84 protein-coding genes are annotated in these 86,566 nt (G+C 67.9%); 26 read left to right on the top strand and 58 right to left on the bottom strand.

What is annotated here, in order from left to right:
* Window positions 1-42: 42 nt before the first annotated feature.
* The 6 genes from mqnE to CV1CTNOD_RS21220 all read right to left on the bottom strand — a co-directional run bounded on the left by mqnE (window position 43) and on the right by CV1CTNOD_RS21220 (window position 5,481).
* Window positions 43-1,191, bottom strand: a complete 1,149-nt coding sequence (gene mqnE / locus CV1CTNOD_RS21195; RefSeq protein WP_131787788.1) for an aminofutalosine synthase MqnE — start codon at window positions 1,189-1,191, stop codon at window positions 43-45.
* 164 nt (window positions 1,192-1,355) lie between these two features.
* Window positions 1,356-1,565 (bottom strand): BldC family transcriptional regulator, encoded by a 210-nt coding sequence (locus tag CV1CTNOD_RS21200; RefSeq protein WP_131768578.1) that lies wholly within the window; start codon window positions 1,563-1,565, stop codon window positions 1,356-1,358.
* A gap of 263 nt (window positions 1,566-1,828) precedes the next feature.
* Complete coding sequence (locus tag CV1CTNOD_RS27035; protein ID WP_242606893.1) at window positions 1,829-2,221, bottom strand: hypothetical protein; 393 nt, start codon at window positions 2,219-2,221, stop codon at window positions 1,829-1,831.
* 106 nt (window positions 2,222-2,327) lie between these two features.
* Window positions 2,328-3,011, bottom strand: coding sequence for a UbiX family flavin prenyltransferase (locus tag CV1CTNOD_RS21210; RefSeq protein WP_131787718.1), 684 nt, complete (start codon window positions 3,009-3,011; stop codon window positions 2,328-2,330).
* A 37-nt stretch (window positions 3,012-3,048) separates the two neighbouring features.
* Window positions 3,049-3,972: a menaquinone biosynthesis prenyltransferase MqnP gene (gene mqnP / locus CV1CTNOD_RS21215; RefSeq protein ID WP_131787719.1), complete on the bottom strand. Its 924-nt coding sequence runs from the start codon at window positions 3,970-3,972 to the stop codon at window positions 3,049-3,051.
* A 57-nt stretch (window positions 3,973-4,029) separates the two neighbouring features.
* Window positions 4,030-5,481 carry a menaquinone biosynthesis decarboxylase gene (locus CV1CTNOD_RS21220; RefSeq protein ID WP_131787720.1) on the bottom strand — a complete coding sequence of 484 codons (1,452 nt, stop codon included), beginning with the start codon at window positions 5,479-5,481 and terminating at the stop codon, window positions 4,030-4,032.
* Window positions 5,482-5,860: 379 nt separating this feature from the next.
* On the opposite strand from CV1CTNOD_RS21220, the gene CV1CTNOD_RS21225 reads away from it, so the two are divergent.
* A complete protein-coding gene (locus CV1CTNOD_RS21225) occupies window positions 5,861-6,286 on the top strand; it encodes a PLD nuclease N-terminal domain-containing protein (protein WP_207386583.1) in 426 nt (141 codons plus the stop codon).
* Between the two features lie 94 nt (window positions 6,287-6,380).
* Here the strand turns inward: CV1CTNOD_RS21225 and ccsB are convergent, their stop codons facing one another.
* From ccsB to CV1CTNOD_RS21250, 5 genes are all read right to left on the bottom strand, one after another.
* Window positions 6,381-7,583 (bottom strand): c-type cytochrome biogenesis protein CcsB, encoded by a 1,203-nt coding sequence (gene ccsB / locus CV1CTNOD_RS21230; RefSeq protein WP_131787722.1) that lies wholly within the window; start codon window positions 7,581-7,583, stop codon window positions 6,381-6,383.
* On the bottom strand, window positions 7,583-9,547 hold the full coding sequence (gene resB / locus CV1CTNOD_RS21235; protein ID WP_131787723.1) for a cytochrome c biogenesis protein ResB: 1,965 nt from the start codon (window positions 9,545-9,547) through the stop codon (window positions 7,583-7,585). Before resB ends, ccsB begins: the two co-directional genes overlap by 1 nt.
* Before the next feature lie 90 nt (window positions 9,548-9,637).
* On the bottom strand, window positions 9,638-10,540 hold the full coding sequence (locus tag CV1CTNOD_RS21240) for a cytochrome c biogenesis CcdA family protein (protein WP_131787724.1): 903 nt from the start codon (window positions 10,538-10,540) through the stop codon (window positions 9,638-9,640).
* Window positions 10,541-10,684: 144 nt separating this feature from the next.
* A complete protein-coding gene (locus CV1CTNOD_RS21245; RefSeq protein ID WP_131787725.1) occupies window positions 10,685-11,350 on the bottom strand; it encodes a TlpA family protein disulfide reductase in 666 nt (221 codons plus the stop codon).
* Window positions 11,351-11,590: 240 nt separating this feature from the next.
* The gene (locus CV1CTNOD_RS21250; RefSeq protein WP_131787726.1) at window positions 11,591-12,643 is read right to left on the bottom strand and encodes an HNH endonuclease signature motif containing protein; all 1,053 of its coding nucleotides are present in this window, start codon (window positions 12,641-12,643) and stop codon (window positions 11,591-11,593) included.
* A 54-nt stretch (window positions 12,644-12,697) separates the two neighbouring features.
* Between CV1CTNOD_RS21250 and CV1CTNOD_RS21255 the strand changes: the two genes are divergently transcribed.
* Window positions 12,698-13,204, top strand: coding sequence for a toll/interleukin-1 receptor domain-containing protein (locus tag CV1CTNOD_RS21255; protein WP_131787727.1), 507 nt, complete (start codon window positions 12,698-12,700; stop codon window positions 13,202-13,204).
* Here the strand turns inward: CV1CTNOD_RS21255 and CV1CTNOD_RS21260 are convergent.
* Complete coding sequence (locus CV1CTNOD_RS21260) at window positions 13,150-13,860, bottom strand: histidine phosphatase family protein (protein ID WP_131787728.1); 711 nt, start codon at window positions 13,858-13,860, stop codon at window positions 13,150-13,152. The two genes, CV1CTNOD_RS21255 and CV1CTNOD_RS21260, sit on opposite strands and share 55 nt — an antisense overlap.
* Window positions 13,857-15,215: a glutamate-1-semialdehyde 2,1-aminomutase gene (hemL, locus tag CV1CTNOD_RS21265; protein ID WP_131787729.1), complete on the bottom strand. Its 1,359-nt coding sequence runs from the start codon at window positions 15,213-15,215 to the stop codon at window positions 13,857-13,859. Before hemL ends, CV1CTNOD_RS21260 begins: the two co-directional genes overlap by 4 nt.
* 702 nt (window positions 15,216-15,917) lie before the next feature.
* Here hemL and CV1CTNOD_RS21270 point away from each other — a divergent pair.
* From CV1CTNOD_RS21270 to CV1CTNOD_RS27465, 3 genes are all read left to right on the top strand, one after another.
* On the top strand, window positions 15,918-16,772 hold the full coding sequence (locus CV1CTNOD_RS21270) for a PadR family transcriptional regulator (RefSeq protein ID WP_242606909.1): 855 nt from the start codon (window positions 15,918-15,920) through the stop codon (window positions 16,770-16,772).
* 262 nt (window positions 16,773-17,034) lie between these two features.
* The gene (locus CV1CTNOD_RS21275) at window positions 17,035-18,282 is read left to right on the top strand and encodes an ABC transporter ATP-binding protein (protein ID WP_131787730.1); all 1,248 of its coding nucleotides are present in this window, start codon (window positions 17,035-17,037) and stop codon (window positions 18,280-18,282) included.
* On the top strand, window positions 18,282-19,571 hold the full coding sequence (locus tag CV1CTNOD_RS27465; protein ID WP_278043963.1) for an ABC transporter permease: 1,290 nt from the start codon (window positions 18,282-18,284) through the stop codon (window positions 19,569-19,571). The genes CV1CTNOD_RS21275 and CV1CTNOD_RS27465 overlap by 1 nt, the downstream gene beginning before the upstream one ends.
* 445 nt (window positions 19,572-20,016) lie before the next feature.
* Here CV1CTNOD_RS27465 and CV1CTNOD_RS21285 read toward each other — a convergent pair whose 3' ends face one another.
* The 8 genes from CV1CTNOD_RS21285 to CV1CTNOD_RS21320 form a co-directional block, all read right to left on the bottom strand.
* Window positions 20,017-20,295, bottom strand: coding sequence for a hypothetical protein (locus CV1CTNOD_RS21285; protein WP_131787731.1), 279 nt, complete (start codon window positions 20,293-20,295; stop codon window positions 20,017-20,019).
* 532 nt (window positions 20,296-20,827) lie between these two features.
* Window positions 20,828-21,208 carry a twitching motility protein PilT gene (locus CV1CTNOD_RS21290; protein ID WP_131787732.1) on the bottom strand — a complete coding sequence of 127 codons (381 nt, stop codon included), beginning with the start codon at window positions 21,206-21,208 and terminating at the stop codon, window positions 20,828-20,830.
* Complete coding sequence (locus CV1CTNOD_RS21295; protein WP_131787733.1) at window positions 21,205-21,444, bottom strand: hypothetical protein; 240 nt, start codon at window positions 21,442-21,444, stop codon at window positions 21,205-21,207. Before CV1CTNOD_RS21295 ends, CV1CTNOD_RS21290 begins: the two co-directional genes overlap by 4 nt.
* A 359-nt stretch (window positions 21,445-21,803) precedes the next feature.
* Window positions 21,804-22,820, bottom strand: a complete 1,017-nt coding sequence (gene hemB / locus CV1CTNOD_RS21300) for a porphobilinogen synthase (protein WP_242606894.1) — start codon at window positions 22,818-22,820, stop codon at window positions 21,804-21,806.
* Window positions 22,817-24,655, bottom strand: coding sequence for a uroporphyrinogen-III synthase (locus tag CV1CTNOD_RS21305; RefSeq protein ID WP_131787734.1), 1,839 nt, complete (start codon window positions 24,653-24,655; stop codon window positions 22,817-22,819). Before CV1CTNOD_RS21305 ends, hemB begins: the two co-directional genes overlap by 4 nt.
* 871 nt (window positions 24,656-25,526) lie before the next feature.
* Entirely contained in the window at window positions 25,527-26,885 is a 1,359-nt protein-coding gene (locus tag CV1CTNOD_RS21310) for a glutamyl-tRNA reductase (RefSeq protein WP_131787735.1), read from the bottom strand.
* A complete protein-coding gene (locus CV1CTNOD_RS21315) occupies window positions 26,882-27,712 on the bottom strand; it encodes a redox-sensing transcriptional repressor Rex (RefSeq protein WP_131787736.1) in 831 nt (276 codons plus the stop codon). The genes CV1CTNOD_RS21310 and CV1CTNOD_RS21315 overlap by 4 nt, the downstream gene beginning before the upstream one ends.
* A gap of 181 nt (window positions 27,713-27,893) precedes the next feature.
* Window positions 27,894-28,241 (bottom strand): glutaredoxin family protein, encoded by a 348-nt coding sequence (locus tag CV1CTNOD_RS21320; protein ID WP_131787737.1) that lies wholly within the window; start codon window positions 28,239-28,241, stop codon window positions 27,894-27,896.
* Window positions 28,242-28,871: 630 nt separating this feature from the next.
* Here CV1CTNOD_RS21320 and CV1CTNOD_RS21325 point away from each other — a divergent pair.
* Window positions 28,872-29,720 carry a sigma-70 family RNA polymerase sigma factor gene (locus CV1CTNOD_RS21325; RefSeq protein ID WP_242606895.1) on the top strand — a complete coding sequence of 283 codons (849 nt, stop codon included), beginning with the start codon at window positions 28,872-28,874 and terminating at the stop codon, window positions 29,718-29,720.
* Window positions 29,721-29,884: 164 nt separating this feature from the next.
* Window positions 29,885-30,787, top strand: a complete 903-nt coding sequence (locus CV1CTNOD_RS21330) for an HAD family hydrolase (protein WP_131787738.1) — start codon at window positions 29,885-29,887, stop codon at window positions 30,785-30,787.
* A 97-nt stretch (window positions 30,788-30,884) separates the two neighbouring features.
* On the opposite strand, the gene CV1CTNOD_RS21335 is transcribed toward CV1CTNOD_RS21330, so the two are convergent.
* The 12 genes from CV1CTNOD_RS21335 to CV1CTNOD_RS21390 form a co-directional block, all read right to left on the bottom strand.
* The gene (locus CV1CTNOD_RS21335; RefSeq protein ID WP_131787739.1) at window positions 30,885-31,109 is read right to left on the bottom strand and encodes a hypothetical protein; all 225 of its coding nucleotides are present in this window, start codon (window positions 31,107-31,109) and stop codon (window positions 30,885-30,887) included.
* A 63-nt stretch (window positions 31,110-31,172) separates the two neighbouring features.
* Window positions 31,173-32,312, bottom strand: coding sequence for a lysophospholipid acyltransferase family protein (locus CV1CTNOD_RS27050; RefSeq protein ID WP_431607167.1), 1,140 nt, complete (start codon window positions 32,310-32,312; stop codon window positions 31,173-31,175).
* A gap of 730 nt (window positions 32,313-33,042) precedes the next feature.
* Complete coding sequence (locus tag CV1CTNOD_RS21345) at window positions 33,043-34,083, bottom strand: NAD-dependent epimerase/dehydratase family protein (RefSeq protein WP_131787740.1); 1,041 nt, start codon at window positions 34,081-34,083, stop codon at window positions 33,043-33,045.
* A gap of 432 nt (window positions 34,084-34,515) precedes the next feature.
* A complete protein-coding gene (locus CV1CTNOD_RS25925; protein ID WP_131787741.1) occupies window positions 34,516-34,785 on the bottom strand; it encodes a hypothetical protein in 270 nt (89 codons plus the stop codon).
* Between the two features lie 240 nt (window positions 34,786-35,025).
* Entirely contained in the window at window positions 35,026-35,124 is a 99-nt protein-coding gene (locus CV1CTNOD_RS21355) for a 30S ribosomal protein bS22 (RefSeq protein WP_003948845.1), read from the bottom strand.
* A gap of 156 nt (window positions 35,125-35,280) precedes the next feature.
* Entirely contained in the window at window positions 35,281-36,081 is an 801-nt protein-coding gene (gene proC, locus CV1CTNOD_RS21360) for a pyrroline-5-carboxylate reductase (protein WP_131787742.1), read from the bottom strand.
* A gap of 148 nt (window positions 36,082-36,229) precedes the next feature.
* Window positions 36,230-37,195 carry a proline dehydrogenase family protein gene (locus CV1CTNOD_RS21365; RefSeq protein WP_131787743.1) on the bottom strand — a complete coding sequence of 322 codons (966 nt, stop codon included), beginning with the start codon at window positions 37,193-37,195 and terminating at the stop codon, window positions 36,230-36,232.
* 295 nt (window positions 37,196-37,490) lie between these two features.
* Entirely contained in the window at window positions 37,491-38,318 is an 828-nt protein-coding gene (locus CV1CTNOD_RS21370) for a class I SAM-dependent methyltransferase (RefSeq protein ID WP_242606898.1), read from the bottom strand.
* A 110-nt stretch (window positions 38,319-38,428) separates the two neighbouring features.
* A complete protein-coding gene (locus CV1CTNOD_RS21375; protein WP_242606899.1) occupies window positions 38,429-39,406 on the bottom strand; it encodes a sugar phosphate isomerase/epimerase family protein in 978 nt (325 codons plus the stop codon).
* A 56-nt stretch (window positions 39,407-39,462) separates the two neighbouring features.
* Complete coding sequence (locus CV1CTNOD_RS21380; RefSeq protein WP_131787744.1) at window positions 39,463-40,578, bottom strand: Ppx/GppA phosphatase family protein; 1,116 nt, start codon at window positions 40,576-40,578, stop codon at window positions 39,463-39,465.
* 362 nt (window positions 40,579-40,940) lie between these two features.
* Complete coding sequence (locus CV1CTNOD_RS21385) at window positions 40,941-41,621, bottom strand: response regulator transcription factor (RefSeq protein ID WP_131768604.1); 681 nt, start codon at window positions 41,619-41,621, stop codon at window positions 40,941-40,943.
* 3 nt (window positions 41,622-41,624) lie between these two features.
* On the bottom strand, window positions 41,625-42,755 hold the full coding sequence (locus tag CV1CTNOD_RS21390; protein WP_242606911.1) for a sensor histidine kinase: 1,131 nt from the start codon (window positions 42,753-42,755) through the stop codon (window positions 41,625-41,627).
* Window positions 42,756-43,421: 666 nt separating this feature from the next.
* Between CV1CTNOD_RS21390 and phoU the strand changes: the two genes are divergently transcribed.
* Window positions 43,422-44,063: a phosphate signaling complex protein PhoU gene (gene phoU / locus CV1CTNOD_RS21400; RefSeq protein ID WP_131787746.1), complete on the top strand. Its 642-nt coding sequence runs from the start codon at window positions 43,422-43,424 to the stop codon at window positions 44,061-44,063.
* A gap of 333 nt (window positions 44,064-44,396) precedes the next feature.
* On the opposite strand, the gene CV1CTNOD_RS21405 is transcribed toward phoU, so the two are convergent.
* Window positions 44,397-45,131 (bottom strand): phosphoglyceromutase, encoded by a 735-nt coding sequence (locus CV1CTNOD_RS21405; RefSeq protein WP_131787747.1) that lies wholly within the window; start codon window positions 45,129-45,131, stop codon window positions 44,397-44,399.
* A 591-nt stretch (window positions 45,132-45,722) separates the two neighbouring features.
* Between CV1CTNOD_RS21405 and CV1CTNOD_RS21410 the strand changes: the two genes are divergently transcribed.
* Together CV1CTNOD_RS21410 and CV1CTNOD_RS21415 are read left to right on the top strand one after the other, a co-directional pair.
* Window positions 45,723-46,238, top strand: a complete 516-nt coding sequence (locus CV1CTNOD_RS21410; protein ID WP_131787748.1) for a Fur family transcriptional regulator — start codon at window positions 45,723-45,725, stop codon at window positions 46,236-46,238.
* A 7-nt stretch (window positions 46,239-46,245) separates the two neighbouring features.
* The gene (locus CV1CTNOD_RS21415; protein ID WP_131787749.1) at window positions 46,246-47,514 is read left to right on the top strand and encodes a YgfZ/GcvT domain-containing protein; all 1,269 of its coding nucleotides are present in this window, start codon (window positions 46,246-46,248) and stop codon (window positions 47,512-47,514) included.
* Window positions 47,515-47,598: 84 nt separating this feature from the next.
* Here the strand turns inward: CV1CTNOD_RS21415 and CV1CTNOD_RS21420 are convergent, their stop codons facing one another.
* Together CV1CTNOD_RS21420 and CV1CTNOD_RS21425 are read right to left on the bottom strand one after the other, a co-directional pair.
* Entirely contained in the window at window positions 47,599-48,948 is a 1,350-nt protein-coding gene (locus CV1CTNOD_RS21420; protein WP_131787796.1) for a transcriptional regulator, read from the bottom strand.
* Window positions 48,949-49,349: 401 nt separating this feature from the next.
* Window positions 49,350-50,702, bottom strand: a complete 1,353-nt coding sequence (locus tag CV1CTNOD_RS21425; RefSeq protein WP_131787750.1) for an extracellular solute-binding protein — start codon at window positions 50,700-50,702, stop codon at window positions 49,350-49,352.
* Window positions 50,703-51,793: 1,091 nt separating this feature from the next.
* On the opposite strand from CV1CTNOD_RS21425, the gene CV1CTNOD_RS21430 reads away from it, so the two are divergent.
* From CV1CTNOD_RS21430 to CV1CTNOD_RS21445, 4 genes are all read left to right on the top strand, one after another.
* Window positions 51,794-53,017, top strand: a complete 1,224-nt coding sequence (locus CV1CTNOD_RS21430; RefSeq protein WP_242606900.1) for a DUF349 domain-containing protein — start codon at window positions 51,794-51,796, stop codon at window positions 53,015-53,017.
* 309 nt (window positions 53,018-53,326) lie between these two features.
* Window positions 53,327-54,169 (top strand): helix-turn-helix domain-containing protein, encoded by an 843-nt coding sequence (locus CV1CTNOD_RS27470; protein ID WP_278043964.1) that lies wholly within the window; start codon window positions 53,327-53,329, stop codon window positions 54,167-54,169.
* Window positions 54,170-54,221: 52 nt separating this feature from the next.
* The gene (locus CV1CTNOD_RS21440; RefSeq protein ID WP_242606901.1) at window positions 54,222-54,740 is read left to right on the top strand and encodes a hypothetical protein; all 519 of its coding nucleotides are present in this window, start codon (window positions 54,222-54,224) and stop codon (window positions 54,738-54,740) included.
* 177 nt (window positions 54,741-54,917) lie between these two features.
* Window positions 54,918-55,871: an aldo/keto reductase gene (locus CV1CTNOD_RS21445; RefSeq protein WP_131787752.1), complete on the top strand. Its 954-nt coding sequence runs from the start codon at window positions 54,918-54,920 to the stop codon at window positions 55,869-55,871.
* A gap of 20 nt (window positions 55,872-55,891) precedes the next feature.
* Here CV1CTNOD_RS21445 and CV1CTNOD_RS21450 read toward each other — a convergent pair whose 3' ends face one another.
* Entirely contained in the window at window positions 55,892-56,836 is a 945-nt protein-coding gene (locus CV1CTNOD_RS21450; RefSeq protein ID WP_165485657.1) for a class I SAM-dependent methyltransferase, read from the bottom strand.
* A gap of 468 nt (window positions 56,837-57,304) precedes the next feature.
* Here CV1CTNOD_RS21450 and mshA point away from each other — a divergent pair, with 468 nt between their 5' ends.
* A complete protein-coding gene (mshA, locus tag CV1CTNOD_RS21455) occupies window positions 57,305-58,543 on the top strand; it encodes a D-inositol-3-phosphate glycosyltransferase (RefSeq protein WP_242606912.1) in 1,239 nt (412 codons plus the stop codon).
* 103 nt (window positions 58,544-58,646) lie between these two features.
* Entirely contained in the window at window positions 58,647-59,138 is a 492-nt protein-coding gene (locus tag CV1CTNOD_RS21460; protein WP_131787755.1) for a YbjN domain-containing protein, read from the top strand.
* A 117-nt stretch (window positions 59,139-59,255) separates the two neighbouring features.
* Here CV1CTNOD_RS21460 and CV1CTNOD_RS21465 read toward each other — a convergent pair whose 3' ends face one another.
* Window positions 59,256-59,795, bottom strand: a complete 540-nt coding sequence (locus tag CV1CTNOD_RS21465; protein WP_131787756.1) for an FABP family protein — start codon at window positions 59,793-59,795, stop codon at window positions 59,256-59,258.
* A 294-nt stretch (window positions 59,796-60,089) separates the two neighbouring features.
* Between CV1CTNOD_RS21465 and CV1CTNOD_RS21470 the strand changes: the two genes are divergently transcribed.
* The gene (locus CV1CTNOD_RS21470) at window positions 60,090-60,452 is read left to right on the top strand and encodes a DsrE family protein (RefSeq protein ID WP_131787757.1); all 363 of its coding nucleotides are present in this window, start codon (window positions 60,090-60,092) and stop codon (window positions 60,450-60,452) included.
* 257 nt (window positions 60,453-60,709) lie between these two features.
* A complete protein-coding gene (locus CV1CTNOD_RS21475) occupies window positions 60,710-60,934 on the top strand; it encodes a hypothetical protein (protein WP_131787758.1) in 225 nt (74 codons plus the stop codon).
* 123 nt (window positions 60,935-61,057) lie between these two features.
* Here CV1CTNOD_RS21475 and CV1CTNOD_RS21480 read toward each other — a convergent pair whose 3' ends face one another.
* From CV1CTNOD_RS21480 to CV1CTNOD_RS21505, 6 genes are all read right to left on the bottom strand, one after another.
* Window positions 61,058-61,357, bottom strand: a complete 300-nt coding sequence (locus CV1CTNOD_RS21480; protein WP_131787759.1) for a DUF1416 domain-containing protein — start codon at window positions 61,355-61,357, stop codon at window positions 61,058-61,060.
* Window positions 61,358-61,360: 3 nt separating this feature from the next.
* Window positions 61,361-62,194: a sulfurtransferase gene (locus CV1CTNOD_RS21485; RefSeq protein ID WP_131768615.1), complete on the bottom strand. Its 834-nt coding sequence runs from the start codon at window positions 62,192-62,194 to the stop codon at window positions 61,361-61,363.
* Window positions 62,191-62,604 carry a DUF4395 domain-containing protein gene (locus CV1CTNOD_RS21490; protein WP_131787760.1) on the bottom strand — a complete coding sequence of 138 codons (414 nt, stop codon included), beginning with the start codon at window positions 62,602-62,604 and terminating at the stop codon, window positions 62,191-62,193. Before CV1CTNOD_RS21490 ends, CV1CTNOD_RS21485 begins: the two co-directional genes overlap by 4 nt.
* Window positions 62,605-62,773: 169 nt before the next feature.
* Window positions 62,774-63,418, bottom strand: a complete 645-nt coding sequence (locus CV1CTNOD_RS21495; protein WP_242606903.1) for a thioredoxin family protein — start codon at window positions 63,416-63,418, stop codon at window positions 62,774-62,776.
* 90 nt (window positions 63,419-63,508) lie between these two features.
* Window positions 63,509-64,693: a hypothetical protein gene (locus CV1CTNOD_RS21500; protein ID WP_131787761.1), complete on the bottom strand. Its 1,185-nt coding sequence runs from the start codon at window positions 64,691-64,693 to the stop codon at window positions 63,509-63,511.
* 70 nt (window positions 64,694-64,763) lie between these two features.
* Entirely contained in the window at window positions 64,764-65,018 is a 255-nt protein-coding gene (locus tag CV1CTNOD_RS21505; protein WP_131768619.1) for a MoaD/ThiS family protein, read from the bottom strand.
* Between the two features lie 438 nt (window positions 65,019-65,456).
* Here CV1CTNOD_RS21505 and CV1CTNOD_RS21510 point away from each other — a divergent pair, with 438 nt between their 5' ends.
* On the top strand, window positions 65,457-66,203 hold the full coding sequence (locus tag CV1CTNOD_RS21510) for a winged helix-turn-helix domain-containing protein (protein ID WP_131787762.1): 747 nt from the start codon (window positions 65,457-65,459) through the stop codon (window positions 66,201-66,203).
* A gap of 316 nt (window positions 66,204-66,519) precedes the next feature.
* The gene (gene mshD, locus CV1CTNOD_RS21515) at window positions 66,520-67,626 is read left to right on the top strand and encodes a mycothiol synthase (protein WP_131787763.1); all 1,107 of its coding nucleotides are present in this window, start codon (window positions 66,520-66,522) and stop codon (window positions 67,624-67,626) included.
* A 91-nt stretch (window positions 67,627-67,717) separates the two neighbouring features.
* Here the strand turns inward: mshD and CV1CTNOD_RS21520 are convergent, their stop codons facing one another.
* The 6 genes from CV1CTNOD_RS21520 to CV1CTNOD_RS21545 form a co-directional block, all read right to left on the bottom strand.
* Entirely contained in the window at window positions 67,718-68,551 is an 834-nt protein-coding gene (locus CV1CTNOD_RS21520) for a winged helix family transcriptional regulator (protein ID WP_131787764.1), read from the bottom strand.
* A 51-nt stretch (window positions 68,552-68,602) separates the two neighbouring features.
* Entirely contained in the window at window positions 68,603-69,379 is a 777-nt protein-coding gene (pstB, locus tag CV1CTNOD_RS21525) for a phosphate ABC transporter ATP-binding protein PstB (protein ID WP_131787765.1), read from the bottom strand.
* A gap of 161 nt (window positions 69,380-69,540) precedes the next feature.
* Window positions 69,541-70,599 (bottom strand): phosphate ABC transporter permease PstA, encoded by a 1,059-nt coding sequence (gene pstA / locus CV1CTNOD_RS21530; RefSeq protein ID WP_131787766.1) that lies wholly within the window; start codon window positions 70,597-70,599, stop codon window positions 69,541-69,543.
* Window positions 70,596-71,615 (bottom strand): phosphate ABC transporter permease subunit PstC, encoded by a 1,020-nt coding sequence (pstC, locus tag CV1CTNOD_RS21535; RefSeq protein WP_131787798.1) that lies wholly within the window; start codon window positions 71,613-71,615, stop codon window positions 70,596-70,598. The genes pstA and pstC overlap by 4 nt, the downstream gene beginning before the upstream one ends.
* Before the next feature lie 112 nt (window positions 71,616-71,727).
* Window positions 71,728-72,834, bottom strand: coding sequence for a phosphate ABC transporter substrate-binding protein PstS (gene pstS, locus CV1CTNOD_RS21540; RefSeq protein ID WP_131787767.1), 1,107 nt, complete (start codon window positions 72,832-72,834; stop codon window positions 71,728-71,730).
* A gap of 424 nt (window positions 72,835-73,258) precedes the next feature.
* Window positions 73,259-73,645 carry an STAS domain-containing protein gene (locus CV1CTNOD_RS21545; RefSeq protein ID WP_131787799.1) on the bottom strand — a complete coding sequence of 129 codons (387 nt, stop codon included), beginning with the start codon at window positions 73,643-73,645 and terminating at the stop codon, window positions 73,259-73,261.
* 398 nt (window positions 73,646-74,043) lie between these two features.
* Between CV1CTNOD_RS21545 and CV1CTNOD_RS21550 the strand changes: the two genes are divergently transcribed.
* On the top strand, window positions 74,044-74,394 hold the full coding sequence (locus CV1CTNOD_RS21550) for a hypothetical protein (protein ID WP_165485659.1): 351 nt from the start codon (window positions 74,044-74,046) through the stop codon (window positions 74,392-74,394).
* Between the two features lie 50 nt (window positions 74,395-74,444).
* Here CV1CTNOD_RS21550 and CV1CTNOD_RS21555 read toward each other — a convergent pair whose 3' ends face one another.
* The 6 genes from CV1CTNOD_RS21555 to CV1CTNOD_RS21575 all read right to left on the bottom strand — a co-directional run bounded on the left by CV1CTNOD_RS21555 (window position 74,445) and on the right by CV1CTNOD_RS21575 (window position 78,076).
* The gene (locus tag CV1CTNOD_RS21555; RefSeq protein ID WP_131787769.1) at window positions 74,445-74,816 is read right to left on the bottom strand and encodes a hypothetical protein; all 372 of its coding nucleotides are present in this window, start codon (window positions 74,814-74,816) and stop codon (window positions 74,445-74,447) included.
* 444 nt (window positions 74,817-75,260) lie between these two features.
* Window positions 75,261-76,049 carry an SAF domain-containing protein gene (locus CV1CTNOD_RS21560; protein ID WP_131787770.1) on the bottom strand — a complete coding sequence of 263 codons (789 nt, stop codon included), beginning with the start codon at window positions 76,047-76,049 and terminating at the stop codon, window positions 75,261-75,263.
* A 166-nt stretch (window positions 76,050-76,215) separates the two neighbouring features.
* A complete protein-coding gene (locus tag CV1CTNOD_RS21565) occupies window positions 76,216-76,620 on the bottom strand; it encodes an FmdB family zinc ribbon protein (RefSeq protein WP_131787771.1) in 405 nt (134 codons plus the stop codon).
* A 226-nt stretch (window positions 76,621-76,846) separates the two neighbouring features.
* Window positions 76,847-77,470, bottom strand: a complete 624-nt coding sequence (locus CV1CTNOD_RS21570) for a 5-formyltetrahydrofolate cyclo-ligase (protein ID WP_131787772.1) — start codon at window positions 77,468-77,470, stop codon at window positions 76,847-76,849.
* Between the two features lies 1 nt (window position 77,471).
* Window positions 77,472-77,615, bottom strand: a complete 144-nt coding sequence (locus tag CV1CTNOD_RS25075) for a hypothetical protein (RefSeq protein WP_165485660.1) — start codon at window positions 77,613-77,615, stop codon at window positions 77,472-77,474.
* 149 nt (window positions 77,616-77,764) lie between these two features.
* Window positions 77,765-78,076: a hypothetical protein gene (locus tag CV1CTNOD_RS21575; protein WP_207386585.1), complete on the bottom strand. Its 312-nt coding sequence runs from the start codon at window positions 78,074-78,076 to the stop codon at window positions 77,765-77,767.
* Window positions 78,077-78,161: 85 nt separating this feature from the next.
* Between CV1CTNOD_RS21575 and CV1CTNOD_RS21580 the strand changes: the two genes are divergently transcribed.
* The 4 genes from CV1CTNOD_RS21580 to CV1CTNOD_RS21595 all read left to right on the top strand — a co-directional run bounded on the left by CV1CTNOD_RS21580 (window position 78,162) and on the right by CV1CTNOD_RS21595 (window position 81,985).
* Window positions 78,162-78,380, top strand: coding sequence for a hypothetical protein (locus tag CV1CTNOD_RS21580; RefSeq protein WP_131787773.1), 219 nt, complete (start codon window positions 78,162-78,164; stop codon window positions 78,378-78,380).
* A gap of 958 nt (window positions 78,381-79,338) precedes the next feature.
* Window positions 79,339-81,102, top strand: a complete 1,764-nt coding sequence (locus CV1CTNOD_RS21585) for an MFS transporter (RefSeq protein ID WP_207386586.1) — start codon at window positions 79,339-79,341, stop codon at window positions 81,100-81,102.
* A 23-nt stretch (window positions 81,103-81,125) separates the two neighbouring features.
* Entirely contained in the window at window positions 81,126-81,572 is a 447-nt protein-coding gene (locus tag CV1CTNOD_RS21590) for a Dps family protein (protein WP_131787774.1), read from the top strand.
* The gene (locus CV1CTNOD_RS21595; protein WP_131787775.1) at window positions 81,545-81,985 is read left to right on the top strand and encodes a Fur family transcriptional regulator; all 441 of its coding nucleotides are present in this window, start codon (window positions 81,545-81,547) and stop codon (window positions 81,983-81,985) included. The genes CV1CTNOD_RS21590 and CV1CTNOD_RS21595 overlap by 28 nt, the downstream gene beginning before the upstream one ends.
* Window positions 81,986-82,082: 97 nt before the next feature.
* On the opposite strand, the gene CV1CTNOD_RS21600 is transcribed toward CV1CTNOD_RS21595, so the two are convergent.
* Entirely contained in the window at window positions 82,083-82,565 is a 483-nt protein-coding gene (locus CV1CTNOD_RS21600; protein ID WP_165485661.1) for a BlaI/MecI/CopY family transcriptional regulator, read from the bottom strand.
* 1,641 nt (window positions 82,566-84,206) lie between these two features.
* Window positions 84,207-84,752, bottom strand: a complete 546-nt coding sequence (locus CV1CTNOD_RS21605; RefSeq protein WP_131787777.1) for a class IV adenylate cyclase — start codon at window positions 84,750-84,752, stop codon at window positions 84,207-84,209.
* Window positions 84,753-85,959: 1,207 nt separating this feature from the next.
* Here CV1CTNOD_RS21605 and CV1CTNOD_RS21610 point away from each other — a divergent pair.
* The coding region (locus CV1CTNOD_RS21610; protein ID WP_242606904.1) for an Ig-like domain-containing protein at window positions 85,960-86,566 on the top strand (607 nt) is incomplete at its 3' end.

Genomic DNA, 86,566 nt, shown 5'->3' on the forward strand with positions numbered 1-86,566 from the left:
ACGCCTCCGGCGGCGCGAAAAACATGATCGCGCCGCCTTTGGCTAGGCACTGATCTCTTGGGGGAGGTCCCGGCGGGCGGGATCGGGACCGTCGAACTCTCGGATCACGCGGTATCGGGTGTCCCGCTCCACCGGGCGGAACCCGGCATCCCTGATCACCCCGAGCAGGTCGTCACGGGTCATCGTGTCCGGCGTTCCGAAACCGTCGGCGTCATGGGTGATCTTGTATTCGACGACGGACCCGTCCAGGTCGTCCGCGCCGAAGTTCAGGGCGAGCTGGGCGGTGGTCAGACCGTGCATCACCCAGAAGCACTTGATGTGATCGACGTTGTCGAAGAGCAGCCGGGATATCGCGAATGTCTTCAGCGCCTCGGCTCCGGTCGCCATCGGTTGGTTCATGAGCCGGTTGCGTGGGTCACCGGCAGCATCGTGCTGGAAGCGCAACGGGATGAACACCACGAACCCGCCGGTCTCGTCCTGCAGCTCGCGCAGTCGCAGCACATGGTCGACCCGGTGCCGCGGCTGTTCGATGTGGCCGTAGAGCATGGTGGCCGGTGTCCGCAGACCCTTGGAATGGGCGAGGCGGTGGATGCGCGACCAGTCCTCCCAGTGCGTCTCGTGCCCCACGATGTGCTGGCGGACCTCCCAGTCGAAGATCTCCGCTCCGCCCCCGGTCAGCGATTCCAGACCGGCGTCGATCAGCTCGTCGAGGATCTCCTCGGCGGGCAGGCCGCTGATCTTCTCGAACCAGTGGATCTCGGTGGCCGTGAACGCCTTGAGCGCCACACCCGGCAGCGCCTTGGACAGCTCACGCAGCGATCGCGGATAGTAACGCCACGGCAGTGTGGGGTGCAGGCCGTTGACGATGTGCAGCTCGGTGATGCCAGCAGGCTCCATCGCCCTGGCCAGCCGCACCGCCTCTTCTATGCGCATCGTGTACGCGTCGGTCTCGCCAGGTTTGCGCTGGAACGAGCAGTAGGCGCAGGATGCCGCGCACACGTTCGTGAGGTTCAGATGCCGGTTGACGTTGAAGTACGTCGCGTCCCCGTTCTTGCGGACGCGGACGGAGTGCGCCAGCTCCCCCAGCCAGGCCAGCTCGTCGCTGGTGTAGAGGGCCTCGCCGTCCGCTCGGCTGAGCCGCTCGCCGGCGTGAACCTTCGCCTCGATCTCACGCTTGAGCCCGACGTCCATGAGAACGAGGGTAGCCCCGCTCGGTGCGACGTCTCGTCGACACGTGACCCGCGGCACCACAAACCCCCGACACGCCGACCAACGGCCCGAGAGCTGGGACTCCCGGAACTCCCAGGTCGGCTTCGCCAACCTGGGAGGAACCCCGGGCGCGGAAGAAACACGATCTAGGCCAGAGCGTCCCCGGGCGAGATGCCGGTGAGGAGCGCGCGGACCTCCGCTTCCTGGTAACGCCGGTGGCCGCCGAGAGTGCGGATCGAAGTCAGCTTCCCGGTCTTGGCCCAGCGGGTCACCGTCTTCGGGTCCACCCGGAACATGCTCGCCACCTCGGCAGGCGTCAGCAGAGGAGCGGATTGCGGTGTTGGTGTCGTTGTCACAGAGCCTCCTGTCACAGAGCGTTGATAGCCAATATACAGAAGGTTCTTGCTTCGGTGGCAATTCGGGCGTGACACATCAGGGTCATGTGGTGACTAGTCCGCTCACGTCCGCATGAGTAGCAACACGGTCAGTGACCAGATGCCTTCGAGGATGATAGGGAAGAGATCGCGGCGCCGTACGACCGGCTGGCCGCGGGCGACCGGCTGGCGGCGTACGCCGCGCCGCGGCCTGCCCGCCGGCCGTCAGCTCAAACTCGTCCGAGTCACCGGCGGGCCGGACCGGCACTGGAGCGCGGGCCGGCATCAGCACGCCCGGCAGCCCGCTGCGCGGCTTTGCGCTGCAACCGGCCCAGCGGGTAGGTCAGCACACCCACGATCACAAGACCGGCCAGTAACGCGAGGATGGGATTCACACTCAGGATGAGCAGGATGGCCAGCACCACGAGCAGTGCGGCGATCCGCGCGGCGAAATACGGCAACTGCACTCGTAGGTCGGGCGGGGCCAGGTCGGGCCCGGGACGCCTGGCGGACTGGCCCGGACGTGTACCCGGACCACCGCTTGGGATGGGCGTCCGGCGCTGCGGCACCCGGTTCGGGTTCGCCGCCGCGTCTTTCTTCCCGCTGCCGTCTTTCTTCCTGCTGTCGTCGCGTGCCATGCTCGCCTCTGTCCCGGCCTGGTATTCATCTCCCCAACTGGCATCCCGAACCGGCATGAGTACGGATGCCGCCGATTCACGGTACGACCCGCCGGATCCGCGGTGGTCATGAGGGCAGGCGCCGGGCGGCGCCGAGCTCACCGGTCCATCGGCGCAGGAGGCTGTTGGGCACGCCGGCCGCGTCCAGGACCTTGCCGGCGACGAAGTCCACGAGCGAGCGCGCATCGGTCGCTCCGGCGTAGAAGCCGGGGCTGGCAGCCGCCACCACCGCGCCCGCGTCGTGCAGCGACAGCATGTGCAGCAGGGTCGAGCGGGTGAACGGCATCTCCCGGGGCACGACCACCAACCGGCGGCCTTCCTTCAGTGTCACGTCGGCGGCACGTTGCAGCAGGTCCTTGGACAGCCCGAGCGCGATCCCGGCCACGGCGGCCGTGCTTGCCGGAACGACGATCATCCCTCTGGTCAGGTACGAACCGCTGCTCGGCCCGGCTGCGAGGTCACCGCAGGACCAGTGGCGGACCAGATCCGCCGCGACCGCCGACCCGACGGTGGACGGGTCGACGCCGAGCCAGCCGGCCAGCGCCTGCGGCCAGCTGCCGTCCCGCCAGGTGACCCCGGTCTCGTCCAGCAGCGTGAGCCGGGCCGCCCTGGAGACGACCAGATCCACCGGCAGCCCGGCGTCCAACAGGCCGCGAAGCACCGACGCCGCATAGGGCGTTCCGCTCGCACCGCTGACGCCCACCACCCACGGCCACCGCGGTTCGCCTCCGCCCACCTGCGGGATCACCATGTCCCGGTGGTCCCGGTCATTCTGGTCGTTCCGGTGGTCACCAGGTCAGGCCGCGGGAGAGGAGATCGATGACGGCGAAGCCGAACAGGGCGATGCCGACGAATCCGTTGGCGGTCAGAAAGGCCCGGTTCACCCGTGACAGGTCGTCCGCGGAGACGATCGCGTGCTCGTAGCAGAACGCGGCGGCGGTCACCGTAAGACCCGCCCACCACCACAGGCCGAAGTTCTCCATCAGCCCGAACACGACGAACAGGACGAACGTCACGACATGGGTGACGATCGAGGCGGTCAACGCAGCATGGACCCCGAAGCGGGCCGGCACCGAACCCACGCCGATCCCGCGATCGACCTCGGCGTCCTGGCAGGAGTAGATCAGGTCGAAACCGGCTATCCAGGTACCGACCGCGACCCCGAGCACGACCGCGGCCCACGACCAGCGGTCGGTGATCGCGATCCAGGCGCCGACCGGCGCGACCGCCTGGGCCAGCGCGAGGACGGCGTGCGGGAAGTTGGTGAACCGCTTGGCGTAGGAGTAGACGACCATGGGGGCGACCGCGAACGGCGCGAGGGCCAGGCAGAGCCAGGACAGCGCCGCGGCGGACCCGCAGAAGACCGCCAGGGCGATCGCCGCGCCGACCGCGGCCGTGCGCACCGACACGACGCCGGTGACCAGCTCCCGTCCGGCCGTCCGCGGATTACGTCCGTCGATCTTCCGGTCGATGATCCTGTTGGTCGCCATCGCAAAGGTGCGGGCGGCGACCATCGCGACGGTCACCAGCGCGATGTCCAGCCAGTGCACGGATCGGGACGCGTTGAACGACGCGGCAAGCGCGGCCACGTAGGCGAACGGCAGCGCGAACACCGAGTGCTCGATCACCACCACCCGCAGGAAGGCGCGGACGGGACCGTCGGGCGCCGATGCCGGCCCCGGCATTCCCGGGGCGAACGTCGCGTCACTCACCAATGATCAACTCCCGTGACAGCCCGGCAGCCGGCACGTCCCCACCGTGGACGGTGGTCATAGCCCGTACTCCTTCCAGCGCCGGGCGACCCGGTCCCTGACCGCCTGGTCCATCACAGCCTCCGCGGGCCAGCCGCCCTCGCGACGGTATCCCTCGGTCGGGAGTTTGCGCGTCGCGTCCACGCCGATCTTCCCGCCGAAGAACTGCTCGTACGAGGCATGGTCGAGGTGGTCGACCGGACCGATCGTGGTCAGCAGGTCGTGGGCGTAATCGACGTTGCCGAACGCCCGCCATGCCACCTCGGAGTAGTCGTGGACGTCGCAGTCGGCGTCGACGACCACGACGAGTTTGGACAGCGACAGCAACCCGGCACCCCAGATGGCGTGCATGACCTTCTGCGCGTGCTTGGGATAGCGCTTCTCGATCGAGACGATCGCGCAGTTGTGGAAGACACCTTCGACCGGGAGGTCGTAGTCGACGATCTCCGGAATCATCATCCGTACCAGCGGCAGGAAGATCCGCTCGGTTGCCTTGCCGAGCGGTCCGTCCTCCTGCGGCGGTCGACCCACGACGATCGTCTGGAAGACCGGGTCACGCTGCATGGTCATCACGTCGACGTGCAGGGCGGGGAACGGTTCGACCGGCGTATAGAAGCCCGTGTGATCGCCGAACGGGCCCTCCGGACGCCGTTCCCCCGGCTCCAGCCAGCCTTCGAGCACGACCTGGGCGTTCGCCGGCACCTGCAGCGGAACAGTCAGGCAGTCGACCATCTCCACCCGCTCGCCGCGCAGGAACCCGGCGAACAGGTACTCGTCGATCTCCGCCGGCAGCGGGGCGGAGGCCGCGTAGGTCACCGCCGGGTCGCAGCCGAACGCGATCGCCACCGGCAACCTCTCCCCCCGACGCTCGGCGACGGCGTGATGGGCGTTGGAATCCTTGTGGATCTGCCAGTGCATGCCGACCGTCCGGGCGTCATGGCGCTGCAGCCGATACATGCCGAGATTGCGCTGGCCGGTCTCGGGGTGCTTCGTATGGGTGAGCCCCAGGTTCAGGAACACGCCGCCGTCATCCGGCCAGGCATGCACGCCGGGCAGACGGAGCAGGTCGACGTCCGAGCCCTTGAGCACGACGTCCTGACACGGCGCGGTCCGGACCTTGCGGGGTGGCACCGACCGGAGCGCGGCGACTTTACCGAAGGCCTCCCGCAGCCCTCCGAGCCCGACGGGGAGCTCGGGCCTGAGCAGGGCGGCGATCCGGTCACCGATCTCGTCGAGGCTGCCGGCCCCCAGCGCGGCGGCCATCCGCTGTTCGGTCCCGAAGACGTTGATGGCCAGTGGCATGTCGGCGCCGAGCGGCTGGTCGAACAGCAGTGCCGGCCCGCGCTCGCGCACCACCCGTGTAACGATCTCGGTGACTTCCAGGACCGGGTCGACCGGGACGCGGACATGCCGCAGGTCGCCGTGACGCTCGAGATGAACGAGGAACGCACGCAGATCCGCCCAGGCCATGACGTCCATCCTTGCAGTAACCGCCGCGCCGGCCGGCCCGCCCTACGACTGCTCCAGGCCGGCGGCCGCCACCGGGCATCGGGCAGGCGGCCGTGCCGAGGCCCGCACCCGGGTTGCCCGCACCCGGTGGTTACCGCCCATGCGGCACGTCCGGCGATCGAAAGGAGCACACTAGGAGTGTTGTCATTGTGCCCCAGCCGCCCCGGCGCTACTGATCCGACCGAACGGGCGGACGGCTCCAATGGGCATTCGCTGTTCCAATAGGCATTGGCTGTACCGTCGGATGACGGGTATGGATCGGCACGCGATCAGGACTCCAGGTCATGACGGACGGTCATGACGGACGGAGCGAAGACTGGAGAGGAGCAACGGTGCGGTGGTGGGGTTCGTACTGACGCTGGTGGTCTTTGGCTTCTGGATTTTCGCGCTCATTGACGCGATCATGACCCCATCCGTTGCCGTGCGCATGCTCCCCAAGATCGCCTGGATTGTGATCATTGTTCTCTTCTACGCTGTCGGCGGCGTGGTCTGGTTCATTGTCGGCCGCCCTCGCCAGAACGACCGGGCCGGCGAGGATATCGGTCCTGCCGATCATCCGATGTGGGAGGGCCGGGGTCGCTGGGCCGGCGGTGACGGCTTCGGCCGGGACGGCGACCAGGACGGGCCACCGGCCGCCCGGCGGCCGTCATGGCCGCGCCGGAGTCCCGCGCCACGGCTGGTCGCGCCCGACGACAACCCGGAGTTCCTGCGGGAACTGTCCGAGCGCATCCGCCGTGGAGACGGCGATGGCACGTCCCGGAGCTGACCGCGAGCGGTCCTCACGGCAACGTCAACGGGCCGGCGCCGGTGGGGGCCGGCGTTTCCAACCACCCGACCATTAGCATGATCCGTCGGCGGTGTCAGCCGTCGATACCTGCATAGGAGTGCAGGCCCGAGATCACCAGGTTCACCAAGTAGTAGTCGACGAACAGCGCGCTGAAACCCAGCAGCGATATCGCCGCGGCCCTACGACCCTTCCAGCCGGCGGTGGCACGGGCATGCAGGTAGGCCGCGTAGATCACCCAGGTGATGAACGACCACGTCTCCTTGGGATCCCAACCCCAGTAACGGCCCCAGGCGGCCTCCGCCCAGATGGCGCCGGCGACGACCGCGAACGTCCAGACCGGGAACGCGAAGCCGATCACACGGTAGGTGATGCGGTCCAACGACGCGGCCGCGGGCAGGCGCATCATGATCCCACCGCGCCTGCGCATCGCCGCGGAGGCCTCGGCCCGGCCGGTGGCGACCGCTGCGAGCCGGTTCTCCCAGCGGTCCTTGAGCAGGTACAGGACGGTGGTGACCGCCGAGACCATGAACACGCCGCTGGCCACGATCGCCGCCACAACGTGAATCTTGAGCCAGTAGGAGTTGAGCGCCGGGACAAGGGGGCCCGCCGCCACGTAGAGCACCGTGCCGGCGAGACCGAGGTAGAGGACCACCGGCAGCATCACGAAGACGCCCAGCCAACGGATCCGCGCCCGGGTCCGGGCCAGCATGCCCAGATAGGTCAGCACGGCAACCAGGGTGATCATGGATGAGAACTCGTACATGTTCCCCCACGGCACCCGGTTCGCGGCCAGGCCCCGGGCCGTCACCGAACCCACGTGCGCCGCACACCCGAGGACGGTCAGCACCACCGCGGTCCGGCCGATCCAGCGCGCCCGGGGTGAGGTCGACGGGTCCGCGCCCTCCCCGGCCATCACCGCGGTCACGGCTGCCCGATCGGAAGCCCGCTGGGCCGCTCGGGCGTCCGCCGCGGCAAGCGCCGCGGCAGCAGGGTCCACAACAAGATCATGATTGTCCGCCGCGCGAGGGACGGACACCCCCGCCGCATCCGCGCCGACCATGGCGGCAACCCGTCCGGGCGCCGTGACCGCCGTGGCCGGCACCGATGACGCCAATACCTCCGTCCGGCGCTCCATCATGGCCGCGGCACCGGAGGTGCGTCCGAAGCGGCTGAAGGCGAACTCGGCCGCATAACCGAGCATCGCCAGCGCGTAGACCGCCATGGTCACGCCGAGAAGATGATCGGACAACGCGGCAAGGCCGGAGTTGACGGACATCACAGCTCCTGTTCGGTGGGGTCCCCGGATCCGGTGGGGGTCCCGGAGGCCCGGATGGCTGTTGCCGCCCGGTCCGACGGCGTCCGCTCCGACGGCGTCCGCTCCGGTGCCGCCCGAGCCGACGAGTCCGACCGAGCCGAGCCGTCCGCCCGGTCCGGAGGCACGCCTTCGGCGGGTGCGGTGGCCGTCCGCACATCCTGGATGATCGCCTGCAGTTCGGCCGCGAAGCCGTCGGTGTCGGAGCGGGACAGCCCACCGGCCTCGACCGTGGTCACCGCGCGGGCATCGGCATCGGCATCGACGCCGACGCGCGTGGGCGTGGCGGGACGCGCCCGTACCCAGACCCTGCGCCGGCGCACCCGCATGCTGACCAGCAGGCCACCGATGATCGCCACGGCCGCGACCAGCACCCAGCCCTTGAACGGATCCGACTTGGTCTGGAACGTGGCGAACTCACGGACCCCGTCGACATCCAGGGACATTCCGCCGGGCAGACCGCTGATCGTCCGCTGGCCGGGGTTGTTCAACGCGAGCACCTGCGCCACCCGACCCGTGCCGATCGGGCCGTCCAGCCGCAGCTGGCGCATGTCCCGGGTGTCCAGCGAGTAGACGTTCTGCGGCACGCCCTCGTTGATGTGGAGGTTGCCGACATAGCCGGTGAGGGTGAGACCGGGGGCGTCCGCGGCCGGATGGGTCGAGATGTAACCGTGCGCCGGATCGAGCTGCGTGGTCGGGGTGAACACGCCGGTGAACGCCAGCTGCTGCGGTTCACGGGTCGGCCCGGTCGGCGCAAGCCCGGTGTCGCCGATCTTCAACGTGCAGGTGGACGCGAACATGGCGTCCCGCGGCGTACAGGGCTGGTAACCCTCCCAGACAATGCTGCCGTCACTGTTCTTCAGCACGAAGTGCGGCGCGTAGCCGTGCCCGATCAGGTAGACCTTGGCGCTGCCGATCGCCAGCGGATGGTTGACCCGGATGTCGGCCGTGCGGGTGGGTCCGCCGAGATCGGCGGTGTACGCGACTTCGGCGCGAAAGTCCGCCGGCTGGCCGCTAGGCTGGTACGACGCGGTGAACTCGTCCAGCGTCAGGGAGAACGGCGCCAGGTCACCGGCAGGGTCGACCAGCTTGCCCCGGCTGAACTGGTCGTAGGAGACCAGCGTGTTCGTGAAGCCGTCGCCTTTGATGACCAGGACGGTGCCCTGGTAGCCGAACCACGAGCCCAGCCCGACTCCGAGGAGCATCAGCACCAGCGCAATGTGGAAGACGAGGTTTCCGGTCTCGCGTAGGTAGCCCTTTTCCGCCGCCACGGAGAAGTCACGGCTGCCGTCGGGCCGGGTCGCGTCCTCGGGCGCGACCACGACCCGGAACCGCCGCCGCCGCAGGACCACGCCCGCGGCCTCGATCACCTCCGGTGGACGCAGCGAGCTGTCCCACGACCGGCCGCCGGCCAGCCGGCTCGGCCGGGCCGGCGCCCGCGGAGGCCGTCCCACCAGCGCCCTGGCATGCCATCGGACCCTGGAAGCCAGACAACCGATCAGGGAGACGAACAGCAGCAGGTAAATCGCGGCGAACCAGGGAGCACCGAAAACGTCGAAGGCAGACAGCCTGTCGAGGAACGGCGCGAGCGAGGGATGATCGCGGAAGTACTGCTCGACCTTCAACGGGTTCAGCGACCGCTGCGGCAGCAGGGAGCCGGGAACAGCCGCAAGCGCGAAGAGGAACAGCAGCAACAACGCCGTACGCATGCTGGTCAGCTGGTGCCAAGCACGCCGGAGCGGGCCGATGACCAACCGCGGGGAACGGGACGCGCCGCTGGCGCCGCCACCTCCGCCACGCGGTCCGGACGGCGCCGCGGGCGCACGCTCACGCACCTCGTCGGGCACGGTCGTCAGGATCCCGACCCCGTCGGAGGTACCGGTCGGGTCAGTGGCCCCGATCGGATCATCCACGTCTGATACAGCCATGGTTGCCGTCGCTCCTGATCCGTCGGTCACCTGGCCTGGAGCACCACCGCGCGCCGGGTCGGGGCGGGCGCGTCCGGTCGGTCCGCCCGCTCACAAGGGGGTCTCCGCAAATCCCGGCACGTAGGGCCGGAGAGAAGCGATCAGGTCGGTCCAGGCACCGGTGACCTGGAGAAGTCCGACGGCGACGAGAAGCAGGCCCCCGGCAAAGGTGAGCGCCCGAGCGCGCCTGCGAGCCGCAGCCAGGGCACCGGCCACCTGCCGGAAGGCCAAGCCCACGACGAGGAACGGCACCCCCAGGCCGAAACAGTAGACGGCGGAGAGGAACGCGCCCCGGCCGGCAGTCGCGCTCTGCACCGCAAGCCCCAGCACCGCCGCCAGGGTCGGCCCGAGGCACGGCGTCCAACCGATCCCGAACAGGACGCCGAGGGCGGGGGCACCGATCAGACCGGGTGCGGGCAGCCGGTGGATGCGCCACTCCCGGTTGGCCAGCGGCAGCCGGACGAACAGCCCGGCGAACGCCAGCCCCATGACGATGGTCACTGAGCCCAGAATCCGGCTGACGCCGACCTGGTGCAGGGTCAGCCAGCGGCCCAACCCGCCGAAGGCCGCACCATAGCTGACGAAGACGGCGGTGAAGCCGACGACGAACAGTGCGGTACCGAGTGTGACCCGGCCCAACAGCCGATGTCGGGCCCGGCTGCTGATGCTGATACCTGTGCTGCTGGCGGGCCGGGAGCCGGCCAGCCGACCGCCGGCTGGCAGCGGCGAAGCGCCGGCTGGCAACAGCGAAGCACCGGCCACCAGCGGCGAGGCCCCGGCGCCGACCACGGGTCGGGCGGCCAGTTCCTCGCCCGACAGCCCCGTGACGAAGGACAGGTATCCGGGCACGAGAGGCAGCACGCACGGGGACAGGAACGACAACAGCCCCGCCGCCGCCGCGACCGGTGCGGCAAGCAGCAGCGGTCCGTCCGCGACGAACGACGTGACGCTCACCGCAGGGCTCCCGCCGGCCGGGCAACGCGGCTGATCCCGTCGCCGCTCATACCTGCACGGCTCATACCGTCTCCCGCCGCTCATGCCTGCACCGCTCACTCATGCGGTCACGGCCGGTCTCCGCGCCGCTCATCCCGTCGCCGCTCATGTCTCCGCCCGGAGCCGGGCGAGCACGGGCACCAGCTCGTCCGGGAGCACACCGCCGGTGAAGCGTGCCGCAAGCCGGCCTTCGGCGTCGAGTACGAAGGTCGACGGCAGACCGGGCGGAACCGGCCAGCGTGCCGCGAGCGTGCCAATCCGGTCGACGACGCTCGGATAGGTCACGCCGTTGTCGCGAATGAACGCCTTCGCCGCGGAGAGGTTGTCCTTCTCGTTCACCCCGACAAAGGCCACCTCCGGGTTGTCCGCGGCCATCCTGATCAGACCAGGTGTCTCCGCCCGGCACGGCGCGCACCACGACGCCCAGAAGTTCACAACGGCGATCTTTCCGCGGAAGTGCACGAGGCTCAGATCGGGACCGGCCACGGTGGGACCGGTGAGGTCGGGAGCCGGCTTGCGACTGCCGACCGGGACGAATTCGGAGTTAGGTGCCTGTTGGACAAAACCGAAGCCACCGCCGGCGGCCTGGTCCACGCTGTCGGTCCCGCTCGAGCATGCAGCCGTCGCCAGCACCGAGGCACTCGCCACCAGCATCCAGGCGCACACCGCGCACACCGCGCACACAAACCCCAGGGGACGGCTGTGCAGCGCCCGGCTACCCCGCGCGCGCAACACACCGGATGTCACTCGCGCGTTCTGCCGCCCGTCCACACACACTCCTCCCGGTGAGGAACCACGTGCGCGAAAAAACATGATCGCGCCACCTCTGGCCCTCCAGCCGGCCGGCTACCACCCGGACCGGACCGAGCCAGTATGTGCCTCGGCCCATCAGCCTACGACCAACTGTAGAACTCAACCCCGAGGATCCGCCCCGGTTGCGGGTGCGTCCCGGACAGCCGGTGACTCAGACAGCCCAGCAGGCCAACTGTTCGTCACCGATCCTCAGACACGTCACCGTCTCAGAAGGGTGGTGGGTCGAGGTTCAGGACGGTATCCGGCCCGGTCCCGCCCGCGGTGGGATCGTGTGCGCCGGCCCCGGACACCGGCGCCGAGACGAACGCTGTGGTGGCCGCGGCGGTGGCCACTGTGGCTGCTGGCGGGGCTGCGGGGCGATCGGGTTCCTCTCAAGGGCTCGGACACAGGGCGATCGGGTTCCTCCCAGGGCTCGGGCACGGTGCGGTACACCCGCCCGGTCGGGGCGGTCCAGGCCACCACTGCGCCCGTGGCCTGTTCCATCCTCCACCCTCCGTCGTGTTTGGCCCGATGATGCCGACGACACGCGACGATCAGGTTCCCCTCCGAGGTCGGCCCGCCCTTGGCGTAGGGGCAGACATGATCCAGGTCGCAGGACCGGGCGGGTTTCCGGCAGCCGGGGAACCGGCAGGTGCGATCCCGGGCCCGGACCAGCCCCGGCGACGGAAACCGCCGGCCGACGTCCACCACCCGGCCGTCTACCGGGTCGGTCAGGATCCGCCGCCAGGTCGCGTTCTCGGCCAGCTGGCGGGCGGTGGCGGCGGGGATCGGCCCGTAGCCGGCGAGCTCCCCGGGGCTGTCGGCCACCCCGGCCAGGGTGGTCACCGGGACGAGCACCCCGATCTCCACGGGCACGTCGGTGCCGTGGTCGCGGCCGAGGAGGACGTCGACGAGGGCGTCGGCACGGCGAGCGTCCATGCCCCGGGGATCGTCCGGGGTGGCGGCGCGGCGGGCGAGGGTGTCGAGGCGCTGGTAGACGGCCTGCGCGTCGGCGGCGGGTAGCAGGGCCCACAGCTCGGCCATCCCGTCCTCGACCGGGCTGATGTGGACCTGCCGCTCCCGGCGGCGCTGTGCCTGCCGGCGGTGAGCCCCGTCGGCGTCGCACGCCTGGAGTGGGGACGGGGCGGTGCACGTACAGCAGGCCGTACCGGCCGCGCCGCCGGCAGGGGGGTCAGCCCCTGTGGCCGCGCCAGCCCCCGCGGTGGGGCTGGGTGGGGTGGCGTCGGCGCCGACCAGCTCTGATTCGAACATATGTACGAGTCTAGCTTTTTATCCGGACATTTCCACCATCCAGGAGCCGGGCATATGCCCGGCAGCCCCACGCCTGTGCCCTGCTCGGCGGCGTCCGCTCGAGATTCCGGTGGCCCGCACTACCGCGCCGGCGTTCCCACGGACCGCTACCGGCCGGTGCCGGCCAGTACCGGCCGGTGCCGGCCGGTACTGGTGGTGTCCCCGGCCTACCTGGAGTCAGTGGGTGGGACGGCGCAGTGGCAGGCGGTGTGGGTGACTCATATCGCCGGCGGGGCACGTCGCCTGCTCCCGGTCCTGATCAGCGAGCGCGAACCCGGCCCCGGACTGGTGGCGGTGACCGCGGTGGCGGGGATGGGCGGGGTCGGCAAGACCGCGCTCGCAATCGAGTACATCCACCGCCACGCCGACGCGTTCGACCGGGTCGACCGGGTCGGCTGGGTGCCGGCGGAGCAGCCCGAACTGATCGGCAGCTACCTGACCGAACTTGTCGTGCGCGTCACCGGTCGTCAGGCACCGACGGAGCCGGCCTGGTTCGTGCTCGGGCCGTTGGGCTCGGCGTAGTCGACCCGCACCAGCCGGTCTGCCGAGTAGACCGCCGAGGTGACGCTCGCGAGCGCGCACTGGCGACGGTCCGGCCGGTGCCAGAGTTTCTGGCCCTCCAGCGCGCGCCGGGTCGTCCACACCGGCAACTGGTGACTGACGAGCACCACCTCGCGACCGGGGAAGGCGTCCCGCCACTCGGCCACGGCGGCGAGCATGCGCCCGGCGATCTCGGTGTAGGGCTCGCCCCAGGACGGCCTGAACGGATTGATCAGCACCCTCCACATCCGCGGATAGCGGAGCAGGGCCGGCCCGGCCTCGAACGGCTTGCCCTCGAAGACGTTGCGGCTCTCGATGAGGCGAGGATCGACGTCCACGCCGATGCCCAGGGCCTGCGCGATGGGCGCGGCGGTCTGCTGCGCCCGTTCGAGCGGGCTCGCCACGACCGCGGCGACGTCACGTCCGGCCAGGAACTCCGCCGTGATCTTCGCCTGCCGGACCCCCGCTTCGGACAGGCGGAACCCGGGCAGCCTGCCGTACAGGATCTTCTCCGGGTTGAACACCTCACCGTGGCGTACCAGGTGGACGGTGGTCAGCCCGTCCGGCGACGCCGCTTCAGGCACTGGGGACCGATGCTGGCGGATGGGGCCGGTTGCCCCGGGCCGTGCAGGTGTCATGGACGCTTCCCTCCAGCGCTCGCGGCCGGGATCGGTTCGGGCACGCCGGCCGCGGCACGGGCCGCCGCCGGCGCGGCGCCCGCGATCCGCTCGACGACCTCGTCATCGTGTGCCGCCGACACGAACCACGCCTCGTAGCCGGAAGGCGGCAGGTACACCCCGGCATCCAGCATGGCGTGAAAGAACGCGGCATACCGGGCGCTGGACTGCGTCCGCGCTCCCGCATAGTCGACCACCGACGGTGCGTCGGTGAAGAAGAAACTGAACAGTGAGCCGGCGCTACTCGGCAGGTGCGGCACTCCCTGCTCGGTCAGCGCCGTCGAGACGATGCCGGCGACGTCGCCGGCGCGCGCGTCCACCGTGGCGTACACCTCGGGCGTGCAGGCGCGCAGGGTGGCAAGGCCGGCGGCGACGGCGAGCGGGTTACCCGACAACGTCCCGGCCTGGTAGACGGGGCCGGCCGGGGCAAGGTGGGCCATCACCTCGGCACGCCCGCCGAAAGCCGCCGCCGGCAGCCCGCCGCCCATCACCTTGCCGAAGGTGAACAGATCCGGAGCCCATCCCTCGACGGCACCCTCTGCTCCCCACCAGCCGGCCGGGCCGATCCGGAAACCGGTCATGACCTCGTCCAGGATGAGCAGGGCGCCATGGGCGTCGCACAGCCGCCGCAGCCCGGCGTTGAAACCCGGCAGCGGTGGGACGACCCCCATGTTCGCCGCGGCGGCCTCGGTGATGACAGCGGCAATCTGCTCGGGGTACTCGGCGAAGGCGGCCTCCACACAGGTCAGATCGTTGTAGGGTAGGACGATCGTGTCCGAAGCGGTCGCCGTGGTCACCCCCGGCGTGTCCGGCAGACCGAGAGTTGCCACCCCCGAACCCGCGGCGGCAAGCAGCGCGTCGACATGACCATGATAACAACCGGCAAACTTTATGATCTTCGATCGGCCGGTGAAGCCACGGGCGAGCCGCAATGCGCTCATGGTGGCCTCGGTCCCGGAGTTGACCAGCCGGATCTGCTCGATGGGCCGCACCCGGGACACGATCTCCTCGGCCAGTTCGACCTCGCCCGGACTCGGCGTGCCGTAGCTCGTGCCCCGCGACGCGGCCACCTGCAGGGCCTCGACAACCGCCGGGTGGGCATGCCCCAGGATCATCGGACCCCAGGAACAGACCAGGTCGACGTATCTGCGGCCGTCCACGTCAGTGAGGTACGCACCGTTCCCGGACACCATGAAGCGCGGCGTGCCGCCGACCGCCCTGAACGCTCGAACAGGCGAATTGACCCCGCCGGGAATGATCCGCTGAGCTCGACGGAACAATTCCTCGGAGGCTGCGGCCCCGGACACGACTGACATGCCACCGATCCTCGCAGGTCGGCGCCGCACCCCGCTGGCCCTGGTCGTACCAGCGGCGTCGTACCGGTCGTACCAGCGGCTTGGTGCCGGCCGATAGCCCAGGCTCCGCCTGCCGAAGATCCGGCTGACCCCCGGGGGCCGCCGGTGGGTGGGGGATGGCCCAGCCGCCCACCGGCGGCGGTCCGTGGCACGGCATACCTACCGTGCACCGGCGGATGCCGGTGCGAGTGCGCCGTCCGTGCACCTGGCCGGAGGCCGGCGCGGGTGCGCCGCCGAGCCCACCCGCGCCGGAGGTGTCACGACGCATCTCCGAGCATGACGCAGCGGGTCGCGCGGCGCTCGTTGTAGCGGTTGACCATGCGGGATCCGCGGTGACGGACCACCGACGTGTCCATCCGCCGGATCCATCTGCCTGGTCCGGCCGCCCGATCCGTCCGCCGCCGGATCCGATCCGGCCAACCGGCCCGAACCTCCTGCGCACTTCCTGTACACCTCAACAGCCGAGCACCCGGCTGGCGATCTGGATGGCGTCGAGGCCCTTGCCGCCTGCGCACTTCTTGCGCAACGCTGGGCGGGAATTCTGACATATCCCCTGAATCAGAATGCCGTTACCCGCTCCACCGGTCACCCGGCCGGATTGACAGCCCAGCTTTTGTAACCGGACACTCGCAGTCGAGTAATCGGAAGCGGAGAACGGTGCGGATGGAGAACGGTGAGGACATGGCCCGTCGACGGATGGCAAACATGTTGGCTCTCGCCGTACTCGGACTACTCAACGAACGGCCTATGCACCCATACGAGATGTCTACGACGATGCGTGAACGACACAAGGAAGACAGCATCAAGCTGACGTACGGCTCGCTCTACACGGTGGTGGACGCGCTGGCCCATAACGGTTACATCACCGCTCGCGAGACCCTCCGCGAAGGCCGGCGGCCGGAACGGACCATCTACGAGATCACTCCGGCCGGCCGGATCGAACTCTACGACTGGATGTCCGAGCTGGTCAGTACACCCGCCAAGGAATACATTCGTTTCGAGGCGGCGCTTTCCATGCTGGCGGTACTCACACCCGAGGACACCGTCCGGCTGCTCACCGAACGCCGCAACCGGCTCATACTCCAGATCGAGCACAGCCACGCGGACGAGGCGCTCGCCGTCCGTAAGGGGCTCCCTCGGCTGTTCACCCTGGAAACCGAGTATTTCAGCGCGCTGACAGAGGCCGAGTTGCGCTACGTGGACGAGCTCATCTCAGAGATCACGAACAGGACGCTGGACGGCATCCACATCTGGGACGCGATCCACACCCGCGGCGAGACCGATCCCGACCGGATACGAGAGGTTGTGATCAAGGCTCTGGAAGCCGGCAGCCACAAGGACTTCGCGCCCAGGTCCGTCGTGAACACGACCGGACGGGCTATCACCGCCCGGGTCGGGCCGGAGGGCACCGACCGCGAATCCCCCACCGCCCAACCCTGCCATCCCCTGCCGTCCGTCGAACCCGCGGACGGCGATACAGAATCCGACACGGACCTCCTACACGGGAAGAATCCATAGTTATCCGTATTGCGACATCCGACCCGTTCACGGTCGTCCCACAATTCCTGCTCGTCTTTGAAGGATCACACATCCAGCCGACCTGGGCCCAGGTGACCCGGAGACCTGAGCCTCCGGCAGAACGAAAGGAAAATAATCGTGCCGCCTTCAGCCCACCAGGTCTCCGGGAGATCCAACGTAAATCTCCGGCCGGCGCAGCCATGACCTGTCCTGATCACGCCGCCAGAGGCCACAAAGAGTAATTCAGAAAAAGGGGGACCTGATGACCTCACACCCGGCTCCGGCACACGCCGGGCAGCCACCCGGCATCTCCACGACACAGCTGGCCGAAGCACCCGAAACAGTCGAGCCCGCGGCGGCAACGGCCACGCTGACGCAACCGGCCAGCGCCACGCGGACAGCCACGGACACGGACACAGCGACCTTCGGGACCGCCGTGATCACCAACCCTGGCGAGCGTTTCGCGATCCAGGCCGAAGACCTGGTGAAGACCTACCGCGGGGGCGTCCAGGCGCTGTCCGGCCTGAGCTTCGCTGTCGCCCCCGGGACGGTGTTCGGCCTGTTGGGGCCCAACGGCGCCGGAAAATCCACGACGGTGAAGATCCTCACCACGCTGTCGCGCCCGGACTCGGGAACAGCCAGCGTGGCCGGGATCGACGTCCTCGCCCACCCCGGCCAGGTCCGGCACCGCATCGGTGTCGTCGCCCAACGGTCCGGCATCGATCTGGAGGCGACCGGTCGCGAGAACATCGCACTTGCCGCCCGTCTGCACGGACTGCCCCGCCCCATGGTGATCGACCGGGTCGCCGCACTGCTCGACCAGTTCGAGCTGGCAGCGGCCGCGGACCGGCCGGCGCGCACCTATTCCGGCGGCATGCTGCGCAAGCTCGACGTGGCGGTCGGCCTGGTTCACCGGCCCAGTGTGCTCTTCCTCGACGAGCCCACCACCGGTCTGGACCCACAGGCACGCGCCCAGATGTGGGACGAGATCGGTTCTCTCGCGGCGGACGGCCTGACGATCCTGCTCACCACGCATTACCTCGAGGAGGCAGACCGGCTCGCGTCCCTCGTCGCCATCATCGACGGCGGGCGCATCCTCGTCCAAGGCAGCCCCGACGAGCTCAAGAGCGAACTGAAAGGTGACGCCGTCCACCTTGAGCTCGCGACCGTCCCGGCTGCCGCGGTCGTGGACACGGTGACCGCGGCCCTCGGCCAGGTCCCGGGCGTCACCGGAACCACGGTGGACGGCCGAGAGGTTCACGCTCGGGTGACGCACGGCGCCTCATCGCTACCCGCCGTGTTCGCAGCCCTCGACCGCGTGGACGTTGCGGTGGTCGCGGCGACGATCGCCCGGCCGTCCCTCGACGACGTCTACCTGCGCCACGTCGGCCGCCGGTTCACCGCCGACGCGAGTTCCGGTTCCGGGCCGGATGCCGGCGCTGCCCAGGACAAAGCCGCCCAGGACAGGACTGCCCAGCCCAAAGCTGTTCCGGACAAGGGGGTGGCCTGATGGCAGGCCTCACTAACACCGACACGACAGACACGATCGCCGACACCGAGACGACCAGCAGCACGAACGCCGGGACGAGAAGTACCACCGACACCAGAACCAGCAGCAAAACCAACGCCCCGGATAGCACCAGTACCAAAACCGACGCCCCGCCCGGCACCAACACCAAAACCGACGCCACAACCGACGCCAGGACGGACACGGCCGGCAGCACCGATGCTGCCGGCCCCGATCCCAAAGCCAGCGCCCCGGCCGACTCTGACACCACGATCAGCACCCCGGCCAGCAGCAACACCAAAGCCGGCATCCCGGCCGGCCCTGACAGCAAGACCGACACCACCAAAACCGGCACCCTGGCCGACCCCGACAGCAAGACCGGCACCCTGGCCGGCGCCATCAGCAAGACCGACATCCTGACCAACTCCAACAGCACGATCAGCATCCCGGCCGGCCCTGACAGCGCCACGGACATCCCGGCACCACGGCCGGTGCCTGCCGAACGGACCGAGTTCACGGCCTCGGCCGGCAGCCAGCTACGATGGTTGACCGTCCGTCACCTGCATGCGATGCTACGTCAGCCCGCCTATCTGGCGATCACGATCGTGCAGGCGGTGGTATGGCTGCCCTTGTTCGGGTCACTGTTCCGCCGGGTCGTAGACGTTCCCGGCTTCGGCGGCAGCTCCTATTTCGATTTCCTCACGCCTGGCGTCGTGGTGATGAGCGCGCTGTTCTCGGCAGGCTGGTCCGGGATGAACGCCATCATCGAGATCGACCGCGGTGTGACGGATCGGATGCTGACGTCCCCGGTCCGGCGCGGCGCGCTGATCGGCAGCAGACTCGTCTTCCAGGTGCTGGTGACCATCATCCAGTCGGTCGTCATCATGCTGCTCGGCTGGGCGATCGGAGCCCGGTACCACAACGGGCTGCTGGGCCCGGTCGTACTGCTCGCCGGTGCCGCACTGATCGCGGTCATCGTGGCGTCCCTCTCCTACGCGCTCGCCCTGATCGTACGCAAGGAGGAGGTCCTGATCGCGGCGGTGAACTTCTGCATCCTGCCGCTGACGTTCCTGTCATCCGCGATCATGGCAAAGGATCTCATGCCGGGCTGGATGCAGGTTGTCGCCCGGGTCAACCCGGTGGACTGGGCGGTGACCGCCGTCCGCGAGGCCGGATCGGTCGACCCGGACTGGCTCTCCGTCGGCCTCCATCTGTCCTACCTTGCCGCGCTGGCGCTGGTGGCGGGAAGACTCGCGACCCGCGCCTTCGACGTCTACCACCGCTCCCTGTAGGGTCAAATATCATTTGACCATGAAAATGAGGGGCCAACCGGTCGTGATAGCAGCCGTTTTCGTACTTAATTTCTTGATCGGAACAGGACGTGTAACTACCTGACCGACGTTCTACCACCGCTTCCTGGTAGGTAGGGACGATCCTCTTCCAGCGAACAGGTTCCGGTGGAACGTTGCTCGATGTAACCCATTAATCGCCTCCGCGCGTACCGCCCGCTGTCGGTGCCGGTGCCCGCGGAGGCTGCTTGCGCGGGACGTCGCGGGCGGCCGGGAACCTGATTCAGGTCACGCGGGAACGGCCCGTACTGATGGGCCTCGGAGCCGTCCTCGTGGATGTCGCGTTCCTCTGCGGAGCGTGGCGTTCGAGCAGCCTGACGCGCTCGCGCGGCCGGCGGCGGACACGCCCGCCGAGTTTCCGGGACCGTACGGTCGGGCGCCCACCTGCTCAGGCTTCCTGGAGAGCGGCTCCCAGGCTGCGCAACCCCTGCCGGTGGCTGCGGTACACAAGCGTGTGCCCGACGGCCACGACGGCCGCGATCGACCATTCGATGATTCCGAGGAATCCGAGCGCCACAAGACCGGCGAGGTAACCAAGCTGCTCAGGAGGAAGCAGCTCGTAGCGCCGACCGGCGAGGTCGACAGTGACGACACCGTGCCGGACGGCACGCTCGGCCGCTTCGTGGACATTTTTCAGCTTTTCGGTGGATACCGGTGTCAGAACCACGTCCGCCTCCCTGCCCTGGAGCTCCGTCCCAACCAGTCCTTTCTTTCCCCTGGGATTCCGTCCCAACAGGCCGATGTCCGGCAGATAGCCGGCAGATAGCCGGCAGAGGCCCGGCCCACCTGGCTGCACCCGGAATCCCCCCCCCCGCGGGAACGGCGGCGTCGGGTCGATATACTGTCGGATCGATACTTGCGTTCTCGAATAGGGATCATTCGCCAGATGACGGTGGATGTCCGTCGAACTCACGTGCCTCTGGCACCGCAAGCAGCGCCGACCGCGCCTGGGCAGCGTTTTGAAATCGCCGCTCCGGGTCCCGCGCCGTCGCTTTGGCTACAACCTGGGCCAATGCCGACGAGCAATCGAGGACGGAGACGTCGAGATCCTGGGCGGGTACCGGTAACGGCAGGTGCAACGGTTCAGGGCTTCCCGAATCCCGGTCATGAGCCTCGCGTTCCCCGTGACGCCACGGGTCTCCTCCAACAACACAAGATTGTCGATGCTCGGAACCACCGCGGACGGACGGGAGGGATGCTTACACGGAGTAAATGTTGACCTTTGTTCCGTGCGCTTCAGCCAGTGCGCGTAGGTCTGACGCGTCGCTGGTCAGGACCGAACGGTCCGTCGCTGCCGCGTTCACCACGACCGTGGCGTCGACGATGTCGCTGGTTCCCGCACGGGCCAGCAGCGCGCCGACCGCTCGTGCGGTTTCCTCGGGCAGCGGCTCGATGTCACAGCCCTTCAGCAGGCGGGACAGGTTTGGTTGCGGCCCGCCCCTCCAGACCTGCGCCAACGCGGGCGCCGGAACGATCGGTCGGACATCATGCTCCAGCGCCTCGGCGTGCATGGCCCACACCTTGTGGTCCGCCTGCTCGGCAGCAATGAGCGCCCCCGCGTCGTAGAGCAGGCCCTTCATTCGATCACCCCGAGGTCACGCAGGACACGGCGGGCATTCTCCCGATCTTCCTCGGGGATGGGACCGTGCTCGGCCTCGTACTCGCGGACGGCGGCGAGACCCTCCTGGATGCCGATGTGGTGGTCGATCAGCCGGGAGATCCAGGCCGACAGGCTGATGCCCTCGGCCGCCGCTGCGGCTCGCGCGGCAGTGAGCACACGTTCGTTCAGGGAGACGGACACCTTCGCGACGGCCATGCCGTCACCATAGTCGTCTGTTCGTACCATCGGTACGAACAGACGGCCGAGAGCTCTCGGACCGGTCGCTCCAGAAACAGGGTCACCGCGCGCCTTCCTCCAAGTTCTGATAGATCTTGCTGTAAAGCACAATTACCAGCTGAAGTAGGTAGATCGGTACGCACCGTACACATCGAGACCACAAAATCGTCGGGACGCCGGTCAGCCGGCCGTCCACGAACAGATGACCAATGCCGATCGGCTGCCGGCCAGGAGCCACCCGCGGCCAGCGGAGGAAAGCCAGGTAGCAACGGAGGTCGCCTCTTCGGCACGCCGGGCCGTACGTACCGGCCTGAGGTACCGACCGGCGACAGCGCGGGTCAGCGCAGGCGGTGGGCTACTTCCGTTGCCCAGTACGTCAGGATGATGTCCGCGCCCGCCCGGCGGACGGCGGTGAGCGTCTCGGTGATGGCACGCTCGCGGTCGATCCAGCCGTTGGCTGCCGCGGCCTCCACCATCGCGTACTCACCGGACACCTGATATGCGGCGACCGGCACGTCGACGGCGTCGGCAACCGCCCGCAGGACGTCGAGGTAGGCCAACGCCGGCTTCACCATCACGGCGTCGGCGCCCTCGGCGAGGTCGAGCGCGACCTCGCGCAGGGCCTCACGCGCGGAGCGGGCGGGGTCCTGCTGGTAACCGGCGCGGTCACCGAAACGCGGTGCACATTCGGCCGCGTCCCGGAACGGGCCGTAGAACGCCGAGGCGTATTTCGCCGAGTAGGCCAGGATCGGGACGTCGGGGAAGCCGCCGCTGTCGAGGGCGGCCCGGACCGCGCCCACCTGCCCGTCCATCATCCCGCTCGGGGCCACCACGTGGGCGCCGGCGCGGGCCTGCGCCAGGGCGATCGAACCGTAGCGGGCCAGGGTGGCGTCGTTGTCGACCTCGCCGTCCTCGGTCAGCAGACCGCAGTGGCCGTGGTCGGTGTACTCGTCCAGGCAGAGGTCCGTCATGATCACCATGTCGTCGCCGATCTCGGTGACAAGATCAGCGAGGGCGAGCTGCACGATCCCGGACGGGTCGTCCGCGGCCGAACCGCGGCCGTCCTTGTGCGCCGGGACACCGAAAAGAATCAGACCGCCGACGCCGGCCCGGGCCGCCTCCACCGCAGCCTTGCGCAACGACTCCCGCGTGTGCTGGACCACCCCGGGCATCGAGGCGATCGGAGCGGGGGTGCCGATGCCCTCCTTGACGAACACCGGCAACACAAGATCAGCAGGATGCACCCGGACGTCGGCAACCAGCCGACGCAGCGGCGCGCCACGACGGAGCCGACGGGGCCGGGCCAGGGGGAATCCCGCACCCCCACCGGCGGTGGCACCCGACGGCACGCTCACCGCCGGGAACCGCGCCGGGGCTTGGGCAGGCGGGCCGAGAGCGGACCGACCTTGCCCAGCTCCTCCCTGTGCTCGGCGGCGAAGTCGGCCAGCGCCTGCACCAGCGACGGGATCGTCGCCTCGGCCGCCTGGACGTCGACGCGCAGGCCCAGCTCCACCGCGGTGGCCGCGGTCTGCGGGCCGATCACCGCGATCACCGTGGTCTCGTGCGGCTTGCCAGCGATCCCGACCAGGTTGCGCACGGTCGAGGACGAGGTGAACACGACCGCGTCCACCCGGCCGCCCTTGAGCGCCTCCCGGATCGGGGCCGGCGGCGGCGCGGCCCGCACCGTGCGGTACGCCGTGACGTCGTCGACGTTCCAGCCGCGGTCCTTCAGGCCGGCCACCAGGGTCTCGGTGGCGATGTCGGCCCGGGGCAGCAGCACCCGGTCGAGCGGATCGAACACGTCGTCGTACTCGGGCCAGTCGGCGAGCAGGCCCTCACTGGACTGCTGGCCGGAGGGAACGAGGTCCGGGCGGATACCGAAGGCGCGCAGGGCGTCCGCGGTCGCCTCGCCGATCGCGGCCACCTTGACGCCGGCGAACGCCCGCGCGTCCAGGCTGCGCTCCTCGACCTTCTCCTGGACGGCCTTGACCGCGTTGACCGAGGTGAAGGCCACCCACTGGTAGCGTCCCGACACCAGACCGGTGATCGCGCGTTCCATGGGTGCGGCCGTCCGCGGCGGCTCCACCGCGATCGTGGGCACCTCCAGTGGACTCGCACCGTGCGAGCGCAGCAGATCCGACAGGATCGCCGCCTGCTCCTTCGTCCGGGGCACCAGCACCGTCCAGCCGAACAGCGCGCGCGACTCCCACCAGGACAGCTTGTTACGGGCTGCGACCGCGGCACCGATCGACATCACCACACAGGGGGCGTTCGCGATGACGGGTGCCGCGTCGGACTCGATCCGGTCCAGGGTGGAGGAGACCGTGCGCTGGTCGGTCGTGGTGCCGTCCACCGTCACCGACACGGGGGTGTCACCGGCCCGGCCGTGTTCGACCAGCGCCGCCGCCACCTTGCCGACCTCGTTCGAGACCGCGGTCACCACGAGGGTGCCGGGTGCCTGGGCGAGCGCCACCCAGTCGACGTCCGGGCCGCCGGACCCGCCAGGGGCGTCCAGGCTTCCGCTGAGCCCACCAAGGCCGAGCGACGCACCCAGTGGCGAGGCCCCGAGACCGGAACCGAGAGCGGGCCCGCCCAGGCCCGTACCGCCCAGGCTGGAACCGCCGAGACCGGACAGGCCGCGTCCGCCGATGCGACCGGCCCCGAAGGGAGCGGAACCCAGCCCCGCGGCGGGCGTGTCCGTCACCGGGGTCACGTTGGGCTGCACACCGCTGGCGGAGAAGACTCCCAGCGTGCTCGCGAAGGTGACCGGAAGGCCGGCAGCGATCCCGGAGTAGGTGGCGACCGCCGCGCCGGTCGAAATCCCCGGCACGACCCGGAAAGGAATCTTCGCCTTGGCCAGTGCCTGCGCGTCGGCGGTACCGATTCCGGTCAGCCATGGGTCCGAGGCATACAGCCGCACGACCCGCTCACCGGCACGAGCCCGGGTGACGACTGCGGCGGTCGCCGCGTCCGCGTCCAGGATTGGTCTTGCCGCCTCGGTATCGCCGATCCGCAGCACCTCACCGGGTAGCTTGGCGACAATCTCGGGGGCGACGTCCGGATCAACGATTATCGAATCGGCCCCGGCCAGCGTCTCGGTGGCGAGAACTGTCAACAAACCGGGGTCGCGAGGGCCTGCTCCAACGAGGGCGACCGGGGTTAGAGGCTTCTTCGTGCGGCGGGTGGCCATGATCAGCGATTTCCCATCAGCGTCTGTGCTCCGGCGGACAACATCTTGTCCGCGAGGCGCTCTCCCAGCGCCTCCGGGTAGTCGACGGACCCGGTGATCTCGCACCGGAGAACACGGTTTCTCTCCGGCAACGGCGACCACGGCCCGTGGTCGGATCGCACCGGCGCCCGGTGCTCCAACGGACGCCATCGCGACGTCGGCAAGGGCACCGACCAACGCGCCACAACCGACCTCAATGGCCGCCGGATAGGCACGCTCGGCAACAACAGCAGTCCGCGATGGTGGATCGTCCAGCACAAACCGTAGCAGCTGGCCGAGAGTTGCTTGTCGTCGGTACATGCCGCGCGATCGAAGACGAACCCCGACGCATCCTGGTCACCTACGTATTCGACTGCCAGCGCCTCCCTCCTGTCACCTCGCCAGGCATCCACCCGGACGCTGCTGCCTGATCGAACGCCCTGTCCTCACAACATCCTGTCCCCAGGGCGCTGCGACTGTGGGGCCGGCGTCAACAGGCACTGCCGGGTCCACGGCCCCACAGGCCTCGTACATCGCTTCGCGATGGGTCACCGAAGCCTGCTCGCTGATCCAACGCGCCTATCGGCGCGGCCCTTATTCGGGTATTGACGTTACCTCGTATCGGCACAACATTCAGTCCCAGGCCGGGTATGCGCTCAGTCCCAGGCCGGGTATGCGCTCAGTCCCAGGCCGGGTATGCGCTGCTGGCCACTCGCCAGGTGGTCATCGCCCCATTGCGATGCCCAGGTAGCGCACTCGCTTCGGCCGCCATGCGAGCACACACCCCGCGCCGCATGGCGGGATCGAAGGGCACGGCGGGATCGAAGATTTCCCCTCATGGAGGTCATGGAGGTCATGGAGCCTCTGGCAGATCGGGTACCGAGACCACCGCGGGGGCTTCCCGAGGCAGATCAAACAGCTCCCGCAGCGCCTCGGCATAGGAATCACCACCAGGGGACGCCGCGAGTTGCTGGACCCGCACGGTCGGCGCGTGCAGGAGCTTGTCCGCCACCCGGCGCACCGCGCCTTCGACCACGGCCCAGTCCCGCGAGTCAAGATTGGGCAGCCGGGTCTGCAGCCGGGCGAGTTCCTCCCGGACGACAGCGGCGGCCTGCGCCCGCAGTGCCACGACCGTCGGGGCGACCCGGTGCGCACGGCGGCGGTCGAGATAAGCACTGACCTCGGACGCCACGAGGGTCCGCACCGACTCGACATCGCCGACCGCCTGCTGGCCGTCAAGGGCCGTCCGCAGCGTGTCGAGGTCGATGAGGGTGGCGCCCGGCAGATCACGGACGGCCACGTCGACGTCCCGCGGGAGCGCGAGATCCAGCAGCACCAGCGGCCGGGAGCCGCGCCGGGCCAGCGAGTCGGCCACCAGCTGCCGGGTCAGGATCAGCCCGGACGCACCGGTTGAGGAGATCACCAGGTCGGCCCGGTCCAGCTCGTCCGCCAGCTGCGCGAGCGGGATCACCTCGGCGCCGTAGGTGTCGGCGATCCGGCGGGCCCGTGCCGCGGTGCGGTTCGCGACGACGAGATCGGCCGCGCCGGCCCGCCGCACGACCGCCGCGGCCAGCGCCCCCACCACTCCCGCGCCCACGAGCAGGACGCGTCGACCGGCCAGCGCGCCGTCGGCGGGCACGTTCCCGGGTGACGGGTCGGGCGCACCGGAGGGCACAGGTTCCCACCCGTCTGCGGCCATCCGTACCCCGACGGACACGATCGACGCTCCGGCCGTGCCGATCGCGGTTTCGCTGTGCGCCCGCTTACCGACCCGCAGAGCCGTCTGGAACAGGCCCTCGAGAGCGGCACCGACGCTGGCCTCGGCCTGGGCCGCGCGCAGTGCCGAGCGGACCTGCCCGAGGATCTGCGTCTCCCCCACCAGCATCGAGTCAAGCCCGCAGACGACCGAGAACAGGTGGCCGACGGCCCGTGCCTCGTGGTGGACGTACAGGTGTGGGGCGAGATCCGACAGCTGCGTCCCGGTGATCCGGGTGAGCTGGTCGGACACGTCGGCAACGCCTCCGTGGAAGGTCTCCACCTCGGCGTAGATCTCGGTGCGGTTACATGTCGAGAGCACCACGCTCTCCGCGACGGACCCGGCCTGCGACAGATCGTGGAGGACCTTCGGGACGTCGTCGTCGGGCACCGCGGCCATCTCCAGGATGGACGTGGGTGCCGTCCGGTGGTTGAGCCCGACAACCAGCAGACTCATGACACATCACCCCCGGTCGTGCCCACCAGCGGGCCGCTGCCCCGCGTCCCCGACACCGACGGCCCGGCCGGCGTGCGGGTCACGACGCCACGGTGGGGGTCGGCGGGCTCACCCTGCCGACCCGTCCGGCGCATGGGTGAAGCCACACCGCCCGCGGACGGCGCCGAACGCTTGCGAGCCTCGTGGAACGACAGGATCTGCAGCTCTACAGCAAGATCTACCTTGCGCACGTCCACTCCCACCGGCACCGACAACGCGATCGGCGCGAAATTGAGGATGCTTGTGATTCCCGCGGAGACAAGGCGGTCGCACACTGCCTGCGCAGCTGCCGCCGGCGTGCAGATGACACCTATCGTCACCTGGTTGCGCTCGACAAGGACCTCCATCTCGTCAAGCGGGCTGACCACGACGCCACCGATGGATTCGCCGATCCGGCCGGGGTCGACATCGAGCAGGGCGACCACACGGAATCCCCGGGACTGGAAACCGCCGTATCCCGCGAGCGCGTGGCCGAGGTTGCCGACCCCGGCCAACAGAACCGCACGGTCCTCGGTCAGCCCAAGCTCGGCGGCTATACGGCCGAGCAGGAAGTCCACGTCGTAGCCGACGCCACGCGTGCCGTACGAGCCGAGGTAGGACAGATCCTTGCGGACCTTCGCCGAGGTCATGCCCGCAGCCTTCGCCAGTGTCTCGGACGACACCGTACGGACTGCCCGATCTGCCAGCGAGGTGAGGACCCGCAGGTACAGCGGGAGGCGGGCAACTGTCGCCTCAGGCACGGACGAGCGTTCACGGACAGTGGTGGCTGCCCGCCGAAGCTCAGTCATGTACGGCTCCCGCACCATTCGAGACGCCCGACTGCCGGCGGCGCCGGCCGTGCGGCCCCACAGTGCTGCGCGGTCGAACGACACCAGTAGACGACTGTCGGGGCGAGTTTACGACTTCGTGAAGGTGTTCACGAAGTCGGCGTGATCTTAAGTTCAGGTACGCCATGGACCCGACCTACGATCATTTCCTCGACCACCCCCAGCGGCCACCGGTCAGTGCGCGCCGCAGACGGGCTTCCTCGACCCGCCAGTAGCCGTGTTCCCGCCCGTCGACGAGAACCACCGGGACGCGATCACCATAGGCATCCGTGAGATCGGCCGACGTGTCGACATCGACCTCGGTCCAGCCGACGCCGGTGTCGGCCGCCACCCGGGCCACCACGACCCGGGCGTCAGCGCAAAGATGACAACCGGCCCGGACCAGCAGGGTGACCCGAACATCCGATCGCGCGCTGCCGCCGCCGCTGACATCCGCCTGCGCACTGCCGACGCCGCTGCCGGCACCTCGACCCGCGGAAACCCTCACCATCGCTCCGATCATCAAAAGGTGTCACGCGTAAAAAGATCGCCTGCACCATGCAACAAAGCCAGAAAAGCACTTCCTCCCGGCACATGAGACGACCGCGCATCTTCGCCCCACTCCACATGCCCGGTGTCGGGTCGTTGGCTAGACTCAGCTCCCTAGGGTTTTGGAGGGCCAAAGGCAGCGCGATCATGTTCTTCCTGCGCTCGGGGTTCCTCCCGGATCGGTTACGCCGATGCGGGAGGTCTGGGAGGCCCGGTACCCGGGCCATTCCGAGGACTCCGACCGCGTGAGAAGCATGCCCGTCAGATCGCTGCACGGTCCGCCGGGTCCTCAGTTCCCGGGTCACTGAATGGGTCCTCCCTGGCCATTGGCATACCTTGACGCGAGAGGAGCAAAGATCGATCGCGTCGCCGTCGGCCCGGTCCTACCTGTCCGACGCACACCGGAGGATCCCGGTCTCCGAGCGGATCGTGCCCTGCTTCACCGAGCCTCCTCGATCTTTGGAGCCAGTATGCCCTCCGCCCTTTCCCGAGCGCTGCGGGGACGTGGAAGCGAGGACCCCCACCTGGCAGACGACCCGAGACTCGACCTGAAGTCCGTCGCCACCCGCGGCGCCGTGAACCGATCGCCGACGTGAACCCGCCGTGGCCGCAACGAGCTCCCGATCCCGGTAGCTGCGCGGCGCTACGCGCCGGCGCCGCCTACTTTGCGGTGCCACGTGCCGATTCCACCTGCTTTGCCGCACTACGCGCCGAGCTGGCTCGCATCATGCTCATATCTTCCGCGGCCATGCTGGCCAGACCCCTTGTGGCCAACTCGACCGCGGGAACATCGCCTGGCCGGCAGACGGTCCGGGCCGCATCCCCCGACGGCCGGACCGATCACCAGGCGTCCTTTCCCGACGAGCCCCCACCGAACACGCACCGGCCCGACGCCGACCTCGCGGCCCTGGTGCGCAGCGCGCAACAGGGCGACAGCGAGGCATTCGGAGAGCTCTACGATCTCTACATGGGGATGGTCTTCCGGTACGTGTACTACCGGATAGGCAGCTGGACGGCAGCCGAGGACATCGTCAGCGAGACCTTCCTGCGCGCGTTGCGCAACATCGGGACCTTCACCTGGCAGGGGCGTGACATCGGCGCCTGGTTCATCACCATCGCCCGGAACCTGATAATCGACTCCAGGAAGTCCAGGCGGGCCCAGCTGGAGTTTCCGACCGACGACATCCTGTCGGCAGGACAGGATGTCGTCGTATCCGGGCCGGAAGAGTCGGTCCTGGCCGTCATCACCGGCAGAGCCCTCATGGACACCGTACGCACGCTCAGCCCAGAACAGCAGGAATGCGTGGTACTACGCTTCGTGGAAGGACTCTCCGTCCGGGAGACCGCGTTGGCGATGGGCAAGAACGAGGGTGCGATCAAGGCTCTTCAGTACCGGGCCGTGCGATCCCTGGCACGGCGTATCCAGGAGGGATCGGTCTGAGCCCCACACCGCCGCAGGTGCAGGTATCCCGACCGCCCCGGCCGCCCGCGGACCGTGCGTGTGCCGGTACGCGTCCCCGGCCCCGGACCATTCTCACCGTACGCTTCCCACGTCACAGTGACAGCGCGGTCCTTCCCCGCGCCGCGCACGCCCAGGAGATCACGATGCGGTTTCGACCACGCCCGCAACGGTCAGCGGACGACAAGGCCCGCAGAGCCGATGCCGAAGCCGCCGCTACCGCGGCGCTGAAGGTGGCCGCCGACCAGGCGGCCAAAGCACCACCGGACCCGACCGCGGCGGCCTTCTTCGACGTGGACAACACCATGATGATGGGGGCGTCGATCTTCTACTTCGCGCGCGGGCTGGCCGCGCGCGACTTCTTCCAGTCCCGGGACCTGCTGCGATTCGGCTGGCAGCACGTCACCTACCGGGTCTGGGGGCTGGAGAACACCGACGGGATGCGGGACGTCAAGGAGGCGGCGCTTGCGTTCGTCGCCGGCCGTGAGGTCGCCGAGATCGTCCGCTTCGGTGAGGAAATCTACGACGAACGGATGGCGGAACGGATCTACTCGGGCACCCGGGCCCTGGCCGAGCAGCACCTGGACGCCGGGCAGCGGGTATGGCTCGTCACAGCCACGCCGGTGGAACTGGCCTCGGTCATCGCTCGGCGACTCGGGCTCACCGGTGCGCTCGGAACGGTCAGCGAGGTCGTGGACGGACGCTACACGGGCCATCTCGTCGGGGAACCACTGCACGGCCCGGCCAAGGCGGCCGCGGTGCGCGCTCTTGCCGAACGCGAACAACTGGATCTTTCCCGGTGCTGGGCCTTCTCCGACTCGATCAACGACCTGCCCATGCTGTCGCTGGTCGGCCATCCCGTCGCGATCAATCCCGACCCCGATCTCAAGGCCGTCGCCCGGGAACGGGACTGGCCGATCAAGGATTTCCGCATGGCCAGGAAGGCCGCCCGCATCGGCGTGCCGACAGCCGCCGGAATGGGCGCGCTGGCCGGAGGGGTGGCGGCGGGCATGGCGCTGCGCCGTCGGTACATCGGCGCGACCGGCTGATCACCAGGCGGCATCTCGCCGGAACCTGACAGCCTGGGCAACCAGGCAATCTCGCACAGCCTGGGCAACCAGGCAACCAGGGCCTACGCGGGCGCGCCTACCGGCGGCCGCTGGGCATGCCGGGATCGTTCGGCGTGCCCAGCCGGGTGGTACGCGCCGGGCCCGGCGGCTCGTCCCGGCGCACCACAAAGAAGATCGTGACGACTGAGGCCACCTCGATGACGGCCAGCCACACCGACAGGAAAAGATCGCCTATAACCGCCAGCGCAGCGACCGCTGCGGTCACTGACAGCAGATAGCCGGCGGCGAGACCGCGACCCACCCATGTTCGTCCCGACCTCGTGCGCCACCAGGTCCCACGGTGCCCATCCACGGTCGCCATGAGTCAGAAGAATACCGATCGGCGTTGCATCAGCAGCCCGTAGAGGGAATGTTGGATCGTTTCCCGGATTCGATCTGTGAGTTCGAACACCAGCATCGGGTCCTCAGCCGGGGTCGGGGTCGGCGATTCTGTGTCCACCGGCTCGCCGAACTCGATGAACCATTTCGACGGCAGCGGTATCAGACCGAGGATCCCCAGCCACGGAAATGTCGGCGTGATCGGGAGGTAGGGCAGTCCGAGCAGTCGGGCGAGCGTCCGGAGATTTCCGATCATCGGATAGGTCTCCTCGGCCCCGACAATCGTGCAGGGAATGATGGGGACGCCCGTACGCAGGGCCGCCGAAACAAAACCTCCGCGGCCGAAGCGCTGCAGCTTGTACCGTTCGCTGAACGGCTTGCCGATCCCCTTGAAACCTTCCGGCCAGACACCCACCAGGTGGCCACCGGCGAGCAGCCGTTCGGCGTCGGCCTGGCAGGCGAGGGTGTTGCCGGTCTTGCGTGCCATCGGCGCGAGGAACGGCACGGAGAACACCAGGTCCGCGGCGAGTATCCGCAGATGCCGGCGGGCCGGATGATGGTCCATTATCGCCAGCGAAGTCATGATCGCATCCAGTGGCAACGTACCGGAGTGGTTAGCCACGATCAACGCGCCGCCGGTGTCCGGAATGTTTTCCAGGCCTCGGGTCTCGATCCGGAAGTAGTTCTGGTAGATCGGACGCAGCAGCGGAGCGATGACGTTCTCGGTCAGATCCTGGTCGAAGCCGTGCTCGTCGACCACATAATCACCGGTGATCCGTCGCCGCAGGAAGGCGAGGAAACCCGCGAGAGCCCGCTCGAGACTGCCCGCGTCGGCCAGCGGCTCGGATGGCAGCGCGGACACCTGCCCGGCGCCGGAATCATCGGAGGGGGCATGCCTGCCGGAAACACCCGCCCGTCCCTTCGGCATCTGCGCACCGCCGTTTCCGCGGGCATTTACCGTCCGGTCGACGTCGGCCGTCCCATCGACGTCGGCCGTTCGCCCGGTGCCTGCCGCACGGTTCGCGGCGGCGAGCCGACCGCCACGTACGCTGCCGGTCTCCTCACCGGCGGATTCCCCGAATTCCGGGGATTCCCGGGGATCCCCGGAATCTGCCGAACCCCGCACACCGGCATCGCCGGTACCTTCCGGGTCGGCGGTACCGAGACGGGAGGACGCCCGCCGCGCCGCGCCGCGGGCCCGAGAGGAACCACCGTCGCGCCGCCGTTGGCCACCGGATCTCTCCGGACCCGTCTCCACCGTCGCCGAGGCGGTCGGATCGTCCCGGTGCGGCTCCAGGTCGCCGTCGCCAGCCAGCCGATATTCGACAACACGCCCGCTGTCGACCGATTCACCGGCATTGGCACCGTTCACGGCAATCGGATCGTCGTGATTGCCGTCTGACGGGCCCTGCGGCCGGGAACGGCGCTCCGCCCCGCCACCGCCCGCCCTGATTCGGGCATCCTTGCTGCCTAGCGGGATGATGCGCGCCTCACTCACACTCGTGACCACCTTTTCACCGGACTTGCCCTGATACTCCGTGTGAGTTTCCAGGGTTTCCTGGGTTCCTTTGGGACCTCCGAGCGCGCGACACGCGCGACAACGGCCATGCCCGTGCGCTCTTCGGCCGGCTGGGAGACCGGTGGACGACACCTGTCCGGCCGTGTCCCCCGGACAGCCCGTTCGCTGATCGAATGCCGTTATTCAGCGGCCTCCCAACCTTCGATCCACGCCTGCCGAACCGGGCCGCACGGCGGACGCCACGCGGTGGACACGGTCATGACCGGACTCAACCTCTTCTCTGCCTGCCTACCTTCTCCCCGCCCGCCGCGGAAGCCACCCAAAGATGGTGACGACGTCATGACGTCCCGACCAGCCTGCGCCGCGCAAGCACGTCCAACAAAGTCCGCTCCAGCCGGATCACGGCGTCGCGGTCGATCGCGAAACGCATCGGACGGTCTCGTACGAAGTCGTCAAAAGTCTGCAACGTCGTGAATCGCGGGACGTAGTTGAACACGTGTTTCAGGCGGGTCGTGTCGACCGCACGCCCGTGCGCGAGGAAGCCGAGCTGCTCGGCGGAGAAGTCCAACAGCCGGGATCTGCGGACCAGATTTCCCAACGTGACCACGGCCGGGGACGGTACCGGCAGGGGGGCACGCCCGGCCCGCCGCACGGCCTGGGAGAGCAGGAGAACGCCGTCCCCGGCGACGTTGAACGTGCCCGGATGGTCCTCGACAGCCGCCTTCACGAGCACACCGAGCGCGTCCTCGCTGTGCAGGAGCTGCAGACGCGGATCAAAGCCGAGCACCGTCGGGACGACCGGCAGCTCGAGGTAACGGGTCAGCGGGCTGTCGATGCCGGGGCCAACGATGTTGGTAAACCGCAGCACGCTGACGGTGACATCGGGCCGCCTGCGACTGAAACCCCGTACGTACCCCTCGACCTCCAGGGCGTCCTTGCTGTAACCCCCGCGAGGAAGACTGCGCGGCTCCATGTCCTCGGTGAACAGCGCCGGGTCACGGGGAGATGATCCGTAAATCGTCGTGGTGGACTTTACGATGACCTTTGTGACGCTCGGAGCCTTCTGACATGCGGCGAGGAGCTGCATGGTGCCGATGACGTTGATTTCCTTCATCGTCGCCCGTCCGCCGGCTCCGAGCGGAGTGGCGATCACATTCAGATGAAGGACGGTGTCGACGGCGGCGGCACCGATTACCTTTGCGATCAGCGGATTGCGGATGTCCGCGCGGACGAACTGCGTGCGGCCAAGGTCGTCGTGTGGAGGCGCGGTATCGACCCCGATCACATTCTCGATCTCCGGATCAGCCGCGAAGACACTCGCCACCTGCGCGCCGAGCGGCCGAGAAACACCAGTCACCAGCACGCAGCGTGGTCGCATTTCTCGTCGCCCCCTACCCCCGACATCCGAACCTATGCTACGCCCTGGTGTTGTCGCGGCAGAAACATCGTGGGGTACATGGCGTGGCGTCCTATTGGTCAACGTTAACCGACGTCGACATTGACGGGGCAACATAACCCGAGGCGACACCGCCGGCTCATCCGGTAACGATTCCGGAGTCTCGTCCGACAACGATTCGCGGGCCTCATCCGGCGACATCGCCCGATCCGGCGGCATCACCCGGCAGCATCGCCGGATCAGTCGCGTCGAGCACACAACCGAACGCGGCCCGCAACGGCCGAAAGGCGACCGAAAGCCGGCCGGACGCCGGCGAGACCTACCGGGATACCGGAAAGATCATCCGGGATGCAGGCGATGCCGACCGGCCGTCGGAATCAGGCGGGAATCGAGAGCAACACGGCAGACACGACTTCACGGACGGAGCTCGCGGAAGGGCTCACGGGAAGCATGTGCTGTCACGACCGCGCCACGACCACACAGCACACCCGCGGAGCACGTCCACCGCATGGCAACGGGCGGGTAGCCGTCCCGGTGGCGAAACACCGCGGCCGGCGCCGGTAGGAACAGATCCTGGTCGGAGACCTGCCGGACGTCGACGCCGTCACCCGACACGTGCCCGGCGGGGGATGCCAGTCCATGGTCAGTCCGTGGTCCGGGGAGAGAACCGGTCCACGAACCCATGACGCAACCCCCGGCGCCAACGCCGGTCCGGTTGCCGTCAGTCACATCAGGTGCCGTCCGTCATACGGAACTTCCGGCAGTGACTGGCGGCCGGCAGCGAAGGGTACACCACGCGGTATTATCCGGTTACGCGGCGTTCACTCCAGGCCGTCCAGCCCCTACGTCCGGCGTCCGGCACAAGGACGCGCAGCACCGCGCCACGCAGCGTGGCAACGGAAGGAACTTGAAGTAATCGTTTAGCTACTTCTTGTTGCGCCGTTGAACGCGGGTCCGCTTGAGGAGCTTGCGGTGCTTCTTCTTGGCCATTCGCTTGCGACGCTTCTTGATAACCGAACCCACGAACCCGACCGATCTGTTGGAAGGAAAGCCGAACGAACTATCGGCCGAGCCTACCCGGTCCGCCGGTCAACGCGGCGCGATCACGGGTTCCCTCACGCCGCCGGACGCCTCCACCCGTCGATCATGATTTTTTGCGCGCGCGGAGGCCGAAGGAGCCTAGCCGGGGCTGGCGAGCTCGCGAGAACGGTCCCGGGCCGCCTCGATCGCGGCCAACAGCGCCGCCCGGACGCCGTGCTTCTCCAGCTCCCGGATAGCGGTGATCGTCGTACCGCCCGGGGACGTCACCGCCTCCCGCAACATCACCGGATGCTCACCGGAGTCGCGCAACATCACAGCGGCCCCCACCGCGGTCTGCACCAGCAGCTGCGCCGCGACCCCCCGCGGAATCCCCAGCAGGATGCCTGCGTCGATCATCGATTCGACCAGGTAGAAGAAGTAGGCCGGGCCGCTGCCGGAGAGGGCTGTCACGGCGTCCTGCTGCGCCTCGGGTACCCGTACGACCTTGCCGACCGGCGTCAGCAGATCCTCGGTGCGGCTCAGGTGCTCCTCACCGGCATGGGCACCGGCCGAGATCGCCGACATCGCCTCGTCCACGAGAACAGGGGTGTTCGTCATCACCCGCACCACTGGTGTGCCCACGGCAAGCCGGTGCTCCAGGAACGCGGTGGTGACGCCGGCCGCCACCGAGATCACCAGATGATCCGGCGTGACGACGTTCGTGATCTCGCCGATCAGAGCGGTCATGTCCTGCGGTTTGACCGTGAGTATCAGCACGTCCGCCCGGACGGCCGCGGCCGGGTTGGAAACCGCTTCGACCCCGTGGCGGGCGGACAGTTCCTCGGCACGGCCCGACCGCCGTGCCGTCACGAACAGATCGCCCGGGTCATGCCCGGAGCGCAGCATTCCCGCCAGCAACGCCTCGCCGAGTTTGCCTGCGCCGAGGATCGCGATCGTCATGGACGTCCCTTCACCCGGCGGACCATCCCTGTCATCCGGTGGACCGCCTTTCTCACTTGGCTCTCACGTGGCTCTCACGTGACCCTCACGTGGCTCTCACCGGTTCTCACGTTGTTCTCACTGGTTCTTGCTGCTCATCGCGCTGTTCTCACGCGGTGGACCGCAACGCACGCACGAAGAACAGCAGGTTGGCCGGACGTTCGGCGAGCCGCCGCATCAGATAGCCGTACCACTCGCGCCCACACGGAACATAGACCCGTACCACCTCACCGGCCCTGGCAAGGCGCCGCTGCTCCCCCGGCCGGACTCCGTACAGCATCTGGTACTCAAACGGTCGCCGGTCAGACCCCTGCAGCGGTCCGACCGCTCGCCCGGCGAGCTGCCCTCCCACGGTCAGCTCGCCGGCAAGGCTCGCGGCCAGCTCGACCAGGGCCGGATCATGGGTCGCCACCATCGGATAACCCCGGCCCGCCATCAGAACCGCCAGGCACCGCGCGTAGGAGGCGTTCACCTCGGCCCGACGGATGTACGCGACCGAGGCCGGCTCGGCATAGGCGCCCTTGCACAGCCGCACCCGACCGCCCGCAACAGCGAGATCGCGACAGTCCGCCTCGGTACGCCGCAGGTACGCCTGGACGACGGCACCGGTTTCGTCGAACTCCCGGCGCAGCTCGGCGACAACGGTCAAGGTGGCGTCGGTGGTGGTGTGGTCCTCCATGTCGACGGTGACGCACGTGCCGGCGTCGCGGGCCGCCTGGCACACCCGGAAGGCGAGGTCGCGGGCAAGCGAGGCATCCAGCCCCGCACCCAGTGCGGAAAGCTTGACCGACACCTCCGTCTCGGGTGTGAGCCCCGCGTCAGCCAGGGCGCGCAGCAGTTCGCTGTAGTCGGCGGCCGACTCCTCGGCCAGGTGACAGTCGGTCACATCCTCTCCGAGGAGATCCAGGGACACCCGCAGACCGGCGTCACGCAGACCGGCGGCGACCGTGACCGCCGCCGTGACGTCCTCGCCCGCGACGAATCGCGCGACCACACCCCGGGTCAACGGCGCGGTGGACACCAGCCGCCGGACCCGCGGATCACCTGAAGCCATCAGCAACGCTGTTCGCAGCACCTCTCAAGGATCCCGCAGAGCGCCCTCCAGGAACACGAGGACCACGGGGTTACCGACCCCACCATCGGTAACCCCGCACGGCGACCAACCCATCCACCAGAGGTCCGGCGAATCGTCACGAAGCCGCCTCCCGGCCAGACCTCATCCCAGCCGACCCATCTCCCCGGCCAGGCCCAAAGGATGTGGATCCGGTGCTGTTGTGACAGCAGCGGATCCATATCTTTTCCCGTGACTGGTCACCTTCAGCATCATGGCGAAGCCCCCAACTCGCTCCGGTCCTTTTCCTTACCGATCATCACTGGATGATCGGTAAGCCAACCCCAGCGGCCAGCCCATCCGCCAGGGGTCCCCGAATCGTCGCGGAGCGACTATTCGGGGGAAGGCGGGCCACGACCAACACCGTGTGAAACGGCTCAGTGACCATACCGTCGGGGAAAACCTTCAGTAGCGAGCGCCGCTCGGCGTCCAGGAAGTCCTCCAGCCGATCTCCGATCGCCTGGACGTACGACTTCGAGCGCAGCCACAGCTCATACCTGTCCAGCGGGAGCGTCCGGCTCCAGCGGCCGGACACCGTCACGACCTCGGTGAACAGGCCCGTCCAGCGCAGCTCGTCCGACCAGGGGCGGGTCCGGTAGGCGCGCCGGTAACCGGGACTCATCGCCTCCAGCCGCTGCTGTTGACGCTCCCACCAGCGTAGATCCTCGCCGTCGACGTCGTTCCACCAGAGCGCGAGCGCACCGCCGGGACGCAGCACCCGCGCCGCCTCGGCCGCGGCCACCGGCACCCGCACCCAGTGCCACGCCTGGGCGTAGCAGACAAGGCCCGCCACGGCGTCGGAGAACGGCAGGGCCTCACCGTCGGCGCGTACCGCGGCGATCCCGGGGGTGCGTTCCCGCAGCCGGCCGAGCATCCCCGAACTGTGGTCCACCGGGATCACCCGGGCACCCCGCACGAGCAGGGCGCGGGTGGCTATGCCGGTCCCCGCGCCGACCTCGAGGATGTCCGCGCCGGCCAGCTCACGTCCGGCCAGCCATTCCAGATCCTTGAACAGCCGATCAGGATAGGACGGCCGCGCGGCGTCATAAGCATCCACCAGCGGATCGAAAAGTGACCTGGTGCTCACTGCTGCATGGTGACACCATCACGCAGGAGGCATACAGCTATTCGCCTCTATTCACCTGCGGTAGTTCGCCGGTGTTGTCAACCGACCCGGCCGTGGCCCCCGGCCGTGGCTCAGGGTGCGCGACCGCCCGCAGCCGCCGGGGCCGCCGCGAGATTGAGCCGGGTGAAAGCCAGGGCCTCGGCGAGATCGGCCTCCCGCTGCGCCCGGGACTCCGCCCGCCGGGTGTTGATCTCCACAACCACCGTCCCGTCGAAACCCCGGGCCGCGAGCCGTTCCAGCAGGTCGGCGCACGGCTGGTTGCCGCGTCCCGGCACGAGGTGCTCGTCCTTGGCCAGCCCGACCCCGTCAGCCATGTGCACGTGGACCAGTCGCTCGCCCAGCTCGTCGGCCATGGCGAGCGCGTCGGAGCGCGACACGCTCGTGTGCGACAGGTCCAGGGTGACATGCCGGTAGTCGTCACCCACGGGTGACCAGGCCGGCGCGTACGCGGAAACCTCCCGCCCGCGGGCACGCAACGGGAACATGTTCTCGACCGCGAAGCGGACGGCCGTCTCGCCCGCCATCCTTTCGATGCCCTCGACGAAATCGCGGGCATAGTCACGCTGCCAACGAAACGGTGGGTGAACGACCACGGTCGGTGCATGCAGCGTCTCCGCAACGGTGCGGGCCCGTTGCAACTTCGCCCACGGTTCGACCCCCCACACACGCTGGGTGAGCAGCAGGCACGGGGAATGGATGGCCAAAATCGGAATGCCGTGATAATCGACAAGCCGCCGCAGAGCCTCGGGATCCTGACTCACCGGGTCCGTCCACACCATGATTTCGACACCGTCATAGCCGAGCCGGGCAGCCATCTCAAAGGCCGCCGCCGTCGACTCCGGATACGTCGACGCGGTCGACAATGCAATCTTGGCTGAAGGAACCTGCGCGATGATCCGCCCGCTTCCACGAGGTGTGAGCAAGGTCGGGTATGCGGTGCCACGGGGCGAAACAGCAAAATCCGCTGTCGGCTGCCGCAAACCTGGGCCACGGCTGTCCGCGACCTCGGCATCCCCGAGCCGCGGCGCTGGGGTCGGCGCCTCGGACATCCTTCCAGAGTAGTGCCTGAGCGCGCAGGCCGGCGCCCCGCGCGAACCGGCCGGGGTCACGCGGAGGTCAACCAGTCCAGCCTGCGCAAAATGATGCCTTCCCGAAGCGCCCACGGGCAGATCTCGACCTCGTCCAGGTTCAGCAGGTCGAGGGCTTCGGAGGCGACCACGGACCCGGCGGCCAGCTGGCCCGCGCGATCAGCCGACACCCCCGGCAGATCACATCGTTCGGCGGCGGACATCTTGCACAGTCGCGTGGATATCTCGCGCAGCGCGTCCCGGCGCAGGACCCGGCGGACATATGGGCCGCGGCTGTAGGGTTCGGCGCCGGCGATGCGGGCCAGGGAGCGGAAGGTCTTCGACGTCGCCACCGCCCGGGTGGGCTCGCCGACCACGTACAGCTTGGAGACGACCGGGGCGATCTGCGCCCGGACGTACCGCCGCAGGGCCGTGACCTCGGACCGCTTCGGCGGGTCGTTGGCGAACCAGTCACGGTTGAGCCGGCTCGCCCCCAGTGGCAGGGAGGACACGACGTCCGGGTCCTCGTGCATCCCGGCCGCGATCTCCAGGGATCCGCCTCCGATGTCGAGCGCAAGCAGGTGCCCGGCGCTCCAGCCGAACCAGCGCCGCACCGCCAGGAAAGTCAGCCGGGCTTCGTCCTGCCCCGGCAGGACGTCGAGGGCGACGCCGCTGGCGGTCCGCAGCCGGGCCAGGACGGCCTCGCTGTTGGCGGCGTCCCGCAACGCCGAGGTGGCGAACGCTACAAGATCGTCCACGCCGAGTTCGTCGGCACGTACGCTCATCTGGATGATGCATTCGGTCAGGATCCGCTCACCTTCGGCGGAGAGTGCTCCGTCGCCGTCGAGAAGCTCGACAAGCCTGAGTGGAACCTTCACGCTGGCAGCCGGCAGCGGCTGGCCGCCGACATGGGCGTCCACCACCAGCAGGTGCACGGTGTTCGACCCGATGTCGATCACACCGAGGCGCATCCGGCCGGTCGCGGGCGCAACGGCGACATGACCGACGACCTGATGGGTCAGGGGCTCCCGACGGCCGTCGGAACGGGTCAGGTCCGCCTGCGTCGCAGGCGGTTCACCGATCCCGGGCCGGCCGCCGACGGGGGCCCCGACAGCAGAAGTCCCGACGGCGGGCTTCAGTGACATCGGACGCACGAACTGTCCACGCGCGCGACTACAAGCGAACCGTAAAAATCAGTCAAATAAGTCAAATTAGTATAATTAGTATAATTAGTATAATTAGACAAAAAACGGGAAACGAGCGTCGCCGTCATCCCATGGCCAAGCTTCACGCATCCACTCCCGGTCGGTCGTGCATCAAGCCGGCTGCGACAGGTCGACACCGGCGTCCGGCGAACAACTATGACAGCGATCAGGCACTCACCGCGACCCGGCCGGACAGATCCTTCACCCGACCAAGCTATACAGTGATCGCCGGCGTCAGGCCGGAACATCGATCGAAAGATCATAATCATGGCGAAAAAATCACAGTTGTGGTGCTGAGCAGACCACGAGCATCAGGGCTCGAACTTGTATCCCAGACCTCGGACGGTCACCAGGTGGCGCGGGCTGCCGGGCTCGTCCTCGATCTTGGTACGCAGGCGCTTGACGTGGACGTCGAGCGTCTTGGTGTCCCCGACGTAGTCCGCCCCCCAGACGCGGTCGATCAGCTGGCCGCGGGTGAGGACCCGGCCGGCGTTGCGCAGGAACATCTCCAGCAGCTCGAACTCCTTCAGGGGAAGCGGCACGGAGGTTCCGTCGACGGTGACGACATGGCGTTCGACGTCCATGCGCACCGGACCGGCCTCCAGCGTCGCCGTGACGCGTTCCTCGATCTCACCGCGGCGACGCAGCACCGCGCGGATACGGGCGACCAGCTCACGGGCGGAGAACGGCTTGGTCACGTAGTCGTCCGCACCGAGTTCCAGACCGACGACCTTGTCTATCTCGCTGTCGCGAGCCGTTAACATGATCACTGGAACGGTCGACCGCTGACGCAGAGCCCGGCAGACCTCCGTCCCGGACAGGCCCGGCAGCATCAGGTCCAGCAGCACGAGATCAGCACCGTGCCGCTCGAACTCGGCCAACGCGGTCGGCCCGTCAGCGGCCACCGCGACGTCGAACCCCTCCCGTTCCAGCATGAACGACAACGCGTCCGAGAACGACTCCTCGTCCTCCACGACCAGCAGGCGGGTCACGCGTCACACTCCTTCGTCATCGTTGTCATATCCGCGCTCGACGTCGGCGTCGGCCAGCAGCAGAGGCAACCTGATCGTGAAAGTCGATCCGGCGCCCTCGGAACTCCACACGCCCACGCTTCCCCCGTGGTTCGTCGCGACGTGCTTCACAATCGCCAGGCCCAGCCCGGTACCGCCGGTACCGCCGGTCGCACGGGACCGCGCCGGGTCGGCCCGGTAGAAGCGCTCGAACACCCGCTCCAGGTCCTTCTCGGCGATCCCGATGCCCTCGTCGGCAACCGAGAGCTCCACGGTGTCGCCGGAGCGCCGGACACCGACGACAACCCGGGTCCCCGGCGGGGAGTAGTTGACCGCGTTGTCCACAAGATTCGCCAGCGCGGTGACGAGCTGCCCCTCGTCCCCGCTGACCACGAAGTCGCTGTCACCGATCACCGCGACGGTGATCTCGCGGGCCGAGGCGGTCAGCCGGGTGCGGTCCAACGCCTCGGTCAGCACCACCGACACCTGTACCGGCCGGGGATCCGGCCTCGGGTCCGCGCCCTGCAGCCGGGACAGATCAATGATCTCCTGGACGAGGCGCACCAGCCGGGAGGACTCGTGCGTCATCCGGGAGGCGAACCGCCGGACGGCCACCGGATCGTTGCTGGCCGCGGCAACAGCTTCGGCAAGTAGGTGCAGCGCACCGACCGGGGTCTTGAGCTCGTGGCTGACGTTCGCCACGAAGTCACGGCGGACCGCCTCCACCCGGCGAGCCTCGGTGAGATCGTCGATGATCACGGCGACGTGGCCGTCCGGGCCCAGCCGCGAGGTGCGGGCCCGCACGGCGAACGCCTGCTGATCGGGGCGGGGGCGGGTCAGCGGCGGCTCGGGGCGAGGCGGCAGGTCGAGCTGCTGGTCATGGTCGACGCCGTCCCCGCGCGTCCGACCGGCCAGGTCGCTGAGCTCGGCCAGGCCCAGGCGGCCGTCGACGATCACCCCCATGGCGCGGGCTGCCGGGTTGGCCAGCACCACCACGCCGTCGGCGTCCAGGACGACCAGCCCGGACGGGAGTCCGTCGACGAGGCGCCGGATAAGGCGCGAGGGCAGCGCCGCGTGGGCGGCAGTCGGCGGGTTCGCGGCCGCGACATCGCGGATCCGCTGCCGCGGGGACACAACCGTACTGTCGCCCGTCCGGGTTGCGGACGCACCCCGACCCGGCAGGACCGGACCCGGCAGGACCGGACCCGGCGGGACCGGACCCGGCGGGACCGGACCCGAGGATGCCGGACCGGAACGGGTCGCGGAGCGCTCCCCGTCGGCGTGCAACCCCGGCCCGGAGGAATCCGGGCGGACTCCGAAGCCGGATTCCCGCTCGCCCACATCCTCACCCGCAGCCTCGCCCACGGCCGAATGGTAGGTGGCTGGCAGCAGTCTGAGGGTGTATCAACCTGACCAATGCCGATAGTCGTCAGGAGTTCATCCGGCCAACAGAGACTGTTCACCGGAGGGCGAGCACCGCCGACCATCGTTGATCGCGGCAGGGTATGCGCGGCGTTCGGGGTCGTATGTACAGGAGCAATCGCTGTTCGCCCTCACCTCATAACCACCTCATGACGCGTCGAAAGCCCGAGCGGCAGCTTCCTTCCGGGCAGCCGACGCCGGCTCGCAGTGCCGGGAGCCGGCACATGCGTGGTCGCGCTCCAAGCGACCTGGACCTGCGGCAGCGCGAAAAAACACGATCGCGCCGCCTTCGGCCATCCCCAACCTGCCCTGTTGTGATCCGATGGGCTGACAACCGCTACACACACGAAGGAGCCGTCCGTGCGGGATGCCTTCCACGACGAGCTCGAGAGCATTAACTCCTCACTCGTCGAGATGACCAACCTGGTCGCCTCAGCAATGGCGCGAGCGACAACTGCGCTTCTCGACGCCGATCTGCAACTCGCCGAGGGCGTGATCACGGCCGATGAGACCGTGGATCTGCTGCGCAACGAAATCGAGGAAAGATCCTTCGATATCATGGCGCGCCAGCAGCCGGTCGCCACCGACCTGCGGACGATGGTCACGACGCTTCGCATCGTGGCCGACCTCGAACGCATGGGTGATCTCGCTCTGCACGTCGCCAAGGTGGCCCGCCGGCGCTATCCCGGACGCGCCGTCCCGCCGGAGCTGCACTCGACCCTGCTGGAGATGGGCCAGGTCGCGCAGCGCATCGTCGCCAAGGCAGGGTCGGTCATCGCGGGCCACGACGCCGCTTTGGCCAAGGAGCTGGAAAGCGACGACGACACCATGGACGCCCTGCACCGCAAGCTCTTCCACGTGCTGTTGGAAACGGAATGGACCCACGGCATGGAGGCTGCGATCGACATCACCCTGTGCGGTCGCTACTACGAGCGTTACGCCGACCACGCCGTGTCGGTCGCCCACCGGGTGATCTACCTTGTCACCGGGAAAAGATTCTGACCAGGTAGCCACATCGGGCTCCGCGGACGCCGTGACCTACGTGACGCCGCGGCCTACGTGACCTACGTGACGCCGCGACGCACGGCGCCGGACGAGCAGGCAGCAGGCGTCCTCGTCGCCGAACCCAAGGCAGTCACCGAACCCAAGGCACCCGGGAGGCTCACCGAACAGAGGAAGCGAGCCCACGGCGGCGGGCCCGGGGAGCCCGGCAGGCCCGAGAAGCCAACCGGACATGCCGACCGGCACCCGGCGGCATGTCCACGCTCACAGCGTCCGCTACCTTCTTCTTACGTCCACTGCCTTCTTACCTGGCGTCTTCTTACCTGGCGTCCGCTACTTCTTACCTTGTGCGGCCACGGCGGCTGCGGCCCTTGCCGCCTCCTCCGGATCCAGATATGCCGAACTCACCACACGCAGATCGTCGTCCAGCTCGTAACGCAGCGGGATGCCGGTGGGGATGTTCAGGCCGGCGATGTCGCTGTCGCTGATCCCGTCCAGATGTTTGACCAGCGCGCGCAGCGAGTTGCCGTGGGCTGCGACGAGCACGACCTTCCCGCGCCGCAGATCCGGCACGATCGCGTCATACCAGTACGGCAGCATCCGGACCACCACGTCCTTGAGGCACTCGGTCGTCGGGATGACATCCGGCGGCAGGTCGGCGTAGCGCTCGTCCACACCACTGACCTGACCGGACCCGATGGGCGGCGGTGGCGTGTCATAGGAACGGCGCCACAGCATGAACTTCTCCTCGCCGTACTCGGCGAGTGTCTCGGCCTTGTTGAGCCCCTGCAGGCCGCCGTAGTGCCGTTCGTTCAGGCGCCAGGAGCGGTGCACAGGGATCCATGTCCGTCCGGCCGCGTCGAGCGCGATCCAGGCGGTGCGGATCGCCCGCAGCAACAGCGACGTGTGCACCACGTCCGGCAGCACACCCGCGTCGCGAAGCAGCTCACCGCCGCGGGTCGCCTCCTTGAGGCCTTTTTCGGAAAGATCGACATCCACCCAGCCGGTGAACAGGTTTTCTCGGTTCCACGTGCTCTCGCCGTGGCGGAGCAGAACGAGCGTCGGCATGACTTCGATCCTGCCGTAACCCACCCGCCCGATGCGGCTGGATCGGGCGTGGCGGACTCACCCGGGACGCCTTCGGAGCCGATTCGACCTGAACGTGCAGTCCTTCACCGCTGCATGCCGGTACACCCGGCCCCGATCAACTGGTCCGGATGAACCAGACCGGATCGACCATGTCAAAAAGAGACCTCCGGGCGCTTCCATCGTCCACGGAAGGGACGACGGGCCGTCGGGACCAGCGACGACGCCCGGAGGTCCGGTGCCTGTCTGGTTCTCGCCGGTGCCGGTGCCCGCAGGTCACCCGGCAGGGTGAGGACCACGAGACCGGCTAGCGGACAGTCACCTCACGAGTCCGTTTATCACACAAAACTAGACCACCTCCCTTCCCGTGTACGGACAACGCTACGATGGGCCAGGCGGACTCGGCAACCGCTTTTCCCCACCAGGCACCAGGGCGTTCCAAGCGGGTCCCGTACGGCGCGAAATGACGGATGCGCAACGATCGATCCTGGGGTTCGGGCAGTCACGGCAGCAGCGCAGAGGGGCACCGTCGGCGCGATCGAAGATCTACCGAACAGACCCTAGACTGTTCCCATGGCGGTGGACGTCACGGGTGGCCGGGAGGGCCAAAGGCGGTGTGATCATGCCTCTGGCGCACTGCCAGAGGCCCAGGTCTCCGGGTCGGTAGAGGGTAACTGGCAGACGCAGCTGCGTTCCCGGGGCTACCGTCTCACACCGCAACGCCAACTGGTCCTCGAAGCAGTCGCCCGGCTCGGCCATGCCACCCCCGAGGAGATCGTCACAGAGGTCCGCCGCACCGCGGGCGGGGTCAACATCTCAACGGTGTACCGCACCCTGGACCTTCTCGAGGAACTCGAGCTTGTCTCGCACGCCCACCTCGGTCACGGTGCGCCGACCTATCACGCTGCCAGCCTCGCCGAACACGTCCATCTGGTCTGTGGAAGCTGCGGCAAGGTACAGGAGATCCCTTCAGACGTACTGGCCGACCTGGTCACCCGGCTGCGGGACGACCTCGGCTTTTCCGTTGACGTCAGCCACGTCGCACTTGCCGGCCGGTGCGGGAACTGTACGGACCCGGGTTCTGGTTGAACAGTCCATGACCGCCGATTCCACCGCCACGCCCGCAACCGGTGCCCAGCCGCTCGTGCCCGGCGACCCGGGCGACGGCCCCCGTTACCGCTCACCGCTACTGGCCGTCGCCGGCGCCGTGCCCGCCACCGAACCCGACCTGGGGGTTGCCGACCACTACGGGGACCCGCTACGCGAACAACGCGCCTGCGAGCGCGGCGCAGCGGTCGTCGACCGCTCGCACCGCGGGATGCTGCGTATCACCGGTCCGGACCGGCTGTCCTGGCTGCACAGCATCACCTCCCAGCATCTCGCCGCGATGCCGGCCATGCGAGGCAGCGAGGCGCTGGTGCTCTCCCCGCACGGCCATGTCGAACATCATCTGATGATCGCCGACGATGGAACGGCCACCTGGCTCGACGTCGAGCCGGGTACCAGCGCCGCGTTGCTCGCCTACCTGGAGTCAATGCGTTTCCTGCTGCGGGTCGAGCCGGTCGACGTCGGTGCCGACTACGCAGTGCTGTCGGTGATCGGCCCGGACGCCGTGGACGTCGTGAACAGCGCGCTCGCACTGCTCGACCCCCCGCTCCACCGACCCGCCGGACAGAGTGTGACCGTGAGCTACGACGGCGACCTGCTGGCGCAGGGACAGTATCCACTCGCCCGGACGGTCGTCCGGCCGGACGCCGCACCGCCGGCCGTGGCCAGCCACCCTGTGACCAACCACGAGAGTCCGGACAGGTACGGGATACTCGTCCGGGCGATGCCCAGTGGTGTCGACCTGCTCACACCACGGTGGACGCTGGGCGGGACGGTCGAACGGCTCATCTCCGCGGGTGCCTCCCTCGCCGGTATCGGCGCGTTCGAGGCGATGCGAGTCGCCGACCGCCGGCCCCGCCTGGGCTCGGAGACGGACCATCGGACGATTCCGCACGAGGTCGGCTGGCTGACCACCACCGTCCACCTCGACAAGGGCTGTTACCGCGGTCAGGAGACCGTCGCCCGCGTCCACAACCTGGGACGCCCGCCACGACGCATGGTCCTGCTGCATCTGGACGGCACGACGGTCACCCGAGGCGCACCGGTGAGCAGCAGTGGCCGGACGGTCGGGTTCGTGGGCACATCGGTCGTACACACGGAACTCGGTCCGATCGCGCTCGCGGTCGTGAAACGTACCGTGACCGACGAAACCGCCCTGGTCATCGTCGATCCGGAAGCGGGCGAGGTCGCGGCGTCCGTGGAGCCGGCGAGCGGGCCTGAGCAACCGGCCCGCCCGGCCGGCCGTCTCGTCGGCTGACCTGACCAGTTCGTCGTCCCCGTCCATCGCCGCCGCGGCCGGTTCAGCTGGGGGGCGACCGTCATGCGGGTAGGACGGGCAAATTCAGGCGGGACGGGCGAGAAGCTGATCCACTTCGCGGACCTCCGGATCCGACGCGTGTCGGCGCAGGGAGCGCCGAACCTCTTCCGCCCGACGCGCGTTTCGCTGCGAACGGGTGGCTTCCAGGAACGGCACCGCCTCGCGGGCGAGCGCGCACCCGTGGTCGAGGTTGCCCAGATCGATCTGAACAGCCGCGCGGCGGAGCAGGTATGTGGCGTGGTCACGGGCGCGGGCGACCGGGTGCACCTCGAGGGAGCGACCCAGCCACCGGTCCGCCTGCGGCAGACGACCGAGATCGATGTAGCAGATCCCAAGCTGGGCTGTGTAGAATCCTTCATCGAAAATGTTCGCCCAGGCCGGATCCTGCGGGGTGGACCGGTCGAAGGCCGCTTCGGCCCGGGCAAGCGCCCGGAAGCATCCAGCCGAATTCCCCAGAGCCGCATACGCCCGTGCCAGCCTCATCTGGAACATCGCGCCAGCTCGTCCGCTGATGCCACCGCTGCTCGCTACGGCCGCTTCCGCCAGTTCGACGGCCTCCCCCGGACGGGCGAAGTCGACGCACTGCAGCGACATGTTCTTCATGATGTTCGCACCGACCAGCCGGTCTCCGGCAGCGTGAGCGGCGTGCAGGGCCGCGATCCAGTAACGCTGCGCGCTCGTATGATAACCAGCATCGAACGACGCCCAACCGGCGACTCGGGCGAGCTCGGCGGCGAGTAGCTGGAGGCTCGCACCGATCTTTTCCGTGTACGAACCCCTGGCGAGCAGCTCGGCCACCACCCGGAGCTCAGCGTCCACAAGCCGCCGGACACCCTCCCCGCCAAGCCGGTCGTCCATCAGCCGTAATCCCGGGATGTTGTGCTCGATGCGGTGGACTATCTGTTCGTCCACCCGCCCGCCGTCCAGCGCGGCGACGAGGCGGGTGGGCTCCAGGCTGAGCCACTCGTTGGCCAGGCTCGCCACGCCTGCTCCGGTGATGGTGAGAAACCCTCGACGGTCGGTGAGGGCACCCTCGACAACATCGATCATGGAAGTCACGCTGCCCGCGCCGTTCCACGGGTAGTCGGTACGTACGACGTCACCGGTCGGAAGCCACGCGGGCCAGGGATTGGACTCGACCTTCTCGGCCGAAACCCCCAACTCGGCGGCGAGGGCGAGTTGGGAGACACGATCAGGCACGACGCCCCGGTGTTCCCACCGCCAGACCTTCTGACGTTCCGCCGCCATGTTGGCCACGCCCAGGTCGCGCGCACGGCGCGCCACCACTCGGGCCAACCGCTGGTAGGACCAGCCACGCTGCGCCCGGACGAACGCGAGCGGGTGAGCGCAGGCGCCGGCACCATCGGTCGACATCATCTGCCTCCTTCGAGTCGCATCTGGTAAGCAGCTAACGACGCTATGTGGTGACATCTTCGCGACACAGTGACAAACAGGAAGCGATGCGTGCGCAAAGACCACAGAAGGACAACAGCGCGCGCCCTTTGGCACCGATTGCACGGGTGTTCACAACATGACCACGAATGCACCACGAGAAATCACGCACAAGCCATTGACTGCTCATCTGCTTGCTGTCAAGCAAGATCGTGCCTTGATACTACCGCCAGTTGCGAGCCATGCGAGAGGCGGACCACAACGAGATCACACGGAGCGTCCCAGGGCGCCCACTCCTCGCTTACGCCCTCCGTTTAGCAACGGAATGGATACGAAAAGAAACGAAAAGAGAGGAGTGCGCCCTGGCGAACAGTAACCGTCGGTTACATGACAAGCGTCTCCGCCTGGCTCTGCAGCTCGGTCAGCGTGGACACCGGGTCCGCACCCAGCATGATCCTCGCGACCGCCTCGGACGCGAGGATCGGCACTTCACCACCTCGCGGCCCGGACCAGTACGGCGCGCGGGCGAGCGAATCGACCAGAGCGTTGAAGGATACGACCTGTGGATACTGTCTGTACAACGCCACGAGCTGGTTCGCGGCCTCGGTGTCGACCGGCAGGTAGCTCAGCGCCTTCACGCCCGCGGCGACCACGTCCGGAGCAAGCAACGACATCATCAGTTCGGTGGCCATCTCGTTCTGGCAGCGGTCGGTGGCCAGCACCACGAGACCGTTTCCGCCGACCACCGGATGCTGCGTACCGCCCGGCAGAACGGGGATCGGCGCCACACCGAGCGGGAACATGCCCTTGCTCCGGCGCTCAATGGCCTGCAGCCCCGGCACAACCGAGCTGATGCTCGCGCCCACGATCGCGGACTGCCTGCTGAAACCGAAGCGGACCATGGCGTCAGCCGGTGTGTTCGACTGTGGCCCGTAACTACCGACCCTGGCCAGGAAGCTCGCGGCCTCGCGCGCCGCGGCGCTGGTGAAGTCCGGCCGTCCCCCGGCATTCTGAATGTTCGCGCCCTTCGACCCGGCGATGGTGTTGAAGAACCACTGTCCGAACTGGTCCCCGGTTGGCAGGTCGATCGGCTGGACGCCGGGAAGAACCTTCTTGATCTTCTCGGCGGCTGCGAGCACACCGGTGGTGCTCTTCAGCGACGCCGGGTCCACCCCGGCCTGGGCAAGCATCTCGGCGTTGTAGAGCAGGACGGGTACGGACACCTGCTGCGGGACGACGAACAGCTGGCTGCCCACCTTGCCCAGCGCGGCGAACCGCTGGTCGTAGGACGCGCGCAGCGACCGCGGCGACAGCTCCTGGGCGTCGAGCTGCTGGACGAAGGTGGCCAGCAGATCGAGCCCGGCCACCGCGAGGTCCGTACTGTGCCCGATGGACGCATCGGCGCCGATCTGCTGGACGATCTGGGAATAGGTGGTCGCGGTGGACGTGATTTCGACGGTCAGGCCGGGATGGGCCTTTTCCATGCGAACCTTGCCGGCCCTGGCGGTGTCGGCGAGCGGACCACTCACGATCATCCGCAGCGCCTTGACCTTCGTCGCGCACTGGATCGATGCCGTGGCCCCGTTCGCATCGTCCACGGCAACGGTGGCCGGCCGGGCCGGCGGGCGGAGGCTGGATTTCGACGACGGGCTGTTCGAACCACCCACCCCACACGCGGTAATCGTGAACACGGCGGCGGCAACGGCGAACCGCGTCGCCGGCGGAATTCGGATCAAGTTTCTTCCTTTCAGGCTCTTATGCCCCGACGCCGCCGCCGGTTTTGGTGCCGGTCTTGGTGTCGGCGCCGCCGGTGATTCCGGCGAGCGGCCGACACCGGAGCGGAACGAACACAGTCGATTTCGCGGTACTTGGCGCGCCCGGCATCATGGAGGCGAGAGCCGACAATGGAAATGTAATTCGCAGGCTCGCGAGTCGCAGGGCCGCCGAGGTTGCCGGTCGGACCCGGCCACGGACACCGTCGACGCCAGGCGCCCCATGCGTCGACGCCGCCGTGAGCTGCGAGACACACCACGAGGGACGAAGCTTGCCGGTCGCCGACCGCCCACGAGCGCAACCACGGGCAGGCCCCTGTGCCGGCGTCCCCGGGCGGGTCTCATCTGTTCGGTACACGGCTGAAATCCTGGCGGTTTGGCGAACACTTGTATACGACCGGGGCATGTCGCCACGACCACACACACGACTGTCCGTTCATGGGAGGGCAGCAGGAACAAGATTGACGACCGGAACCCTGCTGTCGTATTTCTGACAATGTTGGGGAACGCACATCGGGAAATCCGCCGGCAGCGATTCCGGTCGGGTCGACGACAAGCCTCGAAGAAGCGCCTGGCCACCGCCGGAAACAGCACCGAAAACAGCGCGGAGAGCACCCGGACGCCGTGGCCGGGCGCCGTGGCCGGGCGCCGGGACCCGGCAGGGAAGTTCAGTCGTCCGGGCGGCGTCCACGACCGGACGCTGGGAAAGCGGGGCGCCGGTAACCCGGCGGCCGGTCCCGGCCAGGCCCTGGACCGCCCTGCCGACCGGGCGGAACAGGAGCCGAACACGGCAGAACAGAGGAACGCAGAACAGAGGAACAAGGCGGAACAGAGCGGAACAGGAGCCGACAGAGCGCCGACGGCACCGAAGCGGCCAGCGGGCCGCAGGATATGCGATCATGCTCCCGGCGCGGAGTGGGCATGCCGGGTCACGGACTCGCGGGCCCGATGTCCGACGTCCGACGTCCCATGTCCGACAGCAGCGCCTCGACCTACGGACGGCCAGCAGAATGTGCCTCATCCGCGCGATCCCTGCAAGAATGACAATTGACCTGATGCCTATCTTCGGGACCATGATGAGCGAACGCAACAGCTCCGAATGGGGGCGCGTCGGCGACGACGGCACCGTGTATGTACGCACGCCCGCGGGTGAACGCCCCGTCGGCTCCTGGCGGGCAGGTTCTCCCGCAGAGGGCCTTGCGCACTTTGCCCGGCGTTATGACGACCTGACCGCCGAAGTCGCGCTGCTGGAACAACGGCTGACCGTCCCCAGTGCCGACCCTACGGATCTTGCCTCAAGCGCACACCGGTTGCTGGTGTCCCTCGACACCGCGGCGGTGGTGGGCGATCTGGATCCGGTCACCAGACGGTTGCAGTCCGTGCTGGAGGCGGTCGGCGAACGCGCCGCGCAGCGCGAGGCCGAGCGCGCCCGGCGGGCCGCCGACGCGGTGGAGGCGAAGAAGGCACTCGTCGCCGAGGGCGAACACCTCGCCCACAGCTCCGACTGGAAGGCCGTCGGGGAGCGGTTCCGTTCGATCACGGTCGAGTTCCGGACGATCACGGGAGTGGATCGCCGCACCGACACCGACCTGTGGAAGAGGATCGCTGCCGCACGCGAGGAGTTCAACCGGCGCCGCAGCGCCCACTTCGCCGCGCTCGACCAGCAACGGACCGAGTCCAGGCAGCGCAAGGAAGCGATCGTGGCCGAGGCCGAGGCTCTTGTCGAGTCCAGCGAGTGGCCGGCCACCAGCGCTCAGTACCGGGCACTGATGAACCAGTGGAAGTCGGCCGGACGCGCACCCAAGGACGTCGAGGATGCGCTGTGGGTTCGCTTCCGATCCGCGCAGGACACGTTCTTCGCCCGGCGCAACGCCGCCAACGCCGAACGGGACGCGCATCTGCGGGTGAATCAGGCAGCCAAGGAGCGGCTGCTTGCCGAGGCCGCCGCGCTCGATCCCGCCCGATCCGACCAGGCGCTGCGCAGGCTGCGACAGATCGAAGAACAGTGGGATCTCATCGGGAAGGTGCCGCGGGACGCCGTCAGCGACCTCGAACGGCGGCTGTCCGCTGCCGGTGACCGCATCCGGTCTGCGGCGGATTCCCGGTGGCGCCGGCAGGAGACGGCCGAATCCCCGTTCGTGACGACGCTACGGGAGTCGGTCGCCAAGCTGGAGGCAAGACTGGAACGTGCCCGTGCCCACGGACGTGCGGACGAGGTGACCGAGACCGAGTCGGCGCTTGCGACGCAGCGCGAGTGGCTCGCGCACGCGACACGCTGATCGACGGCTCGTGGCCACCGGGCTGCAGGCCACCGCGATGCGGCCCGGCCGGAATGCCCGGAATACGACCTCGGCTTCCTGCGCTGGCATACCTGTGCGCGTTCGGGCAGCCTGAACCGAGCGTGTCCGTCGGGGCGGGGACAAAGGGGCCCCGACCACTCCAGGCTGCTTGCCGAGCGCTTGCCGTAGCTAGCATCCGGACGTACGCTGCGAACGACCGGTTCGGCGATGTCGCGAGCCTCGCGACCGTGAACATGGTTCACCGGGCGCACAGGACGCGCCTTGGACGAGAGGAGGCCGACACTGAACGTGCCGCCCCTGAATGTACGCGATCTCGGAGACTTCATCAGGGATCAGCGCAAGGCCGCACAGATCTCAGTTCGTCAGCTCGCCCGGCAGGCCGGGGTCAGCAATCCCTATCTGAGCCAGATCGAGCGCGGTCTACGAAAGCCGTCCGCGGAGATTCTACAGCAGATTGCCAAGGCACTCCGGATATCGGCGGAAGTGCTTTACGTGCAGGCCGGCATTCTCGACGAACGGTCGGCGGACAGCGACGTGACCGCCGCGATTCTCGCGGACACGGCTCTCACCGAACGGCAGAAGCAGGTCATCGTCGAGATCTACGACGCGTTCCGGAAGGAGAACGCCGTATACGGGCTGAGCGCCGGAACCTCCCCGCCGGACGACCCGGGGCGCAACGGATCCGCGTCAGGACCCGCGTCAGGTTCCGACGCGGACGCCGTCAGGGATCCCGGCTCCGACCGGCCGAGGGCCGCTGCGGGCGAGGACCCACCCGGAGGCGCCCCGCAGACAACGGGCCCGACCGTGACCAGTTCAACCACGGCGACCAGTTCAACCACGGCCACCGAGACGGAGCCGGCCGCAACCACCCGCAGGACCAGCGCAGCCGCCCGAGCGGCGACCGCGCCTGGCCCACGGACTCCTGGCGCGTCCGGCGCCGCGTCGAGGCGGACACCGGCGGCCCGGCGTCCGCGGGCGACAACGACCACCGGTGAGACCGGCAAGGCCGGCGGAGATGTTGTCACGAAGGCCGGTCGCGCGTCGTCCGGTCGCTCCACACGCACAGCCGCGGTTACCGACGAAGCCGCTGTCCATGACCGGACAGATGACGCCTCAAAATCAACAAAGTGACAACGAAGCGACATCTGACGATCGGGTCATAGCCACGAAACTGGAGGTAGCGATGGCCACCATTCGAACCAACGCCGACAAGTCGGACGACACCGTCAAGGTTACGGCCGACGTCAAGGTCCCGCTGTCCGAGGTCCGCAAGCCCCTGTACGCCTATGTGGGCGCCGCGGACGCCGCGGTGGAGAAGATCCTGAGTATTCCCACCGTCTACGCCGACGAGATCAAAAAGATTTCCAGCCGAGTCAACGACATTTCCGTCCACGCCCAGAGGTTTCCGGCCAACGTACAGACCGCCGTGGCATCCCTGCCCTCGTCGGTGAGTTCCCAGCTTTCCGACCTGCAAGGACGCGCAAGCTCGCTCTACAACAGCTTCGCCGACCGCGGCGAGAAGCGCGTCGCCAGCATTCGCCACAGCCCGACGACCGAGGAGGCCGTGACCCGGACCCGCAACGCGGTCAACCGGACCAGGGCCGCACGTCCGTCGACCGATCACGCACCGAAGGACGCCGGTGGCGCCGACGAGAGCAGGGCCGAGGACAACGGCACCACCGACGCCACGCAGTCCGACTGACCCGCTGACCGCATATGCCGGTCGGCATACCCGGCCGATACCGCCTCACGGTGGGAACTTCGCCACCACTCGGGAAGAACAACCGGATGCCACCGATCCGATCCGGCAACCATGGACCCCGATGAACCCCGGACCCTAACGTCCGGGGTTCATGGTATGTCGTGTTGTACTGATGATATGAGATATCGTCCACTGGGATCTTCCGGCCTACTGGTATCCGTCGTCGGTCTCGGCTGCAACAACTTCGGCTCAAGGGTCGACCTCGAGGGCACCCGGGCCGTCGTCACGGCAGCACTCGACAACGGCATCACCCTATTCGACACGGCGGACACATATGGCAACAAGGGTGGTTCGGAGACCCTGCTCGGCCATATCCTGCGGTCCCGGCGCGACGAGGTGGTCCTCGCCACCAAGTTCGGTAACGACATGGGTGGGGTGTACGGACCCGACTTCAATGCCCGTGCTTCGCGCCGGTACATCCGCAAAGCCGTGGAAGGTTCGCTTCGCCGGCTGCAGACCGACTACATAGATCTTTTCCAGCTCCACAGCCCGGACGCGTTCACCCCGGTCGAGGAGACGCTGGCCGCTCTCGACGAGATAGTACGCGAGGGCAAGGTCCGCTACGTGGGTTCGTCGAACCTCGCGGCCTGGCAGGTCGCCGACGCCGAGTGGACCGCGCGCGCGTCCGGTACAACACGCTTCATTTCGGCTCAGAACCATTACAACCTGCTGGAACGCGGTGTCGAGGCCGAACTCGTCCCGGCCGCACAGAAGTACGGCATCGGCATTCTGCCGTACTTTCCCCTCGCGAACGGCATCCTCACCGGCAAGTACTTCCGGGACGAACAACCACCGCACGGGACGCGGTTGGCCGGACGCCAGGACGAGCTGACCGACGAGGTGTTCGACCAGGTCGAAATCTTGGAGACCTTCGCCCGTGAACGCGGTCGCTCGCTGCTGGACGTGGCGCTCGGCGGCCTGGCCGCGCAACCGGCGGTCGCGTCCGTGATTGCCGGAGCAACGACAGCGGAACAGGTCCGGGCGAACGTCGCGGCCGGCGAGTGGCAGCCTCGTGGCGACGACCTCGCCGTCCTCGACAAGATCGCCCCGTCGCAGCGGCCGGGCGTCTGAGCGCGGGCTGCCACCGGGCCTCATCCGCCGGTGGCGGTGGCGTCCGCGTCCACCCGTACCGGCGGCCAGGCGAAGGTGACCTCACCCAGCCGCCATCGCGGACGGGTGCCCTGTACGGGCCACCCGTCCGCTCGCAGGGACTCGACAGCCGCGACCCAGCGTTGCCGCGGTCCGAACACGGCCTGCGGCGCCGTCCGGCTCCAGGCGTCGTCGAACGCGCTCAGCAGCGTGTGCACGTCCTCACCGGGAACGTTGCGGGAGATCAGCGACTTGGGCAGCCGTTCGGCCAGTTCGGACGGACGCGCAAGACTCGGCAGATGCGCGGCCAGGGTGAGCGTGCAGCTTCGGGGCTCCGGTTGCGTCGTCTCCGGGCGTCCGGACGTCCCGAGCCGTCCGGTCCCCTCAAGCCGTCCGGACATCCCGAGCCGTTCGGACGTCCCGGGCGGGCGATCGACGGCAAACCAGCAGGCGCGCCGGCCGATCTCGTCGCAGGTGCCCTCGATCAGCAGGCCGCCGGCGACGATCCGGTCGAGCATCGCCGCCCAGGCCGGGCCGACCGCCGCCTCCTCATACTGGCGCAGCACGTTCATCGCACGGACGAACACCGGGCGCAGCCCGGCGAGCTCGAAGCCACCGCGGGCAAAAGCCAGCCCCGGAGGACGCGCGGCCGCCGCAGCCACCCGCTCCCGGTCGATCTCCAGCCCGACGACCCGAACGTCAGGCCGGACGCGGCTGAGCCGCTCGTACAGCTCCACCGTGGTGACCGGTGACGAACCGTAACCGAGATCGACGACAAGCGGGCTGGGGGCGGCGCGCAGCCGGGCTGCCTGCGTCCCGACGATCCAACGATCGACCCGGCGCAGGCGGTTGGGACCGGTCGTCCCGCGGGTCGCAAGCCCCAGCGCTCTGGCGCGGCCCGCGGCCAGCCGCGGCTCGCGGCGGCGGGCGGGGGAAGTACCTGACACACATTCACGATCGCAGAGCCGGTCGGGCACCAGGTCCCCAGGGCCTGCGGCCAGGTGCGGAAAACCATGATGCCCGCTCCGACTGTCCGGCCATCCGCGCACCGGCGGCCCCTGGCCGACCTCCGGGGTCGAAAAAAATCCGGTGAATCTCACCTATCGTGCAACTGCCTCACCGCCGCGCCCGCTGGCAGGATGAATCCGGGTGCCCGCTGGGAGAGGGACCACGACGGACCGACGGTGATGTCAGCACAACATGGTCTGCAAACCCAGATGGAGACATCCGGTGACGGACCGCGGTCGGCCGCCCCGCGCTGATGGGGGCGAGGCGGGTGCAGCCGGATGGGTCCGGGCATGCAGCCCCCGGATCGGTTGTTCGCAGAACCGGGCCGTCCAGTGGTCTGTGAGTCCAGGTCGGTGTGGAGGTGGTCGGTGCGTCGGGTCCGGTTGGGCTCCCCCCGTCGGGTCGCCATGCTGTCGATGCACACGTCGCCGCTGGAACAGCCGGGCACCGGCGATGCCGGCGGCATGAACGTGTATGTGGTGGAGCTGTCTCGGCAGCTGGCCCTGCTCGGCACCGAAGTGGAGATCTTCACCCGGGCCACCAGCAGCAAGGTGCATCCGGCAGTCACGCTCGCGCCGGGAGTCACGGTGCGCCATGTCGCAGCCGGGCCGTTCGAAGACGTCGGCCGGGAGGATCTTCCTGCCTGGCTGTGTGCCTTCACCGCGGCCGTGCTTCGGGTCGAGGCCGCACACGAACCCGGCTGGTTCGACGTCATCCACTCGCACTACTGGCTTTCCGGCCAGGTTGGGCTCGCGGTCGCGAGCAGGTGGGCCGTCCCACTGGTACACACCGCCCACACCCTGGCGAAGGTGAAGAACAGCGCGCTCGCCGACGGCGACCGCCCTGATCCACCGCATCGCATCACGGGCGAGCAGGGAGTCGTCAACGGCTCGAACCGGCTGATCGCATCCACCGAGGACGAACGGCGCCATCTGGTCGATCTCTACGACGCCGACCCCGACCTGGTCGACGTGGTGGCGCCCGGTGTCGACCTGGAGGTGTTCCGTCCCGGCGACACCTCGGCGGCGCGCAGCCGCGTCGGTATTCCGCCGGACGCGCTGCTGTTGCTCTTCGTGGGGCGTATCCAGCCGCTGAAGGCGCCCGACATGCTGCTGCACGCCACTGCGCACCTGCTGGCGCGTGAACCGGCGTTGCGTGACCGCCTGATCGTCGCGGTGGTCGGCGGGCCCAGCGGATCCGGCCTGGACCGCCCTGACGCGCTGGTGAAGCTCGCGGCCGAGCTCGGTATCTCCGACATCGTCCGGTTGCAGCCGCCGGTGCCACAGCCGGAACTCGCCGACTGGTACCGGGCCGCAAGCGCAGTCGTCGTTCCCAGCCACAGCGAGAGCTTCGGCCTGGTCGCGCTGGAGGCCCAGGCGTGCGGGACGCCGGTCATCGCGGCTGCGATCGGCGGATTACGGACAGCGGTCCGCCACGACGTCTCCGGCATCCTGGTGGCAGAACGCGACCCGGCCGCCTACGCGGACGCCCTGGCCCAGGTTGTCGGTCAACCGTGCCGCCGGCGGCGGCTGGCTGCCGGCGCGGTCGCACGGGCAATGGAGTTCGGCTGGTCCACGACAGCACGTGGTGTTCTCGCCGGTTACCGTAACGCTTCGACACCGGTTATTGTCCCGGCGACGGCCTGACACCCGTACGTTCGACGTTGTTGGCCTGACCTCGAAGTCTCCGGTGGCCACGGTAATGATCCAGCCGTTCGATCCGCGAGGATCATGGTGGAGGTGGGAGCCGGTGTCACTACCTGTCGACAGCGCCGAACGGGCACGCATCGACCGCCTGATCGACGATGCCCTCGACGACATGGACCTGCCCTACGAGCGGGTGGACGAGGGATCGTTCCTTGTCACCCTGGAGGGCGAGCACAGACTCCGGACGATGACCTGGCTGGTGGTGGGAGATCACACGCTGCTCATCGAGGCATTCTTCATGCGCAGACCCGCCGAGAATCCGGCGGGCACGTACGCGTTCCTGCTGGGACGCAACGCGAAGACCTACGGTGTGCACTTCTCGGTGGACCTGGCCGGTGACGTCTACCTCACCGGCCAGCTCCCGCTGACGGCAGTCACCGCCGACGAGATCGACCGTGTGCTCGGCTGCACCCGCACCTATTCGGACGAGAACTTCGATCCGGCGGTCGCCCTCGGGTTCACCGGCGCCATTGAGCGGGAGAAGGCCTGGCGCGCCCGGATCGCCGCCGAAGCCGGCTCCCGGATGCGCGGCTGAAACCGCTGGCGACCCCGGACGGAGCCGGCCCCTGCGCAAGCCCGGTCACGCCGGGCCGGCGGCCGGTGGGCTGTTCCGTACCCGGTCGGTGGGTTGCTTCCTACCCGTCAAGACGAGTCAAGACGAGTCGGTGGGCTGCACCCGCTGCAGACGGGCGGACAGGTGCGACTGGAGCGGTTTACCCTCGGCTTCCATGTCGATGGCGTAGGCAAGGTCACCGTCGGCAACGAGACCGTACAATCGCTGGGAACGGTCCACCCGGCGTGCGGTGGCAGTCCGGATCACGACGTTGGACCGCAGGTCCACCCGCGTCCCGACGACGTCCCCGACGTAGATCTCGCTGATGCCGAAGGGGTGGGCGAGCATGACCTCCACCGTGGGCGGTCCGTCACCGTCCCCGGGCTGCACCCGCCAGAAACCGACCTCGGTCGCCAGCGGACTGCCCTCGCTGCGCCCGTCCCGGGGCTCGCCGATCCACCAGGTCCGGGACATGTAGGAAAGGGCGGGACGCCCGGTGCTGGAAAACACGATCTCCTGGCCGTAGCGGAAACCGTCCATCCCCTCGTAGCCGCCGACGCCCTCGCCTCGCCAGGTACCCAGGAGAAAAGCGATCGGCAGCAGGCTCGAATGCAGGTCGACCACCGGCCCGGGCCGCACGATCACGTCCGTACGGCGAAAGCGGACTCGGACGCGGCAAGAAGGCTCAACGCTGACCCGAGTACAGCTTGTACACCGCGTACACGGAGAACCACCCGATGAGCACCGCCACAAAGATCAACAGAGCGGTGAAAAATATTTCCAGCACCGGACCAGCCTAGCCTGGCGGCACCCCCTCCCGCCCTGCTGGCTCCGGCTCTGTGACGTCAACCAAGTCGGACAGCGGTCCGGGGACCGTGGCCACCCGGACGCGACCGGACGGCCACGGTTCGCCGCCGGTGCAGACTGGCAGCTATGACGGGTTCACTGGTCATCAAGGCCACCGCGGGCACGGACGCGCCGGAGCGATGCTCGCAGGCGTTCACGGTTGCCGCGGTCGGGGTCGCAAGCGGCGCGGACGTCTCCCTGTGGCTCACTGGCGAGTCAGCGTGGTTCGCCCTGCCCGGACGCGCCGCCGAGTTCGTGTTGCCCGAGTCGACCCCCCTGCCCGAGCTGCTGGACGCCGTCCTGACCGGAGGACGCGTAACGCTGTGCACGCAGTGTGCGGCACGGCGGGCCATCGGGCCCGACGACGTGCTCCCCGGGATACGCATCGCCGGTGCGGCGGTCTTCGTCTCCGAGGTGCTCGCCGACGAGGCACGGGCTCTCGTCTACTGACAACAGTGGGCGTCTGTGACGGCAGGCGTCCGCTGACGGCAGCAGGACGAACCCCGCCCGTGATCGACGCCGTCATGACGGACAACTGCCCGATCCGCACTTTCTGGACAATTTGCCGAACTCTGAGTAGTCAGTCGACCGAACTTTGAGTAGTGTCGTGCGCAAGCTCCGCAAACGCTCCTGCAACGGCAGACCACGCGCGGCACACGACAGGGCTCCTTCACGACGCCGGGAGGATGCGGTTTGGTGGTCGTGTGATGCACGAACCCGAGATCCTGTACGCAGTTGTCCAGTTCGACGGAACCGCGCAGCGGGCGGTCCGGCGTGTCGTCGCACCATTTCCGGATCGAAGCTCCGCGGCGCTGTTCGCGACCGACAACGGTCTGCACAACTACACCGTCGGCCCGATGTCATTTGCCGTCCCCACTCGGGCGGCACCCGCGCACCACGGCATTCCCGCGCCCCGGGCCGGCAGCTCCTGACCGCCGCAAACCCGCGCTGTAAACGCAAAAGGTGGGCCTTTTTCGAGATATCCGGGAATTTTCCGGAACATCGGAAAAGGCCCACCTGGGACGAACCGGACCCGCCGCCCCGCTCTAGGGATTCTAGGCGGCGACGTCGATTTCGGCGTTGACGGGCTCACCCTGACGGGCGACGACCTTCCGCTCGCCGGACGCGCCCGGAACGAGCGCCCGGACGGTCCATGAGCCCGGTCGGGCGAAGAAACGGAACTGCCCGGTCGCCGACAACGGCACTTCGGCCGTGAAATCGCCGCCCTCGTCGAGCAGGCGGGCGTAACCCGACGAAACGGGCGAGCCGTCCTTCAGCACGACGCCCTGGATGACACTTTCCTTTGCCACGTCAATTCCTTCCGCCGAAGGTCCGCCGCTGGTCGCGCCGCACACGTCTCAGGCGTCCTTCTCGATCGGGACGCCGACCAGCGAACCGTACTCGGTCCAGGATCCGTCGTAGTTCTTGACGTTCGGCAGGTCCAGCAGCTCGTGGAGGGCGAACCAGGTGTGGGCCGAGCGCTCGCCGATGCGGCAGTAGGCGATGGTGTCCTTGCTCAGGTCCACCCCGGCCTCCGAGTACAGGGCTGTCAGCTCGTCGTTCGACTTGAAGGTGCCGTCCTCGTTCGCGGTCTTCGCCCAGGGGATGTTCTTCGCGGTGGGGACGTGACCGGCCCGCTGCGACTGCTCCTGGGGCAGGTGAGCCGGCGCGAGCAGCCGCCCGGCGAACTCGTCGGGCGACCGCACGTCGACGAGGTTCTTCGCGCCGATCGCGGCGATGACCTCGTCCCGGAAAGCTCGGATGTCGGTACGGACGTCTTTGGCGACATACTGGGTCGCCGGCCGGTCCGGAACCTCCTCGGTCAGCTCACGGCTGTCCAGCTCCCACTTCTTCCGGCCGCCGTCGAGCAACCGGACCTCGGCGTGCCCGTAGAGGGTGAAGTACCAGTAGGCGTAGGCGGCGAACCAGTTGTTGTTACCGCCGTAGAGAACGACGGTGTCGTCGTTCGAGATTCCTTTGGCGGACAGGAGCTTCTCGAACTGCTCCTTGTTCACGAAGTCACGGATGACCGGGTCCTGCAGCTCCGACTTCCAGTCGAGCCGGACCGCACCCCGGATGTGGCCCTTGTCGTATGCGGAGACGTCCTCGTCGACCTCGACCAGGACGACCTTGGGGTCGGTCAGATGTGCTTCGGCCCAGGCCGGATCGACAAGCGCGCTGGTGCGACTCATGCTTGCACTCCTTTCACGGAACGTATGGCGAGATATATTTGGCAACCGAGACAAAAGCCGATGGCGGCGTTCAGGAACGCCGCGACAAATGCAAACGCCGTGGCGATGTACCCCAGTGCGGGGACGCCGGCGAGAAAGCCGACCGTTCCCAGCACGCCGAATACCGTCCCGACCGCCTGCGCAAAACGCGGCGGCTGGTCGTCCTCCAGCTCGGCCGGCGGCCCCAGCCGGGGCTGGACCAACGTCCGGTACAGCAACCCATACGGAGCACGACGAACTCCGAACGCCGCGCCGATCAGAAATACCACAGTCTGCGCGAAGAGCAACCAGCCATTTGCGGTCAGTAGCACCACCGCGAGGACGACGCTGGTAACGGCTGCGCCGAATCGGGGACCTCTCGGGTCGACCACGAGCTCATCTCCTGACGGGCGGGCCCACCGACGGCGGACGGCATCAACGCACGGCTCAGGAAAATGGACACAACGAGCTACGGACACGGCACAGGTCGACCGTGCGGCGCCTGACGAGCTCGATGGAGAACATAACCTCCTGACCGTAGCAGCGAACATGGAGGATGTGTTACCGATCTGACGGCCAATCGAGTCGGTCGGACGCATCGATCATGGCGCCATCCCGCGCCGCCGCCGCGCCTTGCCCGTGCGGCTCGCCGACTGCCAGCTCCAGCGCCGCGAGAACGGCTCTCCGGCCCGGCGGAGCACCACTGGCCCGGCAAACCTCTCGAGCCCGCGAGTCAAGGACGAGCACGGTCGGGGTGCGCCGGATCCGCAGCCGCCTGACCAGCTCCAGATGGGATTCGGCGTCGACCTCCACGTGCCGCACGCCCGGGATGCTCCCAGCGACGTCAGCGAGGATTCGCCGGGTCGCCCTACAGGGCGCGCAGAACGCGGTGGAGAACTGCAACAGCGTGGCACGCGCCTCGGGACTCACACCGAGCGCCACGAGTTCGGCGTCCACTGCGGGCACCGCGCCTCCCCCCTCAGGATGGGCCGTCATGTGCGCGGACGCCTGGGCCGCGGCGTTCGCCACTTCGCCGTTCACCACTTCGCCGTTCACGACCGGTGCATCGGGTACGGCCGACACCGTTGGCGCCGATGCCGGCGAATCCGGGCGAACCATGTGGAACCGCCCGTCCCGGAGCCGGATGAACAGTGCTGCTCCGACAGCACACCCGACAGCCACCATCAGCACCCACAACCCGGTCACGACAGTGACCAGCGTGTCCGTGCGTCCACGTCTTCTCCAGCCCTGCCTCCGGCGTCCCGCTCCCGGTGTGGAAGTGACTTCACATACCGATCATCCCACCAACAGGCGACCCAACGTGTACACGAACGCGGCGGCTCCCGCCAGGGGGAAGGTCGCGACCAGAGGCCACCCGACAAGATGATCGTCACGGCAGGACACCTGCCCCCGGGGCGCGCTCGGCACCGGCCTGCCGCTGGACACCGGTCCGCCGCCGGGCACCGGCCTCCCGCCGAACCCACCTGCCGGCTCGGCACGGATCTCGGCGATTCCGCGGGCGACAGCAAGATAGACGATGACCGCTGCCGCGGCAGCCGCACCCGCGATCAACGTCGCCTCCCAGACGTCCAGATCATCCGCGAACCCGCCGAGGATGGCACCGGCGCCGGCACCTGCGGCAAACCCGACGACCGGCGCGACGACCGGACAGCCGGCCCGCAGGCTGGAGCGGACGCGGGCCCAGCCGGGGATGCTCGTCGATCCCACGGGCTCGACGAGCATCTCCGCGCACAGCCGCGCGACACACAGTCGCGCGACGAGGACGGCCGTAGCCGCACCCACAAGACCGACGGTCACCACCATGGGGCCGACCACACGGCCGTCCGGCGTCTGGATGGCAGCCACGTTCAGGTAACCGGCCAGCAGGGTGACCAGGACCACCCCGCTGAGGCCCGCGGCCATGTCCACCGTGACCGTCACCGACTGTCCCGGAGAGAAACCGCGATCCCGCTTCACCACTCCAGAAACCTGGGTCTCCGGCACAGCACCGGCCGCCTCCGCCCACCCGCGCCGTCTCGCCAGCTGGACGAGGATGACCGCCACCACAGCGAGGCCGACAACTCCAGCAAGGTTCCCGATCTCGTTGGAATCGGCCATGACAGCGGTGACGTCCGCGGCCGGCGCCGCCACCAGCACGATCGCGAGAGTCCCGGTCGACGCCCCCAGCGCCCGCACCCACGCCCAGCCGAGAAGGAGCTGTTCGACGGCGATGACGGCGGCAAGCAGAAGCGGCCCCACAGCCGCGGCGAACACCGGGACGACAGCGGCAACGACGATGGAGACGCTGACGAGGAACATCGAGGATCCGTCCGATTGGCACAGCTGGCTGCGCGCCGGCGTGCTGGCCGGCTTCGTCCTGAAGGCCGTCTTGGCTCCGCGGGCGCACACGCCACCATGCTCCCACGGTTCCCACGACCAGCCGAGGACGACAGCGACGAACCAGGCGAAACGCCCACGCACCGGCTGCCGCCCACACATCCCGGCGCCGCCCGATCATCCTGAGAGCAGGGGAGATCTCGGACATGGTGGCTCACCCACCGGCGAACGGCGGGAGCACCTCCACGACGCAGCCGTCCGTGAGCGTCACGTCGGCATGTTCGCGGCGACCGACCGGAAGGTCGTCCACCAGGAACGCGCATCGGGGCAGCAAGGCCGCGAGTGCGCCCGGGTGGCGTTCTGCCACGGTTTCCAGCAGGTGAGCGAGTGTCTCGGCGTTGTGCTGCTCCTCGGGCACGCCTGCCGCATGCCGGGCAGCGGCCCAGTACCGGACTGTCATGCGAGCCATGGGAGCTCCCTACGCTCGGCGTCCACCCCGGTGTCCTCGCAGTCACCGGAGTCACTGAAAGTACACATGGCCGAGGGCCGACCAGGGCTGCGCGGACCGGATGCAAGCACGTCGGCATAGTGCCCAATGCCGTAGGACACGGCGCTGACCGGGGGCTTGTCACGAAATCCGGAAAAGCCGTGAGCGGCGTCGACTTCAAGATCAAAATCATGGTTAGTTACGGGACGAACACAGCAGCGATGGGCCGTGGCGAGAATCTCAGCGTCCGCAGTGGGGAGAACTCCTAAGGCGGTAGGAGTGGAGTACGACACTCCGCTATCCTCCCCACAGGCCGGTGTTCGTTTCGCGCCCATGACGGTCGTGGAACGCGAACCGACCGCAAGGTATCCGTGGGTCGACGCTGCCCCAACATCGCAACCGAACCCTGGAGGAGTCGACTTGAGCGTCGTCCTGTTGCTCACCAACGCCCCCGGACCGTCCGCGGAGTCCTTTCCCTCGCTCGGGCTCCTGACTCATACCGTTCGCGTCGCTCCACTCGAGGCCAGCGCGCTCCTTGACGCTCCCCCGGTGGATGTCGTGGTGGTGGACGGGCGCCGGGAACTGGTTGTCGCCCGCGGCCTGTGTCGCCTGCTCCGCACAACCGGGCTCACCACCGCGTTGCTCGCCCTCGTCACCGAAGGTGGGCTGGCCGCGGTCTCGGCCGACTGGGGTGTCGATGACGTGGTGCTCGACAGCGCCGGACCCGCCGAGGTCGAGGCACGGCTGAGGCTCGCGATCGGTCGGGTGGCGGCTGCCGGCGGCACCGCCGAAGCCGGCGTCATCCGCTCCGGTGACCTGTCGGTGGACGAGACCACCTACTCGGCCAAGCTGCGTGGCCGCCCGCTTGAGCTCACCTTCAAGGAGTTCGAGCTGCTGAAGTACCTCGCGCAGCACCCGGGCCGGGTCTTCACCCGTGCCCAGCTCCTGCAGGAGGTCTGGGGTTACGACTACTATGGAGGCACCCGGACCGTCGACGTCCACGTGCGCCGCCTGCGGGCAAAGCTCGGCCCGGAGCACGAATCGATGATCGGTACTGTACGGCACGTCGGTTACAAGTTCGTCGCTCCTCCGATCGCCCCGCTGCCCGAGGAAACAGTGGACAGCCGCGACGGTCGGGAAGTAATGCGCACTCCCGAACGCGTGTAGTTCCAGCCAGGGTCCGTGTAGTTCCGGGGGCCGCCGGACCCATCGGGCCGCTTCGCCCGGACCCATCGGGTCGCTTCGCGACATGGCAGAAACCCCGGCGCGAGAAAGCGTGCGGTGCCACAGCCCGACGAGCGCGGTCCGCTCGTCGGGCACCGTGGCCAGCACGTGCTCGTCCGTCGGGGCCTGCCCGCGCCGGGGTCCGCTACCCCGGATTTTCCCTTATGCCCGGCCAAACCCATGGTCAAACAAGAAAATCTCCGGGTGCATCAGACCCACCCGGATGAAAATCGGTGTGGAACATCATAATGTCGCAGGAATGAAACTGCGCTGGGCTCAACGCCTCACCCCCCACGATGTGGGTAGTCTGCGGCACCTGGTTGCCACGGCCGCGGAGACCGACGGGGTTGGCCCGCTGTCCGACGACGCCGCGTTACGGCTGACGATCGAGCCGCTGACCGCCGGACAGCACCTGACCGTCACCACATCGGACTCTGTGGTGACGGACCACGGCCCGGCCGACGGGACCATCTGGGACGACAGCGCAGGCACGGTCGCCGGGTACGCCTATCTGGCCACCCCTGATGACCATAACTGGCAGGCGGAGCTGGTCGTCCATCCCTCCCAGCGCCGTCGGGGTATCGGCGGGCGCCTGCTGGCCGCCCTGACCGCGGCCGCCGACCAGGCCGGAGCGGACCTGCGCGTCTGGGCGCATGGCGACCCACCCGCGGCAGCGGTCCTGGCGGACGGGTACGGCTTCGGCCGGGAGCGGGTGCTGTGGCAGATGCGCCGTCCGCTTTCCTCCACGGCACCCTTCGGCGGGCGGGAGACGCACTCTGTTCACGATGTTCCACTTCTTCCGGACATAACGGTGCCACCAGGAGTAACCGTCCGGACCTTCACTCCGGGACAGGACGAGGACGCGTGGGTGGCGATCAACAGCAGCGCCTTCGCGGACCACCCGGAACAGGGGCGCTGGACGGTGGAGGATCTCCGGCTGCGCGAGGCCGAGTCATGGTTCGACCCCGCGGGCTTCTTCCTCGCCGAGTCCGCGGGCCGGCTCGTCGGCTTCCACTGGACGAAGGTGGCCGAGGCGACCCGTACATCCGCTGGCGGTGAAAGCCCGAGCACGGCCTACAACAGCAGCACCGACGACGCGGAGAGCGCCGCGGGGGACCTCGGCGAGGTGTATGTCGTCGGGGTGGAGCCCACGTTCGCCGGACGCGGACTCGGCCGGACACTGACCCTGATCGGGCTCCACCACCTGCGCGATCGCGGTCTGGCCACGGCGATGCTCTATGTCGACGACACCAACCGCCCGGCGGTACGCCTGTACGAGGGCCTCGGCTTCAGCCGGTACAGCTGCGACATCTCCTACCTGCGCAAACCGGGTGTTCAGATCGGATCCCGGCCTGACCGGTCCTAGCCCGGCCGAAGGGTGCGCGATCATGCTTTTCGCGCACCCGGAGACCCGGTTCGCCGGGCGCAAAGCCGTCGGCGGGAACCCGGGTCAAGGGTCAGGCAGTGGGGGCGTCCGCGAGACGGAAGCGGTAACCCACTCCACGGATGCTTTCGATCAGCCGAGGTTTCCCCGGCTCCCCCGCGTCCCCCAGGCGGCCGCGCAGACGGCGGATGTGCACGGCGAGCGTATTCGTCTCGTGGCTGGTCGTACCCCAGACGCACTCGAGCAGCGTCTGGTGGGTGACCACGGATCCAGCCCGCTCCAGCAGGATCCGCAGGAGCCTGAACTCCTGTGGTGGCAACCGCACCGGGATGCCGTCCACCCGTACTTCGTAGACGGCAAGGTTCAGGGTGATCGCTCCGGCCCGTAGTACCGCGGGCTCCGCGCGCTCCGTATCGGTTCCTCGTACGGACCGTACCAGGGCCAGGACCTCGTTGACCCGGTACGGCTTGGCAACACAGGCACTCGCTCCGGCTGCCAACCCCGCCGCGGCCTGACGCCGGTCCTGCGGGCCGACCCCGAGCAGTATCGGCATGTCATCACGGGTGCGGACGGTCCGTACAACCGTCACGCCGTCCACGATCGGCAGCCGGGCGGAGATCAGCAGCACCGCCGGCGCGAGACGACCGATTTCCAGCAGTGCCCGGGCGCCGTCGACCACGACGCTGACCCCCACGCCCTGGGCGGCAAGGGCGGAGAGCAGCTCGGTGTCCGCGACGGCGTCGGCAACCAGCAGCGTCGGGCTCGGCGGCGGTGATAGCAGGCCCGGTGATAGCAGGCCCGGTGATAGCACCGGTGGACGCAGGGGGCCCGGCGCCGCGAGATCGTCGGTGGAGCGACGCTGCTCCACGGCGACGGACTCGTCATCAAATGGCTGCACAAGACGCATCCGGGTGATCGTGACGGGTCCAGATTGGCTTGGAGTCAAGACAGCAGCGGCTCAGCCGAAACGTCCGGTTATATATTCTTCCGTACGCTTTTCCATTGGATTGGAGAAGATTTTCTCGGTCCTGTCCATCTCCACCATCCGGCCGGGATCACCGGTCTTGTCCAGGGTGAAGAACGCCGTGGTGTCGCTGACCCGGGCAGCCTGCTGCATGTTGTGGGTCACTATGACGATCGTGTAGCTCGACTTGAGCTTGGCGATCAGGTCTTCGATCGCCAGGGTGGAGATCGGGTCAAGGGCGGAGCACGGCTCGTCCATGAGCAGCACCTGCGGTTCGACGGCGATGGCCCGCGCAATGCACAGTCTCTGCTGCTGGCCGCCGGACAGGCCCGCCCCGGGCCGGCCGAGCCGCTCCTTGACCTCCTCCCACAGGTTCGCGCCGCGCAGCGACTGCTCGGCCCGTTCGTCGAGCAGCGACTTCTTGCGGGCACCGTTGAGCTTCAGGCCGGCGACGACGTTCTCGTAGATGGACATCGTCGGGAAGGGGTTCGGACGCTGGAAGACCATCCCGACGGCCCGGCGCACGTTCACCGGATCGACCCCCGGTCCGTAAAGGTCCTCGCCGTCGAGGAGAACCCGGCCCTCGACCCGGGCTCCGGGCAGCACCTCGTGCATGCGGTTGAGCGTCCGCAGCACCGTGGACTTGCCGCAGCCGGACGGCCCGATGAACGCGGTGACGCTCTTCGGCTCGATGCTGAAATGGATGTCGGAGACGGCTTTGAACTTCCCGTAGTAGGCGGTCAGCCCGGAGACGTCGATACGGGTGGCCATGGGTTACCTCGGCTTCTCGCGCTTCGGTTGTTCGGCGAACGGCGTGGGCGGTGCGGACGGCGTGAATGGGACGAAGAGGCTGGCAGAGACGAAGGGGCTGGAAAGCATGGGAACGTGTCCGAGGACGGCGGTTGCCGGCCACGCTCCGGGGGGCACCGGCATCACCGGACCCGGGCCAGCCGGGCGACCAGCCGCGCAACCGCGTTCAGCAGCATCACAACGACGATGAGTGTCAGCGCGGCGGCCCAGGCCCGGTCGACGGCGATCTGTTGCGGCTGACCGGCCTGCGAGTAGATGTACAGCGGTAGAGCCGATTGCGGCCCGGAGAACGGGTTGAAGTTGATGGAGTCGTTCCCGAAGATGGTGAGCAGCAGGGGCGCGGTCTCACCGGCGACTCTGGCCACCGCGAGCATCACACCGGTGATGATTCCCGGTAGTGCGGTCGGTATCACGACCTTGATGATCGTCCGCCACCGGCTGACACCGAGTGCGTAGCTGGCCTCACGAAGATCATCTGGGACGAGTTTGAGCATTTCCTCGGCGGAGCGCACGACAATGGGAATCATCAGGATCGTCAGGGCGAGCGCGCCGGCGAAACCGGTCGGTTTCTGCCCGAGCGCAAGAATGTAGAACGCCAGGATGAACAGACCGGCGATGACCGAGGGCAGGCCGGTCAGCACGTCGACGAAGAAACTGATGGTCCGGCTGGTCCGGCCGCGACCGTACTCGACCAGGTAGATCGCGACCAGCAGGCTGAACGGGACCGCGAAGAGGCTGGCCAGGGCGATCTGCTCCAGGGTCCCGATCAGAGCATGGTAGATGCCGCCACCGGCGTCCCGCGCTCCGATGTTCCGCATGGAATGGGTCAGAAAGTTGACGTCGACGCGTTCCGCGCCCTTGGCGATCACGCTTGCCAGCACCGCGACCAGCGGGATGACCGCGAGAAGAAAAGCCAGATAAACCAGGGTGGTGACAAATCGGTCGGCGGCCCGCCGGGAACCCTCAACCATGATCGACGCTAACGTCTGGCCGATCAGGTAAAGGGTCCCGGCGATCAGCACGAACTGAATCCTGCTCGTTATCGGAGCCACCACGTACAGCAGGACGGTGGCGGCGACGGCACCGGCACCGATCGCAGGGAGCGCAGTCTTCGGCAGCCGCCGGCCGACCAGGCCCAGAGCGCCGGGCGTGGCGGCCGCTGTAACAGTCGATGTACTCATGCGGCGGCACCCGAGAATTCGCGCCGGCGGGCGATGATGGCCCGGGCGATCATGTTGACAATCATGGTGACGATGAACAGGACGAGACCGGAGGCGATGAGAGCCCCGCGACCGACGCTGTTGGCCTCGGCGAAGCCGTTCGCCACGTTCGCGGCGATCGTGTTGCCGGCCGGCGACACGATCTTCCAGGAAATTCCGAAAGAGGCGGGCAGTACCAGGGCGACCGCGATCGTCTCGCCCATCGCGCGACCGAGTCCGAGCATCGACGCGCTGACGACCCCCGGCCGGCCGTATGGGAGCACCGCTGTGCGGATCATTTCCCAACGGGTCGCGCCGAGAGCGAGTGCCGCCTCCTTGTGCGCGGTCGGCACCTGGAGGAAGACCTCACGGGAAAGAGCGGCGACAATCGGCAGGATCATGATGGCCAGGACGACCGAGGCGACGAAGATCGAGCGGCCGACGACACCGTTCTGGGTGGCGAACAGCGGGATCCAACCGAAGTAGTCGGTGAGGAACTCCTGGATGCCCTTCATCTGCGGGACAAGAACGATCAGGCCCCAGAGTCCGAAGATGACGCTGGGGACGGCGGCGAGCAGGTCCACGATGAACGCCAGTGGAGTCGCAAGCCGGCGGGGTGCATACACCGTGATGAACAGCGCGATCCCGACCGCCACCGGCACGGCGATGGCCATTGCTATGACGGCCGTGAGCAGCGTGCCGAACAGCAGAGCCGCGACCCCGAAGAATGGCGGCGAACTGTTCGGGAACCACTCCGTGGTCGTCAGGAAGTTGCCGGTGTTGACGCTGAGGGCGTTCGTCGCCTCCAGCACCAGGAAGGCCGCGATCGTGGCGATGAGCACGAGGAGGCCGAGACCGGCCGACCGGGTCAGATTCTTGAACAGGACGTCCACGGGTTTGACCCGCGCGCCGTCGCTGCTGCTGGCGGGCTCCGCCGTAGCCACGGGAGCGTCGTTTCTCGACGAGCCTTTCCGTAGGCCGTCCGGCTCACTGCTCATCATGCCTCTCAACAGGTTGTGTCAGGCAGTGTGCCCGCCCGCGGTGAGGCGGGCGGGCACAGCGGTGGATCGTCCGGTCAGAACCCGTGGCTACCGGGGCACCATGCCAGGATCATGAAATTGTCGCCACGGCTGAACTCACCCTGCTCTGCAGCTCGCTCGGCAGCGGGGAGTAGCCGAGGCCGGCGATGGCGGCCTGACCGTCCTTGGAGGAGGTGTAGGTCAGGAACGACTTCACCAGCGCGGCCTGGTCCGCGGGCAGGCCCTTGGTGCAGGTGATCTCATAGGCGACCAGGTAGATCGGGTATGCGCCGGAGGTCGTCGCGGCGTAGTCGAAGGTCAGCTTCAAGTCGTTACCCTCGGCAATCTTGGCCGTGCTCAGACCCTTGGACGCGGCGTCCGTGCTGACCGTCACGTACTCACCGGCGCCATTTTTGATCTTTGCTGTCGACAGCGCGGCATTCTCCGCGTAGGACAGCTCCACGTAACCGATGGCACCGGCGGTCGACTTGACGGTCTGGGTCACCCCGTCGCTGCCCTTGGAACCCTGGCCGCCCGGGGCCTTCCAATCAGAGCCGGACCCGTACGTCCAGTCGCTCTTGGCGGCACCCGCAAGGTACTTGGTGAAGTTGTCCGTGGTACCCGAACCGTCGGATCGGTGCACCGAGGAGATCGCCGTATCCGGCAGGGACGCCCCGGGGTTGTCAGCCGCAATCGTGGGGTCGTTCCACTTGGTGATTGCACCAGCGTAGATCTTCGCCAGCGTCGGGGCGCTGAGCTGCAGGTCCTTCACCCCGGCGAGGTTATAGATCACCGCAACCGGCCCGGCGACCATGGGCAGGTCGACGAGCTGGCCGCCGGTGCAACGCCTGGCCGCGTTGGTCGCCTGGTCGTCCTTGATCGCTGAGTCCGAGCCGGCGAACGCCGTCTGGCCGTCGATGAACGCCTGCCTGCCCGCGGAGGAGCCGACCGACTGGTAGTTGATCGACGAGCCGGCACATGCCTGCTGGTACTTCTTGACCCACTCGTCTATCGCGTTCTTCTGCGCCGAGGAGCCCGACGCGGTGATCGACCCTGTCGCGCACGAGATCGCGGATGTGGTGCCGCCCGGCGCTCCCGGCGTCGTCACCTCGTCGTTGTCGGAACCGCAGGCGGCCACCCCCAGCACCGCCGACATCGCAAGGCCCACGACTGCAACCTGACGCTTCCCTATGTTCACAAAGCAACCCTTCGTCTTCAGCGCAATGGCGCCGGTCTGTCCGCCCCCGGACTGGGGTGCCGGCGAGAATCGAAGCGATCCCGTATGAACGAAAGATGAATGGAAGCAGACGCGAAATGAACGATGATCAGAACACATCCGGGGTCGAGGACAGTTCACGCGGACGTCGTCGTACCGGGTACGACCAGCCGCTTCGGGTACGCCGGTGTCACCGCGACCCGATCGCCCGGCGATACGAGCCTCCCCTCGGCTCGCCGAGGCCCGCATGGGTGACTTCCGGCGTTGCCGGGCAGGGCCAGGAGCCGACAGAAGCGGTAGTCACCCCGCCCACGGGGAATCCTGACACAAAAATTCGCGCAAAGGTCTGCGCAAAGATCTGATCGCCGAAGCGATCTCCGGTGTGCCCGGGTGCGTGCCCGGGATCCTATCCGCGCGCTGGGGAGCTCCGGGAAACCTGTTCCCCGCCGCGCGGGAAGGTGGGGCCGCTCTGACCGCTCGCGCTCTCGACGTCGATGATGTGGGCGACATTCGTAACACGTAGTAGCCGATTAATATCCTCGCTCGGGTTGCGCAGAATGAGGCAACCCCCGAGGGAACGCTGGCGCTGGTGCGCAAAAAGGATCACAGCGAGACCCTGCGAGTCCAGAAAGCCGACCTCACCAAGATCCACAATGATGTCCCTGGCCCCGGCAATCCGCGCATCCAGCAGCGCTTCGCGCAGAGGTTCCAGTGAAGAGTAGTCGACATCGCCGACGGGACGGACGACCACGGCCTGCCGGCCGGTCACCTCGACGCGAACGCTGGGGTACATGGCTCCAGGACCGACCGGACGTCCCCAGCGGCGCGGGAGCTGGCCGGTGTACCCCCACGTCACTGCCCGCCCTCGTCGGACGTGACAACCCCGGCCCTACCCCGAACAGCGAACGCCCACACTGCCTCATTGCGAACAACCGTGGCCGGCCCAGCCGCGTGGAGGGCCAAAGGAAGCGCGGCTATGCTTTTTTCGCGCCGGGCCAGATATGGGCAAACCTGTAAAAATCCCCGTCTAACGGGATGGAACGGACGGATTCCGGCAACGACGCTTACTGTATGAACAACACAACAGCACAAATTCGATCAAGAAATGGCCGGACGTCGACCCTTGTCAGCCGGGTCGACGGCGCTCAGGTCAGCATCGGCGTCCAACCGGGTACAGGCACGGAGCCAGCCATGATCCTGCTCCGTATCCGACCGTCGCTGCCGGACGGTGTCTGCGCCGCCAGCCTGGCTCCGGAGGAGGCCCATCACCTTGCCGAGGCCCTCACCAACGCCGCGCTCACAGCTTGCGAGCCCTGCGACCAGGTGCGTGTGCCGAACACCAACCTGTCACACACGCGTTCGAACAACACCCCGTCGCACGAGCATGCTGTCACAATCTGCGAAGGAACCACCGTGTCCGATCTTTCTTGGCTGCTCGGTGAGCTGCCAGCCCACGCCCGCCTCGTCGACTTCGCCAGCGACACCGACGTCGTACTGGTCTTCAGTACAGATGGCGCGCACACGGCTGTCGACCACGGCTGAGGACGGCTGAGGACGGCTGCCCGAGTGGATGCCAGTCGAGCGGCTGCCAATCAGGTATGCGCACGTTGCATTTCAAGATCTGCGCGGCTGTTGCACCAGTAGGGGCCTTCGTCCTCCACCACGTCCGTCATGATCACATGATGCCGGCCGACATGTCCCGCCGAAAGTAGGCAGGTCAGGCCCTCGGTCCGGCATCCGGGTGCGGTGACCGTCACGGGTGTGCTCCAGACCAGCCACGCTTCCTGATTGCCCCAGCCCTGGAGAACGGCCATGTGCTTGTCAGGATGACCGCTCTCCAGCGCGCATGTGACCTCGTCCGGTACCTCGTACGCCGCACCCGGGAGGCCGTCGAACCGGCCGATGACCTCGTCGGGCACGCGCTGCCACACGCCACAGGCACCATCGTCGATGGAGACGCCCATCGTCGTTTCCTCCCCGTGTATGTCTGGGCTGCCTCGTCGCGGCCCAGTTGCCACCGGCACGGATCAGTCGCCATAAACGATCCTGTGCCGGGGTCGGCCAAAATCTGCTCGGGCCGACAAGCCCGATACAAGCACGCACGGCCCAGACCTCGCACACCGGGTTGAAACTTTCCGTTTTGTCTCGACTTCTTACCGTGACCAACCGTCGACGTCAGCGACTGATCACGACGGTGGGAACCTGCAACACGAAAGACGCCTGCAAACAGTGCGCGGGTCGCGAACCTGTCGAGAAGGGCCACGTAGCTGCTGCCGTGACCACCCGGAAAGTGTCGATCAGACATGGGCAGCATGACGGTAGCGATCCAGTGCAACACAGAACGTGATTAGATGATCGAGCAGACGGACATCGACGTCCGTACAGGTCCGGCGTCCGCGCAGATCTGATCACGACGTATCGAATGTGGACGTTCCTCCCAGAACGGTCACCGACAGCCTCGCATGCACTGCCGCACCGGCGAGTACTGTGGCTACCCCAGCGGTCGCGGCAACAATGACCAGCGCACCTTCTTCCGTGCCGACAGCGCGTTCCGCGGTTTCCCCGGCTCGCGCAACCGCGAGAACGACGACGTCAGGGGCAACGACCCTCGCTCGAGGAACACCCGCCATCGACATCCCCGACGTGTCACCGGAGGACTCGGCGCGATCCGTGGACGTTGCCCCCTCCCCCGGCTGTGGTGCTGACATGCCGTTGATGTCGGTGGAAGCCGCAAGCACGTTCACGTGGTCACCAACGCGCAGGAACAGGACCGATCCGGCGTCCGTGATACGGACCGGCGTAGCCACCAGGCCTGCCGCCGCCTGTCTCTGCGTGATCAGCCCTGGGCCGAGGATGCGGGCATCGGTGATCGGCTCGCCTTGCCGAACCGCGGCCGTCAGAGTACGCCCGACCGCATCCTGCGGGCTCCGTGCGGCGCCGGCCGGCACAACGTTCACCGGCAATGACACCATCCGGACGTCGCCCGGTGCCATTGTGACCCCACCGGCCAGATCAACCGCCGCGACCACCACCGATGCCGGGGATGGCGGCCGCGCAGGACGTACCGCCACAACGGCGAAGACCACGGCCGCAGCGGCGAGGACGGCCGCCAGCACCCGACGTCGTGCGCCGACCGCAATCCGCCAGGCACGTGCGTACCCGAAGCGGGCCGCCCTGTGTCCGACGAGCGACATCATGACCTCCGTGATCCTCGTCAAACAGAACGAAGATCACGTTAACTGCCCGGCGAACCGGCGTCATCGCTCGACCGCATGTTGTGGACAACCGGCGGCACAGCAACGTCCACCGTCACGGCCTGTGGATATCAGGCCGTGACCGAAGACGCGCGATACAACAGCCGGATCAGGCCACAGCCGTGCCCGAACCGCCCGACGACGTGGACGATCCGGTGGAGGATGCCGATGACGCCGGGCTTGTGGAGGTCGACGGACCAGCCGGGCTCGACGACCCGTCCGCCGAGCTGCCGGCGGCAGAGGCACCGGCCCCCACCGTCTCCTTGCCGGACGTATCGGCGCCGGCATCCTTGCCGACCTTGTCCTTCGTTCGGTCCCGGACGCCACTGCTGCCACCGGACCGGCTGTCAGTCTTGTAGAAACCGGAGCCCTTGAACACGACCCCGACCGAACTGAACACCCGGCGTAGTTTGCCGTTGCAGGTGGGGCACTCGGTCAGCGCCGCGTCATTGAAATTCTGCACAACCTCGAGGTCACGATCGCACGCGGTGCAGCGGTACTCGTAGCGCGGCACGGACTCCTCCCCGGAGTTAGCACTCGACTTCGACGACTGCTAACTCTAACCCGAGACGCACCCTACACGTCCCAAGAGTGCGGTGAGACCTGCCAATGACCCGGGGAGCCGGGCTTCCCGGACCTCCCCAACCGGCTTCCGGAGCCCGAGCACGAAAACATGATCACGCCGCCCTTGGTCCTCCAGCGAGGCACGGGCAGCACCACAGGCGCCCATGACATCACCGTTAGTACGGATCCCGCGCACGGTCGACCGTGCCGCAGCGCACCGTGGCTCTCGGTGTGACGACGACATGGACGCCGACGTCATGCGCCTCAGTAGGAACACGATCAACCAACTCGTTGTCGTGCACTATCGCCACGATCAGGGCGTCCGGTCTCGCCCGCCGCAATGCTCGGTCGTAGGAGCCCCCGCCACGACCGAGCCGGCCACCGTGGACGTCGGCCGCCAGCGCCGGGACGACGATCGCGTCTGCCCGGCCGAGATCGAAGACAGCCGCGCCGAGAGGCGGCTCACGGGTACCGAACGCGCCGGCGATCAACGAGCCCGTGTACTCCCGGAAATCCAGATCAAGATCGGGTCGCATGGACGGCAGCAGCACCCGCGCTCCTCGTTCCCGGAGCTGCCCGAGGAGGCGGCCGGTCTCGGGCTCGCCGGGCAGGCTCGCATAGGCCGCGACCCAGCGCGCCGCCGCGACCTCCGGGAGGTCGAGGATCCGCCTGGCCGCTGTTGCGGCGCTGTCCGCCTGGGTCGTCCCTGTAACGACGGATTGATCTGTACCGGTGATCCGACCGGCGCGCGCCGCGAGCAGGCGTGCGCGCAACGACATCTTGGCCCCGTCCCCGCGCACCTCAGCAGACATCCCGTTCGATGTGGTGCGGGGGACGCTCGGCACGCAACCGCTCGATGTCGGTGTCCAAGCCCTCCTCCAACCGATCTTGATCGTCACCCCAGCCGATGTCACGGTCGTCATCGGACCGTTGCTCATCCCACACGAGCGCTCCTCCTCCCTGCTGGAAGCGTCCGACAATCCCGTCCGACAATCCCGTCCGACCGGTCTACCCGGTCCGTCCGGTCCGTCCGGTCCGTCCGCGGCCGACCTCCCCCGAGACCCGCATGCCCCGGTCCCGGGGCGTCACGCCGGTCACGCATCGGTCCGCGAGGGTTCGCCAGCCGACAGGTCCGGGATCCCGACATACTCGATTTCCTGTGCGATAACGCCCACGACCGTGTCCAGGGCATCGCGCACGCCTGCCGAGTATGCCTCGGCTTCAACCGCTGACCTGGGCATTCCCTGCTCTGTCACGAGTTCGGGCACGACATCGATCGCTGCCCGCAAGGCGCGGCGGTACCGGGGTACCGAGATCGGAGGTTCTCCTTTCGGATCTTGATCATATGCCTCGTCGCGATCGAGCATCGCTCGAACGCCGGCACGACGGGCCACCGGTGTCGCCATCGATGTCCTCCCAAGGTATTTGCTGTCCAGCAAAACAAACCATAGCGGTATCCTTGACGGTTAGCAAAGACGTTACGATGTTCGCGTGGACGACGGTGAGCGATTGGTTGGCATCGGGGACATAGCGTTCCAGCTGAAGATCACGCGCCAGGCGGTTGACTACTGGACGCGCAAAGACCCGCAGTTCCCTGCTCCGCTACAGGTCGTCAACGCACCGACCGTGGGCTCCAAAGGCACCCGGGTCTGGCGCAAGCGCGACATCGACGCGTGGATCGTCGAGTACTACCGGAGGCGAAAGATCTGACCGACCGAAGGTCATACGATCATGGTTCTTCCCATGCTGCCAGAGGGCCCGAAGGACAGGGGTCCACGGACCTGGACTGTCTCGGGCAACGTCGCGTGACGCGCGATCAGTATGTCCCCGCCGGCGGGGTTGCGACACCCAAGCACACAACCGCATCGTGATCCGGCTCACTATTGTCCGATGAACGCCCTCCGACGGACGTTCTCTGGTCGTTTTCGCCTTCCGGTCCAGATCCCCTGACAGTGGACGCTCTCCAGCGCAGACCCAACCGGACGCGACGGAGGATGACGACCGCCACCGGCGCGGATACCACGACCGCACCCGCGAAAGCCCTGCTCACCGGCCCTGCATACCGGTGTCAACGGACAGCAATGTCCTATTGGTCGATGTTGTCGACGTCATCCTCAATCACCTCAAATTCTTGAAATGGCAGGGTATATCAGGCACCGGACACCGCCCGGAGGGCCGAAGACGACGCGATCATGTTCCTTTCGCGCCCGGGTTCCCACCGATCTCGACGGTCGACCGAGGTGGGCCGGCCGGAGGTATACCAGGAATATTTTGTCGAAGGTTCGAAAAACGCAGCATGACCACGCTGTCGAACTCGGCGATCCACGACATGCAGAAGTCCGTCGACACCGGCGATCCGGCACCTGGAGGGCCGAAGACAGCGCGATCGCGTTCCTTTCGCGCCGCAAGGCTCAGGTCCCCGGGTCGCTCGTGGAGGCGCACCGGCTCATCGTGAACCTGTCCGACCGGTTGCGGGCCGTCACGCATGACCCACACCGTCACCGTTGCGACCGCAACAGCTGGCGCCGCCGGCCCTGGACACTCGACATCAAGGGGTTGTCTCGCCTACTTTCTCGCAAGCGAGGAGTCCACAAGCGATTACTAAAAGTAGTCGATAGATATATCTGTAACAGAGCAATATGCTGTGGACGCCCCCGAGGAGCCGTCCATGCCACTCACACCTCCGTCTCGACGCAACGGTAGGCATCCGCTCGCGCGCACTCGCCCGAAAGCCGCCGTCCCGGCCCTCGCCCACACCGACACCGACATGCAGGGCGGCGAAGAGGACATACGGAACAGCACGGTCCAGCGACTCCGATGGCGTCGGCTCACGTGGCGCGGGCTCCTCACCGAACAGGGACGACCACAATGCATCCGTGATCACGCTCGCGCCCCCTGGCTGATCGTCGCGACCGTCTGCATCGGCGCCTTCATGGGGCAGCTCGACGCCAGCATCGTGACCATCGCGCTACCCGACGTCCGGACCGACCTGGGCGCGTCCCTGACAGCGATCACTTGGGTGAGTTTGTCCTACCTGGTCGTCCTGGTCGGCACGGTCGCGGCGGTAGGACGCCTCGCCGACATGATCGGACGAAAACTTCTGTACACCTACGGTTTCGTCGTGTTCACGCTGGCTTCACTCGGATGCGGGCTCGCACCGAACCTGACGACGCTGCTCGCCTTCCGGGTAGTCCAGGCGATCGGTGCGGCCATGTTGCAGGCCAACAGCGTCGCTTTGATCGTCGGTGCTGTTCCACGGGACGCGCTCAGTCGCGCCATCGGCCTGCAGGCGGCGGCGCAGGCTCTCGGGCTGTCGCTGGGCCCGGCGCTCGGCGGCCTGCTCACCAACGCGGGTGGCTGGCGGTGGATCTTCTACATCAACATTCCCACCGGAATTCTCGGGTGCGCCCTCGGCTGGGTCCTGCTCCCCCGGACCCGGCTGCGGGCGGCCCGGACCGCGTTCGACTGGCCAGGTCTGGCGCTGCTGTTCCTCTCTGTGACCGCTGGCCTGATCGGGCTGTCACAAGCCGCCACGGACGAGCCTGCGCATCCTGGCATATGGCTGGCGCTCACCGGCTCGGCAACGCTCGGCTGGGCATTCATCCGGCGGCAGGCCCGAACCGACGCTCCCCTGATCGACCTGGAGCTGTTGCGGCGCCGCGATGTCGCATCCGGGCTCGGGAGCGGGATGCTGGCATCCGCGGTGCTGTTCGGAACGCTGTTCGCCGTCCCGCTGCATCTGACCAACAGCGGCGGGCTGAGCATCGCGTTCGCGGGCTTGGCCTTGACCGCCCTCCCACTGGCGATCGGGCTGACCGCGCCGACGGCCGGCGCGCTCTCGCGGCGCTACGGCGTCCGCCGGACAACGGTCCTGGGGATGCTCGCGTCCATGGTCGGTGTCGTTGTGACAGCCGGCTGCGTGGCGGCCCTCACCCGTTCGGCGAACGGTGCTGCCGGGGACGCCGCCGTGGGTCTCGGCGCCGTCGCGGCGACAGAGATTGCACTGGCGATCATCGGGGTTGGCCTCGGGCTGTTCACTCCGGTGAACAACGCCGCTGTGATGTCGGCGGTCCGTCCCCAGGAAAGCGGGTCGGCGAGCGGGGTACTGAACATGACCCGCGCTCTTGGGAGCGCCTTCGGCGTGTCGGTGACGTCGGTCGCGTTCGGCGTCGGCGGATTCGCTGCTGCCGCGACGGTCCTGGCCGGATGCGCGGCGCTGGCCGCCGTGATCGCCTGCTGTCGCCCTGCCCGGCAAGGGGCACGGACCGATCCGCCCACCTCGGTCGAGCAGGGCCGATCAGCCGTCCCGGCTCCCCGTATCCCTGCCCGTGCGGGACACCGCGATGCTGCTTCGGAGCAACCCGTCCAATGCCTTCGGCTACACAGGAAAACGTTGCGATCACGTCACGATCAGCGGGTAGATTGGACATAGTCCAAAGAAGAGGAGACTCGAATATGATCAATAACGTTGATCGTGTGGGTAGCCTGCTGCAGGCCACGCTGGTGGAGTTGATCGACCTCGCCCAGCAGGGTAAACAGGCCCACTGGAACGTCGTCGGCCCCCGCTTCCTGCCGGTGCACCAGCAGCTCGACACCCTGGTCGACGACGTACGACTGGGCGCGGACGAGGTGGCGGAGCGCGCCGTGGCCGTCGGTTACCGTCCGGACGGACGTAGCGCCACCGTGGCCAAGGAGACACCACTGAGCGAGTTGCCCGCGGGGTCGCTCGCCGACGTCGACGTGGTCCGCGAGATCACCGATCGGCTGCGTAACGTCGCTGACTCCGTCCGTGCGAGAGTGAACCAGCTCGACGACCTCGACCCGGTCACCCAGGACCTTCTGATCGGCCTGACCGCGACTCTGGACAAACACGCATGGATGTTTGGCGCACAGTTGAACTGAGCGCTCGGCTACGCACCGCGGGCCTTCGGGCCACCGGCCCCCGGCTCGCGGTGCTGGACGCCCTGGGGCGTCTCGGTGGCCACCGCCGCGCCGACGAGGTCCACGACCACCTGGCAAACAATGGATACGATCTTGCCCGGACCAGTGTCTACAACGTGCTGCGTGACCTGACTGCCGCAGGACTCGCGCTGCTGGCGGACGTCGGCCCGGGCGTGACCCTCTACGAGGCAGGCAGCGCCCTCCACCACCACTTCGTCTGCCGTTCCTGCGGATCGGTCCAGGACGTCGCCTGCGCTGTCGGCGCACACCCCTGCCTGCATCCCGATGCTGCCACCCACCCCGGCATCGGCACCCTGGACGAAACACAGATCATCTTTCGCGGCCTGTGTTCCCGCTGCAGCCCGCCCCCGTAAGAACGCGGATGAACGACGGCGAAGCGACGCCTACACGGGCCATGACCGCCAAAGGCCACCCTTTTCGCCCTGCCCTTTTCGCCCTGCCCTTTTCGCCTCACCCTTCGCCCGGACCGCCGGTTCCAGGGGTGTCCACAGTTCCGGAGGTGTCCGTGGCTGCTGCCTCCAGCAGCATGCGAAGCAGGCGTGCCTGCCGGAGCGGAAGGGCCGCGGTGAAGTGACCCAGGGCCGCGTCGGGGTCACCTGCCTGTTCCAGTGACGCGAGCATCTGGGCGGCGGCATACTCCTCCCGCCGTCGAGTCGGGTGATACATCCAGACCCGACGGATCCGAACTCGCTCGACATGCCCCTTGCCGATGAGACGGGCAAGCGTGGTGGCTATGGTGCTGTGCGCGAGTCCCCCGCCCAGCTCCTGCTGGATGTCGCCGGTGCTCACCGGCGCGCGGGCCGCCCAGACAACCGCGAGGACCGCTGCCTCCAGCTGACCGGGCTGGCGGCGCATCGCCGTGCCGGACACGTCCGTCGGCTGCTGCGCATCGTCGTCTCGCGGGGCGGGTTCAGGGCTGAGAGTAGTCAACAAGAGCCGTCCTTGAAGGCGTGAAGGGCGTATCGGTGACGTGATCCGCGCAGTGGCGGTAGCAGCCCCGGGCGCGTGCGGCCGGTCCGTCGACAGGCACGTGGCGACACGGCACGGAGCAGTGGCTAGAGCGTCGGCCAGGTAGCGCAGATCCATCCCGCAGTCGATCAATGATCCAAGATCGAATATCGTCGCATCATGAAAGTGAGGGAGTAGACGGTCGCGATAGCAGCCGTTTTCACACTCAATCTCTTGATCGCAACAGGACGCGCGGCTACCTGACCGGGCCCTGGAGGGCGAAAAGCAACACGATCATGCTTTTCTCGCGCTCGTGGTTCCTGCCGGATCCGGGAGGTTCGGGAGGTTCGGGAGGCCCAAGTCCCGGGTCGCCGCTTGGTCAGTGAGTCGGCCCCGTCGGCAGGAAACGCCGCTGGCAGGAGACACTGTCAACAGGTCAGCCTACCGGAACCAACACCAGCCGTAGCGACCTTGGCAGCCAAGGGAAATACGATCCTGCTTTCTCGAACACGGGGTTACCGGCTGCCACCGGACAGGCTATGTGGCTGCGAATCGGACTGCCGAGGAACCTGGCTGTCAGAAGAGCCGCGGGCCTACCTCAAGACTGATGCACGCTCCTGGCGGTCCCCGGCGGGCCATCGCATACCTGAGAATCTCGCTCGTCCAAGGCGCCGCGGAAGAACCGGACGGTTGAGCCACGCGCACACCGTGGTCGGCAAGGCCCGTCCGGCCGGGCACAGCCGCTGGGAGCAGGATCGACAGCACACCGCGGACCGTGCGGGTGGCAAGCACACAGGCAAGACCGACGACGGTGGCGCACAAACGTGCAGGCCACCTGGCCGTAGCCACCACGCGCGAAAAGGCGGCCGCCCTATTCGCCCGGGCACAGCTTTGCATCATGTGCCGTGGCCCACCTGTCTGTAGTCGGTTACATCGCCCGTGTCGTTGGATTGCATGTAGTCATATGTTGTATGTAATTGTATGTAGTTGCCCACGTCATCCGCGAGAAAACCGGGGCGGAAGAACCTCGCACATCACCAATACACTGTGTTACCGCATCGGTCGAAATCTACGGTCACGCCGACAAATGATTACCAAGCGCAAGCGTCTTACTACCCTGCAAAGATTTTATCTGTAGGAAGCAGGACAGGGTGCACCGAACCGGCCAGAAACCCCTGTGGTTACTCCCTCAGAGTGAACCCGATGTATGCATGTCGGCACAGATCGCACACGGTCGGACCAACCTTGCCAGCCCCCACCCACCCCACCACCGCAACCACAGGACCTCGTGGCGATCGTGCGCCGCCAACCATGTGCCACCGAGCTCACACTGCCGTGATCGCCGAACTCCCGGAGTCGTTCCGAACCATGGGGCCGGATGGCGAGCCACGTCCAGGCGGCCGCTGACAGGACCCGAACCCCGTCGATCGAAGATCGACAATTGACTCCGAATCAAGACGATACCGGATGATTTATACCGGTTTGGCCAAGCGGGGTTCCCATGCCACCGCGGCCCGGCCACAGCGTCCGACAAGGCGAACCACGGCATGCGGCAACGATGCGCACCAGGAGGCCGCCTGGGCGTGGATCGCCTGGACAGAGGATCCGGAAAAGGATCTCAGAATCTCAGGCGGCACGCAGCTGAGAGATCCGCACCAGCGCGTCACATGTTTCCTCGGTACGTGTCACGTCAACATTGAGGGAAGCCACAAAGGTATTCAGCGCCTCTTGCACTGTCACCGCCGACTCGTGCGCGGACACCGGACAGTCGAGCTCCAGAAACATACCCAGCCCGTCGAGTTCGTCCACGCAGAGCGACACGTTGCCCAGACTCGCCGTCCGCCGGATCTTGGCGACCCGCACCGTCGGACAGAAACCCATGTTCAGGATGGCCTGATGCATCTGATCGCGATCGGCGACTTCGGTCTCGAACGAGATGTATGCCTGGGCGTTGATAGTAGGCTGTTTCAGGGTGAAAAAATGACGGTCGTTTATCGTACGTAGCCGCGGGAAGGACACACCCAGCCGACTGTCCTCGAAGGTCCAGCGATCAGGAGCGTACGCCTGGTCATCCTGAAAGAACGGCTCACCCAGCTCGATGCCTCGCGCCTTGAGGGCCAGGAAGAGTGCCTCCCTGTCCCTCACATGGAACTTGACCTTAACCTCGCGCACACAAGCCTCCCCATCGTCTACCCGGCGATCCCCCGAGGCGACAGCCTGACACATAACCCACCAACCAGAAGTGACGCCCACCGCCAAAGCTATAGAGTCGGATGGGCGTTGGATGCGGGCAAGCGGCCATGACCACATCTTTCTAGCCCGTGTCCGGGGCCCGGGGCCCAATATCAACCCCGTGGTGACAGCCAGCAACAGTCGGCACACGGTCTGACCTTCGTCGAGGTGACCTCGACGAAGGTCGGCGAGCCGCCCACCCCCGAGCAGCGCGCACCCACGCACCCGACCCCGAGATGCCGGCGTCCCATATCCGCAGGCAGACGGACATCACGTTACGGGTACGTTTCACAGCGGATGCCACCTGGATCTCTGTCCGACCAGGTGGTCACGCACTCACAGTCGTCTCGCCCGCAGCCCACCCGCAGGGCCTGCGAAGCTCACGCCACAGCTTCAGCCATGGCCCGGAATCCGCTGTCGGCCGACGGACGGACAGATCATGACAAGACCGGCCGCAGGCTGTCGGCGCACGTGATTCACAGCCGTCCGCTTTTCAGAAAACCTGGGGAAACAATGGCGGCACAATCATTTCCTTTTGCTCCCGGGGTTCCTGCTGGATCGGGGGTGTCTGCCGGATCCAGGGGCCTGAAAGCCGATCCGCGAGGTCCAGCTCCGAGTCGCTTGCGCGGTACGGCGTCGGTTATAAAAAACCATCCCGGGCACCTCACCCGCGGACCGTCCGGACGTAGCCCGACCATCGTTGATCGTGGCTGTGTTCGCATCCGAGGATCCCTGGCCGGCCAGCCTGGACGCCGGAAGGGCGCGGCTAATTCCGATCCGGACGAACAACCTTTCCAAGGCGAGGCGAAAAGGAACCGTGGCGACCTGTCACCAACGACGGACCGATGGCGATGCCGACGGCGGCGTCGGTTACCTGCCGACCGGTCCGGCCTCCACCACCATGCGTGGTCGGGCGGCACCGACCTAGGCTCGTCAACCGGCAGCATGCAGACTCAAGGAACGCGCCGACGCCAGCGCGCTCCATCAACTAGGGGGCCAAAGGAAGTGCGATCATGTTCCTTTCGCGCTGCCGGAGGTCCACGTCCCCCGGGTCATCCGGAACGCACGGCCCGTCAAGTTGTTCCAGAACATCCCAGTATGCTCCGGTACAGACCGAACTCGGACGACGGAAAGCAAGGAGAAGCGGATGAGGCCCACACCAGTGGACAGCCACACCCGCAGCAACACGGACCGCGACAGCGAAATCGCCGGTACCCGATCCGAAGGACGCAGGCTGCGTCTGCACGCGGTGATGAACGGGCAGCGCCGGCAGTGGCTGGGGATCGGTGCCGCCGGACTTGTGATCGTCATCGTCGTCGGCATCATCCTCACCCGGGGAGGGCAAGGGCCGGCATCCCCGCAGGCGGCCACAACCGCCGCGCCCAACTCCACTCCCACCGAGCAGGCCCCGGCCCGCCCCGTCGGCCCCTGGGTCCTCGCCGTCGGTACGAGTCCACTCGACGGGCAGTCCGTCAAGGGAAGTGTCGAAGTGAGCCTGAACCCGGGTACGGACACCCTCGACAAGGTCGAACGGGTCAAATTCTCCCTCGACGGAGACACGGTGCTCGACGACCGGGACGCACCGTTCACGGTCCGGCTCAACAATCCGGCCGCGGGCAAGCACACTCTCACCGCCCGCGTTCGCACGAACGACGGCAGCACCGAAGTGGAATCCGCATTCACCTCCACCGGTGACGGAGCAGACTCGGCCGCGCCTGCCGTGCCGGCCGCGCCGGTACCACCCGCAGCCCTGG

Origin of the sequence: Protofrankia symbiont of Coriaria ruscifolia, assembly GCF_900634745.1 — a bacterium.
Taxonomy (GTDB): domain Bacteria; phylum Actinomycetota; class Actinomycetes; order Frankiales; family Frankiaceae; genus Protofrankia; species Protofrankia californiensis.

What these genes read in the sequence shown, in the direction of transcription:
- mqnE (WP_131787788.1), bottom strand. Translation starts at nt 1,191, where the DNA reads ATGGACGTCGGGCTCAAGCGTGAGATCGAGGCGAAGGTTCACGCCGGC.
- CV1CTNOD_RS27035 (WP_242606893.1), bottom strand. Translation starts at nt 2,221, where the DNA reads ATGGCACGCGACGACAGCAGGAAGAAAGACGGCAGCGGGAAGAAAGAC.
- CV1CTNOD_RS21210 (WP_131787718.1), bottom strand. Translation starts at nt 3,011, where the DNA reads ATGGTGATCCCGCAGGTGGGCGGAGGCGAACCGCGGTGGCCGTGGGTG.
- CV1CTNOD_RS21220 (WP_131787720.1), bottom strand. Translation starts at nt 5,481, where the DNA reads ATGGCCTGGGCGGATCTGCGTGCGTTCCTCGTTCATCTCGAGCGTCAC.
- ccsB (WP_131787722.1), bottom strand. Translation starts at nt 7,583, where the DNA reads ATGTCCGTCAACTCCGGCCTTGCCGCGTTGTCCGATCATCTTCTCGGC.
- resB (WP_131787723.1), bottom strand. Translation starts at nt 9,547, where the DNA reads ATGGCTGTATCAGACGTGGATGATCCGATCGGGGCCACTGACCCGACC.
- CV1CTNOD_RS21250 (WP_131787726.1), bottom strand. Translation starts at nt 12,643, where the DNA reads ATGTTCGAATCAGAGCTGGTCGGCGCCGACGCCACCCCACCCAGCCCC.
- CV1CTNOD_RS21255 (WP_131787727.1), top strand. Translation starts at nt 12,698, where the DNA reads ATGCCCGGCAGCCCCACGCCTGTGCCCTGCTCGGCGGCGTCCGCTCGA.
- CV1CTNOD_RS21260 (WP_131787728.1), bottom strand. Translation starts at nt 13,860, where the DNA reads ATGACACCTGCACGGCCCGGGGCAACCGGCCCCATCCGCCAGCATCGG.
- hemL (WP_131787729.1), bottom strand. Translation starts at nt 15,215, where the DNA reads ATGTCAGTCGTGTCCGGGGCCGCAGCCTCCGAGGAATTGTTCCGTCGA.
- CV1CTNOD_RS21270 (WP_242606909.1), top strand. Translation starts at nt 15,918, where the DNA reads ATGGAGAACGGTGAGGACATGGCCCGTCGACGGATGGCAAACATGTTG.
- CV1CTNOD_RS21275 (WP_131787730.1), top strand. Translation starts at nt 17,035, where the DNA reads ATGACCTCACACCCGGCTCCGGCACACGCCGGGCAGCCACCCGGCATC.
- CV1CTNOD_RS27465 (WP_278043963.1), top strand. Translation starts at nt 18,282, where the DNA reads ATGGCAGGCCTCACTAACACCGACACGACAGACACGATCGCCGACACC.
- CV1CTNOD_RS21290 (WP_131787732.1), bottom strand. Translation starts at nt 21,208, where the DNA reads ATGAAGGGCCTGCTCTACGACGCGGGGGCGCTCATTGCTGCCGAGCAG.
- CV1CTNOD_RS21295 (WP_131787733.1), bottom strand. Translation starts at nt 21,444, where the DNA reads ATGGCCGTCGCGAAGGTGTCCGTCTCCCTGAACGAACGTGTGCTCACT.
- CV1CTNOD_RS21305 (WP_131787734.1), bottom strand. Translation starts at nt 24,655, where the DNA reads ATGGCCACCCGCCGCACGAAGAAGCCTCTAACCCCGGTCGCCCTCGTT.
- CV1CTNOD_RS21310 (WP_131787735.1), bottom strand. Translation starts at nt 26,885, where the DNA reads ATGAGTCTGCTGGTTGTCGGGCTCAACCACCGGACGGCACCCACGTCC.
- CV1CTNOD_RS21315 (WP_131787736.1), bottom strand. Translation starts at nt 27,712, where the DNA reads ATGACTGAGCTTCGGCGGGCAGCCACCACTGTCCGTGAACGCTCGTCC.
- CV1CTNOD_RS21320 (WP_131787737.1), bottom strand. Translation starts at nt 28,241, where the DNA reads ATGGTGAGGGTTTCCGCGGGTCGAGGTGCCGGCAGCGGCGTCGGCAGT.
- CV1CTNOD_RS21330 (WP_131787738.1), top strand. Translation starts at nt 29,885, where the DNA reads ATGCGGTTTCGACCACGCCCGCAACGGTCAGCGGACGACAAGGCCCGC.
- CV1CTNOD_RS21345 (WP_131787740.1), bottom strand. Translation starts at nt 34,083, where the DNA reads ATGCGACCACGCTGCGTGCTGGTGACTGGTGTTTCTCGGCCGCTCGGC.
- CV1CTNOD_RS25925 (WP_131787741.1), bottom strand. Translation starts at nt 34,785, where the DNA reads ATGGGTTCGTGGACCGGTTCTCTCCCCGGACCACGGACTGACCATGGA.
- proC (WP_131787742.1), bottom strand. Translation starts at nt 36,081, where the DNA reads ATGACGATCGCGATCCTCGGCGCAGGCAAACTCGGCGAGGCGTTGCTG.
- CV1CTNOD_RS21375 (WP_242606899.1), bottom strand. Translation starts at nt 39,406, where the DNA reads ATGTCCGAGGCGCCGACCCCAGCGCCGCGGCTCGGGGATGCCGAGGTC.
- CV1CTNOD_RS21405 (WP_131787747.1), bottom strand. Translation starts at nt 45,131, where the DNA reads ATGCCGACGCTCGTTCTGCTCCGCCACGGCGAGAGCACGTGGAACCGA.
- CV1CTNOD_RS21410 (WP_131787748.1), top strand. Translation starts at nt 45,723, where the DNA reads ATGGCGGTGGACGTCACGGGTGGCCGGGAGGGCCAAAGGCGGTGTGAT.
- CV1CTNOD_RS21415 (WP_131787749.1), top strand. Translation starts at nt 46,246, where the DNA reads ATGACCGCCGATTCCACCGCCACGCCCGCAACCGGTGCCCAGCCGCTC.
- CV1CTNOD_RS21420 (WP_131787796.1), bottom strand. Translation starts at nt 48,948, where the DNA reads ATGTCGACCGATGGTGCCGGCGCCTGCGCTCACCCGCTCGCGTTCGTC.
- CV1CTNOD_RS21430 (WP_242606900.1), top strand. Translation starts at nt 51,794, where the DNA reads ATGCCTATCTTCGGGACCATGATGAGCGAACGCAACAGCTCCGAATGG.
- CV1CTNOD_RS21440 (WP_242606901.1), top strand. Translation starts at nt 54,222, where the DNA reads ATGGCCACCATTCGAACCAACGCCGACAAGTCGGACGACACCGTCAAG.
- CV1CTNOD_RS21445 (WP_131787752.1), top strand. Translation starts at nt 54,918, where the DNA reads ATGAGATATCGTCCACTGGGATCTTCCGGCCTACTGGTATCCGTCGTC.
- mshA (WP_242606912.1), top strand. Translation starts at nt 57,305, where the DNA reads ATGCTGTCGATGCACACGTCGCCGCTGGAACAGCCGGGCACCGGCGAT.
- CV1CTNOD_RS21470 (WP_131787757.1), top strand. Translation starts at nt 60,090, where the DNA reads ATGACGGGTTCACTGGTCATCAAGGCCACCGCGGGCACGGACGCGCCG.
- CV1CTNOD_RS21475 (WP_131787758.1), top strand. Translation starts at nt 60,710, where the DNA reads ATGCACGAACCCGAGATCCTGTACGCAGTTGTCCAGTTCGACGGAACC.
- CV1CTNOD_RS21485 (WP_131768615.1), bottom strand. Translation starts at nt 62,194, where the DNA reads ATGAGTCGCACCAGCGCGCTTGTCGATCCGGCCTGGGCCGAAGCACAT.
- CV1CTNOD_RS21505 (WP_131768619.1), bottom strand. Translation starts at nt 65,018, where the DNA reads ATGGCTCGCATGACAGTCCGGTACTGGGCCGCTGCCCGGCATGCGGCA.
- mshD (WP_131787763.1), top strand. Translation starts at nt 66,520, where the DNA reads ATGAAACTGCGCTGGGCTCAACGCCTCACCCCCCACGATGTGGGTAGT.
- CV1CTNOD_RS21520 (WP_131787764.1), bottom strand. Translation starts at nt 68,551, where the DNA reads ATGCGTCTTGTGCAGCCATTTGATGACGAGTCCGTCGCCGTGGAGCAG.
- pstB (WP_131787765.1), bottom strand. Translation starts at nt 69,379, where the DNA reads ATGGCCACCCGTATCGACGTCTCCGGGCTGACCGCCTACTACGGGAAG.
- pstA (WP_131787766.1), bottom strand. Translation starts at nt 70,599, where the DNA reads ATGAGTACATCGACTGTTACAGCGGCCGCCACGCCCGGCGCTCTGGGC.
- pstC (WP_131787798.1), bottom strand. Translation starts at nt 71,615, where the DNA reads ATGAGCAGTGAGCCGGACGGCCTACGGAAAGGCTCGTCGAGAAACGAC.
- CV1CTNOD_RS21545 (WP_131787799.1), bottom strand. Translation starts at nt 73,645, where the DNA reads ATGTACCCCAGCGTTCGCGTCGAGGTGACCGGCCGGCAGGCCGTGGTC.
- CV1CTNOD_RS21550 (WP_165485659.1), top strand. Translation starts at nt 74,044, where the DNA reads ATGATCCTGCTCCGTATCCGACCGTCGCTGCCGGACGGTGTCTGCGCC.
- CV1CTNOD_RS21555 (WP_131787769.1), bottom strand. Translation starts at nt 74,816, where the DNA reads ATGGGCGTCTCCATCGACGATGGTGCCTGTGGCGTGTGGCAGCGCGTG.
- CV1CTNOD_RS21560 (WP_131787770.1), bottom strand. Translation starts at nt 76,049, where the DNA reads ATGATGTCGCTCGTCGGACACAGGGCGGCCCGCTTCGGGTACGCACGT.
- CV1CTNOD_RS21575 (WP_207386585.1), bottom strand. Translation starts at nt 78,076, where the DNA reads ATGGCGACACCGGTGGCCCGTCGTGCCGGCGTTCGAGCGATGCTCGAT.
- CV1CTNOD_RS21585 (WP_207386586.1), top strand. Translation starts at nt 79,339, where the DNA reads ATGCCACTCACACCTCCGTCTCGACGCAACGGTAGGCATCCGCTCGCG.
- CV1CTNOD_RS21590 (WP_131787774.1), top strand. Translation starts at nt 81,126, where the DNA reads ATGATCAATAACGTTGATCGTGTGGGTAGCCTGCTGCAGGCCACGCTG.
- CV1CTNOD_RS21595 (WP_131787775.1), top strand. Translation starts at nt 81,545, where the DNA reads ATGGATGTTTGGCGCACAGTTGAACTGAGCGCTCGGCTACGCACCGCG.